The sequence below is a fragment of the Nostoc sp. FACHB-888 genome, from assembly GCF_014696655.1.
Lineage (GTDB): Bacteria > Cyanobacteriota > Cyanobacteriia > Cyanobacteriales > Nostocaceae > Nostoc.
In genome coordinates this window covers 1-115,343 of record NZ_JACJQM010000017.1, presented here as the reverse complement: position 1 = coordinate 115,343, position 115,343 = coordinate 1, and the positions used below count along the sequence as shown (strand labels likewise).

Annotated in this window: 105 protein-coding genes, 1 tRNA gene and 2 pseudogenes (1 of these 108 running past the window's edge); 49 read left to right on the top strand and 59 right to left on the bottom strand. The window is 41.8% G+C overall.

The window, feature by feature from the left end:
• On the top strand, positions 1–1,000 hold the 3' end of the coding sequence (locus H6G26_RS41765) for an EAL domain-containing protein (protein ID WP_199326851.1). The gene continues 1,667 nt to the left of window position 1, outside the view; the window shows 1,000 of its 2,667 coding nt (coding positions 1,668–2,667); its start codon lies beyond the left edge, outside the window; the stop codon is at positions 998–1,000.
• Here the strand turns inward: H6G26_RS41765 and H6G26_RS13575 are convergent.
• The 12 genes from H6G26_RS13575 to H6G26_RS13520 form a co-directional block, all read right to left on the bottom strand.
• Positions 974–1,804: a GNAT family N-acyltransferase gene (locus H6G26_RS13575; protein ID WP_190729757.1), complete on the bottom strand. Its 831-nt coding sequence runs from the start codon at positions 1,802–1,804 to the stop codon at positions 974–976. The two genes, H6G26_RS41765 and H6G26_RS13575, sit on opposite strands and share 27 nt — an antisense overlap.
• A gap of 408 nt (positions 1,805–2,212) precedes the next feature.
• Positions 2,213–2,476 carry a DUF3303 family protein gene (locus H6G26_RS13570; RefSeq protein WP_199326848.1) on the bottom strand — a complete coding sequence of 88 codons (264 nt, stop codon included), beginning with the start codon at positions 2,474–2,476 and terminating at the stop codon, positions 2,213–2,215.
• A gap of 219 nt (positions 2,477–2,695) precedes the next feature.
• Positions 2,696–3,616 (bottom strand): NAD(+) kinase, encoded by a 921-nt coding sequence (locus tag H6G26_RS13565; protein WP_100898810.1) that lies wholly within the window; start codon positions 3,614–3,616, stop codon positions 2,696–2,698.
• A 6-nt stretch (positions 3,617–3,622) separates the two neighbouring features.
• On the bottom strand, positions 3,623–3,928 hold the full coding sequence (gene nuoK / locus H6G26_RS13560; RefSeq protein WP_006199065.1) for an NADH-quinone oxidoreductase subunit NuoK: 306 nt from the start codon (positions 3,926–3,928) through the stop codon (positions 3,623–3,625).
• A 59-nt stretch (positions 3,929–3,987) separates the two neighbouring features.
• Positions 3,988–4,602 (bottom strand): NADH-quinone oxidoreductase subunit J, encoded by a 615-nt coding sequence (locus H6G26_RS13555; RefSeq protein ID WP_190729755.1) that lies wholly within the window; start codon positions 4,600–4,602, stop codon positions 3,988–3,990.
• Positions 4,603–4,691: 89 nt separating this feature from the next.
• Positions 4,692–5,276, bottom strand: coding sequence for an NAD(P)H-quinone oxidoreductase subunit I (gene ndhI, locus H6G26_RS13550; protein WP_190729754.1), 585 nt, complete (start codon positions 5,274–5,276; stop codon positions 4,692–4,694).
• An 89-nt stretch (positions 5,277–5,365) separates the two neighbouring features.
• Positions 5,366–6,484, bottom strand: coding sequence for an NADH-quinone oxidoreductase subunit NuoH (nuoH, locus tag H6G26_RS13545; protein ID WP_190729753.1), 1,119 nt, complete (start codon positions 6,482–6,484; stop codon positions 5,366–5,368).
• A gap of 464 nt (positions 6,485–6,948) precedes the next feature.
• Positions 6,949–8,085: a citrate synthase gene (locus H6G26_RS13540; RefSeq protein WP_190729752.1), complete on the bottom strand. Its 1,137-nt coding sequence runs from the start codon at positions 8,083–8,085 to the stop codon at positions 6,949–6,951.
• A gap of 107 nt (positions 8,086–8,192) precedes the next feature.
• Positions 8,193–8,687: a phosphohistidine phosphatase SixA gene (gene sixA / locus H6G26_RS13535; protein WP_190729751.1), complete on the bottom strand. Its 495-nt coding sequence runs from the start codon at positions 8,685–8,687 to the stop codon at positions 8,193–8,195.
• 13 nt (positions 8,688–8,700) lie between these two features.
• A complete protein-coding gene (locus tag H6G26_RS13530) occupies positions 8,701–8,877 on the bottom strand; it encodes a hypothetical protein (protein ID WP_190729750.1) in 177 nt (58 codons plus the stop codon).
• A gap of 284 nt (positions 8,878–9,161) precedes the next feature.
• Positions 9,162–10,445 carry a bifunctional oligoribonuclease/PAP phosphatase NrnA gene (locus H6G26_RS13525; RefSeq protein ID WP_190729749.1) on the bottom strand — a complete coding sequence of 428 codons (1,284 nt, stop codon included), beginning with the start codon at positions 10,443–10,445 and terminating at the stop codon, positions 9,162–9,164.
• A gap of 633 nt (positions 10,446–11,078) precedes the next feature.
• Positions 11,079–11,576, bottom strand: a complete 498-nt coding sequence (locus H6G26_RS13520) for an HNH endonuclease (protein WP_190729748.1) — start codon at positions 11,574–11,576, stop codon at positions 11,079–11,081.
• Between the two features lie 704 nt (positions 11,577–12,280).
• Here H6G26_RS13520 and alr point away from each other — a divergent pair.
• From alr to H6G26_RS13465, 11 genes are all read left to right on the top strand, one after another.
• Positions 12,281–13,468: an alanine racemase gene (alr, locus tag H6G26_RS13515; protein WP_190729747.1), complete on the top strand. Its 1,188-nt coding sequence runs from the start codon at positions 12,281–12,283 to the stop codon at positions 13,466–13,468.
• A gap of 172 nt (positions 13,469–13,640) precedes the next feature.
• Positions 13,641–13,722: transfer RNA gene (locus H6G26_RS13510), tRNA-Leu, on the top strand.
• A gap of 880 nt (positions 13,723–14,602) precedes the next feature.
• Positions 14,603–15,670: a response regulator gene (locus H6G26_RS13505; protein WP_190729746.1), complete on the top strand. Its 1,068-nt coding sequence runs from the start codon at positions 14,603–14,605 to the stop codon at positions 15,668–15,670.
• Between the two features lie 63 nt (positions 15,671–15,733).
• Positions 15,734–16,111 carry a response regulator gene (locus tag H6G26_RS13500; RefSeq protein ID WP_012411883.1) on the top strand — a complete coding sequence of 126 codons (378 nt, stop codon included), beginning with the start codon at positions 15,734–15,736 and terminating at the stop codon, positions 16,109–16,111.
• A 4-nt stretch (positions 16,112–16,115) separates the two neighbouring features.
• The gene (locus H6G26_RS13495) at positions 16,116–16,613 is read left to right on the top strand and encodes a chemotaxis protein CheW (protein WP_190729745.1); all 498 of its coding nucleotides are present in this window, start codon (positions 16,116–16,118) and stop codon (positions 16,611–16,613) included.
• 60 nt (positions 16,614–16,673) lie between these two features.
• On the top strand, positions 16,674–18,989 hold the full coding sequence (locus H6G26_RS13490) for a methyl-accepting chemotaxis protein (protein WP_190729744.1): 2,316 nt from the start codon (positions 16,674–16,676) through the stop codon (positions 18,987–18,989).
• A gap of 223 nt (positions 18,990–19,212) precedes the next feature.
• Positions 19,213–22,248, top strand: coding sequence for a hybrid sensor histidine kinase/response regulator (locus H6G26_RS13485; RefSeq protein ID WP_190729743.1), 3,036 nt, complete (start codon positions 19,213–19,215; stop codon positions 22,246–22,248).
• A gap of 346 nt (positions 22,249–22,594) precedes the next feature.
• Positions 22,595–24,589 carry a HEAT repeat domain-containing protein gene (locus H6G26_RS13480; protein WP_347242462.1) on the top strand — a complete coding sequence of 665 codons (1,995 nt, stop codon included), beginning with the start codon at positions 22,595–22,597 and terminating at the stop codon, positions 24,587–24,589.
• Between the two features lie 114 nt (positions 24,590–24,703).
• Positions 24,704–24,916 (top strand): hypothetical protein, encoded by a 213-nt coding sequence (locus H6G26_RS13475; protein ID WP_190729742.1) that lies wholly within the window; start codon positions 24,704–24,706, stop codon positions 24,914–24,916.
• A 259-nt stretch (positions 24,917–25,175) separates the two neighbouring features.
• Positions 25,176–25,427 carry an antitoxin family protein gene (locus H6G26_RS13470; protein ID WP_190729741.1) on the top strand — a complete coding sequence of 84 codons (252 nt, stop codon included), beginning with the start codon at positions 25,176–25,178 and terminating at the stop codon, positions 25,425–25,427.
• 114 nt (positions 25,428–25,541) lie between these two features.
• Positions 25,542–26,732 carry a PEP-CTERM sorting domain-containing protein gene (locus H6G26_RS13465; protein ID WP_190729740.1) on the top strand — a complete coding sequence of 397 codons (1,191 nt, stop codon included), beginning with the start codon at positions 25,542–25,544 and terminating at the stop codon, positions 26,730–26,732.
• Positions 26,733–27,110: 378 nt separating this feature from the next.
• Here the strand turns inward: H6G26_RS13465 and H6G26_RS13460 are convergent, their stop codons facing one another.
• Positions 27,111–28,511, bottom strand: a complete 1,401-nt coding sequence (locus H6G26_RS13460; RefSeq protein ID WP_190729739.1) for an amidohydrolase — start codon at positions 28,509–28,511, stop codon at positions 27,111–27,113.
• Between the two features lie 81 nt (positions 28,512–28,592).
• On the opposite strand from H6G26_RS13460, the gene H6G26_RS13455 reads away from it, so the two are divergent.
• Both H6G26_RS13455 and H6G26_RS13450 read left to right on the top strand, forming a co-directional pair.
• Positions 28,593–29,372 carry an isochorismatase family cysteine hydrolase gene (locus H6G26_RS13455; protein ID WP_190729738.1) on the top strand — a complete coding sequence of 260 codons (780 nt, stop codon included), beginning with the start codon at positions 28,593–28,595 and terminating at the stop codon, positions 29,370–29,372.
• A 272-nt stretch (positions 29,373–29,644) separates the two neighbouring features.
• Positions 29,645–30,100 carry a cupin domain-containing protein gene (locus H6G26_RS13450; protein WP_190729737.1) on the top strand — a complete coding sequence of 152 codons (456 nt, stop codon included), beginning with the start codon at positions 29,645–29,647 and terminating at the stop codon, positions 30,098–30,100.
• A gap of 283 nt (positions 30,101–30,383) precedes the next feature.
• Here H6G26_RS13450 and H6G26_RS13445 read toward each other — a convergent pair whose 3' ends face one another.
• On the bottom strand, positions 30,384–32,036 hold the full coding sequence (locus H6G26_RS13445; protein WP_190729736.1) for a Ppx/GppA phosphatase family protein: 1,653 nt from the start codon (positions 32,034–32,036) through the stop codon (positions 30,384–30,386).
• 345 nt (positions 32,037–32,381) lie between these two features.
• Between H6G26_RS13445 and H6G26_RS13440 the strand changes: the two genes are divergently transcribed.
• Together H6G26_RS13440 and H6G26_RS13435 are read left to right on the top strand one after the other, a co-directional pair.
• Positions 32,382–33,263, top strand: coding sequence for a 4-hydroxybenzoate solanesyltransferase (locus tag H6G26_RS13440; protein WP_190729735.1), 882 nt, complete (start codon positions 32,382–32,384; stop codon positions 33,261–33,263).
• Between the two features lie 116 nt (positions 33,264–33,379).
• The gene (locus tag H6G26_RS13435) at positions 33,380–34,147 is read left to right on the top strand and encodes a thioredoxin domain-containing protein (RefSeq protein WP_242053708.1); all 768 of its coding nucleotides are present in this window, start codon (positions 33,380–33,382) and stop codon (positions 34,145–34,147) included.
• A gap of 460 nt (positions 34,148–34,607) precedes the next feature.
• On the opposite strand, the gene H6G26_RS13430 is transcribed toward H6G26_RS13435, so the two are convergent.
• The 5 genes from H6G26_RS13430 to H6G26_RS13410 all read right to left on the bottom strand — a co-directional run bounded on the left by H6G26_RS13430 (position 34,608) and on the right by H6G26_RS13410 (position 38,222).
• Positions 34,608–35,057 carry a thioesterase family protein gene (locus tag H6G26_RS13430; protein ID WP_190729733.1) on the bottom strand — a complete coding sequence of 150 codons (450 nt, stop codon included), beginning with the start codon at positions 35,055–35,057 and terminating at the stop codon, positions 34,608–34,610.
• On the bottom strand, positions 35,057–35,677 hold the full coding sequence (locus H6G26_RS13425; RefSeq protein WP_190729732.1) for a TetR/AcrR family transcriptional regulator: 621 nt from the start codon (positions 35,675–35,677) through the stop codon (positions 35,057–35,059). The genes H6G26_RS13430 and H6G26_RS13425 overlap by 1 nt, the downstream gene beginning before the upstream one ends.
• Before the next feature lie 259 nt (positions 35,678–35,936).
• Positions 35,937–36,596 (bottom strand): cadmium resistance transporter, encoded by a 660-nt coding sequence (locus tag H6G26_RS13420; protein ID WP_190729731.1) that lies wholly within the window; start codon positions 36,594–36,596, stop codon positions 35,937–35,939.
• A gap of 174 nt (positions 36,597–36,770) precedes the next feature.
• Positions 36,771–37,733: a cysteine synthase A gene (gene cysK, locus H6G26_RS13415; RefSeq protein ID WP_190729730.1), complete on the bottom strand. Its 963-nt coding sequence runs from the start codon at positions 37,731–37,733 to the stop codon at positions 36,771–36,773.
• A gap of 18 nt (positions 37,734–37,751) precedes the next feature.
• Positions 37,752–38,222 carry an Rrf2 family transcriptional regulator gene (locus tag H6G26_RS13410; protein WP_190729729.1) on the bottom strand — a complete coding sequence of 157 codons (471 nt, stop codon included), beginning with the start codon at positions 38,220–38,222 and terminating at the stop codon, positions 37,752–37,754.
• Between the two features lie 226 nt (positions 38,223–38,448).
• On the opposite strand from H6G26_RS13410, the gene cysE reads away from it, so the two are divergent.
• From cysE to H6G26_RS13395, 3 genes are all read left to right on the top strand, one after another.
• The gene (gene cysE, locus H6G26_RS13405; protein ID WP_190729728.1) at positions 38,449–39,174 is read left to right on the top strand and encodes a serine O-acetyltransferase; all 726 of its coding nucleotides are present in this window, start codon (positions 38,449–38,451) and stop codon (positions 39,172–39,174) included.
• Between the two features lie 306 nt (positions 39,175–39,480).
• Entirely contained in the window at positions 39,481–40,065 is a 585-nt protein-coding gene (locus tag H6G26_RS13400; protein ID WP_190729727.1) for a TIGR00730 family Rossman fold protein, read from the top strand.
• A gap of 218 nt (positions 40,066–40,283) precedes the next feature.
• Positions 40,284–40,871, top strand: a complete 588-nt coding sequence (locus H6G26_RS13395; protein WP_190729726.1) for a Crp/Fnr family transcriptional regulator — start codon at positions 40,284–40,286, stop codon at positions 40,869–40,871.
• Between the two features lie 6 nt (positions 40,872–40,877).
• Here the strand turns inward: H6G26_RS13395 and H6G26_RS13390 are convergent, their stop codons facing one another.
• From H6G26_RS13390 to purE, 8 genes are all read right to left on the bottom strand, one after another.
• Positions 40,878–41,213 carry an NIL domain-containing protein gene (locus H6G26_RS13390; RefSeq protein ID WP_190729725.1) on the bottom strand — a complete coding sequence of 112 codons (336 nt, stop codon included), beginning with the start codon at positions 41,211–41,213 and terminating at the stop codon, positions 40,878–40,880.
• 22 nt (positions 41,214–41,235) lie between these two features.
• Entirely contained in the window at positions 41,236–41,898 is a 663-nt protein-coding gene (locus tag H6G26_RS13385; protein ID WP_190729724.1) for an NIL domain-containing protein, read from the bottom strand.
• Between the two features lie 781 nt (positions 41,899–42,679).
• Positions 42,680–42,919, bottom strand: coding sequence for an NIL domain-containing protein (locus H6G26_RS13380; protein WP_190729723.1), 240 nt, complete (start codon positions 42,917–42,919; stop codon positions 42,680–42,682).
• Positions 42,920–42,981: 62 nt separating this feature from the next.
• Positions 42,982–43,857 carry a sulfate ABC transporter permease subunit CysW gene (gene cysW / locus H6G26_RS13375; protein WP_190729722.1) on the bottom strand — a complete coding sequence of 292 codons (876 nt, stop codon included), beginning with the start codon at positions 43,855–43,857 and terminating at the stop codon, positions 42,982–42,984.
• A complete protein-coding gene (cysT, locus tag H6G26_RS13370) occupies positions 43,844–44,704 on the bottom strand; it encodes a sulfate ABC transporter permease subunit CysT (RefSeq protein ID WP_190729721.1) in 861 nt (286 codons plus the stop codon). Before cysT ends, cysW begins: the two co-directional genes overlap by 14 nt.
• Before the next feature lie 113 nt (positions 44,705–44,817).
• Positions 44,818–45,963, bottom strand: coding sequence for a sulfate ABC transporter substrate-binding protein (locus H6G26_RS13365; protein ID WP_190729720.1), 1,146 nt, complete (start codon positions 45,961–45,963; stop codon positions 44,818–44,820).
• A gap of 347 nt (positions 45,964–46,310) precedes the next feature.
• Positions 46,311–47,090, bottom strand: a complete 780-nt coding sequence (locus tag H6G26_RS13360; protein ID WP_190729719.1) for a class II glutamine amidotransferase — start codon at positions 47,088–47,090, stop codon at positions 46,311–46,313.
• Positions 47,091–47,291: 201 nt separating this feature from the next.
• On the bottom strand, positions 47,292–47,810 hold the full coding sequence (purE, locus tag H6G26_RS13355) for a 5-(carboxyamino)imidazole ribonucleotide mutase (protein WP_190729776.1): 519 nt from the start codon (positions 47,808–47,810) through the stop codon (positions 47,292–47,294).
• A 118-nt stretch (positions 47,811–47,928) separates the two neighbouring features.
• Between purE and nagA the strand changes: the two genes are divergently transcribed.
• Positions 47,929–49,152: an N-acetylglucosamine-6-phosphate deacetylase gene (gene nagA / locus H6G26_RS13350; RefSeq protein WP_190729718.1), complete on the top strand. Its 1,224-nt coding sequence runs from the start codon at positions 47,929–47,931 to the stop codon at positions 49,150–49,152.
• A gap of 93 nt (positions 49,153–49,245) precedes the next feature.
• On the opposite strand, the gene H6G26_RS13345 is transcribed toward nagA, so the two are convergent.
• The 3 genes from H6G26_RS13345 to H6G26_RS13335 form a co-directional block, all read right to left on the bottom strand.
• On the bottom strand, positions 49,246–50,370 hold the full coding sequence (locus H6G26_RS13345; protein WP_190729717.1) for a site-2 protease family protein: 1,125 nt from the start codon (positions 50,368–50,370) through the stop codon (positions 49,246–49,248).
• 162 nt (positions 50,371–50,532) lie between these two features.
• Positions 50,533–51,366, bottom strand: coding sequence for a sulfurtransferase (locus tag H6G26_RS13340; RefSeq protein WP_190729716.1), 834 nt, complete (start codon positions 51,364–51,366; stop codon positions 50,533–50,535).
• A gap of 46 nt (positions 51,367–51,412) precedes the next feature.
• Positions 51,413–51,832, bottom strand: coding sequence for a DUF6220 domain-containing protein (locus H6G26_RS13335; protein WP_190729715.1), 420 nt, complete (start codon positions 51,830–51,832; stop codon positions 51,413–51,415).
• A 111-nt stretch (positions 51,833–51,943) separates the two neighbouring features.
• Here H6G26_RS13335 and H6G26_RS13330 point away from each other — a divergent pair, with 111 nt between their 5' ends.
• Complete coding sequence (locus tag H6G26_RS13330) at positions 51,944–52,609, top strand: LuxR C-terminal-related transcriptional regulator (protein ID WP_190729714.1); 666 nt, start codon at positions 51,944–51,946, stop codon at positions 52,607–52,609.
• Positions 52,610–52,667: 58 nt separating this feature from the next.
• Here the strand turns inward: H6G26_RS13330 and H6G26_RS13325 are convergent, their stop codons facing one another.
• Together H6G26_RS13325 and H6G26_RS13320 are read right to left on the bottom strand one after the other, a co-directional pair.
• Positions 52,668–52,826: a hypothetical protein gene (locus H6G26_RS13325; protein ID WP_190729713.1), complete on the bottom strand. Its 159-nt coding sequence runs from the start codon at positions 52,824–52,826 to the stop codon at positions 52,668–52,670.
• A 4-nt stretch (positions 52,827–52,830) separates the two neighbouring features.
• Positions 52,831–54,543 (bottom strand): GGDEF domain-containing phosphodiesterase, encoded by a 1,713-nt coding sequence (locus H6G26_RS13320; RefSeq protein WP_190729712.1) that lies wholly within the window; start codon positions 54,541–54,543, stop codon positions 52,831–52,833.
• Between the two features lie 795 nt (positions 54,544–55,338).
• Here H6G26_RS13320 and H6G26_RS13315 point away from each other — a divergent pair.
• Positions 55,339–56,010, top strand: coding sequence for an ester cyclase (locus tag H6G26_RS13315; RefSeq protein ID WP_190729775.1), 672 nt, complete (start codon positions 55,339–55,341; stop codon positions 56,008–56,010).
• 124 nt (positions 56,011–56,134) lie between these two features.
• On the opposite strand, the gene H6G26_RS13310 is transcribed toward H6G26_RS13315, so the two are convergent.
• The gene (locus H6G26_RS13310) at positions 56,135–56,836 is read right to left on the bottom strand and encodes a phosphorylase (protein WP_190729711.1); all 702 of its coding nucleotides are present in this window, start codon (positions 56,834–56,836) and stop codon (positions 56,135–56,137) included.
• 235 nt (positions 56,837–57,071) lie between these two features.
• Here H6G26_RS13310 and H6G26_RS13305 point away from each other — a divergent pair, with 235 nt between their 5' ends.
• The 3 genes from H6G26_RS13305 (at position 57,072) to hpnH (ending at position 61,859) form a co-directional block, all read left to right on the top strand.
• Positions 57,072–59,765 (top strand): efflux RND transporter permease subunit, encoded by a 2,694-nt coding sequence (locus H6G26_RS13305; RefSeq protein WP_190729710.1) that lies wholly within the window; start codon positions 57,072–57,074, stop codon positions 59,763–59,765.
• Complete coding sequence (gene hpnA / locus H6G26_RS13300; protein WP_190729709.1) at positions 59,765–60,775, top strand: hopanoid-associated sugar epimerase; 1,011 nt, start codon at positions 59,765–59,767, stop codon at positions 60,773–60,775. The genes H6G26_RS13305 and hpnA overlap by 1 nt, the downstream gene beginning before the upstream one ends.
• Before the next feature lie 64 nt (positions 60,776–60,839).
• Positions 60,840–61,859: an adenosyl-hopene transferase HpnH gene (hpnH, locus tag H6G26_RS13295; RefSeq protein WP_190729708.1), complete on the top strand. Its 1,020-nt coding sequence runs from the start codon at positions 60,840–60,842 to the stop codon at positions 61,857–61,859.
• A gap of 231 nt (positions 61,860–62,090) precedes the next feature.
• Here the strand turns inward: hpnH and H6G26_RS13290 are convergent, their stop codons facing one another.
• On the bottom strand, positions 62,091–62,795 hold the full coding sequence (locus H6G26_RS13290; RefSeq protein ID WP_190729707.1) for a class I SAM-dependent methyltransferase: 705 nt from the start codon (positions 62,793–62,795) through the stop codon (positions 62,091–62,093).
• An 831-nt stretch (positions 62,796–63,626) separates the two neighbouring features.
• Here H6G26_RS13290 and H6G26_RS13285 point away from each other — a divergent pair.
• From H6G26_RS13285 to H6G26_RS13255, 7 genes are all read left to right on the top strand, one after another.
• Positions 63,627–64,148: a phycocyanin subunit beta gene (locus tag H6G26_RS13285; protein WP_190729706.1), complete on the top strand. Its 522-nt coding sequence runs from the start codon at positions 63,627–63,629 to the stop codon at positions 64,146–64,148.
• Between the two features lie 83 nt (positions 64,149–64,231).
• Positions 64,232–64,720, top strand: a complete 489-nt coding sequence (gene cpcA, locus H6G26_RS13280) for a phycocyanin subunit alpha (RefSeq protein ID WP_190729705.1) — start codon at positions 64,232–64,234, stop codon at positions 64,718–64,720.
• Between the two features lie 168 nt (positions 64,721–64,888).
• A complete protein-coding gene (locus H6G26_RS13275) occupies positions 64,889–65,701 on the top strand; it encodes a phycobilisome linker polypeptide (protein ID WP_190729704.1) in 813 nt (270 codons plus the stop codon).
• A 139-nt stretch (positions 65,702–65,840) separates the two neighbouring features.
• Positions 65,841–66,710, top strand: a complete 870-nt coding sequence (locus H6G26_RS13270) for a phycobilisome linker polypeptide (protein ID WP_190729703.1) — start codon at positions 65,841–65,843, stop codon at positions 66,708–66,710.
• An 89-nt stretch (positions 66,711–66,799) separates the two neighbouring features.
• Positions 66,800–67,078, top strand: a complete 279-nt coding sequence (locus H6G26_RS13265; protein WP_190729702.1) for a phycobilisome linker polypeptide — start codon at positions 66,800–66,802, stop codon at positions 67,076–67,078.
• On the top strand, positions 67,053–67,898 hold the full coding sequence (locus tag H6G26_RS13260; RefSeq protein ID WP_190729701.1) for a HEAT repeat domain-containing protein: 846 nt from the start codon (positions 67,053–67,055) through the stop codon (positions 67,896–67,898). Before H6G26_RS13265 ends, H6G26_RS13260 begins: the two co-directional genes overlap by 26 nt.
• A gap of 170 nt (positions 67,899–68,068) precedes the next feature.
• Entirely contained in the window at positions 68,069–68,788 is a 720-nt protein-coding gene (locus H6G26_RS13255) for a HEAT repeat domain-containing protein (protein WP_190729700.1), read from the top strand.
• A 153-nt stretch (positions 68,789–68,941) separates the two neighbouring features.
• Here H6G26_RS13255 and H6G26_RS13250 read toward each other — a convergent pair whose 3' ends face one another.
• The 3 genes and pseudogenes from H6G26_RS13250 to H6G26_RS13240 all read right to left on the bottom strand — a co-directional run bounded on the left by H6G26_RS13250 (position 68,942) and on the right by H6G26_RS13240 (position 70,755).
• The gene (locus H6G26_RS13250) at positions 68,942–69,601 is read right to left on the bottom strand and encodes a hypothetical protein (protein ID WP_190729699.1); all 660 of its coding nucleotides are present in this window, start codon (positions 69,599–69,601) and stop codon (positions 68,942–68,944) included.
• 49 nt (positions 69,602–69,650) lie between these two features.
• Positions 69,651–70,453 (bottom strand): annotated as a pseudogene (locus tag H6G26_RS13245) (ISAzo13 family transposase).
• 83 nt (positions 70,454–70,536) lie between these two features.
• A complete protein-coding gene (locus H6G26_RS13240; protein ID WP_190729698.1) occupies positions 70,537–70,755 on the bottom strand; it encodes a hypothetical protein in 219 nt (72 codons plus the stop codon).
• Between the two features lie 145 nt (positions 70,756–70,900).
• Between H6G26_RS13240 and H6G26_RS13235 the strand changes: the two genes are divergently transcribed.
• Positions 70,901–71,065, top strand: coding sequence for a hypothetical protein (locus tag H6G26_RS13235; protein ID WP_190729697.1), 165 nt, complete (start codon positions 70,901–70,903; stop codon positions 71,063–71,065).
• Between the two features lie 27 nt (positions 71,066–71,092).
• On the opposite strand, the gene H6G26_RS41760 is transcribed toward H6G26_RS13235, so the two are convergent.
• Both H6G26_RS41760 and H6G26_RS13220 read right to left on the bottom strand, forming a co-directional pair.
• Positions 71,093–71,527 carry a hypothetical protein gene (locus tag H6G26_RS41760; RefSeq protein WP_199326847.1) on the bottom strand — a complete coding sequence of 145 codons (435 nt, stop codon included), beginning with the start codon at positions 71,525–71,527 and terminating at the stop codon, positions 71,093–71,095.
• Positions 71,528–71,595: 68 nt separating this feature from the next.
• The gene (locus H6G26_RS13220; protein ID WP_190729696.1) at positions 71,596–71,769 is read right to left on the bottom strand and encodes a hypothetical protein; all 174 of its coding nucleotides are present in this window, start codon (positions 71,767–71,769) and stop codon (positions 71,596–71,598) included.
• A 388-nt stretch (positions 71,770–72,157) separates the two neighbouring features.
• On the opposite strand from H6G26_RS13220, the gene H6G26_RS13215 reads away from it, so the two are divergent.
• From H6G26_RS13215 to H6G26_RS13200, 4 genes are all read left to right on the top strand, one after another.
• Positions 72,158–72,520 carry a leucine-rich repeat domain-containing protein gene (locus H6G26_RS13215; RefSeq protein WP_190729695.1) on the top strand — a complete coding sequence of 121 codons (363 nt, stop codon included), beginning with the start codon at positions 72,158–72,160 and terminating at the stop codon, positions 72,518–72,520.
• 23 nt (positions 72,521–72,543) lie between these two features.
• Entirely contained in the window at positions 72,544–73,437 is an 894-nt protein-coding gene (locus H6G26_RS13210; RefSeq protein ID WP_242053707.1) for a toll/interleukin-1 receptor domain-containing protein, read from the top strand.
• Between the two features lie 97 nt (positions 73,438–73,534).
• Complete coding sequence (locus H6G26_RS13205) at positions 73,535–74,029, top strand: DUF6174 domain-containing protein (RefSeq protein ID WP_190729694.1); 495 nt, start codon at positions 73,535–73,537, stop codon at positions 74,027–74,029.
• 360 nt (positions 74,030–74,389) lie between these two features.
• The gene (locus H6G26_RS13200) at positions 74,390–74,878 is read left to right on the top strand and encodes a cytochrome (RefSeq protein ID WP_190729693.1); all 489 of its coding nucleotides are present in this window, start codon (positions 74,390–74,392) and stop codon (positions 74,876–74,878) included.
• Positions 74,879–75,033: 155 nt separating this feature from the next.
• Here H6G26_RS13200 and bioD read toward each other — a convergent pair whose 3' ends face one another.
• Both bioD and H6G26_RS13190 read right to left on the bottom strand, forming a co-directional pair.
• Positions 75,034–75,714, bottom strand: coding sequence for a dethiobiotin synthase (gene bioD / locus H6G26_RS13195; RefSeq protein ID WP_190729692.1), 681 nt, complete (start codon positions 75,712–75,714; stop codon positions 75,034–75,036).
• Positions 75,714–77,480, bottom strand: a complete 1,767-nt coding sequence (locus H6G26_RS13190; RefSeq protein WP_190729773.1) for a serine/threonine-protein kinase — start codon at positions 77,478–77,480, stop codon at positions 75,714–75,716. The genes bioD and H6G26_RS13190 overlap by 1 nt, the downstream gene beginning before the upstream one ends.
• Positions 77,481–78,234: 754 nt before the next feature.
• On the opposite strand from H6G26_RS13190, the gene H6G26_RS13185 reads away from it, so the two are divergent.
• Positions 78,235–79,251: a ribose-phosphate pyrophosphokinase gene (locus H6G26_RS13185; protein ID WP_190729691.1), complete on the top strand. Its 1,017-nt coding sequence runs from the start codon at positions 78,235–78,237 to the stop codon at positions 79,249–79,251.
• 202 nt (positions 79,252–79,453) lie between these two features.
• Here H6G26_RS13185 and H6G26_RS13180 read toward each other — a convergent pair.
• Positions 79,454–80,080 (bottom strand): annotated as a pseudogene (locus H6G26_RS13180) (Uma2 family endonuclease).
• A gap of 129 nt (positions 80,081–80,209) precedes the next feature.
• On the bottom strand, positions 80,210–83,854 hold the full coding sequence (locus H6G26_RS13175; RefSeq protein ID WP_190729690.1) for a response regulator: 3,645 nt from the start codon (positions 83,852–83,854) through the stop codon (positions 80,210–80,212).
• 282 nt (positions 83,855–84,136) lie between these two features.
• Between H6G26_RS13175 and H6G26_RS13170 the strand changes: the two genes are divergently transcribed.
• Positions 84,137–84,349, top strand: coding sequence for a hypothetical protein (locus tag H6G26_RS13170; RefSeq protein WP_190729689.1), 213 nt, complete (start codon positions 84,137–84,139; stop codon positions 84,347–84,349).
• A 612-nt stretch (positions 84,350–84,961) separates the two neighbouring features.
• Here H6G26_RS13170 and H6G26_RS13165 read toward each other — a convergent pair.
• From H6G26_RS13165 to rsmI, 3 genes are all read right to left on the bottom strand, one after another.
• Entirely contained in the window at positions 84,962–85,900 is a 939-nt protein-coding gene (locus H6G26_RS13165) for a hypothetical protein (RefSeq protein ID WP_190729688.1), read from the bottom strand.
• A gap of 63 nt (positions 85,901–85,963) precedes the next feature.
• Positions 85,964–86,242: a GlsB/YeaQ/YmgE family stress response membrane protein gene (locus tag H6G26_RS13160; protein ID WP_190729687.1), complete on the bottom strand. Its 279-nt coding sequence runs from the start codon at positions 86,240–86,242 to the stop codon at positions 85,964–85,966.
• A gap of 452 nt (positions 86,243–86,694) precedes the next feature.
• Positions 86,695–87,555, bottom strand: a complete 861-nt coding sequence (gene rsmI, locus H6G26_RS13155; protein ID WP_190729686.1) for a 16S rRNA (cytidine(1402)-2'-O)-methyltransferase — start codon at positions 87,553–87,555, stop codon at positions 86,695–86,697.
• Between the two features lie 96 nt (positions 87,556–87,651).
• Between rsmI and H6G26_RS13150 the strand changes: the two genes are divergently transcribed.
• From H6G26_RS13150 to H6G26_RS13135, 4 genes are all read left to right on the top strand, one after another.
• Positions 87,652–88,548 carry a sugar kinase gene (locus H6G26_RS13150; RefSeq protein WP_190729685.1) on the top strand — a complete coding sequence of 299 codons (897 nt, stop codon included), beginning with the start codon at positions 87,652–87,654 and terminating at the stop codon, positions 88,546–88,548.
• A 27-nt stretch (positions 88,549–88,575) separates the two neighbouring features.
• Positions 88,576–89,436 carry a 3'(2'),5'-bisphosphate nucleotidase CysQ gene (locus H6G26_RS13145; RefSeq protein WP_190729684.1) on the top strand — a complete coding sequence of 287 codons (861 nt, stop codon included), beginning with the start codon at positions 88,576–88,578 and terminating at the stop codon, positions 89,434–89,436.
• A gap of 332 nt (positions 89,437–89,768) precedes the next feature.
• Positions 89,769–90,080, top strand: coding sequence for an RNA-binding protein (locus tag H6G26_RS13140; protein WP_190729683.1), 312 nt, complete (start codon positions 89,769–89,771; stop codon positions 90,078–90,080).
• 774 nt (positions 90,081–90,854) lie between these two features.
• Positions 90,855–91,574 (top strand): hypothetical protein, encoded by a 720-nt coding sequence (locus H6G26_RS13135; protein WP_190729682.1) that lies wholly within the window; start codon positions 90,855–90,857, stop codon positions 91,572–91,574.
• Between the two features lie 48 nt (positions 91,575–91,622).
• On the opposite strand, the gene H6G26_RS13130 is transcribed toward H6G26_RS13135, so the two are convergent.
• Together H6G26_RS13130 and H6G26_RS13125 are read right to left on the bottom strand one after the other, a co-directional pair.
• The gene (locus H6G26_RS13130; RefSeq protein ID WP_190729681.1) at positions 91,623–92,510 is read right to left on the bottom strand and encodes a hypothetical protein; all 888 of its coding nucleotides are present in this window, start codon (positions 92,508–92,510) and stop codon (positions 91,623–91,625) included.
• Between the two features lie 48 nt (positions 92,511–92,558).
• The gene (locus tag H6G26_RS13125) at positions 92,559–93,065 is read right to left on the bottom strand and encodes a hypothetical protein (protein WP_190729680.1); all 507 of its coding nucleotides are present in this window, start codon (positions 93,063–93,065) and stop codon (positions 92,559–92,561) included.
• Between the two features lie 362 nt (positions 93,066–93,427).
• Here H6G26_RS13125 and H6G26_RS13120 point away from each other — a divergent pair, with 362 nt between their 5' ends.
• Positions 93,428–93,901: a hypothetical protein gene (locus tag H6G26_RS13120; RefSeq protein WP_242053706.1), complete on the top strand. Its 474-nt coding sequence runs from the start codon at positions 93,428–93,430 to the stop codon at positions 93,899–93,901.
• A gap of 415 nt (positions 93,902–94,316) precedes the next feature.
• Here H6G26_RS13120 and H6G26_RS13115 read toward each other — a convergent pair whose 3' ends face one another.
• Both H6G26_RS13115 and murG read right to left on the bottom strand, forming a co-directional pair.
• Positions 94,317–95,660 carry a hypothetical protein gene (locus H6G26_RS13115; protein ID WP_190729679.1) on the bottom strand — a complete coding sequence of 448 codons (1,344 nt, stop codon included), beginning with the start codon at positions 95,658–95,660 and terminating at the stop codon, positions 94,317–94,319.
• A gap of 38 nt (positions 95,661–95,698) precedes the next feature.
• A complete protein-coding gene (gene murG, locus H6G26_RS13110; protein ID WP_190729678.1) occupies positions 95,699–96,772 on the bottom strand; it encodes an undecaprenyldiphospho-muramoylpentapeptide beta-N-acetylglucosaminyltransferase in 1,074 nt (357 codons plus the stop codon).
• Positions 96,773–96,856: 84 nt separating this feature from the next.
• On the opposite strand from murG, the gene H6G26_RS13105 reads away from it, so the two are divergent.
• Positions 96,857–97,696, top strand: coding sequence for a nuclear transport factor 2 family protein (locus H6G26_RS13105; RefSeq protein WP_190729677.1), 840 nt, complete (start codon positions 96,857–96,859; stop codon positions 97,694–97,696).
• Between the two features lie 21 nt (positions 97,697–97,717).
• On the opposite strand, the gene H6G26_RS13100 is transcribed toward H6G26_RS13105, so the two are convergent.
• Positions 97,718–98,917: an MFS transporter gene (locus H6G26_RS13100; RefSeq protein ID WP_242053704.1), complete on the bottom strand. Its 1,200-nt coding sequence runs from the start codon at positions 98,915–98,917 to the stop codon at positions 97,718–97,720.
• Positions 98,918–99,391: 474 nt separating this feature from the next.
• Here H6G26_RS13100 and H6G26_RS13095 point away from each other — a divergent pair, with 474 nt between their 5' ends.
• The gene (locus H6G26_RS13095; RefSeq protein ID WP_190729676.1) at positions 99,392–100,165 is read left to right on the top strand and encodes an SDR family oxidoreductase; all 774 of its coding nucleotides are present in this window, start codon (positions 99,392–99,394) and stop codon (positions 100,163–100,165) included.
• A gap of 7 nt (positions 100,166–100,172) precedes the next feature.
• On the opposite strand, the gene H6G26_RS13090 is transcribed toward H6G26_RS13095, so the two are convergent.
• Complete coding sequence (locus tag H6G26_RS13090; protein ID WP_190729675.1) at positions 100,173–100,946, bottom strand: hypothetical protein; 774 nt, start codon at positions 100,944–100,946, stop codon at positions 100,173–100,175.
• Between the two features lie 570 nt (positions 100,947–101,516).
• Here H6G26_RS13090 and H6G26_RS13085 point away from each other — a divergent pair.
• Positions 101,517–102,041, top strand: coding sequence for an isopentenyl transferase family protein (locus H6G26_RS13085; protein WP_190729674.1), 525 nt, complete (start codon positions 101,517–101,519; stop codon positions 102,039–102,041).
• A 342-nt stretch (positions 102,042–102,383) separates the two neighbouring features.
• Here the strand turns inward: H6G26_RS13085 and H6G26_RS13080 are convergent, their stop codons facing one another.
• The 3 genes from H6G26_RS13080 to H6G26_RS13070 all read right to left on the bottom strand — a co-directional run bounded on the left by H6G26_RS13080 (position 102,384) and on the right by H6G26_RS13070 (position 105,079).
• A complete protein-coding gene (locus H6G26_RS13080; protein ID WP_190729771.1) occupies positions 102,384–102,791 on the bottom strand; it encodes a hypothetical protein in 408 nt (135 codons plus the stop codon).
• Positions 102,792–103,128: 337 nt separating this feature from the next.
• A complete protein-coding gene (locus H6G26_RS13075; RefSeq protein ID WP_242053702.1) occupies positions 103,129–103,776 on the bottom strand; it encodes a hypothetical protein in 648 nt (215 codons plus the stop codon).
• Between the two features lie 202 nt (positions 103,777–103,978).
• Entirely contained in the window at positions 103,979–105,079 is a 1,101-nt protein-coding gene (locus H6G26_RS13070) for a D-alanine--D-alanine ligase family protein (RefSeq protein WP_190729673.1), read from the bottom strand.
• A gap of 571 nt (positions 105,080–105,650) precedes the next feature.
• On the opposite strand from H6G26_RS13070, the gene H6G26_RS13065 reads away from it, so the two are divergent.
• Positions 105,651–107,342: an NAD-binding protein gene (locus tag H6G26_RS13065; protein WP_190729672.1), complete on the top strand. Its 1,692-nt coding sequence runs from the start codon at positions 105,651–105,653 to the stop codon at positions 107,340–107,342.
• A gap of 86 nt (positions 107,343–107,428) precedes the next feature.
• Here the strand turns inward: H6G26_RS13065 and def are convergent, their stop codons facing one another.
• Both def and H6G26_RS13055 read right to left on the bottom strand, forming a co-directional pair.
• Positions 107,429–107,959: a peptide deformylase gene (def, locus tag H6G26_RS13060; RefSeq protein WP_190729671.1), complete on the bottom strand. Its 531-nt coding sequence runs from the start codon at positions 107,957–107,959 to the stop codon at positions 107,429–107,431.
• A gap of 82 nt (positions 107,960–108,041) precedes the next feature.
• Entirely contained in the window at positions 108,042–109,214 is a 1,173-nt protein-coding gene (locus tag H6G26_RS13055) for an HhoA/HhoB/HtrA family serine endopeptidase (protein WP_190729769.1), read from the bottom strand.
• 506 nt (positions 109,215–109,720) lie between these two features.
• Between H6G26_RS13055 and dnaA the strand changes: the two genes are divergently transcribed.
• Positions 109,721–111,103 carry a chromosomal replication initiator protein DnaA gene (dnaA, locus tag H6G26_RS13050; protein WP_190729670.1) on the top strand — a complete coding sequence of 461 codons (1,383 nt, stop codon included), beginning with the start codon at positions 109,721–109,723 and terminating at the stop codon, positions 111,101–111,103.
• A gap of 385 nt (positions 111,104–111,488) precedes the next feature.
• Here the strand turns inward: dnaA and H6G26_RS13045 are convergent, their stop codons facing one another.
• Positions 111,489–111,926, bottom strand: a complete 438-nt coding sequence (locus tag H6G26_RS13045; RefSeq protein WP_190729768.1) for a GNAT family N-acetyltransferase — start codon at positions 111,924–111,926, stop codon at positions 111,489–111,491.
• A 55-nt stretch (positions 111,927–111,981) separates the two neighbouring features.
• Positions 111,982–114,975: an L-glutamate gamma-semialdehyde dehydrogenase gene (gene pruA / locus H6G26_RS13040; protein ID WP_190729669.1), complete on the bottom strand. Its 2,994-nt coding sequence runs from the start codon at positions 114,973–114,975 to the stop codon at positions 111,982–111,984.
• Positions 114,976–115,343: the final 368 nt, after the last annotated feature.

The window sequence follows — 115,343 nt, the reverse complement described above, 5'->3', positions numbered from 1 at the left end:
AGTTGAGCGGATTCAAGAAGAATTGACATTACCTCTTGAGCTTGACGGGCAAGAAGTATCTACAACAGCAAGTATTGGCATCGCCCTGAGTTCGACAGTAGACTATGACCAAGCAGAAAACTTGCTAAGAGACGCTGATACGGCTATGTACCGAGCCAAGGCGCTGGGCAAAGCACGCTATGAACTATTCAACCCAGAGATGTATACTAATGCTCTGGCTAGATTGCAGTTAGAGAACGATCTACGCCGAGCGATCGAACGCCACGAGTTTGAAGTTTATTACCAACCGATTGTTTCTCTGACTACTGGCAGGATTTTAGGCTTTGAGGCTTTGCTGCGCTGGCAGCATCCAGAGCGTGGTCTAATTTTGCCAACAGATTTTGTCCCTCTGGCAGAAGAAACCGGACTGATTGTCGAGATTGGCTACTGGGCGCTACATGAGGCGTGCCGCCAGATGCAAAATTGGCGAGTGCGCGATCGCATAAACTCATTAGAGAAAATCAGCGTCAATCTCTCAGTCAAACAATTTTCTCAACCGGATCTGATTGAGCAGATTGGGGAAATTTTGCATTCGACTGGTCTTGATGCTGGCAGTCTCATGTTAGAAATTACTGAAAGTGCAATTATGGAAAATGACGATGAGGCAAATGCCGCACTTTCAAAACTTCGGAAAATGGGCATTGAGTTATCAATTGATGATTTCGGTACAGGCTACTCTTCTTTAAGCCGTCTTCATAGCTTTCCGATTAGTGTGTTGAAGATTGACCGTTCCTTTGTCAGCCCAATAGATGCTAATGGCAAGAATTTAGAAATTATCGAGACAATTATCACACTGGCACACAAATTAGGTATGGATGTGACCGCCGAAGGAGTGGAGACAAAAGAGCAGCTAGCATTTCTGAAAAAATTGAACTGTGAATGTGGACAAGGATATTTTTTCTCGTGTCCCTTGAATAACGCAGCAGCAGTGGCATTAATCATGGCAAATCCTCACTGGTAAAGCTTTTTTGAGAGGATTTGGATAACGCCATCTGGCAAAGTCTGCAATATTAGATATAGTTAAAAAATCAATCGTCTGAAACTGCCGATCAATAGCTGGAAGGCTACATATCTTAGCTCCAATATTCAAGTATGCCTGCAAAATTTTAGGAATCTCAACATTATATGAATCTGGATAACTTTCAGGCAGTTCTAGACAAAATTGTGAATTAGGATAAACCAAAATACTTGGATGCATCAAACGATTTTGCCGAAAATAATCATAAGTATATGTAGCTTGCCAAGGACATTGTGTTAGTAATGATGCACAGCCAAAGAAATATTGGTTTTTACTCCAAATGAGATAGTTTGCCAGTCCTTCCCAGAGGAGTAAAAGTGCTTGAATGTTGCGGTATTCTTTAGCTATACATGTACGCCCAACCTCAACTGATGCCTGAAGCACGGAATTGGGAATCGCATTAAGATTAAATATATCGGCAGCATCAAAGCCTAGTCTTTGAGAAGCCATTGTATAAGTTTGCATCCGATAAGTTCCAATTGTTTTACCCGTTTGTTTAGAGATCAAGATTAAATGATGGCAAACTGTATCAAACTTATCTATATCCATCTGGGTAAAGTTAGAAGCCGAAAATCCCAAGCCTAGTTCAAGATTAAAAACTTCAAAGCGCAACCGAAAAATTGATTCTAATTCTTCTTCAGTCGATACCAGCCGTAGGATATATTTTTCAGTTTGAAGGACGGGAAAATCTTCCAGGTGAAGAGGAGGATTTAGTGGGTAATTGATGTTGCGTCCAGAAACTTCCATCTATATTCCTACTTAGATTTGCGACAATATTCTACTAGGATTTAGGCACTATACAAATAGCTCACATTATGCATTAATGTGTCGAAGGGTGATTGAGACGGTTTTCGACAAAAGATCCTTTAGAAAGCTTTTTTACTTTCTTGGATTAGAGGTAGAGTGCTTTCATTATGGACATTAATTACTAAAAAATCTGGCAATAAGATACAAAATTTTCCTTTGATATACGCTATAAATACTAGCCAGTTAAAATAATCAAAATCAGGACGGCTGCATCTAAATTAGTCCTGGCCAAAACTAAGGTTAAGAACCAACGAAAAAACTACCATTTATTATTCGATTCATCGTCAGAGGCTCAAAGCGATCGCATGATTACTGATGAAGACACTACATGATATGCTCAACACGAACCTAAAGCAAAAAAGTAACACGTTCAGCGGCTTCTTTGGACGTAAGCACTCCATAGACTTCAAAATCAACAATATCATTCCAGTTAGAAATCCATTGTTCAATCAATGTTGAGCCATCCGTTTCCATTAGCTGGTAACAACGATGCATTTTCTCATCGACCCAGCTTGAAACATAAATCAGTCCTTTAGGCGCAAGACGACCTTGATCCCGAAACCTACGATACACGGGCAGAGGATCTTCATTTTTAAAGCGTTCAACAATCATGTAAAGCATATCAGCATTGGATCATGTAAATTGAATTTTTTTCTAATTCTTCCTGTGCTTCCCCTGAGAAAGCCCCTGGATTTATCCAGGGGCTTAGATAATTTTAGTTGCGATGCTTGCGGTGTTCTTGTTGCGATCGCTACAAAGAGGGCGAGTACGCGATGCCTACGGCGGGCTGCGCCATCGCAATCTGCGGTAGATGCACTCTAAAATACTGAATTAATTACGGTGATTATTGCTGTAGTGAACTCTTGTACCTGCCCAAAGCAACTTCTCCCGCAGCGTTTGATAGTAGGAATTGTTCTCGCGCAAAATAATAAATTTAGCCCGACAATCTGCCATCCGCACATCAACGCGGTGTCCTGGCCAAATTGAAGTTCCCAACACCCCATCTGTCCACAGCTTGGTACTCAAATCGTAATCCCCCAAAGGCCAAATACTCACCACAGAACCAGGGGGTAAAACGAGGGGGCGACTAGAAAGGCTCATTGCACAAATAGGAGTAATGGTAATCGCCTCCATACCATCATGCATAATTGGCCCATTAGCAGAAACAGTGTAACCAGTGGAACCTGTGGGAGTGGAAATAATCAACCCGTCCCCGACATACTGATCGACTACCTCACCGTCAATTTCCATTTCCAGAATTGAAGTAATCATTCGGTCAGCAGAGGCGGGTTTGACGCAAAATTCATTCAAAGCCAGATAATGCTCACTCACTGGTTCTAAATTAGACCCATGACCCTCATACACCGCAGCTTGTAACATCATCCGCCGTTGGATAGCATAGCGATCCTCAAACAGCCGATCCCAAACTTTCTCAGTATCCTGAAACTCTTCCACTGACTCAGTTAAAAACCCCAGATGACCTCCCACATTCACTCCCAGAATCGGGATGCCGGCTGGGGCTAAATGTCTGGCACCAGTTAAAACAGTACCATCACCACCGAGCACCAAAGCGAGATCGATTGGTTGAGCCGCAGAAGCCAAAAAGACAGGATAGGGGTTGTCTTTTGGTCCGCTAGGCCCCATCAACACTTGGCACTCGCGGCTTTCTAGTTGTTTAGCACAGATTTCTGCCCATTGTTTACTCCGGGCATCCCGCGCTTTATAAGCAATGATTACCTGCTTTAGTTGCACGCACAGTTACCACTTCAGGAGATTAAACTGCTCCATATCGACGGTATCGCGGTTGCGATAAATGGCAAGCACGATCGCTAAACCTACCGCCGCCTCGGCTGCGGCCACAGTGATCACAAATACTGTGAAAACCTGACCCTTAATTAATGTTGAGTCGAGGAAGTTGGAAAATGCCATTAAATTCAGATTAACAGCATTGAGCAGTAACTCAATTGACATCAGCACCCGCACAGCGTTGCGGCTGGTAATTAAACCGTAGATGCCGATACAGAATAAAGCTGCTGCTAGTAATAAAAAGTACTGGAGTTGCATGAATCTGGGTATCCCTCCTGAAAAAATTGGCTTTCTATCTGCGACTCAGGTCGCAAATCTTACTCTTTTGTTTCGCTGGTTGTTGATACTAGTTCTCTAGGGCGTTCTTGCAAAGTCAAAACAGTTTGCCCCAGTTTAGATGGTGTCAACAGGTCTGGCAAATACTCGCGGCGTGCCAAAATAATTGCTCCTACCATCGCTATCAGCAGCAAAATGGAAGCCAGTTCAAAAGGCAGTAAAAAGTCAGTGAAGAAATGTTCTCCAATTAAAATTATCGAACTTTCACCACCCGCCACAGCAGGAGTTGAGTAGGCCCAAGGAGTAGCCAAAACCATTGTGCTTAAAAGACCAAACAATCCTACACTGACTAAACCCGTTAAGGCTTTCCGTACCCAAGAGTTAGGAAATGCTACAAAATCCTCTCGCTTGTTCACCAACATAATGGCAAACAAAATCAACACGTTAACTGCCCCAACGTAAATCAGTATCTGTGCAGCTGCAACAAAATCAGCATTTAGCAACAGGTAGATTCCCGCTATGCTGATGAACACGCCCCCCAGCATAAAGGCTGAATAGACGATGTTAGAGAACAGTACCACGCCAATGGCCGCCCCAATCATCATCACGCCCAGTATGCCAAGCGATACAAACTGTACTCCTTCCGCTAGATTCACTGTTTTTTGTCCTTAGTCATTGGTTATTGGTCATTGGTCATTGGTCATTGGTCATTAGTAAAAGACAAAGGACAAATGACAAATGACATTTATTTTTCTGTTTGTTCCACCAAGTCTTCTGGACGCGCACCCGGACGTGGCGCATCTGCGGGCAGTCCATGTGGTTCGAGGACGCCCTTGGGTAGGTAAACTAGTTCTCGCAGTGGTGTAACCATTGGGTCATCTGTTACTTTGTAGGGCAGACGACCCAGTGCCACGCTGTCATAGTTCAATTCATGGCGATCATAAGTGGAAAGTTCATACTCTTCTGTCATCGATAGACAGTTAGTAGGGCAAAATTCCACACAATTACCGCAAAAGATACAAACTCCGAAGTCAATACTGTAGTGGTTGAGTTTTTTCTTTTTGCTGGCTTTATCGAATTCCCAATCGACCACAGGCAGGTTAATCGGACAAACGCGAACACAAACTTCGCAGGCGATACACTTATCAAATTCAAAGTGAATCCTACCGCGAAACCGTTCGCCAGGAATCAGTTTCTCGTAAGGGTACTGTACCGTAATCGGACGCCGCCGCATATGGTCAAAGGTAACAGAAAGTCCCTGACCAATGTAACGTGCAGCTTGTACTGTTTCTTTGGCGTAATCACCAACTTGTTTCAGGAACTTTAGCATTATGTTTCACTCTCTCTTTATTTGTCCCTTGTCCCTTGTCTTTTGTCCTTGGTCATTAGTACAAATGACTAATGACTAATGACTAATGACTAACCCCCGAAGGCGAAGGGAAAGGCTAGTTTCAGGGCGGCAGTTAATAGGAGATTAACCAAACCAACTGGCAACAAAAACTTCCATCCTAAATCTAACAGTTGGTCAATCCGTACCCGTGGCACTGTCCAGCGCAACAGGATGGCGACAAACACTAGTAGATAAGCTTTGAACACGGTCATGGTGATCCCTAAAGCCGCAGTTACTATCTGGAACACGGGATTTAGTTCACTGACTCCCACCCAACCAGCGATGAGGTTGAGGGGAATGGGAAAGTCCCAACCGCCCAGGTAAAGAATTGCTACTAGTAAGGAAGAAAGAATCAAGTTAACGTAAGAACCCAGGTAGAAAAGACCGAATTTCATGCCTGAATATTCAGTCTGATAGCCTGCGACGATTTCTTCTTCCGCTTCTGGTAAGTCAAAGGGTAATCGTTCGCATTCAGCTAGAGCGGCTATCCAAAAGATCAAGAAACCGATTGGTTGTCGCCAAATGTTCCAGCCCAAGATGCCATAGCCAGACTGTTGATTTACAATATCAACGGTGTCGAGGCTGTTAGACATCATAGCGATCGCTAACACCGCCAATGCCAAAGGAATTTCATAACTAATAGATTGCGCTGCTGCCCGCAACCCCCCTAAGAGGGAGTATTTGTTATTAGATGCGTAGCCAGCCATTAGTAAGCCAATGGGTTGAATGCTTGATAAGGCAATCCACAGAAAGACACCCATGCCGACATTGCTAATTACGATGTTCTGCCCAAACGGGACGATCAGGAATGACAGAAACACCGGAATTACAACAATAATTGGGCCAAGGGTAAACAGCCAGGGGTCAGATTTGGCTGGTACTATATCTTCTTTAAATACCAACTTCAAACCATCCGCTACAGGTACCAGTAACCCAAAAGGCCCCTGGTATTCTGGTCCAATTCGCTGCTGTGCGGCGGCAGAAATCTTTCGTTCTAGCCAAGTGGCAACTAATACCCCCACTGTTGCCCCAATCAGCATCAGTATCATTGGCAGTGGCATCCAAATCGCTTTGGCTGTTCCTGCTGGTATACCTAAATCCCGGAGGGATTCAATAAAAGTTCCTTGAAGGTCAATTCCTGAGTTCATGTTTCCACTCTTTAAGACATCGAGTCATGGTGAGTTACAACTATTAGTTAAATTAATACCTGTAAATTCACCCATTTTTAATTTTTGCCCAGATGACGCTTGATTGAAGATTTGTTGCTAATTCCCATGCCTAGTATATCGTTGGATGGTTTGAGCACCCTGAAGCGAAATGAGAACTTCTACTTATGGTTGGCATTAATGAAGAGCAAGGGAGCAGGGGAAGACAAGGGAGAAAATTTTACTTTGTCCTCCTTGTCCCCCAGCATGGCAACACAAATCCTCCGCTTCCCTTTTGGCAACGGTTGTCTACTCTGTGAAATTTTCTGCTTCCCCAAAAATGGGGTTTAACATGACTTAATAATTTTAGACTGCCGATTTGAGATTTTTTGGTACAAGCATTTCGTTTGAACTAAGAAATGAAGCCAAAATCTGAAATCTAAAATCCAAAATTGCTTGACTGTCAGTTAACGTTGCTCAATGGGGGTATAAGTAACCTCGTGTCGACCATTATAAACCTGGGTAGGACGGAAAATCCGGTTTTCTGCTAGTTGTTCTTTCCAGTGGGCTAGCCAACCGGCAACACGAGCGATCGCAAATATTGGCGTAAACAAGTCTGTGGGAATTCCCATCTTCCTATACACCAAACCCGAGTAAAAGTCAATATTTGGATAAATTCCTTTGCTACCTAGTTTTTCCCCTACCACTTGTTCCATTTCTTGAGCAATGTCATAGAAGTTGTCATGCCCAAACTTCTCAAACAGTTGCTCTGCTAGTCCTTGTAAAATTATGGCTCGTGGGTCTTTTACTTTATACACACGATGTCCAAAGCCCATAATCTTAGATTTAGTTTGCAGACAATGCTCTATGTAGGGACGGACATTTTCCACGGAGCCAATTTTTTCCAACATCTGAATTACTTCTTCATTGGCTCCACCATGCAGGGGTCCACCCAAGGTTCCCACGGCACTAGCAACCACAGCATAAGGATCAGTTAAGGTGGAAGCTGTCACCCTGGCACTAAAGGTGGAAGCATTCATTGTATGCTCGACTTGAAGTATCAAGCAGATATCAAAAATCCGCGCCATCAGAGGATCGGGTTCTTGCTCATTGAGCATATATAGAAAGTTGGCAGAATAGTCCAAGTCATCACGGGGACGTACCGGGTCATTGCCTTTTCGCATCAGTTGGAACGCAGCTACCATTGTGGGAATAGTTGCTATCAGGCGTACCACCGAATCTCGAATGTAGGCAGGATTATGTAAATCCCGGAGCGAATAAAACAAGCCTAAAGCAGCAGCAGAGGCTTGCAGCGCATCCATTGGGTGACCGCTTTCTGGAAAGCATTTCATCATGTCCCGAATGCGGTATTTTATCCGCCTGTGGTAACGAACTTCATGCTCAAATCCTTCCAGTTCTTCCTTGCTTGGCAGTTCGCCCCAGATTAAGAGATAAGCAGTTTCTAGGAATGTACTTTTTTCTGCTAGTTCCTCAATCCGGATGCCACGATATTCTAGTATTCCCTTTTGCCCATCAACATAGCTGATACTTGACTGGGCGGCGGGAATGCCTTCTAAACCAGGCTTGTATTCGCACACCATCATGGCACCACCATTCGCTTTGTGAAATATCTGATCAAGCTAACTTACCAGAAATTATTGTCGCTATAACAGTAGCCCTTTTAACAACAATTGGAAATGTTGAAAAACTGTTATAGCAGGTACTTGGGTGGTGTCAACCAAAACATTTGACTCCGACCCAGAGGAGAACCTGTTTCTGGTAGTTTTATCCCAATCATACCTGCTTTTTTCAAGACTAAGCTTCCTTTGACTTCTCCCCATAAGAGAATTTCTGCCCAATTGGTCAAATCCGGTTCGTGTCCAACCAGTGCCAGTTCGGTATTTTGGGAATAATTTCTTGGCTCTAACCAGTCTTTTAGCCAACTAGAAATTTGACCATCGTGGGCGAGGTGGCTAGATTCCTCTAATTTGGAGCTTAGTTTTTCTGCTATAAGGATTTCAGCCGTTTGGCGGGCCCGCACTAAGGGACTGGTGAGAATCAAATCAAAGTTTAATCCCAATTTAACAAGTTTCTGGGCAACTTTCTCAGTTTTTTGCCTTCCTTCTTTGGTAAGACTGCGCTCCTGATCCTTGATGCCTAATCCTTTATCTTCGGCGATGCCATGACGAATTAAATATAGTTCCATAGTTTTAGTTCTGTTAACAATCGCTCCACATCCCAATAAAGCTATCATTTATCAAGTCAAAATCTGGCCATTGAGAACTAGGTTCAACTACTCCATATCTTTGCCGCAAAAAAGCAATAAAGTCGGTTACTTGACGCTGTGCTTCAGCAAGAAGGGATAAAAACTCATTTAGCAATTCTTGCTGTGTCATTTTTATGCCTCTCAAAAAACAGAATTTACTCAAATTAGCATTGCCAAAAACTCATCTGGCAGCATTGCCTTATACAAAGTTTGTAACATTTACAGTTCTATAATCTTCATGGCGCTTCTCCTTGACAAATAAATAGGTAGGCGCAAGTTAACTTTGATTTAGTTCAGCATTCGTCATAAAATCTAAATTCCCGACTTTTATCAAAAGTCGGGAAGGGATGCTATCTGAACAAACACTTTGACGCTGCATTAGTTAGAAGTTCTCCGGGTCTCGTTAAGTTCTTTCTACTCCGACTGAATTGGGTTGTCTCTGGGATTAACTAACCTCAGCAGTTTTTGCTTAATTTGAGCGTCGAATACTTCCCATTTCATTTTTGCGTATGCAGAATTTTCGTTGCTGCCAGATAAGAAACCCATCGGGATTTCAAACCCGCCTGCGCTTGTCCTTCCACCGCCAAAAAACCGCCCTGCGCTATCTTGCCCAAAGGCTTCTTTGATGAATTCATCGGGGTCAAGGGTGAGTTTGGTGGTTCTCAGGGAACCGATGACTATTTCTAGTTCTTCGTCTTCATCGTGAACAATACCGTAAACTACGGCAGTGTGAACGTTTTCTTCGGTTACGAGAAAATCAGCCGCTTGGGGGATGGCGTCACGGTCTTCGTACCGTAAGTAACCAACACCAGCGATGGAAAAGTTATTTTGGACGATGCGATTTTTTAGCGATCGCTCGATCACATCCATTACCCGCTTGGAACGATTCGCCTGTAAAACGGCGTTTAGCAGTTGAGCGTCATAAAATCGGCTTAAATACGCTGCTGCCATAAAGTCTTCTTCTTGCGCTTGCATGAGCCGATTTGTATCCGATCGCAAGCCGTGCATCAAGGCAGTAGCACATTTAACGTGTTGATTTATACTGCTATCTAATGCCAGTAATCCAGTTTGGAGATACTGGGTAAAAATGGTTGCCGTCGCTCTTACATGGGGACGAATATCCTCAAACTCTGATTGGAGATCACCTTGGATACTGTGATGGTCGATGAGGGCTATTAGGGGAATTCCAGACTGCTGCACTGCTGACAGTAGCTGTGAAGTGGTTCCCTGGTTATCAATTAACACAAAACCTTGATAAGATGACAAATCTTTGGTTTTCAAGGTTTGCAGTGTCCAGCGTTGGATAGGTAAATTGGTCAGCCTCACCAAGGCAATATTTTCTTGATGGCTCAATGCGCCAGCATAAATGATTTCACATTTGATATCATATTGCTGGGCAATTAACTGATAAGCCCAGGCACAAGAAAGAGCATCAGGGTCAGGAAAATCTTGCAGAATTACCAGTTGGCGATCGTGTCGGTGTGCCAGAAGGGTTTTTTGCAGTTCTTCTGACTTTTGTTGTGCCGGAGAATTACCACGCTGGCTAAGATATATAGCTCCTTCACCTACGGATGGCGGTAATGACGGACTTTTAAATGCAACTTCTACTGGCACTTTCTCTATTTCAGGTTCCTCTGGTTTTGGTTCTGTGGTCAATGACAAACTCTCAAACTGACTAGCGGGAGAATTCAAGTACATAGGGAACTTTTTTTAAAGTGTGAGGCTCCTTTAATTCAGAAATACCACGAGCAGCAATTCCCTGAATTTAGCCAGATTATGATCTTCGCAAAAATATCAAGACATTGCACTCTACATCTAAGTATACTTTTTGCCAGTAACAGCAATGCTTAACAATGGTCAACAATCAACTAAATTCTACTAAAAAGCATATAGGTGCTAGAAACAAGAAAGTTTAGTATATCGAGCTGTATCTGAGAGCATAAATCTGTTTGAGGAGCTTTTTTTGTCTTCTATAGATTGAATTAGCAGGATTTTAATCTGACTTAGGATATACTTTCTATTTTATACTTTCGGGATAGTCCTTGATATTTAAAATAGTCTTATGCTCAATACTCTCATCATTCTGACTGTTGAGCAATTAACAATAATTTTTAATGAACAATACGTGTTTCGTATCCTTTTTTAAAATTCTGATAATTGAGAGCAAAATCCAGTGCAAGAAGGCAGATCGGTTTTAACGTCTCTCCTTGGGAAAAGCCAGGGAGTAAAGAGGAAGCCCCATACACAAATGTAGAGGCTTGAGTGTTGACGCATTGCAGGTGTCTACGAGACGCGATCACGTTCGTTGCAGGTTATATAGCCACCAATTGCTCAAAGACCTATAACGTACTTTTGCCACTCTGTGTGCAGTCCACTCTTAAGATGTTTGCTGACCTCGAAATAGAGGCTGCTATAAGGTTGCCGGGGAGGATGACGCAAAGGCATATGAGCTTCGTGGGGATTACGACTGCCTTTTTTAACATTGCAACGGACACAAGCAGTTACAATGTTCTCCCAAGTATCGCCACCGCCGCGCGATCGCGGTATTACATGGTCTAAAGTCAACTCATCCCCTGTGTAACCACAGTATTGACAGGCATGACCATCACGGTGCAGTATATTTCGGCGAGTCAGAGGAATTTCTTTATAAGGAACACGCACGTAATGACGCAACCGGATTACAGTCGGCAATGGAAAATCCGAATACAAAAATTTACCGTTGTGTTCTACGCGTTCTGCTTTGCCTTTGATTAACAGAACTACAGCACGACGCCAACTCGTTATATTGAGAGGTTCGTAAGATGCGTTTAAGACTAAAACCTTCCCCATGTATCTGCGCTCAGGGTAATAGCTTTACATAAATGTTAACACAAATACACCCTGCTAGGGAAGTGAGAATAAATTATACTTTCGGAAGAATTGAGCAATTAAGTTATGAGTTAGGAGTTTGCAAGTAAAAATTTTAACCTAAAGTAAAAAAATACGTGGTTGATGCAAAGGATGCAGCCAAAAGTTGAGCCAAGCGCTGCGGTAGTTTTCCCATACCACCCACTTGCGACAATCAAGGGCAAACAAAACAAAGAATACATTCGCACAGCGTCCCGCACTTAAAGGTAAAAATAAGAGTTTCAGAGAGTTTTTATATAAATCCTAAACTCTTGAAGAAGGCAGGAGGCAGAGGGCAGATCGTGCAGCGTGTCGTAGACAAGGCAGAAGGAACTTTTTCCTCGGGGATTCAGACCCCGCCCAATTCTAAGCGTCGTATAGACGGCGGGGTTTTAGACCGCAAGTTCGCCTTTGGTCACAGGCAGAGAACAGGAAGCAGTATTGCCTTCTGCCTCCTGCCTCCTGCCTCCTGCCTCCTGCCCTCTGGCTTTCTTCGATAAATCTTAACTTTTACTTTACTACCATAATATCTTGTATCAATTCCAATATGAAGGTTAAACTTCCTATTTAATCTGATCTCGCTTTTAGCAGCGTGTATAGATGGATAAATTGGAAGTTTAGCCGTGGTGGGATAGGAGTCAGTACAAATGTTAAGTCGCAAAAAAATCTCTGGTGTAGTTCCTAATGAGCAGTGCGACACCTACGCGTGGTTTTCGCAACGAGCTTGGGTAGAAATTGACTTAGGGGCGTTGTCGTATAATATACAACAATTAGTGCAGTTTTTATCGCCGCGTACCCAGTTGATGGCAGTAGTAAAAGCTGATGCGTATGGACATGGAGCGGTAACAGTCGCTCAAACTGCGATTGAATCGGGAGCAAGTTGGCTGGGAGTCGCTACAATTCCAGAAGCTATCCAATTGCGAGAAGGCGGGATTCAAGCACCCATTTTGATTTTAGGGGCAACTCATACACCAGAGCAGATTCATGCGATCGCAGATTGGAAACTTCAGCCCACACTCTGTAGCCCTAAACAAGCTTTGGTATTTTCCGATACTCTAGAATCCCTGAATTATGGTTCTTCAGTGCCCGTACACATCAAATTAGACACGGGTATGTCTAGGTTGGGAACTAATTGGCAGCAAGCTGGTGAATTTGTGCAATTAGTGCAGCGCTTACCACATTTATCTATTGCCAGTATTTATTCCCATTTGGCAACAGCAGACGATCCTGATACTAGGGCAATGGAAGAACAGCATAGACGATTTGAGGAAGCGATCGCCCAAATCAAAGCAATGGGAATTGAACCACCTTGTTTGCACTTGGCAAACTCAGCAGCTGCACTCACAGATTCGGCATTGCACTACGACATTGTGCGAGTAGGTTTAGCTGTTTATGGACTTTACCCAGCACCGCATTTACAAAATGCGATCGATCTCAAACCCGTTTTGCAACTTAAGGCACGAGTTACCCAAGTTAAAACAATCGCCGCAGGAACTGCTGTCAGCTACGGGCATAAATTTATTGCCCCGCATGAACTTTGCCTCGCTGTCGTGGGAATTGGCTATGCTGACGGTGTGCCTCGTAATCTTTCCAACAAAATGCAAGTGTTAATTCGCGGTCAGCGAGTCTCGCAAATTGGGACAATTACAATGGATCAGTTGATGCTGGATGTGAGTGCCATACCTAATATCCAAGAAGGAGAAGTAGTCACCTTGCTAGGGGAGCAGGGAAAAGAACAAATTTCAGCAGACGATTGGGCAGAACAACTAGACACTATTTCCTGGGAAATTCTTTGTGGGTTTAAGCATCGTTTGCCTCGTGTTGCGGTTATGTAGTTGGGTATGGGGCATTGGGAAGAGGACTTGGGGACAAGGAGAATTGGGGACAAGGGGAAAGACTTGTTTCAAGTTCTCACCTCTTGTCCCCTTGTCTCCCTTGCCCCCTGCTCCCTCATTCCCCACTCCCTATTCCCATAAATAATTTCTTATGGTATGATAGTAAACTGATGCGGATGTGGCGGAATTGGCAGACGCGCTAGATTTAGGTTCTAGTTCCGAGAGGAGTGAAGGTTCAAGTCCTTTCATCCGCACTTTTGATAAATTGAATTGCTTTATCTAGGCTGGTAGTGATACTTGATTTAAAAGTTCAGGTATAGTTACCAGCCTATTTAAAAAGGGGGCTTTGAAACCCTACTTTTTAACTAAGGTGTACACATAAGTTATCTAATTACTTAAAAATCCTCCAAAACCTCACCCTGTCCTATCTTTAATCCCTCTCCTCACTAAGTAGAGGGACAGGTTTTGCTATGTAAAAGCTTTCTTAAGGTATTTCAGAAGCTATCAGACTTAACCGGAAATTACGTTCAGAAAGGATCTGTATATACACCGTAGCCCTTTTTGGAGATGCTTTAGCGCATAGCCCAGCATCTTGTAGAGACACTACAAAAGATAAGTTTTGTATTTTGTTTAATCTACATTTTTAAGTGTGAATATTAATAAATCAATTTATTATTATCAAGAAATCAGTATTATTGCTGTGGTCAAGTTGAAGTTACTCGATGCAAAGTGGCTTCATCTAGCCGTTATCTGCTCAAAAAACATATTTACTTAAGTGTAAATACAGAAGTTCAAATATATTACTATCTGCAAAATCAGTATTATTCCTGTGGTCAGATTGGGGTTACTCAATGGAAAGTGGCTTCATCTACTCTTGACATTTTTATGTCTTATTCTCCAAAAATGTCTGTAAATCTCAGTAACAGGAAGTAAATTAATAATAATTTACGAATTTACTGAGATTTGATCATTTGAAAATAACGCTGTTTTTGTTGAGTTTGGCCACAAACCCTAGAGATAAATTGATGTACTTGAAAATACAAAAATTTGATACTTTTTACTCGATTTCAATTGTGGAATAACTCTGGATGAATTTAGTTTACACGTATCGAATTTAGCTGAAGTAAAAGCAAAATGAGCACAACTCCTATAGGTAGCTACAGGTTGTTCCAGAAACTACATCCGCTATCTCTGTTGGCGCAATTAACCAGTCGGCGTGCTACAGGGTGCTTAAGCATATTTACTGGAATAGGTTCTTGGTCAATTTATCTAGAGGACGGTAAACTTACTTATGCCTCTTATTCAGATAAATTGTTTGAGCGGCTTGACAGTCACTTGCGACGGTTGAGCCAGCAAATTCCTGCCCTCAACAGCGCCACTCGTGTGCAAATGCGGCTGATGTTTGAGGCGAAGAATGAACATCAAGCAATACCAAATGCAGATTACCAAGCTATTTGTTGGTTAGTAAATCAGGGCTATATCACTTCGGTGCAAGCAGCAAGTCTGATAGACGAATTGGCAAAAGAAGTACTGGAATTATTTCTGTGTTTAAAAGAAGGTAGCTATGAATTCAGCCCAGAAAGCTTTTTGGATGAATTACCAAAGTTCTGTCATCTGGATTTGCGGTTACTTGTTGAATACTGTCAAAAGCAGTTACGAAATCGGCAAAACATCCGATCATCAATTCCGGCTGGTGGGGGTTCACAAGTTTTATCTACAACACAACCTTCTCAAGTTAAGCCACAACTGCAAATAAAACTTGGGCAAAAATTACCGAAACCAATTAATTTCGATATTCCTGAGAATAATAAAAATATTCAACCATCTGTTGGCAAAAAACTATATACAATTGCCTGCATTGATGATAGCCAAACGGTTTTAAATTCTATTAAATATTTTTTGGATGAAAACACATTTTCAGTTGTGATGATCAATGATCCGGTGAAAGCTTTAATGCAAATTATTCGGAGTAAACCTGATCTGATTTTACTAGATGTTGAGATGCCAAGCTTGGATGGGTACGAGCTATGTTCTCTATTACGGAAACATTCAACTTTTAAGAATACACCTATCATTATGGTGACTGGTAGAACAGGATTTATCGACAGGGCAAAAGCTAAAATGGTTAGATCATCAGGGTATTTGACTAAGCCTTTTACACAATCAGAATTGTTAAAAATGGTTTTTAAGCATCTTGGTTGATTTAAACAAGGTAATAAAAATAACAAAATATATTTAATTTATTTTTTTTAGGAGATTTATATAGTGAGCCTGACTTTGCTTGGCACAATTCTAATTGTAGAAGATTCTCCCAGCGAATTGGAATTAATGAGCCATTATCTCAAAGAAAGTGGTTACAACGTAATTAAAGCAAGTGGTGCAAAAGAGGGTTTAGAAAAAGCTGTTTTAGAAAAACCAGATGCGATTGTTACTGATGTAGTAATGCCAGAAATGAGTGGATTTGAATTATGTCGTTCTCTGAGAAGAAATCCGATTACTGCAAAAGTGCCAATTGTAATTTGTAGTTCTAAAAATCAAGAAATTGACCGTTTGTGGGCGATGAGACAAGGCGCAGATGCCTATATAACTAAACCTTACACCCGCGAACATCTTCTACGTACTATTAAATCAGTGGTAATTTGAATCAATGACTAATGCAAACATTACACTTCCTTTAAAACCAACGCAAACTAATTTAGGAGATGGTTATTTAAAGTTTCAGCTAAATCAACAGACTGCTGCTGTTTTATCAATGAAACATACGCAAGAAGCAGTTATTGTCCCTATTGAATCTGTAACCTCAATGCCTAATATGCCTTCTTGCATATTGGGATTAATGAATTGGCGAAGTCGGATAATTTGGGTAGTTGATTTGCCAAGAATGCTCAATTTAGAATCTCTAGATTATCGACTGCGACAGTACAGTGCGATCGTTATCCAAGTGGAATCATTAGTATTAGGTTTAGTTGTGCAAGAAATAAAAGGTACAACCAAGTTCATCCCTGATGATATTCATTCTCCTATAGGACAAGTGGCATCCAGTTTAGTTCCTTATTTATGTGGGTGCGTTGTGCAACAACAAGAAATATTACTGGTATTAGATGCACTGGCAATTGTTCAGTCTTCTATTCTCCGCAGTGATTAGGGTGTACTACTAAAAAGGATTTTTAGTGTTCTTATTCACATAGTTAGGAGAATTAATTTTATGTTTAATAAAACCAACTCAAATCAAGGTAGTGGCGCTCAAAATCGAGCCTCGCTGATTTCCTCCCAAAAAATCACTGGTAGTGGAGTAAAGCTACCAACTAACACTACTAGTAAAACGGCTAATAATTCTTCCCTAAACCAAGTTGTTGCATCTTTTACAAGGCTAGGATTGGTTAGAAAAGCAACTATTGTAGCGATCGCAATCGGTACAATACCAGTATTGGGGATAGGCGCGATCGCTTTTAGCTTGGCAAACAAATCAATTACTAAGCAAATTACCCAGTCTCAACAAGCTGAAGCCAGTGGCTTAAGTGATAAAGTTAACCGTTTCATGTTGGGACGCTACGGGGATATTCAGGTAATATCAAGTTTGCCTTTTTTAACCAGTCCCCAAGCTAGTGTCAATACCACCAACCAACAAAAAAAAGCAGTCCTAAATCGTGTTGTCGAAGCCTACAAAGCCTATGACAGCGTTGCTGTTTTTAATCGCCAAGGTAACTTGATTGTCCAATCTACAGGCGAACCCCTGGACAACCAAAAAGACCGTACTTATTTTCAAGACGCTTTACAAAAAGATACTCCTGTCATCAGCAAACCCGAAACAGCAAAAAATACTGGTGTCGTGAGTATTTATATAGCTGCACCCGTTAAAGAAACAAGGACGGGTCAAACCATTGGCGTGGTACAAGCACGTATGCCCGTAAAATCTTTAGAGGAAATCTTGAAAAACTACGTAGCCAATGGACAACAATATCATTTGCTCGATGCTTCGGGAACAGTTTTCTTGAGTCCACAAAAGGCATTATTGGGGAAAGAGGCAAAGGGAGAGTATGCTAATTTACCTAAACTGGTAGCAGCCAAAAAGGTAAATAGTTTTATAGAAGTTCCCAAAACTCACAAAAAACAAGAACTAGTCAGCTACGTACCAGCCACTAAGTTAGATGGCTTACCAGATTTAAACTGGCAAGTACTTTTATCCACAGATACAGCAATTGTATTTGAGCCACAAAGACAATTGTTGTGGACTATAGCCATCGGTACAGCACTGACAGCATTAATTGTGGGTGCGATCGCATCTCGATTAGCTAAACTTACTACACAGCCAATTTTAAATGCGACTGCGGCATTAGCAAAGCTTGGTCAAGGTAAATTCAATACCCGTCTGGAAATCGAAAGAGAAGACGAATTAGGCTTATTGAGTGCAAATATCAACCAGATGGCTGAACAATTGCAGGTATTAGTTAAGGAACAGGAACTCGACGAGATAGAACAATCTAGGAATGTTCTAGTAATCGGATCTGACGACGAACGACATCAAAAAGAAACACTGCAACAGCAACTTTTACAACTGCTTAACGATGTAGAAGGTGCAGCCAGAGGCGACTTGACAGTACGTGCAGATGTGACGGCTGGAGAAATCGGCACTGTTGCCGACTTTTTCAACTCTATTGTAGAAAGCCTCCGGGATATTGTTACCCAAGTTCAACAAGCTGCTACCCATGTGAATACTGCTATTGGCTCTAACGAAGGAGCCATCCGCCACCTAGCAGAAGAAGCACTTACCCAAGCTGCCGAAATCAACCACACCCTTGATGCTGTTGACCAAATGACCCAATCGATGAAATCTGTAGCCGAAAGCGCCGAAAAAGCTGCTTTCGTTGCCAACCACGCGGCTCACACAGCTACCAAGAGTGGACACGCGATGGATTTGACAGTACAAAACATCCTGTCTTTGCGGGAAACGGTAGGTGAAACTGCTAAGAAAGTGAAACGTTTGGGAGAATCTTCGCAACAAATTTCTCGCGTGGTGTCCTTGATTAACCAAATCGCTATTCAAACTAATTTACTAGCTATTAACGCCGGTATTGAAGCAGCGCGTGCGGGTGAAGAAGGTCAAGGTTTTGCCGTAGTGGCTGAAGAAGTCGGCGAACTAGCAGTTAGAAGTGCCGCAGCAACCCAAGAAATTGAATACATTGTTAAAAATATCCAACGAGAAACCAGTGAAGTGGTACAAGCGATGGAAATAGGAACTACTCAAGTGGTGGAAGGGACTCGAATTGTGGAGGAGGCTAAAGAAAGTCTGAGTGAAATTTTGGATGTATCGCGTCAAATTGACTCTTTAGTGCAGTCAATTTCCACTGCAACTGCATCTCAGGTTGAAACATCGCAAAGTGTTAGCCAATTGATGAAAGATATCGCTGCTGTATCACAACGCACCAGCGATTCTTCTCGCCAAGTTTCTGAATCTCTGCAACAAACTGTGGAGATTTCTCATCAGTTACAAGAGACTGTCGAGGCTTTTAAAGTTAGTTAAGTTTGTCATTTGTCATTTGTCCTTTGCTATTTGCTAGTGATCAATGACTTTTATTATTTGTCCCTTGTCATTTGTCATTTGTCCCTTGTGATTTATCATTTGTCCTTTGTCCTTTTACTAATGACCAATGACTAATGACCAATGACCAATGACCAATGACTAATGACTAATGACTGATGACTAATGACCAATGATCAATGACCAATGACTAAGGACAAAAACTATGTTACAAGACAAAGAATTAGAAATCCAGATGCAGTTTCTGGAAGAAGCAACTGATTACTTGAATACCTTAGAAGGGGTATTGTTGGAAATCGATACTACTAACCGCATTGATTTAGATAAAATCAATGCTGCACTCCGAGCCGCTCATTCTATCAAAGGTGGCGCGGGGATGATGGGATTTAAATCGCTAAGTCATTTAGCTCACCGTTTGGAAGATTCCTTTAAAGTTTTAAAAACTAAAAAAAATTCTTTAGAAATTGATACTCAGTTGCAAAGTTTATTGCTATCTGGAGTTGACTGGCTGCGTCAGATTGTAGAATTACTTGCAGAAGGAAATGTTGTTGAAGATGCGTGGTTAGCAACCTTTTGTTACCCGATTTTTGATGAGTTGCACGATCGCTTGGGCGACCCCACCCCTGAGGATGCCTCATCCATGCTATCCCCAGAAGATGGGCAAGACGTTATCCCTTTGCTATTTGGCACAGAAGTAGAAGAGTGTTTGCAGCGTCTAGAAGCTGTATTGGCAGATAGCGAACAACCTGATTTGCATGAAGAAGTTGTGATCATGGCAGCTGAATTGGGCGGTTTGGGTGAAATGCTTCAGTTGGCAGCTTTTACCAAGCTTTGTGAGTCAGTAACGCAGCAATTAGAAACGGTTAGCAGCTCGCGCATTCCAGAAATTGCCCAGTTAGCATTGCAAGCATGGCGGCGATCGCAAGCTTTGGTGCTGACAAATCAACTAGATAACTTACCTACAGAACTTGACTTCAATAGTAGTTCTACGCCACCGCTATTATTACCAGCAGAAATAATACCACAGCTTCCCCCCGCAGACACAGAAGTAGTGTCAACACCTGTTTGGCAACTAGAAAACACTAGCGAAAATTGGACTAATCATGAAGCACTGGCGCAGCCCATCGCAGGTATCGCTGCTAATTTTACATTTCTAGATGCAGAATTTGCCGATGATGTCAATGCTGTCAATGTCACAGAGCAAAATACAATATTTACTAGAGAAAATAATCCTCCAGATGCTAAATTTGGCGAAGGCAAAGGAGAGCCAAATGGCGTTGTTAAAGAGCGAGAAAATCATGAAAATAGTGTCCGAGTTCCCAGCAAACAACTAGAGCAAATTAATGATTTATTTAGCGAACTGATTGTTCAGCGCAATGGATTAAACTCACAAATAGAAAGATTACGTAAACTTGTTCGTAACCTGAACCAACGAGTCCAAATTCTTGACCGAGAAAACCAAGATTTACGTACAGCCTACGACAAAATTTCCACTCAACCTGCTACTTCTGCTGGCGTGCAGGTGCAAGCTGAGAATGGCCACCAAATACAGGATACAAACACAGAATTTGATGCCTTAGAAATGGATCGCTATAACGAATTTAACCTGCGATCGCAGGAAGTTATGGAAACCATTGTTCAGGTACAGGAAGTTACAACTGATGTCCAACTCAGTGTAGATGATACAGACCAAATTGCTCGTAAACTCAACAAAACATCGAAACAGTTACAGACAAAACTAAATCACATCAGAATGCGGCCGCTGTCTGATTTGACCGAACGTTTTCCCAGAGCTTTACGTGATTTAAATGTGGAGTATGGGAAAAATGTCCAGTTAAAAATTGAAGGTGGTAACACTTTAATTGAACGTAGCATTTTAGAAGCGTTAAATGATCCTTTAATGCATCTCTTAAGGAATGCTTTCGATCATGGTATCGAAGACCCTGGAACCCGTCGCCTTTTAGGTAAACCAGAACAAGGATTGATTGAAATTACAGCTACTCACCGCAGTAATCGCACCCTAATTACCATCCGTGATGATGGTTGGGGCATTTCTCTGGAGAAAATTCGCACCCGCGCCTTAGCTATGGGATTGGATGCTTCTCTACTCGCTAATGCAAGTGATGAAGAACTATTATCACTAATTTTTGAACCAGGTTTTACCACCTCCGAGCAAGTTACAACATTATCTGGTCGCGGTGTCGGCATGGATGTAGTTCGTAACAACCTCAAACTGATTCGAGGAGATGTCAAAGTTGATACGGAACCAGGAGTTGGTACTACCTTCACACTATCAGTACCATTTACACTTTCCGTTGCACGAGTTCTGTTGGTAGAAATCAACAAAATGCTGTTGGCATTTTCCACAGATGTCATTTCAGAAATATCTTTACTGCAAGACGAGCGAGTTTTTCAAATGGCAGGTAGTGAAGTTATAAATTGGCAAGAAACCACGCTGCCACTGATTCGCCTGAATCGTTATTTAGAGTTTAATTGTGTGCGCTACGATAGCCAAGAGTTAGAAGCTCCGGCAGCAATTAATGCTAACAGCGTGTTAGTAGTCAAAGGTAATAATCAGTCAGTAGCAATTCAAATAGACCGTTGCTGGGGTGAACAAGAAGTTGCTATCCGCCAAGTTGAGGGAAATATACCTTTGCCGAAAGGCTTTAGCAACTGCACAGTTCTTGGTGATGGTCGAGTAGTGCCACTAGTTAATGTCAATGAATTGCTGTATTGGATTGCTACAAATCGGCGGACTCATAAAGGTAGCCAATTACCATCAGCAAGGTTAAAAACACCGTTCTTGATATTTGATGAAAACAAAATATCAGCAGCAACTGTTAAACAGAAAGGCACAATTTTAATCGTAGATGACTCAATTAATGTTCGCCGCTTTTTAGCTTTGACCCTTGAAAAAGGAGGCTATCAAGTAGAGCAAGCTAAAGACGGTCAAGATGCTTTAGATAAACTCCATAGTGGATTGAGGGTTGAGGCAGTAATTTGTGATATTGAAATGCCTCGTCTTGATGGTTATGGCTTTTTAGGTAAGATAAACTCCGACGTTGATACAAAAAATATTCCAGTTGCGATGCTGACTTCTCGGAGCAGCAATAAACATCGGCAATTAGCTATGCAATTGGGGGCACGCGCTTATTTTTCTAAACCTTATAACGAGCAAGAATTACTTCAAACGCTGGAGGAAATAATTCGTAATGTGGCAGAAAAGGCGGTTTCTAATTAATAATTCATAACTATGTTTCAGATATTTTTGTAACGTGCGTTACGCCAAAGGCTAACGCTCTAGTACAGCACGGCGTAAATCAACGAAACCCTTATGCGTATTTATTTTGACTTTTGACTTTTGATTTTTGACTTTCGCCTTGCGGTAGCCCTGGCGATTATAAATCGCGGCTACACAAACAAAACCCACCTCCGTGGGTTAAAAATTTGACTTTTTCGTTAGTTCGCGCATAAAGAATTAGTATGATTTAAGCGATCGCACTCTCCACAATGGATTTTCCAAAATAGGGTTAATTAAGAATTTTTGCAATTCGGTACTTCCTGGCGACTAAGAACCCAACTTTGCAATTATTGGCGAACCAGGAGCAGGAAAGACGACACTGTTACAGCAGATTGCTGATTGGGTATCTCGTGAGATTGATCAGTCGATTGTCATTTGGGTATCTTTAGCAGATTTGCGAGGTCAGGAACTAAAATCTTATCTGTTTGAAACTTGGTTGACTCAGGTAGCTGAGAAAATAGGTAAAGCTGAAGCCACTAAGCAACTGAAGGATAATTTTGTTGCTCTGTTTAATCAAAATAATGTCTGGCTGTTGTTAGATGGGTTAGATGAAATGTCCGCATCTAATCCTCTAACAGAGATTGCACGGCAATTTCGTGAAGGGGGGTTAATTTCTCAAGTGCGAATTGTGCTGACCTGTCGGGTTAATTTGTGGGATGGAAGCATTAATGCACTTGATGATTTTGATACCTATCGCAGTTTAGATTTTTCTTATCCAGAACAGGTAGAGAGATTTATTCACAAATGGTTCGCTGCTATTCCTGAAACTGGAAAACAGTTATGTACTGCGTTAAAAAAATCAGGTAAAGAACGGATTCAGGATTTAGTGAAAAATCCTTTGCAGTTGACGCTGCTGTGTTTAAATTGGCAGTCGGGAGATGGTAAATTACCCGATACTCAAGCGGGACTCTATCAGCAATTTGTTGATGACTTCGACAAGTGGAAAAAAGCCGAATTTGTAACAAACTCTAAACAGCGTCAGCAACTTAATGTCAAACTGGGAGAATTAGCTAAAGCAGCAATATTAGATAAAGAAGAAACCCGTTTTCGCTTGCGGCAGGATTCTGTTACTCAGTTTTTGGGTCATGCTGATAATGAAAATTCGCTGCTGAAATTGGCACTAAATCGCGGTTGGCTAAACTGTGTCGGGATAGATACGAATAGAAAACCTGTTTATGCTTTCTTTCATGCCTCATTTCAGGAGTACTTTGCTGCTAAACCGATTGATGACTGGCATTTCTTTCTCAACCACGTTCCTAAAAATCCCAGTCAAGAAACTTATCGCATATTTGAACCGCAATGGAAGCAAACAATATTACTTTGGCTAGGACGAGAAGAAGAAAACCTCAAACAGCAAAAGCAACAGTTTATCGATGCTTTAGTTACTTTTAAAGATGGATGTTGTAAATTTTATGAATATTGCGCCTATTTTTTAGCTGCCGCAGGAATTGCAGAATTTAGAGATTATTTTAAAGCAGATGAAATAATAGCACAAATTGTCAAGTGGACAATTGCTAATCTGGTAATCACAGAGGAAGCTAAGTCAGTACTGCAACAAACAGACCGCACAAAAGCGATCGCCGCCTTGCTGGAACTGCTGCAATCAACTACTGTGGATGACGACACCCGTAGGCTGGCAGCAGATAGCTTAGGGGAAATCGGCACTGGCAATGAAATTGCGATCGCCGCCTTGGTGCAACTGCTGCAATCAACTACTGTGGATGACGACACCCGTAGGCTGGCAGCAGATAGCTTAGGGAAAATCGGCACTGGCAATGAATTTGCGATCGCCGCCTTGGTGCAACTGCTGCAATCAACTACTGTGGATAACTACACCCGTTGGCTGGCAGCAGATAGCTTAGGGAAAATCGACCCAGACAATGAATTTGCGATCGCCGCCTTGCCGGAACTGCTGCAATCAACTACTGTGGATGACGACACCCGTAGGCAGGCAGCATATAGCTTAGGGGAAATCGGCACTGGCAATAAAGATGCAATCGCCGCCTTGATGCAACTGCTGCAATCAACTACTGTGGATGACTTCACCCATAAGCGGGCAGCATCAAGCTTAGGGGAAATTATACAGAATAATCAGCATCGCTTTGAGGTAGTCAAAGCTTTAAGTGGTTATTGGCAATTAAATGATGAATACTACAATTTAGCCTGGGAATGCGCCCAAAATATGCCTTACCCCGATTTCTATCAAGCTTGGCATCAGCATAATTTTGCAACTCGTGCGATGCGAAGCTTAAACAAAATCCTCTTCACAAGAATAATTTAAGTACTTTTGCGGCAGCGACGTTACCAAGAAAGTTGCCGCGATAACAACAGCTTGTCAATTTGTTACCAAAACAGAAGCGGACGTTAAGAATAAAGTTGTTTTCGTTACCACAACTTGTGCGATCGTCCACAACACAAGTTGTTTGGTTCAGAATGCTTATCCGTTGTTACAGAAAACTTGTCCGTTCGTCCAGAATACAAGTTGTTTCGTCCAGAATGCTTATCCGTTGTTACAGAAAACTTGTTCGTTCGTCCAGAACACAAGTTGTTTCGTCCAGAATGCTTGTGTTTTTGTGACAAAACTTATGTCTTCGTTCACAACGCTTAAACAAAACTTATCAATTAAGTTGTTTCGTTAAGAACGCTTATCTATTTGTGACAACGCTTATGCGATCGTTACCACAGGCTAAAAGCATCCTCTAAAACGATCGCAAATAACGATTTCTACAATGGGCTACGCCTACGTGCAATTTTGCTTCTGCCAATTTTCGGCACTATATTATCATGATTGTGGAAGCGCGATCGGGTCAGCTTCGGGTACTTTAGATTGGCTCACACAACTGCTGCACAAGTTTTAGAGGTTTTTTATGAACAAGAGAGTAACAGTTGTATTTGACGGGGGTGTTTTGCGCCCAGATGTTCCTTTAGATTTAGCACCTAACACGCGTTATGTAATTACAATTCAAGAGTTGAAGGAAACATCATGCGGGGATGCTTGGGATGTGCTGGAAGCGATCGCGGGAACTGTTGACGCACCGGAGGATTGGTCTAGCGAACACGATCATTATTTGTGTGGTACACCGAAGAAGACTTCTGAAAATTCTTCAATTAGGTTTTGAATCTGCGAATTATCAAAACCCCCTTTGCAAATTAAATTTAAACATTATGATGTATCTATGTAATTGTACAAATAAGTTTTTTATTCTTTGACAAATTAATACTCGGAGTTTTAAGTGACAAAAAACAATAGAAAAAAGGCTGTCGCTCAAGCTATTTCCACAGCCGTTGCTCTGGGCTGGGTAATAATGCAAGTGGAATCAGCCCAAGCTGCTACCTTGGTGGTTAACAATCTCAATGATAGTGGCGTTGGCTCATTGCGAGATACTATCAACATGGCCACTAGCAATGACGTGGTAGAGTTCTTATTGGAAAGTCATCCTAGTACAATTAGCCTAACGAGTGGGGCACTTGCAATCGCAAAAAACCTCACTATTAATGGCCTAGGTGCTAACTTACTTACCATCACTGGCAATAATCAGTTCCCAGTGTTTGACATTAACGCCGCCAATGTTACATTTTCTGGGCTAGCGATCGCTAGTGATATCAACGCTTACAATTCTAGTAACCTAACGTTTACCAATAGCACCATCAGCGGCCGCAATGTGAATATAGATGGTAACTTAACACTTATCAATAGCACTATCAACAGCGAAAATTTAGCGATCAATGGTGGGCTAACAGGAAGCGATAATAGTAATGTCAAGGCTCTCGATAGCATCACCATCGGCGGCAATTTAACTACCTCTAGCGGCAATTTTACTATCTCTACTGGTAGGCTCTCTATTAAGGGTGGTGGCAACAATTCAGGAGCAGCAGGCAATTTAACTGTAACAGCTACCGATAGCATTTCCGTGAGTAATCCAGGTAGTCAGGTAACGATTCCCACCAGCACCGTCAACGGCAATTCTGAGCAAATTAACGCTGGTAGCAATAATTTGGGAGCTGGAGGTGACATAACTATTACAACCAGTACCCTTTCCATAAGAGATGGTGCCACCCTCAACAGCAATTCTGGGTCAATCAGCAATGGTTTAGGAGGTAACATCAGTCTCAATGTCAGCGATCTTCTTTTATTAAGACGAGCGCCCCAACCAAGCCCGATCGCTGGTGATAGCAATAATTCAGGGCTAGGAGGTAACATAAATATTGATACTGATTTCATAGTTGCAGTACCCAATGAACCAAGCGCGATCGCTGCTGGTAATAATAATTCAGGAGCAGGAGGCAGTATAACTGTTACAGCCAGTGACATTTTGCTGACAAGAGTACCCGAACCAAGCGCGATCGCTGGTAGTATACTTGCTGTTAGTTTGGCTTGGCTAGCGAAGAGAAAGCAAGCAGGATTTCGCAAGGTGAAGGTATAATTACTTCTCAGAATAAAGTTTTAATTAATGTGTCGCAAACATTATTTGAATTGGTATTACATCCCAAAATCTCTGCTGATATGAACATAATTTGCCGTTTAGTAAAACTAATTGATAAGATTTTTGTACGCAAGCGTGCAGTCATTGAGTCAACCCAATTCGCAATTGTGAATTCACAATGACGCTCCTACGTCGCTACCGCTACGCTAACGCAATTAAATCAGTGTTAGCTCTTTACTCACCACTGATTTAAGACCACCAACCTACGGTGTGGTGTTGGCTCTGTACCCACTTTTAGGCAATTATCAATTAATTCGCTTTTTCGCCCTTTTCAATTGCGAATTGCGAATTGCGAATTGCGAATTGTTTAGGTATGTTTTACAATCCCATAACTGTGCGATAATGAGCCTCAATTTGTGCCACAGTTTGAGACTTGCGCTTTGTCTCCCATTGACTGCGGTTAAATAATTCTTGCCGTAATTCATCAACATTAATTGTGGTAAATTTACCCCCAGTAATAATTTGCTTGCCATTCACCCAAGCACTATCAACAACATTGCTAGGACGGCCTAAAACTAACAAACCAATGGGGTCTGTACGGGGGAGTAATGATAAGTTAGTGAGGTCATAAAGTACCAAATCTGCTTGTTTACCCACAGTTAAAGAACCGAGTTTATCTGCCAAATTCAATCCTTTTGCACCGCCTAAAGATGCCATTTCTACTGCTTGTCGGGGTGTAATCCAGTGTTGATAATCTGAGTCTGTAACATTATGTAAGATAGAACCAATTTTGATGGCTTCTAGCAAATCTTGAGAGTCATTACTCGAAGCACCATCACAGCCAAAAGTTACATTTACCCCAGCTTGGCGATATTTTAAAATCGGAGCGATACCACTGCCTAAACGCAGATTACTTAAGGGATTATGAACAACTGTAGATTGAGTTTCGGCGAGAATGGCGATATCAGCATCATTTAACCAAACGCAATGGGCAAGTGTTGTACGATCGCTCAAATATCCAATTCTTTTCAAATGCTCCACAGCAGTACAACCGTACTTTTGTTGAGCGAGTTTTTCCTGTGCCCTAGTTTCCAGTAAATGGGAGTGACGACAAAGATTATAGCGATCGCTTAACTCAGTACACCCCTGAAATAAAGCATCAGTACACAATTGTATTCCTGTTGGTGCAACTAAAATATTCACGCCCTCATCTGGGCGATGAAATTGTCTTACCGCCTCTTCGATGATTTCCAATGTTGCCGCAGTTGAGCGAAAATAAGGTTCATGATTTTGGGCTGATTCCCCGGATGGGATACCTGCTGTGAGAGATTCATCTTGAATTAAGGGGGCGATAAAAGCGCGAATTCCAACTTCTCTGTAAGCGCGAGTTGCAATAGCGATTGTTTCTAACTCAAGCCCGGGAATTAACACCAGATGATCTACCACACTCGTCCCGCCGGAAAGTAAGGTTTCCACCGCAGTACCCAAAGCGCTGAGATAAACCTGTTCGGGATCGAGGGGGGCAAAATCATATAGTTCCGCCAACCATAATTCTAAAGGCAAAACTGACATGATCCCGCGTTGCCACATCTCTGATGAGTGGGTGTGGGCGTTGAAAAACCCAGGTAGCAGCAGCTTATTTTTGCCATCTATAGGTGTGCCAATTACCTGTAAATTGGGTGCGATCGCAGCGATTGCACCATTTACAATGTGTACATCTACCTTTGCATAATCATCACTGGCGGCAATTAAAACATTTTGAATAGTGAAATTTACCATATTTAACCTTGATTAAGTAATTGTACTTTCAACTGAATTTCAAGTTACAAAATAGAAAATGGCATTGGGTATTGCAATTTTATGAATTTGCCTTTTCGGACATTGGGAGTTCCACCAAATGCGTGGACAGTGAATGATGCGATCGCAGATATCACTCGTCCTCAAAAGACCCCACAAAGCGTTATTTTATCAACAGAAACTAAAACCCTGCGTCTAGACTTGGCAAAAGCTGCTATCCTCGTCATTGATATGCAAAACGACTTCTGTCACCCTGACGGTTGGTTGGCGCATATCGGCGTAGACGTAACTCCGGCACGTCAGCCCATTGAACCTTTAAACAACTTACTTCCAGAACTACGTGAGGCTGGTGTTCCAGTCATTTGGGTAAATTGGGGGAATCGCCCCGACTTGCTCAATATTAGTGCTAGTTCGCGTCATGTCTATGACCCCACAGGGGCAGGTGTAGGATTGGGCGATCCACTGCCAAGCAATGGTGCTAGAGTACTCATGGCAGGTAGTTGGGCAGCAGCAATAGTAGACGAACTAGAACAGATTCCTGAAGATATTTATGTGGACAAATACCGCATGAGTGGCTTCTGGGATACACCATTAGATAGTATCTTGCGGAATCTAGGAAGGACTACATTATTTTTTGCTGGTGTTAATGCTGATCAATGTGTGCTAGCTACGTTATGTGATGCAAACTTCTTAGGATATGACTGTGTGTTAGTTAAAGATTGTAGCGCTACCACTTCTCCTGAATATTGTTGGCTGGCAACATTGTACAATGTCAAACAATGCTTCGGTTTTGTCACTGACTCGCAAAGGCTTTTAACAGCGCTGCAAAAGGGTGAGGAGTAATTCTATTTTAGATTTTAGATTGATTCCATGCATAAATGATCTTTCTTCCCTACGGAACGCTGCGCGAACGCTCAAGAACTTTAGATTTTAGATTTGTTCTCACGTTTAGATTCGTTTAATCTCAGACTTTGTTAAATTTTGGATTTTGAATTATTCAATCCCAAAATCCAAAATTTAAAATCGAATGAAGAGATACAACTAACAACTCAATATTCAGAACTCGGATTTTAGTAATTTTCATACCCATCTAGAATTTCAGAGGGGATAAACAAATGTACGCTACTAGTTGTGTAATTCCGGTTATTAAATCTACCAAAGATTACCAAGTATATCGCATCAGTCCTAACGACTCTAATCGATTAGCAATTATCTTTGATTCAACAAATGCTAATACTTCCTTGACTTGTTGCATAGAAATTTTTGATATTGGTGGACAAACACCACCAAATCGCCATCAGTGGGCAGTAGAAATGTTTTTCGTCCTCAAAGGGGAAGCGATCGCCATGTGTGACGGCAAAAGCGCTGCGATTAAAGCTGGAGATAGTTTATTGGTGCCTCCCACTGGTACTCATTTGATTAAAAATACTGGTTCCACTCGCTTGTACACGTTGACTGTTATGGTTCCCAATGAAGACTTTTCGGAATTGATTCGCAGTGGTATTCCGACAGAGTTGGATGAAGAAGATATGGCTGTACTGGGGAGATTAGATGCTTTGATGCCTTGTTAAAATTTTTTATATAAGGATATCTAAGTTTTCCCAGCTTAGATATCCGATAGCAACATAACCAACAGTAAATAGACTATTAAGTATAAAGTTAATTATAATTCTGGTTTCTGTTTTTAAACTACTTCTTTAGGGAGTTTTTTAATTCATCCTTAAGTATGATGAAAACTATATGAGATAATTGAAATTTGGAAATTATCGGCATAATTTGTAGTGACGTACAGCTATGCGCTTATACTTTGTTCAGCAGGTGCGTTAAGCATTAACGCACCCTATTTTCTACTTTCTAGGAGAAGCTAGCAACGCTGGAATTTTCTAAAGTTGCTATTAATTTAACTCCAAATTCTTCCTCAAAGACTCCTTTTTTGTAATCTAAACTCCAGAGTTCTAAAGCACAGTCATCATCAGATTGAGATGGAAAAATTAACAGATTTACCTGCTGTAATTGTGGATAATATTCACATTGCACTTGAGCGATCGCACCAATTTGCCGTCTATCTAATGCCACCGCCAATCTTAAAATTGCACTCAATTGACTAACCATTTGGCGGTGATGTTTAGTTAGCAAACTCTGGTAACTTTCATGTTTTTTCTTAGGCGGCGATTTGCGATGATAACGCGCTAAATTGGCGATGATTTCAATCTCGGTTTCTGTATAACCGAGTAATTCCCCATTACGAATTAGATAGTAAGAGTGCTTGTGGTGGGACGAATGGCTGACATAATGACCGCAATTGTGTAATATTGCTGCTGCCCACAACAATTGTCGCTCGTCAGATCCCCAATGGTGTAACGTACCTTGAGTTTGGTCAAATAAACTCTGGGCAAATTTTGCTACGCGATCGCTATATTCTAAGTTGATGTGGTATTTATTAGCGAGTTTTAAAACATTGCGTTCCCGAACTGAACTTTGATAGCGCAGCTTATCTTCAATTAAACCGTGGGTTAGCATCCAGTCCACAATTACACCTTCCCGCAGAGAACGCTCACAGACTGTGATCGATTCACTTCCCAAAAGGGTCATTGCTTCTTGTAATATAACTGCGCCAGCCAGTATAACTTCAGCTCGCTTATCTGGCATACCAGGAATCGCAGCTCTTTCTGAATTACTCAGTTTCTGCAAGCGGTTTACCAACTCTCGCAAGTCTTTAAGACTTAACTGGTAGCCATTGAGAGTGGAAGGAATAACACTCGAGTTTTCTCGTGCATGAATCATCGCCAGGGTTTCAATCGTGCCAGATGTACCCACCAAACGGGGAGATTCGCCAAACTCCAGGTTTGCTAGTATCTCATCCACGGAACGTTCTAACATACCGCGCGTATAAGATTGCAGATACAGAAACTCGGTGTTGCTGATCGGATCGCTGGTAATTAACTCGCTAGTGAGTCGCACTGCACCGACTTTGGTACTGGTGAGAGTACGCGCTTGGTGACTATCGGCTAAAATTAACTCTGTGGAACCACCGCCAATATCAACAATCATGTGGGGCTGGTTGTGAAATTCCATGCCCGACAGCACGCCAAGGTAGATTCGTCGCGCTTCTTCTTGACCAGAAATCAAGTTAACGCTTAAACCCAACTCCGTTTCTACTCTGTACAAAAAATCTTTACCATTGGGGGCTTCCCGTACAGCACTAGTTGCCACAGCAATGATTGTTTCGGCGTTGATAGTTTTAGCAACTTCTTGGAAGCGTCCTAAAGCTGCGATCGCTTTTTTAATGATCTCTGGTTTGAGTTCTCCAGTGGTAAGATTGCGATCGCCTAATCTTACGGTTTCTTTTTCCCTGGCGATAATGCTGAAAGCTGGTAGTGTGGGGTCAATCTTGACTACTACCATGTGTAGAGAATTTGTTCCCAAGTCAATAGCCGCAATAATCCGATGTTGCTTAGGTGGTTGAGTTGGAACACTCTCCCAGCTAGCCGAAACTAAATTCTGCATCTACTTTTCTCTCTTTATAAGAAATGATGGCAAACGGTGGTATGTCGGGGTAGCTGGCACTGATATTTGTTGCAACACACTTGCTCAAACTGAGTAGTGTTAGCGGATAGCTAAGGTTTAGCCCGTACTCAGCACTGAGTAAATTAAAACATACTTAGCACTGTTAATTTTTTGCTGAGGGTAACAGAGCTAAGTATATTCACCCTACTGTTTCTAACCGTAGTGACTACTTAAAGATATTTAAAGTTGCCACTTGAGGTTATGCTTCTACAAATAACAAATAACGTTATTCTATAGATGTAAAGATGTGTGAATACATCTATCTAAAGTTATTCATTGATTTCTATGTTAAGCACGCCAGAATACCCTCAAAAACCAGTTTGGCTTGTAATTATCCGGCTTTTGCGCTGGCATAAACCAGAAGGACGGTTAATTTTAATGATTCCTGCCCTTTGGGCTGTATTTTTGGCAGCTTCTGGGAAACCGCCTTTACCTCTGGTTAGTGTGATTATATTGGGGACTCTGGCCACGAGTGCGGCCGGATGTGTTGTCAATGATTTGTGGGATCGCAATATTGATCCAGAAGTAGAAAGAACACGCGATCGCCCCCTCGCTTCTCGCGCTTTGTCTGTGAAAGTTGGGATTGTAGTCGCGATCGTCTCGCTAGTATGTGCAGCCATTCTGGCCTTTTACCTTAACCCCCTGAGTTTTTGGTTATGTGTGGCAGCAGTGCCTGTAATTCTCCTTTATCCAGGTGCAAAGCGGGTATTTCCTGTACCGCAACTGGTACTTTCTATTGCTTGGGGTTTTGGCGTGTTAATTAGCTGGAGTGCAGTGACACAAACCATCACTCAACCAACTTGGTTACTTTGGGGCGCGACTGTACTGTGGACATTGGGTTTTGATACAGTTTACGCCATGAGCGACAAGGAAGACGATCGCCGCATTGGTGTTAATTCTAGCGCTCTATTTTTTGGGAATTATGCCCCTGTAGCTATTGGAATTTTCTTTGCTGGCACTATCTTGTTATTGGCTTGGTTAGGTGTATTGATACATTTAGACTTAGCCTTCTGGATTAGCCTTGCATTTGCTACTATCGGATGGGTTTGGCAGTCTCTGCGATTAAGACAGCAAGACTTACCTAATCCTGTTTATGGTGAGATGTTTCGGCAAAACGTGTGGATTGGTTTTATTTTACTTGCTGGGATGATTGCTGGCTCTGTTTAAGAAGTAAAAAAAGAATTTCCATAGCTTAAATTATGGGATTTTAAACTGAAGCGTACTTATAAGTCAAAACGACTGCGAGTCTATGGCTGAGACAAAAAATATTTATGAGTTTTTGTATGCGTATATTCTTTGATTGGTTTAGTCCCTTATTTCAGTATCTGCGTACTTGGTCAGCAATAGGTCTGCTACTTTTAGTTGTTACCTGTTCATTTCCTGCACAAGCTGCTAGCCGCATTGATCCGCAGTTAGAACAGCAAGTATTACAAATTATCCGCGAACATCCAGAGGTAATTATTGAATCTATTCAAACTTATCAGCAGCAACAACAACAAAAAGTCAAGCAAGCACAGCTAGGATTTTTACAAGATTTAAAAACGAATCCTCAAACTGTGATTGGTGAGTCTCCCACCACAGGTTCCGCTCAATCAAAAACTCTGCTAATAGAATTTTCAGATTTTCAATGTCCCTACTGTGCTGAAGCACATAAAACATTGAAAGAATTACTAACAAAATATCCAGATAAAATAAGATTAGTTTACAAGAATTTACCATTGACTTCAATTCATGCTGAAGCATTACCAGCTGCAAGAGCAGCTTGGGCAGCATATCAGCAAGGTAAATTTTGGGAATATCATGATGCGCTATTTACTAATCAAAAGAAGCTAGGTGAGGCGTTATATTTAGATATTGCTAAAAATTTGAAGTTAGATTTGGGTAAGTTTAAACGCGACCTTACTCTTGCTACTTCCGCAATTACAAAAGATATTCAACTGGCTGAGAAATTGGCTGTTTCTGGCACACCTTTTTTTGTAATTAATAGTCCAACTTTTTCAGGAGTGCTGCAGTTAGCAGATATCGAAAGTATATTGACTGGTACTAAGTAAATTATAGCGGTTCTCGCTTGAGTGAAATACAAGAACCCCACCCCCTCCCCGCTCTTCGAGAGCTTGCTCTGATGTACCTTATTTGATTAAGAAAAGCTATAGTCTGAATTCTTAATCAATGATGTTAGTTACTAGCAATATGCTTGATTAATAGATGATTTCCATAGTATCCATGTAGATAGATACCTCCTTATTAATGGATATGTGCATCTTTAGTTAGAGGTTTACTAATGCACTAAACTGTTGTACTTAAAGCAAGTGTAAGGAGTAGCTTATTGAGGAGTGATGAGAAGAAATTTTTTTCGCTCCTCTGTTTTTAAAGATATGGCAGCTGAAAGCAAGCTTCAAGAGTAGGAATACAAGTCGCGAAACCCTAACATTGCCTTAAAAAGACTTGCTTTAGTTCCATCGTTAAAAAGGACGGTTAGGGAGGAGCAAGTCTTAACCCAAGGGTATTAATTTATAAACAGTCTTTCAAATTTCTTTTTTGAACCTCGAAATATTTATTCTTTAATTCCTCTGGAATGGGAATAGGACGACTATTTTGTAAACTGATAAAAGCGCCCTTTTGGCTAGCCACTGCTGCTAACTCATTGTTAGATAAAATTTCAGCTTGCACAGTCCACTTCAGCCTTCCTAAATTACTCAGCCATAAACGTCCAATTACTTGATCAATCATTTTTATCGGGCGTTTATATTCAATTTCAGTTCCAGCTAGAACAGGTGCATATCCTTGCTCAATTTGTTGATTGAGATGCCAGTGTTCATCTAAAAACTTTAAACGTAAATCTTCTAGCCATCTGATATACACAATATTACTCACGATTCCCATAAAATCAATGTCGTATGTTTTTACAGGAATTTCTAATATTACTTCTAGTGGCCTGTGCAAATTATTATTTATTAGCATTATTTCTCTATACCTTGATTTTTGCCATACATTCTAAGGTTAGTCTCAAAATATTGATTCAAGTGATTAATCACTCTGTGCATATGAATTGAATCTCCATAAAGCTTACTCATCATTACTGCTCCCTCTAACGTTGCAATTATGATAGTAGCGATTTCATTAGCACTAACTTCAGGACGAATTTCACCCTTTTTTATTCCCGTTTCAATAATTCGATGAATCAAATGCAGCCAAGAGTTCATCGCCTGTTGAGCACGTTCCCGCAACGCTGGATGAGCATCATCACTCTCTACAGCAGTATTTAGCAGTGGACACCCTCCCTTGATAGGTGGATTTTCTGCAAAGCTACTAAATACACCAATGATTGCTTGCAGGCGTTCTACTGCGTGGCGTTTGCTTCGTAATGCAAATCTAGTATGCTGGTTGATGCGAGCGATCGCAAAATCGAAAGCCTGTAGTGCAAGATCATCTTTGCTTTGGAAGTGATTGTAAATTCCTCCTTTCTGCAATCCAGTAACACGCATGATGTCTGACATAGATGAGCCTGCATACCCCTGTTGGTTAAACAGTTCGGCTGCTTGATGGAGAATTCTGCTTTTTGTTTCTTCGCCTTTGGACATTACAGCGATTTATTAGGTAGAGAGTAAAAAGCGGTGTAGTTTATTGAATTAGAAATTGCTGTAAATTAAATATTACCGACCGAACGGTTTTATTTTTTATAACATGATATATGCTTGCAAGTCAAGCATTTTTCAGCCCCTAGTTCTGAACTAGGGATTGAGAAAATTCCCACTTTCAAGCTGAAAGAGAATTAGTTCATCAGGTATGAACAATTTGAGATTTTCAATCCCAAATCCAGTATTCAAAATCCAATATTGATTAACTTCTTACCCAAGGTAATAAAGTGAATGTGCCTCGCTCATACATAATAAACAGACCTAAACCAATTAACACAAAAGGTACAAGAGCTTGACCGTAGCGACTTAAAATATAAGCAATGCTTGGTTGACGGCTTAAAAAATAAGCGATCGCACACCAAACCCCTACCATGATAAAAAATATACTTAGAATTACTCCCAAGCTGGCAAGATCGTGGCCAGCAAATAAGGGGATATATATACTAATATTGTCACCACCATTCGCAACAGTTACTGCTGCCACTTTATAGATTTGGGGGTGCAAAACACTCAAAAGAAAAGACAATATCGGGTTGGTAGTTGTGGATTCCCTAAAATCACTGCTGATCTGAACTGTTGCAGTTTCTTCTTTTCTATATATTAATTGTTGAAGACCAATTGCTATTGGTAGCAGCCCTAGCAACCCTATCCATTCTCGCTGTACAACCAATCCACCAAAAAATCCTGGTAAGCTAGCGATGATAATGGCTGCAAAACCCAAATATTGACCAAGTAAGATATGCCGCGGCCGAAAATTAATATCTACCTGCGAGAAAAATATTAATAGAATAATGATGTCATCAATATTGGTAGCTGTGAAGGCAATTATCCCTTCAGTGAAGGCTGTCTGTAGCTCACTCATGCAGGATGGTCATAACATACGATTTCTCACAATACCGCATTAATGTGCTAGAACGACTAAGCATTTCTCTTAGGGGCACAATGCTGTGCGCCCCTAATTGTTGCAATCCACTCTACTAGATAATTTATTTTTTAGAAGTCTGTAAAATCTAAAATCTAAAATTGGTATCGGGAATCAAACTTTGCTCAACCATTCATTCTCACTTGGGTCTTTAAATAGTGAAGTACTTAGGTAGCGTTCGCCGGAGCTAGGCTGCACCATGACGATTAGACGACCTGCATTTTCTGGGCGCTGTGCTACTTGAATAGCAGCATACAACGCAGCGCCAGTAGAAATGCCAGATAGCAATCCTTCTTCTTTTGCTAGGCGACGGCTGTAAGCGATCGCTTGCTCATCCGCTACCTGAATCACTTCATCCACTAGTTCTGGACGGTAAATTGCTGGGACAAATCCCGCGCCAATACCCTGAATTTTGTGAGGTCCTGATTTACCGCCTATTAATACTGGGCTGTTGCTTGGTTCAACTGCGATCGCTTGAAAGCTCGGTTTCCGCTTTTTAATAACTTCTGAAACTCCCGTAATCGTCCCACCAGTACCGACTCCCGCCACCATAATATCCACCTCTCCATCGGTATCATCCCAAATTTCTTCTGCCGTGGTTTCGGCGTGAACTTTCGGATTAGCGGCGTTGCGGAACTGCTGCAACATATAAGCATTAGGGGTTTGAGCTAAAATCTGCTCTGCACGGGCGATCGCTCCTCGCATCCCTTCTACCCCTGGCGTTAACTCTAGTTGAGCGCCATAAGCTTTGAGCATGGATCGTCTTTCTTGGCTCATTGTGTCAGGCATCGTTAGAATGAGATGGTACCCCTTGGCGGCCGCCACCATCGCCAGCGCAATTCCTGTATTTCCAGAAGTCGGTTCTACTAAAACGGTTTTTCCAGGGTGAATTAAGCCTGCTTCCTCTGCCGCTTCCACCATACTCGCACCAATCCGGTCTTTCACAGAAGATGCTGGATTCATGCTTTCTAGCTTCACCACAATCCGAGCCACCGCTCCTGAAGCTTGGGGAATCTTGTTTAATTGAACTAAAGGAGTCCGTCCGATTAACTCTGTGATATCTTTCGCTATCCGCATATTAGTACTCCTTGGTGACTAAATATAATACATTGGACTTTGCTGTGCGCGAGTTTCCCTTTCTTGGCACAAGTCTTGGAGTGTATAGCGACCCAAAACTTCAATTGAGGCAGCGTTGGCTTGCTCCCAGACTTCATAAACTAGAGTCTTTTCTAGAGTTAGAGAGTTAGAGGTATCTTTCTCTTTCCGTTCGCCTTCGACCAAAGTGACAATTTCTAGCATTGTGATCTGCCAAGGTTCACGAGCTAAAACAAAACCTCCTTTAGAGCCGCGTTGACTCTGCACCACACCAGCACGCCGGAGGTTGGTCAAAATTTGTTCAAGATAGCGTTCAGGTATGAGTTGTTTGGCAGTGATCTCGCTCATGGTTAGAGGAAGTTTTTTCCCGTGGTGACTTGCCAGTTCTAAGAGTGCTAGCAGTGCGTATTCCACTTTGGAAGACAGATCCAAAAGAGCATAGTTTTGGCTATTCAAGACTGTATTAAACATACTACGGTGAATTGGGGGGTTTATCGCAGTTTATGCGAAATTAATTTTTCTCAAGGTGTGGAATGTGATAGCATCCCACTTAACTACCCACAAAAGCACTATACGCTATCGACTTACCGTAGATTATTATCCTACACAATTCCCATAAATGACCTGATCTTTTAGTGGGAATTATCCTGAGTTTCTGTTTTCAGAACCTCACTACCAACGAAAACCTTAACAGAGTATGCTACTAACTGATTTGCGAACCATTTTTGAGCGTGACCCAGCAGCCCGTAACTGGCTAGAAGTATTGTTCTGTTACCCTGGACTCCAAGCTTTAGTGTTTCATCGATTAGCACACTGGCTGTATAAAATTGGAATTCCCTTTATACCAAGGCTCATCTCTCATATTAGTAGGTTTTTAACCGGAATTGAAATTCATCCTGGGGCATTAATTGGCCAGGGAGTGTTTATTGACCACGGGATGGGAGTAGTGATTGGCGAGACTGCGATCGTGGGCGATCATGCCTTGATTTATCAAGGTGTCACCCTTGGCGGGACTGGGAAAGAAAGCGGCAAACGCCATCCAACTTTAGGCTCTCATGTAGTTGTGGGAGCGGGTGCAAAGGTATTGGGAAATATTCAAATTGGCGATCGCGTCCGTATTGGAGCAGGTTCTGTGGTGCTGCGAGATGTGCCCAGTAACACTACTGTAGTTGGGATTCCAGGGCGCGTGACTCGTCAGAACAACTCGTCTACCAATGTTCTGGATCATGATAAAGTACGCGACGTAGAAGCTGAAGTCATCCGCGCTTTATTTGAACGTGTCAAAGCATTAGAGAAACAATTTGAGGAGTTGCAACAATCAAGTTTGTCCCCAACTGAGCTTGACGACGAACCAACCGACAACCCTAAGAGCAATAATTCTGATGGGATAATTGAAGATTTTCTCGATGGTGCGGGAATTTAAGTCTTATATAAGAAAGTAGGGACACAGCATGGTTTAAACTAACTGATGAATTGAAAGATTTCAATTACTGTGTCCTTACTATCTATACATCTAAAGAATAGCTACAGCAGTTTACAAGTAAGTAAAGTACAAAACGCAGGAATCAAAATCAGATATGGAGAGTTTCTATTTCCTGCCTTGTCTACGACACGCTGCGCCATCTGCTTCAAAACCCATAGCTTTCTATTTTATGTAAAAGAAAAATGCTGTATATCCGTGAGGTTGTTAATTTTGAATTTTCTTAGGCAGTAGGAGATAAATTGAACCGTGAAATCTATCTGTGTGTTCTGTGGTTCTAGTATGGGTGTTCGACCTGTTTATAAAGAGGCTGCTCAGACGCTTGGTAAAACTCTAGCTAGTCAAAAATTTAGGCTAGTTTATGGAGGAGGAAATGTAGGTTTGATGGGGGTTGTAGCTGATGCAGCTTTGCTGGCTGGAGGTGAGGTTATTGGAGTAATTCCAGAATTCTTAGCTGCTAAGGAAATAGCCCACAATGAACTCACTGTACTTCACATTGTTGGCTCCATGCACGAACGCAAAACTAAGATGGCGGATTTGGCTGATGCTTTTATCGCACTTCCTGGCGGATACGGAACTCTAGAGGAGTTCTGTGAAATACTCACTTGGGCACAGCTAGGACTACACCAGAAACCTTGCGGTTTGTTGAATGTGGAGCAGTACTTCGACCCCTTACTCAGATTATTTGACCATGCTGTAAAGGAAGAATTCCTCAAGTCTGCCCTTCGTTCTCTTGTACTGGAAGCATCTGACGCCGAAAGTCTACTAGATTTATTTGCAACTTACCAACCACCTATTGTTGATAAATGGATTGGGCGAGAAGTAAGACCTTAGTAGAACGATATTTTTTACCAAAAGATTACATTTACATGATTTCTTAATATTTTTTTATAAATATCCTCTAATCCTATTTTTGAGTACCCCTGCATAGTTTAAGAGCCAAAATGACTTTTTATTATTTGCACAGGTTGCTAATCATAATTCCGATAGGCTTTTATAACCTTATATATATATAATACGATTAATCTATCGATAAACGGTATTTATATAGTATGGTGTCTTTATACACAGTTATTCCTAACCCATGCAGTAGTACCAAAGAAGTTTTTGCACGTCGGTCATTTTTGCCAGAGCATGAAAACGGACTTTGGAAGATTGAAACGGGTTTTATCAGGACTTTTACCTATCTGGAAGATGGTACAACCGTCGCGCTGGGATTGTGGGGCCCTGGAGATGTTGTTGGTAAGGCTTTGTCAAAATTAGATCCTTACCAAATGGAATGCCTAACTAAAGTAGAGGCGACGGTTTTACCTCTAGAGGAATGGAGTCAACTAACAGAAACTCTACTTACCCATATCCAACAGGCTCAAGAATTGATGGTTATTCGTAGCCATAAAAAAGTTGAAACTATGCTGCTCAAGCTGTTGGCATGGTTATCCAAAAAGTTTGGTTCGGAAGTTGAAAAAGGACGTTTAATAGATATGCGTCTGACTCACGAAGACCTCGCGGAAATGCTCGGTTCAACGCGTGTGACTATCACTCGTATTCTTGGGCAGTTTGAGCAAGAGGGCCTGATCGCTCGTCTTTCCTTGCATCGAATTGTGCTGCGAGAAGAAGAAATTTGGTACTATGAAATTTAGATTATTTCAGCAAAACCAGCCATCGCCGTCAGCATTCGGCTTGCCCACAATTCTTAGATTTAGGGATTCTAGGTAAGCCAGACCGCTACAAATTTGTGGCGCTGTTCCCCGAAGTTCAATGTCAAAATATCCTTCTCCATCTACATTTGGTTGTAGCAGAGCCTTAGTAATATTAACTACCAAGCCATAAACAGAAATTAGTTGCGAAATTACAGGCACTTGCAAATAGTACTTGGGAATATGTATCCGCAGACGAATCTGAGTAACTTGGCTTTTTGTATAGACTGAAGAAACCAGTAATAATCTGGTTTGAGAATTGGTTTGATTATTTAATGCTGCCATTGGGTAGTGACTATTTTATTAATTAGCGTAGGCGTAGCCCGTCGTAGACATCGCTATAAACGCTAGACAAATCTAGCCAAATTGGTAGCCCCAGTTTTTCTAAATAACTCAGGCTAGAGTAGAGTTGCTTTGTTCTCCCCCACAAATCCAAATCAAACCAACCGTCATCTTCCGTATCGGGTTGGAGTGTAGCACTGGTGATATTGACTGTTAGTCCATAACGAGAAACTAACTCGGAAATCACCGGTTCTTCGTAATAAGATTTTAAGACGCACAGTTGCAAGCGCAATCGACTAGTTTGGCCCAGAGAAATCCATTGCTGGAATTGTTCTTGCCATTGATTTGTCAGCCATGCAGAGTTTTTGGGACTCATGCTAGCTGGATGTGGAAAAGTTAAAGATTGTTGGTTGGGTTGAATCTGGGTAGCGATCGCTAATTCCAATAAATTCACTCCCAATCCTTGCAAGTAAGATAGGCTATTTGTCAGTTTTTGGGGATTTCCAGAAAGCTCCAAATCAAACCAGCCATCGCTGTCATTGTCTGATGTCAGAGATGCAGCTTTGATATTGACGGTTAAACTATAACGAGACACCAGCCGCGAAATTACAGGTTGCCTGTGATACCTCTGAGGCACGAGAATTCGACTTAGGACTGAAGCGGGTTCTACACATTTGCTCTGAGGCATCAGATTAATTCCCAATAGCGATACTTACGGTAGGCTGTGCCTATGCAATCTTTAGATTCGGCAGAGAATTTTGCTAATGCCGTACCCCTGCAACTCAACTGTGCTTCCTTGAATTTCAGCCTCATAGAGATTTTCATATTTTTGGCTTCTATTAAACTACGGTAACGCTATCGATTTAATGCATTTATTTGTTATGTAAAGGAGATTCTCACAAAGATCGCAAAAAAGCAATGAGTAAATGCACGTAACTAACTCAGTTTATTTTGAGTATTATATACTGCTGTTGACAATTCAATACATCTGTAGTAGCGTATTGCAGAATAATATTTAACAAACTTTAGGGGTTTGAGTCCCCTGCTTCTATCAAGCAGCGCGTTTTATGACGGGAATTTAGACCCCGACACAAAACGTAATTGCGAATTGCGAATTGCGAATTGCGAATTGGTTTAAGTGTTTCCAAAACATTGAAACGCAATTTTAAAGTTTTTTAACTTAAATTAATTGATTGGCTATTGGGCGATCGCATATCTCAGTAGACCAAAAAGTTTTTTTCCAGAGAGCGATCGTTAAATACTTTCTTTTATTACTATGAAAAAATAAAATATTTTTAGGTTGGGTTTCACTTTGTTCAACCCAACCTACGCTTAAATTTATAAAAACTAATCAGAAACATTGGTTTCTGATTTTTATTTCGTGAGAGTCATAAAAAAGCGTTAGTAAGCTCAAAGTAATTTAATTTCACCTGCATTTGATTTTACCAATCACTTGCTTTAGTGTCATCTCAGACTTCCAACTCCAATTCGTGGAGATAAGTTAGTGCGCTCTGAATCTGTGCATCTGTTCCTTGTAATTCAAGGTCAAACCAACCATCGCCAACGGCATTGGCTCCCAAAATCGCTGCGGTGATATTTACAGTCAGGCCATAATCAGATACCAGGCGAGAAATTACAGGTTCTTGGTGATAGTCCTTGGGAATTCTTAATCGAATCCGTTTATTGGTAAGTGTATTTTCACTAGTCATGATTTTCACCATCAAAAAGATTAGGGACTAGAATAATTAATAAACCATGCCCCATGCCGAACCTATTCAAGATCTTTAATGCGGGTTTTCCGTTCCAGAATCTCTTTCAGTACTAAGGTTACTACTGCTAACAATGCTAACAGTACAGCCGCAGAGAAAGCAGCTTCGGTTTCGTATTGTTTGTAAGCATCTTCTACAAACAGTGGTAGGCTCTGGGTTTGGGTCGCAATGTTGCCAGATACGACCGAAACCGCGCCGAATTCACCCATTGCTCTGGCATTGGTCAAAATTAAACCATAGAGTAAACCCCAACGGATACTAGGCAAGGTGACGCGCCAAAATATCTGCCAATCTTTCGCACCTAGAGTTCTAGCAGCTTCTTCTTGATCCTTACCAAATTCCTCTAAAACAGGAATTACTTCCCGCGCCACAAAGGGCATACTCACGAAGGCTGTAGCCAGTACCATACCTGGAAAGGCAAAGATTATCTTGATATCATGGGCTTGAAGCCAAGGGCCAAACCAGCCATTGCGTCCGTAAAGAAGCACAATCATCAATCCTGCCACTACGGGCGAGATGGAAAATGGCAGGTCAATAATGCTCAAAACTACGGCGCGTCCAGGAAATTTATGACGAGCGATCGCCCAAGCGGCACATAGCCCAAACACAGTATTCACAGGCAGAGAAATTAAAGCCAGCAACAGTGTTAGCCAAGCTGCATGGAGAAAAGCTGGTTGCGACAAGTTGGCAAGAAATGGCCCAACTCCTTTGCTAAAAGCTTGGGTGAAAACGTTGATTGCCGGGATGTATTGAACTAGGGCTAAATAGGCGATCGCTATACCAATTAAAACTATTGGTACCCAACTTTTCTGCTCTTTAGCCTTGGGCGTATGTGTATCAGATGCAGATGAGTGAAAACTTGGCTTATCGAGTGTCATATCGCCTTGCCCATGCTTGTAAGAAATTAATTGCCAATAGTAGTACCAATGAAATTGATAGTAAAACTATGCCAATTACTGTTGCACCAGAATAGTCATACTGCTCTAATCGCTGGAAAATCAACACAGGTGCGATCAAATCTTGATAGGGCGTATTGGAAGAGATAATCACAGTCGAACCATATTCCCCAACTGCACGAGAGAAACCCAAGGCTACACCAGTTAAAATTGTCGGAAATAAAGGTGGCAAAATCACTTTCCAAAAGGTTTGCCATTGAGTAGCACCCAGACACCAAGCAGCTTCTTCTATTTCCTGTTCCATTTCCTGAAGCACAGGTTGCACAGTTCTCACAATAAAAGGTAGTGAGATAAATATCATTGCCACCGCTACTCCCGTGCGAGTAAAAGATACTTTAATCCCTAGAGGTGCTAGTAAAGAACCTAACCAGCCGTTATTGCTGTAAACTGTTGCCAAAGTTAGCCCTGCTACCGAAGTTGGCAGTGCAAAAGGTAAATCTACTGTGGCATCAATCAAGCGCTTTAAAGGAAAATCGTAGCGAACCAAAACCCAAGCAATCAGAGTCCCAAAAATGCCATTAAGGAAGGCAGCAAATAGCGCTGTAACAAAAGTGACATTATAGGTGGCTAATGCAATATCACTGGTTGCGATCGCCCAAAATCTCGTCGGAGGTTCCGTACTCGCTTTCAGGAACATGGCAGTTATGGGGATAAACAACATCACCGTCAGGTATCCTATGGTGATTCGCCAAGTCCAGGGAACCCGCCCCAATCTCTTCCAGAATGGCGTTTTGCGTTCAACTTCTAAAGAAGGAGATACAGTTGTCATAGTTTAAAATTCAAAAGAAGTTTTTTGTTCGCATTCGTAATTGTTAATTCGTAATTACTATAGGACTTACGCACACTCTACGAACTACGAATTACAAATTACGAATTATTTAGTTACCGTTTCTTTTGGGCTTGAATCTTGTCAAATACACCCCCATCTGCGAAAAACTTCTGATCAATCGCTTCCCAACCGCCGAAGTCTGCAACTGTACCCAAAGTTTTCACCTTGGGAAATTTATCTGTAGCTGCTTTACTTTGGGCTACTTCCTCATTTCCAGGTCTGAATCCTAATTTTACAAACTCTTCCTGTGCTTCTGGAGTATAAAGGAATTTGACAAATCCTTCAGCAACTTCGCGGGTTCCGTGTTTATCAACATTTGTATCTACCACTGCGATCGGGTTGTCGATAGATATATTCACATCGGGAACAATATAATCAACTTTCTCGCCTTTTTGTTGTGCCAGAATAACTTCGTTTTCGTAGTTAATTAAGACATCCCCTTGACCCTGCTTGGCAAATGTATCAGTGGCTTCCCGCGCATCTTTAGTTAAAACTGGCACATTATTGTAAACCTTAGTGACAAATTCTGTAGCCTTAGCTTGATCACCACCAGTTTTAATTACAGAGTTCCAAAGTGCCAAGAAATTCCAGCGAGCAATGCCTGACGTTTTCGGGTCAGCAGTAATCATTTTTACATCATCTTTCGCCAAATCTTCCCAGGTCTTGATGCCTTTAGGATTACCTGAACGAGTTATTAACGCCGCTACAGATTTGGAGACAATACCATTGTTGGGAACTTCTTTCTCCCATCCTGGTTGAATCAATCCAGCCTTTTCAATCTTTTGGGTGTCTCCAGCTAGTGCCAGGTGGACAATATCTGCTTCCAAACCATCGATAACGGCGCGAGTTTGGGAACCAGATCCGCCATAGCTTTGCCTGAAGACGACAGTTTGGTTATGGTCTTTTTTCCACTGTTCTACAAACTTAGGAATGATGGCTTCGTGAGCTGCTTTGGTGACAGCAAAAGAAACGAGGGTTAGCTCAACATTATCCTTGCTTGCAGCAACAGGGTTAGCACTAGGGGTTTCAGAGGAAGAATTACTCGCACTTCCACCAGAGCAGGCAGCAAGCGCCACACTCAAAGCAGTCCCTACCAAAAAGAGTGATACAAAGCCTTTGAGCGAATTCAGTCTGAACCGATTAATTCTATGTTCAGCGATTGCTTCTAATCTTTTCAGTTGGCGTTGCCACAAACTCATTCCATTTCCTCCACTAAATCTACAAATAATTGATGGGAATACAGTTATATAGTGTTTATAATACTGGATGATTCCATATATGTAGTTGCAAACACCAAAAAACCTCACATTCTTTATCAAGAATATGGTGATTCTACCAGTTTTGTGAGGAATTACAATTGTTTTATTTTCAACTCTCAAGTTGTCATCATAATTCGCTACCTAATGGATCAAGCAAATTGCTAGGGAATGACTAATTAGCGATCGCCTTTTCTCAATGCAGTGCAACAAAATTAAGATGAAAAGCATGAAAAACAAAACCCATCTAGAAATTATCTAAATGGGAAAAATTTAGCAACTGTTTATTCTTAACTGAATGTATATTTCAAGGGCAGCCCATCCTGAAAAACTAGTAATTCTCCAGGTTGGATTTGTGTCCAAACTTCGTTGTCAGTTAGAGGTGTGGTAGCAATGACAGCAACGCGATCGTGTTCAGTAGTCACCTCCCGAAAATCTACGGTCATGTCTTGATCAATTAAATGGGCAGCTGCGAAGGGCGCTTGGCGGACGATGTAACTGAGATTAGTTGAGCAATAAGCAAAAAAGTGGACTCCATCGGATAACAAGTAATTAAATATACCCAGCTTTGCAATTACAGCAGTAATTTCTTGCAGTACAGAGTACAGTTCCTTGATGTCAGGCTTACCCTGGGGAAAATGCGATCGCAGTGTTTCTAGCATCATACAGAATGCCTTTTCACTATCGGTGTCGCCTACGGCTTGATAAAAGCCCAAATTTTCTGGATCAAAATCTGGCAAATTACCATTGTGGGCAAATACCCAATATTGACCCCACAATTCTCTGCGGAAAGGATGGCAGTTGTGTAGGGCAACTTCACCCTGAGTAGCTTTACGGATATGGGCTATGACATGGGTTGAGTGGATGGGATAACTCCGAACAAACTCCGCTACCGGAGAAGCAACAGAAGGTTGGGCATCTAAAAACATTCGACATCCCTTTCCTTCAAAGAAAGCAATGCCCCAACCATCGCTATGATCATCCGTTTTTCCTCCCCGTGCAGAAAACCCTTCAAAAGAAAAGCAAATATCCGTTGGAACATTGCAATTCATTCCGAGCAGTTGACACATAATATGGATGTTGCAGCTCTAAATTTTTGATTAAGGCCTCAGCATCAAGATACTTCAGAATGCTGCATTGATTCTGGAGCGATCGCTTCAATCTTGAATTTAATCGGGTATTGGTTATTGGGTATTGGGCATTGGGCATGGCTCAAGAATCAATCAATAGTTCTTCTTCCCCTGCCTCCCCTGCCCTGGTGTTAAGATTTATTAAAACATCTGCTTTAAATATTGCTCATAGCCTAATTGTTCTAGCTTTTCTTGCTTTGCAATTACTGATTCACATAGGGTTTGGCGATATTGTTGCACTTTTTCTAGTAATTCTGGTTGCTGAGTTGCAAGGATTTGTACTGCTAAAAGTCCGGCATTTTTGGCATTACCGATCGCTACTGTTGCCACAGGAATCCCCGCAGGCATTTGTAAAATAGAATACAAAGAATCTACGCCTTGTAAGTTACGGGTGGGTACAGGAACACCGATGACAGGAAGTGGAGTTAAAGACGCGACCATTCCAGGCAGATGGGCAGCACCACCCGCACCAGCAATAATTACCTTAATACCGCGTTGGTGTGCAAGTTGAGCATATTGCACCATGCGTTCTGGGGTGCGATGAGCAGAAACGATCGCCACTTCGCTCTCAACGCCAAATTCGTCACAAACTGCAATCGCGTCTTTCATGGTGGGCAAATCGGAATCGCTGCCCATGATAATACCAACTAAGGAAGTCATAGAATTTTGAATTTTGGACTTGTCGTGAGCGTTCAGTCGAACGATTTTGGATTTTGGATTAATTGTCGATGGTTCCATTTAAAATCGGGTCAGGTTTAATTATTCCCTAGCCAGTGTGATGACCCAAGCAACACAAAATCCTGTAGATATTATCAATGCTAAAGTGCCTGGTTACAAAGATTTGCAAATGCTCTTAGTTAACCAAGAGGGCATAATTGAGCAAATCTTGCCAATGGGTACAGTAGAGATGCACAGAAGATGTGCGTCCCTACTAGATGTAGCAGGTGACTGGATTTCTCTAGGCGGCGTTGACTTACAAATTAATGGTGCTTTGGGATTGGCATTTCCTGATTTATCGGCTGAAAATGCTCACTTACTGATGAAAATTTCACGATTTTTGTGGGATGTCGGGGTAGATGGATTTTTACCTACACTTGTGACAACTTCAGTAGAAAATATTCAGCGATCGCTTGCTATTATTGCTGAGATTCTCCGCAGCCAACAAGCTGGAGCCAAGATTCTGGGAGTACATCTAGAAGGGCCATTTTTGAATTTTCAAAAGCGCGGCGCACACCCAGCAGAGTATTTGTTACCTCTAACAATTGACGAGGTAAAGCGGGTTTTAGCTGATTATGCCCATGTTGTGAAAGTCATCACCTTAGCACCGGAGTTAGATCCCACTGGTGAAGTAATTCCATATTTGCGTTCTCTGGGGATTACCGTCAGTTTAGGGCATTCTCAGGCAACAGCTGCTCAAGCGCAACGTGCCTTTGAGGAGGGTGCAACGATGGTAACCCATGCTTTCAACGCCATGCCAGCATTACATCACCGCGAACCAGGATTATTAGGGGCAGCAATTACTCATCTTAATGTGATGTGTGGTTTTATTGCTGATGGTGAACACGTTACGCCTATGATGCTGCAAATTTTACTTCGCGCTAGCAATTACGAAAAAGGGCTGTTCCTTGTCAGCGATGCCCTCTCACCTCTAGGGCTACCCGATGGTTTCTATCCTTGGGATACTCGGCAAATTGAAGTTAAAAACGGTACGGCACGACTGGCGGATGGCACTTTGTCGGGGACTACTTTACCCTTGTTGCTAGGAGTGCAGAATTTGGTGAAGTGGGGAATTTGTGACGTAGAAAATGCAATTTTACTAGCTACTAATGCACCTAGAAAAGCAATTGGTTTACCAGGAATTGCCAAGAGTCAACCCGCTAATTTATTACGTTGGCATTGGGATGATACTACAAAAGAATTAACTTGGCGACGTGTTCTTACCGCAGAGATGGTGAAGAACGCAGGAGGCAGGAATTTATCTGTTGTTATCAATCCCATCTAATTCCAAATTCAGGAAAAGGGAAAGGGTTTTTTATATCCCTTTCCCTTTAACCTGAGCGGAGTCAAAGCTTTAATTACGAATTATTTTGTTGAATTATGCAGGGTTAGGTTGGGTTCGGCTTTGAAGTAGCTGGATAATAGCAGCTTTTTCTAAGATTCCAACTAGAACGCCATTTTCACGAATCACAGGAAGCACAGATACCTTTTGTTGTTCGAGTAACTGCATGACTTCCAGCAGAGGTTGATCGGATTGAACTGTGGTAGATTCGGTAATTGGTCGCATGACTTCTTTTACTTGAGTTTCTGACCACAGTGCTGTTGGGATGGTTCGTAAATTATCAACTGCGATCGCACCTACTAATTGTCCATCATCATCAGTCACTAAGAACCGATGCCAGTTTTGCCCACTTATAACTCGCTCATCGGCAAACTCTCTCAGGGTAAGATTACCAGATACAATCGGGCTATCTTGAGTTACAGCATCTTCAGCAGTCAAACCTGTGAGCTTTTCTTGCACTCTGGCAAATTGAGCCGCATTACCAGCATTTTGCAGCAAGAAGAAGCCAATTAATAAGTTCCAGAAGTTACCGAAGTTGCCAAATAATAGTAAAGGGAGTACACCTGAAAGAATTGCTACCCAACCAAAGATTTGCCCAACTCGACTAGCAAAGGTCACACCTTTGTAAGGATTGCCTGTAATTTTCCAAACTATGGCTTTCAGTATATTCCCGCCATCTAAGGGCAAGCCAGGAATAAGATTAAACAGGGCTAATGCTAAATTAACAGAAGCTAGAACACCAAGAATCGCGGCTAACGGGCCTGATGCAGTAGTAGTAACAGCAACACCTGTAACGATACCACACAGTAGTAAACTTACTAAAGGCCCTGCGATCGCTACCCAAAAAGCTTCACCTGGGGTTTTCGATTCTTTTTCTAAGCTAGCTAAACCGCCAAATATAAACAGAGTAATAGATTTGACATCAATACCCTGACGAATCGCAACAAAACTGTGGCCTAATTCATGGGCGACGACAGAGGCAAATAGCATCAGCGCTGTCATCAGTCCTAGTACCAAAGCTAATCCCGCAGATAATTGGGGAAATTGCGCCCCCAATCCACTGCTATAGCTCCAAGTTACTAAACCTAGAACTAAAAACCATGACGGATGGATATAGAAGGGAATTCCGAAGAGATTACCAACGCGAATTGTGCCATTCATGTCGTTCACCTTTGATTTCAGCTTCGAGAGGTTTGCTTTCGTCCTTCTCGATGTCTCTAGTGTAACGAAAGGTTAAGAGGTTTTAATCTTTCTAACGGTAGTGGTGTCCGTCTGTAAAGGTGCGGTTATTGGTAATATTAGGATCATCCCAATTATCTCTCACTACCTCTCTATAGTTACATCAGGCAGTCGACTCCACTCATTCCAAGAGCCATCGTAATTCCGAACATTCGGATAACCTAATAAATACTTCAAGACAAACCAGATATATCCAGAACGCGCACCGATAGTACAGTAGGGAAAAACTTCCTTATCAGCCGTAATGCCCTTACTGGTATAAAGATTTTTCAATTCGTCGAATGATTTAAAAGTGCCATCCTCATTGAGAGTTAAGATATGCTCAAGATGCACTGCACCTGGAATATGACCAGTAAGTTGACCTTCTTTTGGCGGCTGATCGAAAAACCACTCACCACAGTATTCTTGAATTGTTCGGACATCCAACAAAACGGTATCGCTTCGACCAATTGATGCTTTAACTTCATCATGTAATACTCTTAGACTAGCATCAGTAGCTTTGGCACGATAATCAGTAGCAGAAAACGTGGATAACTCAGTTGCCAGTGGACAACCTTCTGACTTCCATTTCTGGTAGCCGCCATTGAGAACTTTTACATTTTCATGCCCAAAGACTTGCAACAACCAGAAAATCCAGGCTCCGGTTCCAGGATAACTGCCATAGGCAATCACTGTCGTGTCATTGGTGATGCCTGAACGTGCCATCAGCTTCTCAAAAGCGATCGCATCCCAATTCATTTTAAAATCGGGCAATAGTAAATCTCTAAAGAAGTTCCAGAAGACAGCACCAGGTATGTGAGCATTTTTGTACGGCTTTGGGCTGATATCCACTTCAATAATGCGGACATTTGGATCGTTGAGATGATCTGCCAGCCACTGGGTATCAACAAGAACGGATGGATGAGCATATTGAGACATTTATATTTCTCCTGTAATAGCGTTAAAAGAATTGAAAGTTAGAGATTTAGCGTTGCTTGTGGTTAGGAAATACGATCTGCGATGTTCGATGAACTAGGGTTGTGGAAATAGAAAATAAGGAAAAACCGATGAGTGGGTGGAAAACTGCTAAAGGAAAAGAAGTCTTCAAGTGAATTGTGAGAAATTGCAGTCCCAGCAGCACTGGAATACCTGCTGTCAGGCGCTGGACTCTTGAAGGAAACGGCATCAAAAACACCCAAATCAACAAAATTAGTGAGAGTCCGCTATATCCTCGCACCAGCCAAATATGTAGCTTCCACCAATCAGAGTTGTAAAAGTAAGCCAGTCCAACACTGAATACTTGGATTGCTAAACAGAGATTGAAAAACACTACTGCGATAAAAAAACTTATTTGAATCCAGCGCCCGGATATCTGTGTATCATCAATGCCAGAATTTACAGTCATGCTTAAAATCCAAAAAAAGCAAATAAGGGAAAAGACTTGATGTGACTAAAGCTAAGATAGGTCTGGTTGCTATACTGCGCCTAGACCTCGAAAGGGTACAATTTGCCAATCATGATTGCCTTAAAAGCTCTATTTCATGCAATTGCTCAAGCTGAAGATGAAGAGACATTGCGATCGCACATATCCGCAGAAATGAGTGAATATTTTTCAGCTACACGAGGTGGGCTGTTTTTCTTTGCTCAAATTCCTCTAGTTAATAGCAAGCTCCAAAAAGCACTGCAAATTGCATTATCACCCCAACATAATCCAGTTGCACGCTACTTGCTAGAACACCATGCCCCTGTTCATGAAGCTTTAGTAGTAGAACCTAAGACGTGGAGGTTGATTTGTCCTCGCGCTGATCACTGGCACGTTATGGCAGGGCCAATTGTCAGCAATGGTCAGTTAGTAGGGGTGGTAGGTTTTACCCGTGAGCAAGGGATGGATGTATTCAACTCACAAAATCTCACAGATTTGAGTGCGCTTTGTCTACACATTTCTACTTGGGTGACAATGGCGCGAGCGCAATACCCATTACTATTACAAACAGAGCGTTTAACGCCTCGTGAAGTGCAAATTGCTGACTTGGTAGCTCAAGGACAAACCAATGCAGAAATTAGTGCTGAACTTTGGATTACTGAAAACTCTGTCAAGCAAGCCTTAAAAAGGATGTTTCGCAAGCTTGAGGTTTCATCTCGGACTCAGATGGTTGCAAAGCTTTCCACAGTTTCCAAATAGGTATGGCTGAATCAACAGATGGTTTTTGTGGGGTGGGCATCCTGCTATTGATGTCAAGTTAAGAAAATACAAATCTTGTCAAATGATTAGTCGTATGAAGATCGAGGATTTCGCAGACAATGGGCGATCGCAAATAAACCAGTAAAAGTTCTGGCTCAATCTTGGTTAGTTTTTTGTGTGGAAGCCTCGCTACCACACGTTGTAATGGCTTAGGCATTCACCTATGTTGCAATTATCTCTATCTGCCGAGAACTTTTCTGCAACATTGAGGCAATTATATCAGCAGGGACAGGACGACTGAAGTAGAAACCCTGACCTTCATCACATCCACGCATTTGCAGGTATTCAAGCTGTTCTTGAGTTTCCACACCCTCTGCCGTGATTTTCAACCGGAGGCTCTTTGCTAAGGCAATAATCGCATCAGTGACGGCGGCGCTATCAGCATTAGACATGACATCTTGTACAAATGAGCGATCAATTTTGAGCATATCCACAGGAAAGCGCTTCAAATAGTTCAGCGAGGAATATCCAGTGCCGAAATCGTCTAGAGCCAAGCATATACCGAGTTCTTGTAATTCTTTTAAGGTTTTAACTGAACGCTCAATGTTAGCCATCAAGAAGCTTTCCGTCACTTCCAGTTCTAGGTAAGATGCTTTAAGTCCAGTCTCCTCAAGAATTTGATTGACGATCTCAACCAGATACGGTTGTTCAAACTGTCGAGATGACAGATTCACAGAGATCCGGATTGGGGTAAATCCAGCCAGCTGCCAAGCACGGGTTTGGGCACAAGCAGTTCGCAAAACCCATTCACCAATTGGTACAATCGCACCATTGGCTTCTGCGATCGGAATAAACTTTGCTGGAGAAATCAAACCTAATGTAGGATGTTGCCAGCGAACTAACGCTTCCATAGCTGTAACTTGTCCGCTATGTAAATCAATCAGAGGTTGATAATAAACCACCATTTCATTACGTTCAAGCGCCCCATGTAATTCATTTTCTAAGGTCAGTCGCTCCTGTAACTGAGCATTAATTTCCGGCGAATAGAATTGGTATTGGCTACGCCCTTGCTGCTTCGCTTGATAAAGTGCTATGTGAGCCTGCTGCAAAAGTTGATCTACGCTATTACGATCATTTAGGTTATTTATTGTGATACCAATGCTGGCGGTTATACGAATCGAGTTACCCTCTACAGAAAAGGGTTTGCTTAGGGTACTCAACAGCACTTGAGATAGCTTAATCAAACTTTCAAAAGAATGAATGTCTATGCGGGCAAGAGCAAATTCATCTCCACTCAAATGTGCAAGGATATCTGTTTGTGTTGTGCAGGTTGATAACCTTTGGGCAACTGCTCTTACCAATAAATTTGTTGTCTCATGCTCTAAACCATGACTCATCCCAGTGAAATCATCAATACTTAGCAAAAAGATAGCTACAAGGTGTTGGTTGTTTTCAGGTTGGGATAGAATCTGATGGAGGCGATCGCGGAATAAATCACGATTAGGTAATCCAGTTAAATGATCATAATTAGTGATGTACTTAATTAACTCATCTAATTTGTAAAGAGTTTGTGAGGTATCTGCCATCAATGTACCCGCTTCATCAGCATATTCTGTAGGCAATTCAGGTAGTGTTTTGGTGTTCAGATAATTTTGTAATGTAGCAGATGTGAAAATGACCGGTTTGAGGAGATGGTTTAGTGCATAGAGGGTGACAGCCGTACCCGCTAACGTCGCCAATAGAGCAATTATCATAACTTGCGTTGCCATCTCCAAAGAATAAGAGTTTGAGATGACGAAACTCAAGAGTAAAGTCAAAAGTGGTACATGAGTGCCCAAAAATGCCACCAACATAATTTTAGCGGTGTAACTTTTCTTGAGCCATGCAAAATTAGCTAGGAACGAGTAGAGGTAGAGCTTGTGATTGAGCTTCATAAATTCTGTTTCATAGTTGGCAAATTAGTTCCGAGCTATCCTGACAAAAAAGTGTTTTTAGTTCACATTTCAGTGGAATTAACTCTTATGGAACCTAATCCTGATCAGGTTATATATATGCTTCCCAATAGAGTGTTTTATTTAATATCTATAACAATAAAGTTTTTGTAAAATTTATTTAATAAATAATTTCAGCATTAATACGTAACTAGATTGATTGTTATTCTATTATAGGACTTACGCATTGACAGAAAAATCAAAATAAGAGGTATGATTTTCAGCGCTTCTAACTTGATTTTTCTATTATTCCCCAAGCGATCGCAACCAAAAAAAGGGGTTTATAAAAGCCTGAAACAACGTTTTTACGTTGATACACAAGATGATTCCTTTGTACAGTGCTTAAGTCCTATATTAATATTTATTAGTTTGTCTTGATGTGATATCAAAGCAAATAAGGATTCCGGCTTGAATTTTGAAAGCATACTGAGGTTCAAAATCAGTTTTTGACCCCTCTTTATTCGCTTTTTATGATAATTCCGGGTTAAGGTTAAAGCCTGGACAAGCCTGATTTTGTGCAGCCTCTTAGATAATTGGCATTATTTGGATTTGTGCAAAAAGTCAACTTGGTGAGGTACAGATTATTGTAGGGGCATAAGTTGTGCCCCTACCCGTGTACTTCATTTAGCTGAAAAACGGTGTAATTATAAATATTTTTTACTTTTATATATTTTTTGATTTACTTAATATCTATAAAACTTTATTATGAAAAACGATGTTTATAGCCAATCAACTTGTATGAGTAGCGAAAAAACTACAGAATTGCCGCTCTGGGTACAAGATAGAGATATAGTCATTGCTCATGATGAAGAAGTACAGTGGCGAGAAGGAAAACGACCAGATTATTCTTACACCAATGAATTTCTTCATCAAGAGAGTAAATTTCAGCATCCAGAAGGTTCTTTAGAAGCGATCGCACAAAACTTAGTCCGAAATTTTGAAATGGAAGCTTCTAATAAATCTAATCCTCAACAGTGGCTTTCGATTGTTACTGATAAGTTTAAAATGAGTACCAATGGAGGGCAACAGTCCACTGCTCAGGATGTTGCAGTCGAAGGTACTTATAATCTTTTCTTGGGTGAAAGTGAGCAGTATAGCTCTGGAACAGAAACTTTTGAATCTTCATTTGAGGTTTTTCATAATGCTTTTCCTAATGGCTTTCTTTGGGAATTAACAGAAGTTCTTTCAGGGCCACCTAATGTTACTTTTAAGTGGCGACATTGGGGAACATTTAATGGTTCCTATAAAGACTATGCACCCACAGGAGAAACCATAGAAATAGTAGGAATTAGTATTGCTCGTGTGAGTGATGATTTGAAAATTGAGTCTTTAGAGCATTATTTTGATAATAATGTCTTTCTTCAGAAATTAACGGCAGGGGGTTGTCCCTTCCATTCCCAAAATCAGTAGCCTTGAAATCTATCTCCGCAGGTTAGCAAATCCTTGATTTTGTGTTAGTCCACTTAGGTGGGCTTTTTTAGTGTAGTAGCGACTAGAAGTCGCCTAAGATTTGTGCCATTATTTTTGCAATAAATTATTCCAATCTATTGCCAGAAAAAAGCCGATTTGTGACTTGCTCTAACACCTTTAATGCTGTTAATGAACCTCGAATCAGCCGAGTTGCAGCAAGAGGCTGTCGAACCATTCCCATCGCTAAAGGGAAAGGCTTTAAGGAGCCATCAGAGTCAATTGCTGATGTGAGATCGGGAATATTGTGCTGACAATCGTCACTAACTACTCGCAGCATTGCGACTGCAACTCCAACAGCATTGAAAAACTCTAAGGCGGTAAATCCTTCCATATCAACAACATCAGCCCCCAAAGTCTCACCCAAATGACGTTTTTCAGCAGCAGACCAAATTACGCGATCGCTTGTCAGTGACTTGACTAATGAGGCTTCTTCTGATATGGCAGAGTGTAATTGTGATGTGAAAGTGCGATCGCATTCTTGCCGTTTCCCAAGGTAAACACAATTTTGATACAGCACAATATCACCAACTGTATAGCGATCGCTCAAGCTACCACAGATACCCATAATCAGTACCCTGGATTTTGGAGGCAGAAATTGTCCATTTCCTTGAGATTGTTGCAGGTATTTGAGTAAAGGCTTCATTCCAACAGGTATGGCTACTACCGTTGGGATGGAACCAGTAATGCCGCTTAATCCGCGACACACAGCTTTATATTCTGCACCCTGAGGTATCAAAATTGTGTTAATTGGCAAAAAATTAGACACTAGCCCCCTCGACAGTTTCAAGTTTGCGTTTGGGTATAGATAGGCGATCACACCATAATTCCTTATGCTCCACAGAACCAAGTTTCATTTTTCAAGTTCAATGTATTAAAAATTTTGCCACATCTGAGTGACAATAACTAATATTGCCGTTTGCTGGTAACCAAAACTCGCAAACCCAAGGCGATTGCTGTAGCATGACTAAATAATTGTGTCACCCACACGATAATTTTCCAAGATGGTTAAGCTTGATCGCTCAAAATCCGCACGAGAACTCTTCAATATTTCCAAATTGGCGATTCAATTTTCGTGGCTGACGGTGAGTTTTTGGATTGCCGTAACGGTAGCTGGTATTCTGGCTTTCAGTTCGCTCAAGTATGCCTTGTTTCCAGATATTACATTTCCAGTAGTGGTTGTAAATGCTACAGCCCCTCTGACAACTGCCCTGGATACCGAGGCGAAGCTCACCCAACCTTTGGAAGAACGCCTCCGCTCCTTAGAAGGACTGGAAAATATTCGCTCATCTACGTATCCTAGTCAAACAGCAGTTGCCCTTTCTTTTGCTGTTGGGACAAATTTAGAAACATCGACTAGAGAAGTTGAAACTGCCCTCAAGCAGCTGACTTTGCCTCAAGGAGCGACTTCTAAAATTATTCCTTTGAATTTAAATGAGTCAGCCGCCATTAGTTATGCCATTGAGAGTCCCACGCGGAATCTCACAGATTTGACAAAGTTGGCACAAGATCAGATTGTGAGTGCGATCGCTAAACTACCAGGAGTCTTGAAAGTCTCCCTGTTGGGTGGCGCTACTGCAACTCCTCCCCTAAATCCATCGAATGCGAGTGCAGCTGTCCCCCAAGCAGGGGCGACATTAGTCCGGTTTAATGGGCAAGATGCACTCGCATTTCAGGTAATCAAACGCGGTAGTGCTAACACCTTGGAAGTAGTGAGTCGAGTTGAAAAAGAAGTCCAAAGGCTACGCTCTACCCTCAAGGATGTTAACCTCACTTTAGCTGCCACCCAAGCAGAATATATCCGTCAAGCCACTCAGTCAACCATCGATGCTTTGTTAGAAGCAGTTTTGTTGTCCATTGTGGTCATTTTTCCTTTTTTATGGAATTGGCGGGCAACTCTCATCTCAGCCCTGGCGATTCCGACATCTTTGTTGGCAACGTTTATTGTCATGGCGATTTTTGGCTTCAATCTAGAAACCATTACGTTGCTAGCTTTAGCCTTAGTTATCGGCAGTGTAATCGATGATGCGATCATCGATGTCGAAAACATCATGCGGCACATCGAAGAAGGGGAAACTCCTCGGCAAGCTGCCTTTTCAGCTACAGATGAAATTGGCTTAACAGTCATCGCCACCACTGCTACAGCAGTAGCGGTTTTTTTACCCATTGGTTTGATGGGTGGAGTAATTGGGCAGTTCTTTAAGCCGTTCGGAATTACGGTTTCAGCAGCCATGATTGCTTCGACATTGGTTGCCCGTACATTGTCACCAGCCTTGGCTACCTACTGGTTAAAACCTGCTACTTCAACTCCCCAACGCCGTCAGCGAGTAAACACTTGGGGGAATTTTACCCAATTTTACAGAAACTTACTCCACTGGTCTTTAAACCACCGCAAGACAGTCATCGCCTTAGCTATACTCAGCTTTGTTGCAGGTATGGCACTGAGTCTATTCATTCCTAAAGGGTTTATTCCTAAATTAGATCGCGGCGAGTTCAATATTACTTATACCGCCCCCTTACCAAAAATCCCTGAGCAATTTTTACAGCAACAAGCAAGACAAGGGGGAATTTCTCCTTTATCTCCCCTATCAGCCCCAATTCCCATCCCTAATCCCTTAAACGATTCTCTAGAGGTTGCTAAGAAACTAGAAGATGTAGTGAGAAAATCTCCAGTAGTGGAAACGGTATTTACTACTGTTGGTTCTCGTGAAGGTGAACCAAATAAAGGTACTCTCTATGTGAAGCTTAAGGAAGACCGCAATATCAAAACTGCGGAAGTACAAGACCGATTACGCTCGTCTTTGCCTAATCTCCCTGGTGTGAGTACTAGTGTGGAAGATATTCAATTTGTTGACACTGGTGGACAAAAACCTTTACAGGCATCACTACGAGGTGATAACCTCCAAAGCCTCAGCAAAGCTGCCAAGGCAATTAAAGAGCGAATCGAAAAACTACCAGGATTTGCTGATGTTACTGTGACAAGTGAAACTAATCCACAGGGTACAGTTTTTCAAATTGAGCGGCTCAACAATCAAAGAGTTGCCTATATCAGTGCCAATCTGGGCAAGGATTTGTCCTTGGGTAGTGCCACAGACCAATTAGTAGCAGAAGCAAAAACAGTGTTACCTGCTGGTGTAACTTTAGACTTAGGAGGAGATTCTGCCCGCCAAGGCGAAGTATTTAGTAGTTTTGGTACTACTTTGCTTTTATCAACCCTGTGCATTGTCGTGGTACTGATTTTGCTGTTCAAAAGCTGGATAGACCCAGTAGTTATTGGTGTTTCTTTGCCCTTGTCAATTGTCGGTGCCATGTTGGCTTTACTCTTTACCAAGAGTGACTTTGGCATGATCTCCCTGATTGGCTTTGTGTTCTTGTTGGGACTAGCAAACAAAAATGCCATTTTACTAGTAGATTACATCAACCAACTCCGCAAATCTGGCTTAGACCGCACAGAGGCGATTCTCAGGGCGGGGCCAGTGCGCCTCAGACCAATTATGATGACCACTGCCTCTACACTCTTAGGAATGTTACCGATCGCATTGGGTTTTGGTGCTGGTTCGGAATTGCGATCGCCTATGGCTGTAGCGATCGCTGGTGGACTCGTAACTTCGACTATCCTCAGTTTGATTGTAGTGCCGGTAGTCTACGCCATTTTGGATGATTGGTTTCCCCGATTTCAAACCAGGGAGAGAAGTTAATGCAAGTTTTTGTCACCGGGGGTACAGGCTTTATTGGTGCCCACTTAGTACGGTTGTTGCTGCAACAGGGTTACACAGTTAAAGCCCTGGTACGCTCAAGCAGCAATTTGGAGAATCTACGCGGTTTGGAGGTGGAAATTGTCAAAGGCGATTTGAATGATTCTAATCTCTGGCAACAGATGAGAGGTTGTCAATATCTATTTCATGTGGCAGCCCATTATTCCCTATGGCAAACAGACCGAGAGTTACTGCACCATAACAATGTCCTGGGTACGCGCAATGTGTTGGCAGCAGCCCGCAAAGCTGGCATTGAGCGCACCGTTTATACTAGTTCAGTAGCAGCAATTGGAGTAGGATCATCTGATCAAGTCGTCGATGAAACACATCAGAGTCCCTTAGAAAAGTTGGTGGGTAACTACAAAAAGTCTAAGTTTCTCGCTGAACAAGAAGCTATGCAAGCCGTTGCTACAGGTCAGGAGGTAGTTATTGTCAATCCCAGCAGCCCGATTGGCTCGTTGGATATCAAACCTACCCCGACGGGTGATATAATCCTGCGGTTTTTGCGACGGCAAATGCCCTTTTACTTAGATACTGGTCTGAATTTTATCGATGTGCGAGATGTGGCATGGGGGCATTTACTGGCTTTGCAACGGGGTAAATCAGGCGATCGCTATATCTTAGGTCACCAAAACCTAAGTCTTAAAGAACTACTCGAACAACTCGCCGATCTCACAGGTTTGATAGCACCTCAAAGAACAGTACCCGCTTGGTTACCCCTTAGTGTTGCCTGGGTTGATGAAAAAATTCTCGCACCCTTAGGGAAATCGCCCTCAGTGCCGTTGGATGGCGTTCGGATGGCGAAACAACCTATGTATTACAATGCCGCCAAGGCTGTACGAGAGTTGGGTCTACCTCAATCTCCGCTAAAGGCGGCACTCAAGGATGCTGTGGATTGGTTTGTTGCTCAGGGGTATGTCAACCCCTCTGGGGAATTCAAAATTCAAAATTAAAGACCCCACCAGATAAATCTTGGGGTTGACAAGGGGTGTTTTTATCAAGAGAGGAGTTATAGAAATGGCAGTTAATTTACAACAAGCTATAGATATTGGGAAGTATTTGGTTACTCAACGTTTCTTAGGACGTAAACGCTTCCCATTAGTATTGATGTTGGAACCCCTTTTTCGGTGTAATTTAGCTTGTACTGGTTGTGGTAAAATCCAACATCCAAAGGAAATTTTAAAGCAGAACCTCACCCCAGAACAGTGCTTTGCCGCAGTGGAAGAGTGTGGCGCACCGGTCGTCTCAATTCCTGGGGGAGAACCTCTTCTACATCCCCAAATTGATGAAATTGTTCAGGGATTAATTGAGCGCAAGAAATATATTTACTTGTGTACCAATGGTTTGTTATTAGAAAAGAGCCTGGATAAGTTTCAACCTTCTCCTTACCTGACTTTCAGCGTCCATTTAGATGGAATGCGTGAGTTGCACGATCAATGTGTCGATCGCAAAGGTGTTTTTGATATTGCTGTCAAAGCTATTCGCGCCGCTAAAGCTAAGGGTTTTCGTGTAACAACTAACACTACTATTTTTGAAGGTACTGAACCCAAAGATATGCAAGAGTTCTTCGACTTTCTGGACACACTTAATACTGACGGAATGATGATTTCTCCCGGCTACAGTTACGAGTGGGCACCAGATCAAGATCATTTTCTCCACCGTGAACAAACACGCGCCCTCTTTCGGCAAATTTTGGCTCCATACAAAGCTGGTGAAAAAAACTGGAACTTTAATCACAATCCGTTGTTCTTAGATTTTCTCACTGGCGAGAAGGACTACGAATGCACGCCTTGGGGTAGCCCTAGTTATAGCGTTCTTGGTTGGCAAAAACCTTGCTATCTGTTAAACGAAGGTTATTATTCTACTTTCAAAGAATTACTGGCACAAACTGACTGGAGCCAATACGGCCAAAAGAGTGGTAATCCCAAGTGTGCCGATTGTATGGTTCACTGCGGTTACGAACCTACTGCCGCAATGGATGCAATGCAACCGCAAAATATGGCGCGTGCCCTTGGCAGTGTGTTTGGTAGAAGTTAGTAAGGAAGGTGGGGAGCAGGGGGCAGAAGAAGTTAGTTGTGAGCTTCTTCTTTTGTAGGGTGTGTTAACGTTCGCGTAGCGTGCTGTAGGCAAGTAACGCAGCATCTTTGTAATCTTTTATGGTGCGTTAGCCAGACGCATAACACACCCTACTGGCGTGCAACTTTAATTTAGAGAATTAATATAGAAACATCGCTCATGAGTCTAAAAGAATTACCCACGAACTATTAATTACCCTTTGAATGCCATCCAACCACCTACCCACAGCCCAGTGTAGAAGCGAATTACACGGCTAAAACCTGCTTGCTGGAGTAGTTCTAAAGTTTTCGCTTCTGAGAGTGGATAAACCCCGTTATTGAAGTTTTCTAAAAGTTGTTTGTGCCTATCTACAGGAAATCCCGTTTCTTTCCAATAGGCATGAAGTGTAGCAATAATTTGCTCTAATTCAGGACTTCCTTTTGTACCAAAAACATCAACTAAAATAAACAGTGCCGATGTTTTTAAACGTTGAGCAATGCTTTCAAGGAAAATAAGTTTACTATCTTCATCTGGGATAAAATGCATTACTAAAATGCTAGTAGCTGCATCGTAGGCTGGGTCATTCGGTAAATCTTGAACATATCCTTGAATGAGTTTAATACGTTGTGATAGTTGATGTTGAGCTATTTTTTGCTGTGCGATCGCCAGCATCTTTGCTGAAGGATCAACACCCAAAAGCTGCCACTGGGGATTACCTTGCCCCAAGCGAACTAACTCCATCCCTCCACCAGCACCGACAACTAATAAATTTGCTGTTTCCGATAAATAGGAGCGCAAAGAAGCCAGCACAAAAGTATGCATTACTTCATAACCGGGCAATGCAAGGCGTGCCATTTGCTCATATTCATCTGCCGCAACAGGTGAATTGGTATCGAAATCGATGATTTGCTGTGACATGCTTCTCTAACTCTATTTCATCTAAAACATTCTATTACTTTGCAAATAGCGCTTCCATCTTTAGTATAAGGTTTGAAGGAACGAATTATCATTCTCTGGGTATATTTTATTTTGGAGAAGATTTTATTGTTTGTTTAAGTCACACATAATTAACCACGCGATCGCTAGCCGATGGAACATGGAACAAATTAAACGTGGATAGTTCACCTAAAGTTATTTCTTGTAGCCTACTTTGGTAAGCTTTATTTATACTGCGTTACAAATCTAGAGCTTTGACCACGCTAATAATAATTAATGCTAAGTCTGCGATTGCATGGTTCACTGCGGCTATAAACCTACGACTGCAATGCAACCGCACATATAGCACGTGACCTTGGCAGGAGCTAGGAAGTAGTCAATAATACACAACTTAAATATGCGATGCCTGCGGTGGGCTACGCTGACGCACCCTTAAAGGAATTTCCCAAAAACAAATTATCCCATATTTTGGGTTGGAGAAAAGTCAATAGGTAAAATAAATTTGTAAACTTATGTAAATGAAATTAACAAACATAACAATAATTTGTAATAAATAATGACCCGGCAGCATTGTATAAAGATATCTTGGAAGGGAAAAACAACATCTTAATCAGGTTTTCCAGTAGTTTACAGAAGTTTGAAGTTTTTTAACAAAAGTTTTAATCTGAAAGCCTGGAGATTGTAAACTTATTCCGTGGATGTCTGTTTTGAACCTTTCGTAACTCGTCAGGCAGTGCTGACATCAAAAAAGCTGAACCATTCAGTTTTGAGTCCAAATTATTCTTAAGCAAACAAATTAGGAGATTTAAGGCAATGGTTTTAGATGCATTTGCAAAAGTAATCACCCAAGCTGATGCCCGTGGTGAATATCTCAGCGCTGCTCAGTTAGACGCTCTAGCTGCCTTAGTGAAAGATGGCAACAAGCGTGCAGATACCGTAAACCGGATTACCAGCAACTCCTCAGCAATTGTTGCTAATGCAGCTCGCGCTTTGTTTGCAGAACAACCTCAGTTGATTGCTCCTGGTGGTAATGCTTACACCAACCGTCGAAATGCTGCTTGCTTGCGTGACATGGAAATCATCTTACGCTATGTCACCTATGCAATCTTTGCAGGTGATGCAAGTGTATTAGATGATCGTTGTTTGAACGGTCTGCGCGAAACCTACTTGGCTCTAGGAGTTCCTGGTGGTTCTGTAGCAGCTGGCGTACAAAAAATGAAGGACGCAGCTTTGGCTCTTGTTAACGACCCCAACAATATCACCAGAGGCGATTGCAGCGCTATAGCATCTGAAGTTGCTAGCTACTTTGATCGTGCAGCCTCAGCAGTAAGCTAAACCCGATTAAGACTATTGGCTGACAACTGTCAGTTAGACAAAACAAATTTCAACAAGATTGTAAATAGGGAGATACTAAACCGATGAAGACACCTCTTACCGAAGCAGTTTCAACCGCAGATTCTCAAGGTCGCTTTCTTTCCAGCACCGAACTTCAAGTCGCTTTTGGTCGTTTCCGTCAAGCTCCTGCTAGCATGGAAGCAGCAAAAAGCTTGACTGCTAATGCCCAACGTTTGACAGAAGGCGCAGCTCAAGCGGTGTACAACAAGTTCCCCTACACCACTCAACAACAAGGCCCTAACTTCGCTTCTACCAACACTGGTAAAGAAAAGTGTGCACGTGACATCGGCTACTACCTGCGGATTGTTACCTATTCCTTAGTTGTGGGTGGTACAGGCCCATTGGATGAGTTCTTGATTTCTGGTTTGACTGAAATCAACCGCACCTTTGATCTATCTCCCAGCTGGTACGTTGAAGCTCTCAAGTACATCAAGGCTAACCACGGTCTAAGTGGCGACCCTGCTGTAGAAGCTAATTCCTACATCGACTACGCAATTAACGCTCTAAGCTAATAGAGTGTATTTAGCCCGGAAAGGAAAACAAGCTCTGTTGGCAAATAGCTAGGAGTTGGTTTACCTTTCTGGGCAGTTTTATTTTCAAAAAAGTGTTAAAAAAACTAGAAAAAATTTTTGTAAAAACTTTGTTTTCAGTTTTGCAGTGAAAACTGAGGAGGTTTAAAAATGGCAGCTTTGGTACAAGCAGCAAGGCTAGGAATTGGAGCCTTTGAAAACTCAGAACTGGCAGAACTACGTCCCAATAGAACAGAATCGGATGTGCAAGTAATCATCCGGACAGCTTACCGTCAGGTTTTGGGTAATGAATACCTGATGGAATCAGAGCGTCTTGTCAGTGCTGAATCACTGTTGCAGCAAGGTGTGATTTCTGTTCGGGGATTTGTGCTAGCCATTGGTCAATCCGAACTATATCGAGAAAAATTTTTCCATTCCAACTCGCAAGTTCGGTTTATCGAGTTGAATTATAAGCATTTATTGGGTCGCGCCCCAGAAGATGAGTCAGAGATTTCGTACCACGTTGAGCTTTACAACTCACAAGGTTACGAAGCTGAGATTAACTCATATATTGACTCGCAAGAATATCAAGAAAAGTTTGGCGAAAACATTGTACCATACTATCGTGGCTTTAAAAGTCAAGTAGGGCAGAAAAACGTTGGCTACAGCCGATTGTTCCAACTATATCGGGGTTATGCCAATAGCGATCGCGCTCAAGGGCAAAAACAAGGACGCCTAACTTGGGAAATAGCTAAGAATCTGGCTTCACCCATCTACCCAGTCTCTACAGGAGCCTTAACAGGTCTCTCAACAGGTGAGCGAGGAGAAACATACCGGATTAGAGTACTACAAGCAGCTTCTCCAAACTCAACTGTAGTGCGGCGGGGTACTGCGGAATTGCTCGTACCCTACGAGCAACTTTCTAGTAAATTGCAGCAGCTTAATCGTAAGGGCAGCAAGGTTATTAGCATCACATCTGTATAAATTAGGGAATAGGGAATTAAGTGAGGAGTTAAGAATAAGGATTGAGGAGTTATGAATTTTCAATTACTAACTCTACCCCTACTCCTAACTCTTAACTCCTAACTTTTCCCAACTACCAATTACATAAGGAAAATTACCAATGGCTATTACAACAGCAGCTTCGCGTCTGGGAACAGAAGCTTTTAGTGATAACGCTCCTCTAGAATTGCGCCCAAATGCAAGTCAAGAAGACATAGAGAGGATAATTGCTGCCACCTATCGTCAGTTGTTGGGCAACGATTACTTAATGAAATCTGAGCGTCTCACAAGTGCTGAATCTCTTCTGCGCGATGGGAAAATTACAGTACAAGAGTTTGTGCGTCAAGTAGCTAAATCAGAGCTATACAAAACCAAGTTTTTCTACAACAGCTTTCAAACTCGCGTCATTGAACTGAACTATAAACATTTGTTGGGTCGCGCTCCCTATGATGAGTCTGAGGTGATTTATCACTTGGACTTATATCAAACCAAAGGATATGAAGCCGACATTGATTCCTATATTGATTCGCCAGAGTATCAAAGTAGCTTTGGTGAAAATATTGTGCCTTTCTATCGCGGTTTTAAAACTCAAACAGGTCAGAAAACTGTCGGATTTAGCCGGATATTCCAACTTTATCGCGGCTATGCCAATAGCGATCGCTCCCAACTTAGAGGTAACTCTCCCCGTCTTGCAGTTGAATTAGGCCGCAATAGTGCATCTGTTGTTGTTCCTCCATCTGGTAGCGCTTCTGGTTTTTCTTACGTTGCTCCTGGAAAAGGTGTTACCCCCAACAGTACTTTCGGTGGTGCAGGAACTTTTGGCCAAGAAGGCAGACTTTACCGGGTTGAAGTGGCAGGCGTGTTTGGAGCCGGATATCCTAGTACACGTCGCGTCAATCAAGCTGTGGTTTTACCATACGAAGGACTATCTGCTTACTTCCAGAGAGTCGTAAAACAAGGTGGTAAAATCGCTAGTGTGAAGCCACTTTAATTTCATTAGTCATTAGTCATTGGTCATTGGTCATTAGTTTTTGACCAAGGACTAATGAAAACATACGATTTATAAATAGGAACTGATTTATGCTGGGACAAATTAATGGTAGAAATAGTAATCGCTCCTTCCGCTATGAAGTAGTCGGTATGCGCCAAAGCGAAGAAACAGAAAAAGTTGGCTATCCCATTCGTTCTAGTGCCAGTGTCTTTATCACAGTGCCTGAGAACCGGATGAATCAAGAAATGCAGCGAATCACTCGCTTGGGTGGCAAAATAATCAGCATTCAGCCTTGGAACGGTGAGGCTCAAACAAATAGCGAACACGGCCATCAATCTTCTCATGAATCCCAGTCCGGAGAAAACTGAAGATTTGTCACCAAAAGGTAGCAATGCCGAAGGTGGATCTTTAACGGTAGAGCAGGCTCTAGCTAATCTTGAAGGTGCAGATTTAGGTCTGCGATTTTATGCTGCTTGGTGGTTGGGTAGGTTTCGTATAAGTGAAGCAGCTGCGGTTACAGCACTGATCAAAGCCTTAGAGGATGAAGCCGATAAGACACCAGAAGGCGGATATCCTCTGCGACGAAACGCAGCAAGAGCCTTAGGAAAACTAGGCGATCGCCAAGCAGTATCACCTTTAATTGGGTGTTTAGACTGCTCAGATTTTTATGTACGGGAAGCGGCGGCACAATCCTTAGAGATGCTGGGCGATCCGGTTTGTATTCCCGCGCTAATCAAGCTATTAGCAGTAGGTTTGCAGGGAGAGCAGCTCATATCAAAGCAGCCTGATTTATCTCAACCCTACGAGGCAATCTTAGAAGCTTTGGGAAGCTTGCGGGCTACTGAGTATATCCCCTTAGTAAAGCCATTCTTAGAGCATCCAATCGAATTGGTGCAATATGCTGCCGCACGAGCCATGTATCAATTAACCCAAGAACCAGTTTATGGAGAACGGTTGGTACAAGCTTTGGCGGGAGAGAAATTGCAATTGCGTCGAGCAGTGCTGGCAGATTTGGGAGCGATTGGGTATCTACCCGCAGCAAATGCGATCGCACAGACTCTAGCAGAAAATAGCCTCAAGCTAATTTCTCTTAAAGGATTACTAGAACATCAAGTCAATCACATAACACCAAGCACTTTCTCAGAAGATACAATTAAAGTTATGAACTTGATGGACTCGCTGTTGTAGTCATAAATTCTAGATAATCGGTTGTCATTAATACATGACAAAAAAATGTTTACTACACATAAACCCCCAAGCTAACTTTAAAATCAAGGCTTGGGGGTTTATGTATGATGTCAACTACGGATAATTTAAGCTACAATTGGCTGACAGTTAATTACTGATGAAAAATTATTATGAATAACAGCGATCTTGCCCAAATATTGATCCGTGCTGTAGAAGAAGCAGATTCCTCGGATCGCTTATTAGACGCAGTTCAGGAGTTAGCAACAGCTGGTATAGAGGAAGCTATTCCCACTCTAATTGCAGCTTTGGGTTACAACAATCCAGGGGCGGCAGTAGCGGCGGTAGATGGGCTGATTGCGATCGGGGAAGCTTCAGTACAGCCACTGTTGGAACTAATTGATAACTACAACTATGGTGCTAGAGCATGGGCAGTCCGTGCGTTAGCAGGAATTGGGAATGTACGGGCGCTGGATACCCTGTTAGAAGCGGCAAAAAGCGATTTTTCCCTGAGCGTGCGACGGGCAGCCGCCAGAGGATTAGGCACTTTGCGCTGGTATCAAGTACCGCCTGAGAAACTAGAATCTATCCAGACTCAGGTACTAGAGGCTTTACTACTAATTTCTCAAGATCCAGAGTGGGTAGTGCGCTATGCGGCAGTGACGAGTTTAGAAACACTAGCGATTGCTATATCAGTCACTTTACCTGAGCAAGCGTCGCGGATTACAAATCAACTTCAGCAAATGCTCGATACAGATGTTGATCTTGGAGTTCGCACCCGTGTTAAGTTTGCACAGCAAAAAATTCAGCCGCAACAACATCAACAAACGTTTGCACCTAAAAGAAAGGTAGTAGATCCTGAACTGCCTTACCGTGGTGGTAGTAGACGGTAAGCAAGTGAAAGAGGCAGAAGGTAGGAGGCAGGAGGCATATTTTCTTTCAACTTAAGAATGGTACAAATACGCTGGTAAGGGCATAGCAATATCATGCCCTTACCAGAAATATGTATCAAGCTTTTCGTGAATTGGGATGAGCCTTCAGCAAGACTACCATGTGTCTTTCTTGGATAAAGACTGAATTTCTCCCTGGATATTGCCACGGGCAGATGGTTCGGCGAACTCTGACATTAAAGGCGTAAAGTAGATACGCGATCGCTGTAAAAACCGTTCTAAAAATTGCCGACGACCTGTGATATAATCTGCCTCTGCGACTGAGCCATATTCCTGGCGAATAGCATCGGCGTATTCATAATACTGAACTGAGTTAGTAGCCAAAATCGCTAAATCTGCATCAAGTAGAACTTGGCTATCATAGTCACCCGCCGCAGCTTGGTGGTCTTTAGTATTCAGAATGAGGCGGGTGACAGCAGTTATGGTACTTTCTGGAATACCCAAATTACTCAGCAATTCAAAAGCATAGTCTGCGCTTCGTTTTTCATTCTCTTGAGTTTCAGTGTCATACACTACATCGTGAAACCACGCAGCTAGTTGAACAGCAGCTAGGTTGTTCGTGTAGCCTTGCAAAATCTGAATTGTGCTGAGGACTTGATCAATATGTTTTAGTGTATGGTAGTAGCGACCAGGGGTAGAATAAGCTGCAACCAAGCAACTAAAAGCTTTCTCAGACGCTACCTGATCAACACCAAAGGGCTGGAGTGTGTGTTGCCAGTTAGAAAATAAAATATGCGTAAGGTTTTCTGTAGGCATAAACGTAATATCCACACTTTTAGGATTTATGTAAAAATAAATTGAACAATTAGGAATAAATTTGGGGTTTGATAATATAATTCCACTCCCCATGAAAAGAGTTTCGCTCAATGGCAATGGTATCAAGTTGAATATCTGTGACTTTAATTCCTGTGGGATAAAGATTTTCATCTAACCGAGCTTCGACTTATAATCCCTCTGTAGTGGTGGTATTACAAATAAGATTAATCACTACTTGTAAACTAGTTAAAGGTCTACCTCTCCAATTAGTCGTAATGTGGCAAAATAAACGATGCTCTATTTTATTCCATTTACTTGTACCGGGAGGAAAATGACATACATGAATATTTTTGCCAGTCTCAGTTGCTAATTCTTGTAGTTTTAATTTCCAGAGTCGGGAGCGATAGCTGTTGCTACCACCGCAATCTGCCGTAATCATAATCTGCTCACTATTTGGATACAGTTCTTTCCCCATTGAGTACCACCAATGACGAATAGACTCAACTGCAAACTCTGCTGTGTCGTGGTCAATGCCAACATTAACCCATCCTTTGTTGTTCTTCTAGGAGTTTACGTCCACCACCATTAGCCCGAATTCGAGTCATGTCGTCCTCTGTTTTTACCCCATCTTGTTCTGACAGCAAACGCATCCCCGCATGAATTGTAGTGCGGGATAGCCCAGTTGCGATGGCGTAACCGCCCGCTGGAAGCGATCGCAACCTGACTGACACCTCCCCGTCCCAGGCTTCGGGCTTCGATTGCTGCCCAAATACGCCGTGTTTTCTCGTTCAAGTAGGGCAATAACGAATCATACTTGTCTTGAATGCTTTCGACTACCTGTTTATCAGACATATAAGGCAAAAATTCCGTTACATTCTGATACTCTAACTATTCGGACAATTGTTCAAGTTATTTTTACATGAGTCCTTTGTCAATTAAGCATCGTTTACCTGTTTATCTGGTTCTAGCAGTGCAGCTAGTTTATTAGCAGCTTCATGAGAATTATAGGGAGACCACACATGATAAATGACTCCTGGCTGTAACGATAATGCTTCTTCTTCGGTCGCTAGTTCTTGAACTAAAAACTGCATGACCTTGAGTTTATCTGCACGAGATAGCTTGTGCAAGGTTGGGAATAAATCTGCTGCGTTCATATCAAGTTGAAGATAACGGCTAAATACTTTTTATATTTTTAAAACTACTATAAGTTGATTACAAAGTTTGTGGCGTTGGCTATTGTATTTTTTGAGACTTGACCAATAGCGATCGCTCTTTTAACTCGACAGTTCGTTTTCAGAGGTGCAAGCTTCGAGTTCTGAGGTGGAGCGATCGCTCTTTTTACTCGACAATTTGAGTTCAGAGGTGGAGCGATCGCCCTTTTTGCTCGACAATTGGTGTAAAAAGGTGCAAGCTTCGAGTTCTGAGGTGGAGCGATCGCTCTTTTTGCTCGACAGTTCGTGCTAAGGTGATTTTTGAAAAAGAAATTACCAGCTAAAGTGGTCGAATCAAGATATCCCATTTGGGCAAAAGTGGATTTCTCTGCAATCTAGACTCGACTTGTTTCATGGCTTTCTTAGTCAGAGAAATCCCTTTTTGGTAAACAATGTTGCTTAAAGTCAAAATTGGATGTAGCCCTTTCCAAGTCATGCTAGAAGCCCATGAGAGCATAGTTTCAACATCAACAAGCTTAGTTCCATTCCAATGCTGTTCAAGAATGCCCCAGCAGCGCTCTACCTCTATATTTTGTCTACCCCAGCCAAATACCGTTTCTGCCTGCCTTGCGCTTCCTTGGCAATACTTTAATGTCATCTGTGCCTGAAAACTCCGACGTTCCACTCCATTCATTTTCGATGCTGCCAACCGCAAGTCTTCTATTTGCGATGCTGTTAATGATTTGGCTGCGCCTCCTGTGGCTAACGTATCCAAATGCTTGCTCCTGTTTGTTTTGCATCAAGGCTACATTCTACCTCTATTGGTAAATTCTTTCCTAGAAATCACCTAAAAGGTGCAAACTTCGAGTTCAGAGGTGGAGCGATCGCCTTTTTTGCTCGACAATTGGTGTAAAAAGGTGCAACTTCCGAGTTCAGAGGTGGAATGATGAGGTTTTCAGATGGAGCGTAGACGGGTAGGGGCTTATCATTATCAACATATTTATAAATCTTCTGCATAAATCTTCCGCTTCGTTGCCATCCCGCCTTGGAATAAATTCCCAGGCTTATAGCTAAAGTCCTCTCAAGAGGACTAAATACAAGATTTTAAGCAATTTGTAGATAGCCATAGTCTGTAAAATTAAAAATTTCAGTCCACTTCAGTGGAGTTGAGCTATTAGCCAAGAAATTTATTTCTTGGTGGGATGTCGGTCAGTGCGACACTTTGACTGTTACAAAAATGTCGGTAATAACAAGACTTGAGATCAAACGTAGACACCTACCAGCTTGGATCGCAAATTGCCTCAATGCAATCCTTGATACAGGTTACATTATTAATTAGCCCAATTTCTCTGCTGCACGCCCAAGCAGCAACTCGTTGTCAGGCATAGCCTCTGTAAAACCCAAAATGACTAACGAAGAACTGCTGCAAATTATTGAACAAGCTGCTAGAGACAAGGTGACAGAATTAAACCTTTCTGGCAAAGGCTTAACAACGCTGCCACCGGAAATTGTCCAACTCACCAACCTGCAAACCCTCGACCTCAGCTACAATCAACTGAGCAGTCTGCCACCGGAAATTGTCCAACTCACCAACCTGCAAACCCTCGACCTCCGCAGAAATCAACTGAGCAGTCTACCACCGGAAATTGTCCAACTCACCAACCTGCAAACCCTCGACCTCAGCTACAATCAACTGAGCAGTCTGCCACCGGAAATTGTGCTGAAATCATTGAAAACTACAATCAACGGGAAATTAAAATCCGTGTAGCCGGAAACCGTACAAAAGAATTGATGGCAGCCATCACCCATGAACTCGAAAAAATCCACAACTCTTATGAACGTTTGCAATATCAAATCCTAGTTCCTTGTAATTGCGAGACTTGCAAAAATCTGCCCACACCTCATTCCTATTCTCTGGACAAGCTGACTAAGCGCTTGAGCGATCGCCGTTACCAAATTGAGTGCGAAAACAGCTATGAAATGGTAGATGTCCGCAGGTTAATCGACGATGTTATGTTCCAATCCACTAAAGCAGATGGGGAAATCAACCCCAAAGTTACACCGTTGCAAAGCGAAATAGAGCAACAAAGAGAGGAATCATTAAAACATCGCCTAAAAGATAGCAATCAAAAGGAAGTGTTTATCTCCTACACTTGGCGAGATCAACAAAGTAAACCACTTGTAGAAAAAATAGAGCAAGCATTTCAAGCCAAAGGCATCAAAATTATTCGTGATATCAATGCAATTGGCTATAAAGAAAGATTTAAAGAATTCATGCAGCGTTTGAGCCGGGGTATATGCGTAATTTTAGTAATTAGCGACCAGTATTTGAAGTCAGAAAATTGTATGTATGAACTGGTTGAAATCGCTAAAAATAAAGACTTTTATAAACGAATATTTCCGATTATTTTAGCAGATGCAGATATTTTTAAATCTATTGAAAGAGTTAAATATATTAAGTATTGGGAAGAAGAAATTGAAGAATTAAATAAAGCTATGCAAGAAGTTATGGCAGATAATTTGCAGGGGATTCGAGAAGATATTGACCAATACAGAGAGATACGTAATATGATCGCCAAACTTACCGACTTGCTCAGAGACATGAATACTCTAACTCCTGATATTCACAGCGAATCAGAATTTGAGTCATTGCTGAATGCGATCGCAGTCCGTTTAGATGAGTAAAACTAGGCTATGGATGAGTGTCAAAAATAATTTCAGTTTTTTGGCAATCACCTTTAAGCACGTTAAACTAAGCAATTAGAGTTAAGAATGGATTTATATGCGTTTACCAATTGCAATTAGTGCCATTTTAGTGGCATCTTTAGGTTTGAGTACACCTGTAATATCTCAACCTCCTATACAGGTAGCCCAAAAACCAGCGTCTAATAATTTTGCCTTAGAGCAATTTAAGATTAATTACCGATTATGGAAACAGAAAAAAATCTCTAATTATCGCTATGAATTTACTAGAAGTTGCAATTGTGTCCCCAAAGCCACAGAACTAGCAATTATTGAAGTACGTAACGGAGTCACAACTTCTATTACTTATAAATCTGCTAAAATCCCGGTAGATAAAGCATTATTTCAAAAATATAATACAATTCCTAAGCTCTTTAATATCATTAGAAATGCGTTCATTCAAAGAGCAGCAAACGTGGCTGTACAATATGACCCAATACTTGGCTATCCCACTCAAATTAGCATTGATTATGATAAACAAAGAACTGATGATACAATATTCTTTACAATTACTAATCTGCAACAGATCGAGTAAATATAGCTGACGATAGTATGCATATAATATAAAATTCCTAACTTTTGGAAAAAGGCTTCTTCAGCCATTTAATATCTAAAAGTTGGAGCAGCAAAATCAAAAACATCTAAATATAACAACCTGTCTTAAGAGGCTGTTTGAAAACTTTTTTGCTGTGACTTCAGGCACTTTTAGATCCCCTTAATCCCGCTTAAAAAAGGTGAACCTGAATAAAAGTCTCCTTTTTAAGGCAGATTTAGAGGGATCTAAAACTTTAAACTGAGCCGTGAAGTTTTCTTAGGGGTGATTTATCGGATTGTCAAAAACAGCATCATCAATTTCTGGTAAATTCACCGAAACGTTGCTAAAATTTGAAATTTTATGAGAAAAATTATTATTGGGGTGATGGGCCCTGGAGAAAATGCGACAGCAAATGATTTGCAAAATGCTTATACACTAGGTCAACTCATTGCCAAACAAGGATGGATTTTACTCACAGGCGGTAAAAATGTAGGTGTAATGGATACAGTCAGTAAAGGTGCAAAATCTGGTAACGGCCTAACTATTGGTATTCTTTCTAGTGATAATCAAGAGAGTATTTCTTCTTCAGTGGATATTGCTATTTTCACAGACATGGGGAATGCTAGAAATAATATTAATGTTCTCAGTAGTGATGTGGTAATTGCCTGCGGTATGGGTGCAGGAACTGCTTCAGAAATTGCCTTAGCTTTGAAAGCAAGTAAGCAAGTAATTTTGTTGACTAACGATGAAGAAAGTAAGGTTTTCTTCAAAAAGTTATCGCCAGAAAATGTTTATATTGTGGAGGGTGCGGATCAGGCGATCGCTACTACCAAAACAATTTTATACTGATTAGTAATTTGTAATGTTTAAATCCGGTTAGTTAAGCTGATTGAATTGGCTCTCTAGAGCGCATCCAGTAATAAGCCATACTTCTCTTCTTAGGCTGCGTCCGAAGCGTAGCTATGCCGCAGGCTTTACGACAACGCCCAGTACAAGTGCCCAATTCAAAGCGTCAGTGTTTCCCAATCTAAATCTGATGCTACTTGAGCAAGTTTATCTAAATCAGTTAGGTTATCTAAATAGGGCAAGCAGCCTAAAACTGGCGTGTTAGTAAGTGATTGAATCAATCGCTGTGGTGTCCAATCGGCTATTTCTGCATCGGTTCGGGGTTGTATGCAGTTTAGAACAATGCCTTTGAGATTGACACGTGATTGTCTGGCTAATGCTACATTCGCCACTGCTTGAGCGATCGCACCCAATCTAACTGGCACTACCAATACCGTTGGTAAACGCCATTCTCCCGCTAAATCAGCTACGGTTAATTCCTCAGTTACTGGCGAACCTAAACCTCCCAAGGCTTCTATAAGTACAAAATCACGTTGCGATCGCAGTTTAGACAAAGCTTGCCAAACTACTGCTAAATCTACTTGGCGATTTTCTCGTGCTGCTGCTATGGGAGGCGCTAAAGGTGCTTGAAAGTACAAAGGTGTAATTTCTTCTGAAGATTGTTCTAGTGTAAATAGCTTTTGATACCACTCGCGATCGCCAATCCCAGATTGAATCGGTTTCATAATTCCCCAGCTACGCTGTGGGTAATATTTTTGCCAATAGGCTGCTAAGGCTGTTGTTAAAACAGTTTTACCAGCTTCAGTATCAGTTCCAGTAATCAGTAGTGTGTTTAACATTAATTTCTTTGGCCAGAAAATGGTTGTGTTCCATCAGTCGGCGGAAAAGTTGGTGTTTCACCAGTTGTCGGAATTGGAAAGGGTGTCTCTGTCGGAATTGGAAAGGGTGTCTCTGTCGGAATTGGCAAGGGTGTCTCTGTTGGAATTGGCAGTGGTGTCTCTATTGGAATTGGCAGTGGTGTCTCTGTTGGAATTGGCAGTGGTGTTTCTGTTGGAATTGGCAGTGGTGTTTCTGTTGGAACTGGTAAGGGTGTTTCTGTCGGAATTGGTTTGACTGGTTTTTCTAATGCAACATTGAGATTGTAATTGCTTTCGGTAACTCCTGAAACCAGTGTTAACTCAATACTATATCTACCAGCAGCCAGCAACGTGCCTTCATAAGATGTTACTTGCTGTCTATCATTATCAATTGGTTGTTGATCGGGACTGAAGACTGTTAGCAAAACGCTGCTTCCTGGGTCAAGAAACGCAGTTAAGTTGTCACCTTCCTCCCCAAAAAAAGTATACCGGATGATTTGATTTATTTTGAGGGTATCTGTAACCGTGGCCGGGTTAGTTATTCTTAGATTAAGCCGCCTACTAGATACAATAGGTTCCTCATTGATGGGTGTAGGTGTAGATGTGAATGTAGTACCACCAGAAATAACTGGTGAAGGGAAGTTTTGTGGAAGCGTCCCATCTGTTGCTGTTTTCGGCTGACTGCGGATTGAACTTACCAGCGCCCAAGAACCAAATCCCGCAATGATTATTACAGCAGTAGCGATTGCGGCGATCGCTAACGGATTATCCAACAGTGAACTAGTGGGAGTTGGTGTAATTACAGGATCGGGTTGTTTCTTGGGCGAAGCTGCTGGTGATACTGGCTCAGGACGGCGGGCAACAGCCATTGTCTGTAAATTAGACGCGTTCAGGGGAGGAAGGCTGACTTGCTCTAAAGGTTGTAATGCTTGAGATACAGTAGCAGCACTTTGGTAGCGATCGCTTGGTATATGATTCAACATTCGATTCAAAACCTGGGCACATCGCGGATTAACTGTTACCCACCGTTGCCAATTCCAAGTTAGTTGGTTTTCGTCAAATAGATCGCTTGGCTCTTTACCAGTAAGTAAAACAATTGCTGTTACTGCTAATGCATACAAGTCACTACTAGGATAAGCTCCCCCTGTTTGCATTTGTTCGCTAGGAGAGTAGCCTAATTTTCCCACAGTGGTTTCTGGCATTGCACTCTCTGGCGATCGCAAACGTGTTGCCAGTTCCTTTACCACCCCAAAGTCAATTAACACGGGTTTAGCGTCACTATCTCGCAAAATAATATTTTCTGGCGAGATATCCCGGTGAATAATCCCTCTACTGTGAATATGCCCTAAAACAGGCAATAACAACTGGATCAACTTTAATACTTCAGGCTCTGTGAAGGTTCGACCTACAGCTAGCCGTTCATCCAACAGAGTTCGGTACGTTTGACCTGCAACGTAGTCTTCCACCAAAAATAAACGTTGGTCTTGCTCAAATCTTTCCCGGAATTTCGGTACTTGTGGGTGTTCGATTTGATATAAAATGGCAGCTTCTCGGTGAAAAAGCTCTTTTGCCTTCTCCCAAGCTAAGGCCTGGGTTGCTGTTGAAATCAATTCCTTGATCGCGCAAAGTTCATTAAAGCGCCTTTGGTCTTCTGCCAGATAGGTTCTACCAAATCCTCCTTGTCCGAGAATTTGAATTATGCGGTAACGGTTTTGCAAGACAGTGCCAACTGTAATGGGTGGTTGCATGAGCGAATGATGAGTGTAGTAGCAACTGAGGAAGAAGTCACCCACAAAGATCAACTCCGAGAGGCGACACAGTTACATGCAGCGATATTCTACCTTACCTAAAGGGTATACCCCCAGTTAGGAGTATACGCAAAGTTATGCTTTAAATGTTTTATGCAATCTTAACTGTCCACAGCAATATTGGCTGTCTGGGGCGCAGCACCTAAATAAGCAGGGGAGCAGGTGGTTACTGAGCGTCTTGCCCTGAATTGTACTGAGCTTGTCCTGAGCGTGTTTGGAGCGAGGTTTGTTCCTTTTTCCCTGCCCCATGTCCCTGCCTCTGGTGGATTAAAACTTAAAATTAAATCTGCTAGTTTATTTATTGTTAGTATCATAGAATATAATAGGATACATAATGCACACTTAGCCCAAAATATTCTCCTGTCTAAGAACAAATTTCAATATCACTTAAGTTATAAATGCTTTACTGTCAGTTAGAAATGAGGTATTTAGAAGAAGCAATCTATCACACCAATCTTTGAGAGATTGGGGTTATTTACCTCAACCTAAAAAATTTGAACTATAAACCTAGTGGACGGGCTAAATGTCCGTTAAGCTATCAATAGTTTGCTTGCCAAGAAAATTAGACAGTTAGCGAATGATAATTTTATGGGAAAATGTTTAAATTTTGTATGGACGCTTTAACAAAACTCACAGATGTTTTTTTAGGCGATTTCTCGGTTAAATCTATTAAATATCCAATGATAATATTGCTATGAATGCACATAGAGGATCTGCTGTGCTGAGTTCTGCAACTTTCAAAGTGCAACCATCTGCAACAGGACTGACCGATAATCATCGCCTGCGGCTGTTTTCTGGCTCTGCCAATATACAACTGTCTCAAGAAGTCGCTCGTTATGTGGGCATGGACTTGGGGCCAATGATTCGCAAAAGATTTGCGGATGGAGAACTTTACGTTCAAATTCAAGAGTCGATTCGGGGTTGTGATGTCTATTTAATCCAGCCATGTTGTCAACCCGTGAACGATCATTTGATGGAATTATTGATTATGGTTGATGCTTGTCGTCGAGCTTCTGCGCGACAGGTGACGGCAGTAATTCCTTACTATGGTTATGCTCGTGCTGATCGCAAAACGGCAGGACGAGAGTCAATAACAGCCAAGCTAGTTGCTAACTTGATCACCGAAGCAGGTGCTAACCGCGTTCTAGCAATGGATTTGCACTCGGCTCAAATTCAAGGTTATTTCGATATACCTTTTGATCATGTTTATGGTTCGCCAGTATTGCTAGATTATCTAGCAAGCAAAGAACTGCCCGATCTTGTGGTTGTTTCCCCCGATGTTGGCGGTGTAGCGCGAGCCAGAGCGTTTGCCAAAAAACTGAATGATGCCCCACTGGCAATTATTGATAAACGTCGTCATGCTCATAATGTCGCCGAGGTTTTAAATATCATCGGTGATGTTAAAGGCAAAACAGCAGTATTGGTGGATGACATGATCGACACTGGGGGCACGATCGCAGAAGGAGCGCGGTTACTGCGTGAAGAAGGAGCACGTCAGGTATACGCCTGTGCAACTCATGCAGTATTCTCTCCACCAGCGATGGAGCGTTTGTCAAGTGGTTTGTTTGAGGAAGTCATTGTTACCAATACAATTCCCATACCCGAAAACAATCGTTTTCCACAATTAGTGGTGCTGTCAGTAGCTAATATCTTAGGAGAAACTATCTGGCGGATTCATGAAGATACTTCAGTCAGTAGTATGTTCCGCTAGAGCGCCATTCACGTTATAGGCATTAATTACCCACACCGCCCCCCTTGATAGGGTAAGTGTGGGTTTTTAGCTGACCTAAACTTTCTGTAATTTCATCGTTCTTTCCACGAGATACACCGTCCCCAATACGCTTGGGTTAAGAAAATTTATCTGTTAAGGCAGGTAGGGGAGGCAGAAGGAGAGAAAAAAGCTTAACTGGACTTTAAAAATTAATCCGACGATAGATTTCAGCCAGGGGAATTTCTACGTTTAAACTGTGCAGAACTATCACCCGCTCAAGGTGAGAGTGAACCTGCCAGAGCCAGCGATCGTTACTGTTACGATCCAAGTTGTGATATTGTTCAATGTAAAGTTCGGTTTGGCTCACAAGGAGATATTCACAAAAGCTGGTAAGAGAGCGATACTTTCTGAACTTGTCGCCTCGGTCGTATGCAACGGTCACGGGCGATAAAACTTCGACAATAAGTATTGGATTGAGAATTTCATCATTGCGTACACCATTGAACTCTGATTCGCCATTCACAACCATCAAATCGGTATAAGTACCACACTGGTATTCAGGAATCCAAACTCGCAAGTCGCTATTATACAAACGAAAATTGGTGTCTCTGAGCAAAAAGCCTAAGTAAATTAATAAGTTGCTGGCGATGTCTAACGACAAGCCGCTTTGCGTCTACGCACTGTGGGCTTCAGAACCTCCCGACATAGTAATAATTTCTCCGTTGCGGTATTCATGGCGTTCTAAGTTGGTTTCTTCCATAGCCCGATACTCGTCTAACGTAAGGCGAGTTGTTATTACATTTGGGGGACTGCTTTGAGCAAAGACCACAATCAGACCTCTTAATTACTTATAAAACTATTTTCAGCAACGAGAGGAAGAATTGCCATCATGAGATTGGGAATTTATTCCGAGGCGGGATAGAAACGCAGTGCGAGATTTATTAATTTAAGATATGCCTTACCGATATAGCCAAACCCTCAGTAGTGAAAGCAGTTGCTCAGTATCTACAGGCTTGGTGATGTAGTCAGAGGCTCCAGCTTCGATGCACTTCTCGCGATCGCCTGGCATGGCTTTAGCAGTTAAAGCAATTATTGGTAAGGAGCGAAACTGTGGTTGCTGACGGATGGCGCGGGTGGTTTCGTAACCATCCATTTTCGGCATCATGATGTCCATCAAAACTATATTAATATCAGGATTACTTTGCAGTATCTCTATGCCATCTCTGCCATTTTCGGCAAACAGCACCTGCATTTGATAGCTTTCTAAAAAGCTGGTAAGGGCAAAAATATTTCGTAGGTCATCATCCACAATCAAAATTGTCCGATTCGCCAGCACCGGGTCAGTTTGGTGTAGTTGCTCTAGTATTTGCCGCTTTGGTGGGGGCAAATTTGCTTGCACGCGATGCAAAAACAGAGCAGTTTCGTCTAACAATCGCTCTGGCGATCGCACATTTTTAATGATAATTGTCTCTGCTAGCCCCCGCAGCTGGGTTTCTTCTTGTCGGCTGAGTTCTTTGCCGGTGTAAACGATGATTGGCAGTTTTAAAAGCCTGGGTTCTTGCTTTATTTGCTCAATTAGTGTAAAGCCGCTCATATCAGGCAGACCGAGATCCAATACCATACAATCAAAGTGATGCGATCGCAAAATCGAGAGGGCTTCTGCTCCCGTACCCACTGCTGTACTTTGGACATCACCATTACCAATCAGTTCGATAATACTTTGGGCTTGTACGGGGTCATCTTCTACGATTAAGAGATTTTTGACCTGACGCTCAATAAAGCCTTTAATCTCAGTCAATACTTGAGTTAGTCCTTCTGGAGACACGGGTTTTTGGAGATAGGTAATCGCTCCTAGCTGTAATCCCCGTTGCTGTCTTTCATCCACAGAAAGTATATGTACTGGTATGTGTCTAGTATCTGGCTTATGTTTGAGACGATCCAACACCGTCCACCCATCCATCTCTGGCATATGGATATCTAGCATAATCGCATTGGGCTTAAACTGTTGCGCTAGTGTTAGCCCTTGTTTACTTTGTAAAGCAACAATGGTTTTAAAGCCCTGCTCACGGGCCATATCTAGTAAAATGCGGGCAAATTTATCGTCATCCTCGATAATTAGCAAAATGCGATCGCCCGGTTGAATTATTTCCCGATCATCTGGGATTTCGTTGGCAAAGGTGGTAAGTACTTTCGCGGTTCCTAAGGTATCCACTGTTGCGGGTTTGTTTTCGACTATTGGCACTTCTTTTGCAATCGACGCTGTGCGAGTAGAGGTGGTAGGCTGAGGGGATAGTGGGCTAAGAATATTTTTACCATTATTTTCTTGCCGCATGGGCAAGTACAGGGTGAAGGTGCTTCCCTGCCCTGGTTGGCTGACTATTTCAATTCTGCCGCCCAACAATTGAGCCAATTCGCGGCTGATGGATAGGCCTAAGCCAGTTCCCCCGTACTTGCGGCTGGTTGTGCCATCTGCCTGCTGAAATGCCTCGAAAATAATCTTATGTTTCTCGACTGGAATGCCTATACCCGTGTCGCTAACTGCAAAAGCAATTATGGGATTATTAACTTCGGCTGCGTCAGTTGCCGTGCTAATCTGTAACTTTACGCCTCCTTGTTCAGTAAACTTAAAGGCGTTAGCTAGGAGATTTTTCAGTACTTGTTGCAGACGTTTGGAGTCGTTATAAATTGTTGGTGGTAACTTCTCATCTCGTTCAATAGTAAAACTGAGTTCTTTATTGTGAGCAACTTGCCGGAAAGTCTGCTCTAGAGATGCCTCCAAATCTGTAAAAGCAATTTGTTCAATATCGAGCAACATAGTACCCGATTCAATTTTTGCCAAATCTAAAATGTCATTGATCAACTCCAGCAAATCAGTCCCAGCCGAGTAAATAGTTTGGCTGTACTCTACTTGTTTGTCGGTCAAGTTGTTAAGGGAGTTATCTGCTAGCAGCCTTGCTAAAATTAACAGGCTATTTAGCGGTGTCCTTAACTCATGGGACATATTGGCAAGAAATTCCGACTTATATTTGGAAGACAACGCCAGCTGTTCAGCTTTTTCTTCAAAAGACTGCCTCGCCCGCTCAACTTCCTGGTTCTTGCGAGCAACTTCCCGATTTTGGACTTCTAACAGTTCTGCCTTTTCTTCTAGCTCCTCATTTAATTGCTGTAATTCTTCGTTAGACTGCTTGACAAGAAATTGTGATTCTTCTAACTCGTGCGCCTGTTCTTCCAAGCGTTGATTGCTCTGCTGTAGTTCTTCTTGCTGGTTTTGCAGTTCCTCTGTTAAAGCAACAGACTCTTCAAGTAGTCGCTGAGTTTGCAATTGGGAAGCGATGTTATTTAAAAATACACCAATAATTTCACTAAATTGGTCTAAAAATGTCAGATGCAGGTGACTCAAAGGCGTAAAAGAAGCAAGTTCAATTACAGCACTCACCTGCGTCTCAAATAGTATAGGCAAGACAATAATATTTAGCGGTGGAGCTTCCCCTAAACCGGAACTGATACGGATATAGTCGCTAGGAACTTGTGTTAGGAGAATTCTTTGTTTTTCTAGGGCGCATTGTCCCACCAATCCCTCGCCCAAACGAAACTGGTTTGCTAGAGTTTTGCGCTCTTTATAAGCATAACTACTTAATAATTTCAGTACAGGCTCGTCGTCTATGGAGTCCATGAAATAAAAAACGCCCTGCGATGCCCCAACCAGTGGTGCTAGATTTGACAAAATTAGGCGAGACGCACTTTCTAGATTTCGATGCCCTTGGAGCATCTTGGTAAATTCAGCCAAATTAGACTTTAGCCAGCTTTGTTCATCATTTTTTTTAGTTGTGTTTTGCAGATTAACGATCATCTGGTTAAAGGTGCGAGTTAACACGCCGATTTCATCGTGGCGATCGCTATCTGGTAAACTCACAGATAAATCCCCATCCGCCATTTTTTCTGCCAAATCAGAAACTTGCTTCAGAGGTACTGAGATATGTCTGGTCAAGGCGAATCCGATCAAACCTAAGATCAAAGAAAACAAAGGAATACTATAGATAATGCTAGCGATCGTTTTTTGACCAGCAATTTTTGCCCTAGTAGAGCGCTGTTGCAGTAGTCTGTTCTCCTCAGTTTTCATCGCCTGGATAACTTCCCCGATCTTATCCATCAGCTGCTTACCCTGGTCTGTCAGAACAGCTTTCTGGGATGCTTCTAAGCCCTGGCTTCGCCGTAACTCAATGACACCTTTCATTACAGCCATTCTCTCGATTACGAGGGGCTGTAAAACATCAAGGCGATTTTGTTGGTTGGGGTTATCTGCCGTTAACCTCTCAATTTCATTGACTTTTTGATTCAGTACTTGAATGGCAACGTTATAAGGTTCTAAATAGCGCTCTTCTCCAGTAATAATGTAACCGCGCTGGCCTGTTTCAGCATTTGTCAGTTGCAAATTGAGGTCTTCAAGCTGACTTAATACTTGGTAGGTATGGCTTTCTTTACGCGAAGTTTCAATTAGCTCATTGGTGCTTTGGTAGGAGATTAAACCAATAACGGTCAGAGTTGCCAAGCTTAGGGCAAAACTAATTCCAATTTTGGTTCCAATCTTCAAACGTTTCAACATTATTCCAGGCAGTTATTTCAATGATTTATTGCTAAATAATATTCTTCGCTTCTTAATATATAAATATATTTATATTATTTAACCATTTTATAAAAAACATATAAAAAAATAGAATTTTCTAATATTTTAATATTGAGTTTAACATTAAACATTGAGATAGTATAACTTCTTTCTAAAGAAGCAGCCACCATTATTTTTATTGAATCTTGTGGTGGATAATAAAATCCTTATTATTAGATTATAAATTTAATAATAGGCTTTAACTAAAGAATGGTGGTTTTTATGAGTACAGTAGTTGACCTAAAAATACCCAAATTCTGCAAAGGGCAAAAGGTAGAATTTATTGGTGGATTAGGAACTATAATAAAATACTTTCATAACTCTGAATACTGGTCGTATCTTGTAGAAATGGAAATGGGTTCAGAGCCAGAAATGGGTAGGATTAGTTGTGAAACTACAATTTTGCTGTTTGAAACAGATATTATCTTCCCTTAAGGCGAGCCTGTTGTAGCTTAAATTTGAGCTTGAAATAATCTTAAAACAAATTTAACGATCACTCAATATTTTATTGTGATAGTTAAACAACAAGTTTTAGTTAGTATTGAGAAAATAGATGTATGATCAAGCAAAATTCAGAATTTCTAATACTTTACAGAAAGTAAGTACAAAATTCTAATACTGAGCTTGCAATTTATATACTGCAAGTGTTGCATTGATTTAATTTAAAATCGGTAGTTTGCTTACAACTTACTATACTGGATAGTAATACAGAAGCCGAATAATAAAAATTAAGCTCATTTAACCATAATTTTTATTTATAAATAATATATTGGTTGATGTTAAATATAACATCAATTTTATTATATTTGACTATGCAGTTCAGCCATAGCCTAAGTTATATAAAACAGTATTCTGGCGGGAAGTTACGACTTTAAAAACAGCTTATATTCATTATGATTATCTCCTTTTTAGGGCAAACAATCTACTTTTACTCTCTAAAAATCTTCGTGACTATGCACAATACCGTTATAATGTCAAACCCCTTAAGATTAACTTTGACGTTTAACGAATGCTCATGACGGAAGGCTTTTTAAAGTTAATGCTAGCCTATTGGCTAATAACTTCGCGATCGCTTATACTAGCATTAGCTACAGATTGGCTATAGATACGAAAATCTTGAATTTTATTACTCTCTAAAATAGCTCTTGCACCTGCCATGTAGATATCAGTACTATTTAGGACTAATAAGTAATTACCAAGGTTAACTTGAGCTTTATAATCCCTAGCTAGATCGTCAGGAATTTCTAAAGTAGTGTGATAATCTTTATAATTGCTGATATCTAGCTCAACAAGACTATTGAGCCTGTTTATATCCTTAGCAATCACCAAGACTTGACTCATAGGGAAGCCAGCAGTTCTTAGTTCAGTAAGTGCTTTTTCTGTGTCTTGGTGTGTATAAAAAACACCAACTGCTTTTTTATAGCGGCTATTTGGAGTCAAGTATGGCTTATAAATGCTCCACTGTTGAATATCACGGCGATTAAAAATCCTCTTGGCAACGCGAATTTCTATATCTATACCGGTTACTATTACCAAATAGTAACCTTTACAAACTAGATCGCTGTAGCCCTGCGCTTGCTCTTTAGGAATTCCTAAAGCTAATAACACACTAGGCAAACCACCTGCCACTGTATTAACCTCATCACCACCAGCTAAAGTGGTAGCGATCGCTGTTGCTTCTGCTCCAGCTAGCATAACTCGTCCTATACTAGGAATTACCGAGAGGACTAAACCAGTTAATAAGCCGCAAGTAACATTGCCTAAAGCACCAGTAACGATGCCTTCATTAGTATCTTCAGAAGATGTATTGCTAGTGCGCTCTTTAACTTGAACACCAGCAATATCACTTTTTTCTTCTGCATTCCGTGCAATTACAGAAACTTTCTGCATTGGAAAATTAGAAGCATTTAGTTCCTGAAGTACTAATTGTGTATCGGAACATCCAGCGAAAACTCCTACAGTTGTTCGCTCCTTTTCTAATGTCATTTTATCGGTTTGTTGCGGATTGAAGTGATTCCCATCCTAAGAGTGTGAGCTAATTTGAGGTAATTACACAGCCCGACGAGTCAGTAAACCCCAAAGGAAAATTAGTAGCATAGCACCAAGAACAGCAAATAAAATGCTTCCAAGCGAGAAAGCTCCAGCAGATGCGGCGGCTGCCGAACCACTTCCTAATAAAGCTTGACCCAGATAACCCCCAACTACGGCTCCAAGTATCCCTAATATAATGGTGGAAAGAATACCGCCACCTTGGGTTCCTGGATAAAATAACTTAGCCAATGCACCTGCAATTAAACCCAAAACCAGCCAAGCAATAATGTTACCCATTGTATTTTTCCTTCCTTGAAAATCTTATTTGTTTGCTTTCGACTATTTCATATTAAAGTTTGTCTACAAAATTACTGATCTATCTAGAGAACTAATATCAAAAATCTTTAGATATTATTTGAATATTCACTAGGTTGTCTTTGAGGATGAATATATAAAACCAATTCGCAATTCGCAATTCGCAATTAAACTAAGCTCGACACTAGGGGTGGGGTTTTTACCTACCTTGCGATACAAGGACTGTTTCGCCCACCAGGGGCGAGGTTTTGAACCTTCACTTTTTGATAAATTTAGTAACAATAACTGAGAATCAACCCTAAATAGGAGTGTGTATTCAACTTGATGATTATGCTTGTCTTAAAATATCAAGCAGAAAAGTCTGTGCATTCAATTGTTCACAGAGAGATAATAAAGATTTGAATTTGAGATTGTATGAAAGTGGTATTAGCTGCTCACAACTCAGGAGTGAGAACTATAGAAAGAGCTAGTTGATAAAGTTGGCGACGGGGAAGGGAGGTAAATTTTGCTAACTGACGGCTAGCTTGCGATCGCGATATTCCTTGACTAATTAACTGTTTCAATTCGGCTTTCAATTCCTCTTCTGTCAGTTGGGGCTGACTAGCTGGAATTCCCGCCACTACTAATGTATATTCGCCTTGGGGTTCTCGTTGGCTGTAGTGAGCGATCGCCTCGGCAATTGTCCCCCGCCAAAATTCCTCATACAATTTAGTTAACTCCCGCCCTAGCACAATTTGGCGATCGCTTCCCCAAACAAGAGCTAAATCTTGCAAAGTATCTCGCAAACGGTGGGGCGATTCGTAAAAAATCAATGTGCGAGATTCTGTTTGCAGAGACTCTAAATGTTCTTGTCTCTGTTGACTTTTCGCTGGGAGAAAGCCTTCAAAGACAAACCGATCCGTTGGTAATCCCGCTGCACTCAATGCTGTAATTGCCGCACTAGCGCCAGGAATGGGAACTACTGAAATTCCCGCCTCAATGCAGGCTTTCACCAGTTCATATCCCGGATCGGAAATTCCTGGCATTCCCGCATCACTCACAAGAGCGATCGCTTTATTGTTAATTAAATGCTCTAATAATTCTGGAATGCGGCTGGTACGATTGTGTTCGTGATAACTCACCTGGGGTGTCTTAACTTGAAAATGCTGTAGGAGTTTCCCTGTGTGACGCGTGTCTTCCGCAGCAATGATATCCACAGTCTGCAAAATTCGCACAGCCCGAAAGGTTATATCTTCCAGGTTGCCAATTGGTGTGCCGACAACGTAAAGTGTTCCTGGTTTTGGATCGGTTTGCATGAGCAAGAGTTAAAAGTTAGGAATTAGAGACGCAATTAATCGCGTCTGTACAGGAGTTAAAAATAATTTATGCACTTATACGAACATAAATGATAAATGGATAATCTAAAATCCAAAATTCAAAATCTGAAATCGGCTCATGGGTTATTTGTGGGCTTGGTAACCTTAGATTTGATTTACCTTGCTGACTCTGCCCCTAAGAATAATCAGAAAATTGTCGCTACTGACTATATTGTGGCAGCAGGGGGGCCAGTTACAAACGCGGCTGTGACTTTCAGCCATTTAGGAAATCAGGCTACAGTCTTGGGTGTAGTTGGTTCTCACCCAATGACACAGCTAATTCGAGGTGATTTGGCAAATTACAAAGTTGCGATCGCAGACCTTGAGCCTACCACTGATTTAGCACCGCCTGTCTCCTCAATTATTGTCACCCAAAGTACGGGTGAACGCGCTGTAGTTTCCATCAATGCTGTCAAAACTCAAGCCAGCAGCGCATCTATCCCGGCAGATATTTTACAAAATGTCAATATCGTACTGATTGATGGACATCAGATGGCCGTTAGTTATTCCATAGCCCAAATGGCTAAAGTCAAAAATATCCCAGTAGTAATTGATGGTGGGAGTTGGAAGCCTGGATTTGAGCAAATTCTGCCGTTTGTAGATTATGCCGTCTGTTCAGCTAATTTTTATCCCCCCAACTGCCAGACTGGAGAAAATGTTTTTGCCTATCTGAGTGGATTTAACATTCCTCATATTGCGATTACCCACGGGCAAAAACCAATTGAATACTGGAGTTGCACCAAAACTGGTATCGTAAATGTACCGCAGATTCAAGCGGTTGATACATTAGGGGCTGGAGATATTTTCCACGGTGCTTTCTGTCATTACATTTTAAGAGAAAGTTTTACTGATGCACTGGCACTGGCAGCTAATATTGCGGCTGATTCCTGTAAATTTTTTGGCACTCGGCGCTGGATGGATTTAAAGTGCTGAGTAGTCAGATTAATAAGGTCAAATTTAATGAAAGACTTAAAAGAAATATTAGCGATCGCTCGTGAGGTAGGTTGGCAAGCAGCAGATATACTGCGATCGTATTATCACGGTACTGCAAAAGACCCTGACTTAGAAGTAAAATATAAACAGAATGAGCCTGTTACTGTTGCAGATGTAGCTGTGAGTCAATACATTTTACAGAAGCTACAAGCAACTTTGGGTAATGAAGATTTTGCTTACATCAGCGAAGAAACTTATCAATCTCCAACTACAGGCGCACACCCTTCCGCCCCTTGGGTATGGATAATTGATCCTTTGGATGGCACACGAGACTTTATCGAAAAAACTGGAGACTATGCAGTTCACATTGCTTTAGTCAAAGAAACACGCCCAGTGTTGGCAGTGGTGGTAATACCAGAGGCTCAAAAGTTATATTACGCTACCAAAGGCGGGGGTACATTTGTAGAAACCTGTGATGGTTCTGTTCCTTTACAAGTGTCGTCAGGCAAACGAGTTGAGGATCTAACCTTAGTGGTTAGTCGCTCTCACCGCAACCAACGCTTAGATTACTTGCTACAAAACTTACCCTGTCAAAATCATAAATCTGTGGGTAGTGTAGGCTGCAAAATTTCCACCATTGTCGAGCAACAGGCAGATATCTACATTTCCCTTTCCGGCAAGTCTGCACCCAAAGACTGGGATATGGCAGCACCAGAACTGATTTTAACAGAAGCTGGTGGTAAATTTACTCACTTCGACGGCACTCCGTTGCAGTACAACACTGGAGATATTAATCAATGGGGAGGTTTGCTAGCTAGTAACGGTGAATATCACGAGATGCTGTGTAAGGAAGCAGAAAGGATTTTAGCGCAGTTTGAGCAGAGTTAAAACCTGAGAGATTTTGGGATGAATATTTCTCAATTTGCTTTTAAGACACTTAGTCATGTTATGATTAGCCCCACTACCGATAATAATCTTTACCCCTTAGTCCACAGCTGAATTTTCAAAACACTCAATAACTGGGCGATCGCTAGTTGATTTCGATTTCCTGTTAAAAGTGTGACTGTGAATAAAATTCACAATCAGACAATCTTCAAAGGCTGAAGGCTGTGTTACACTCATGGGCATAAGGATTATTTTCGTTTGAGTAACTCGTTTTGACTTATAAAAAGCGTGTCTCTGAATTTAACCCTCTACACTCTCTGAATTCGGATATTTCTATGTCAATTTACGTCGGAAACCTGTCCTATCAGGTTACAGAAGAGGACCTAAAGCAGGCTTTTGCAGAATACGGAAAAGTAAATCGTGTTCAACTACCCACAGATCGGGAAACAGGCCGGCCTCGTGGGTTCGCTTTTGTGGAAATGGAATCAGACACACAAGAACAAGCTGCCATTGATGCACTTGATGGTGCTGAGTGGATGGGACGTGATTTGAAAGTGAACAAAGCTAAACCTCGTGAGGAAAGAAGCAACTCTTCTCGTGGTAGCTGGGGTGGCGGTAATGCCGGCCGCAACGATAATCGCTACTAAGTCGATTCCTAAAAATTTCACATTTAGTTAAAACAAAAAGAAGCCCCACATCCGATCCGTTCGCGGAGCGTCTCGCAGAGAAGGGCGATGTGGGATTAATTCTTAGGCGATAACGAATTAACCCCTAACCGTTTTGAGCTGTAAGCTTGATAAGGTGGGGGTTAATGGCAAAGTGTGTAAGTTTGAGCGGTCAATATCGTCATTGTTTTGTCTTCGTAAACCGAATAGAAACTATAGTTTATTTAATCTACCTTCTGATCTTCTCAGATTTAATACTTTATTTTTCCTAAACGCCTACATAATGCCTTTAGAAACAGAGAAGCATAAAGCAATTGCTAGGCACAAGCAACGTTATAAACAACGTTCTCGTTTCAGTTAACAATAAGACTTACGCACTGTACAAATGCATGATGATATGCATTACCTAAAATAGGAAGTTTTCAGGCTTTTCTTAATTATCCTGCGATGCCTACGGCAGTAAACTACGTAAATAGATGATGCTGTAGGGGCATAGCATTGCTGTGTCCTTACGAAAGATATGGAGAAGCAAGCTACACGAAGTGTGCCGCAGGCAATTTCAATCACTTGGGTTTCAATTGACACAAATGCAGAGTTGTCAAACCCTACCTTGTACCTGATTCGACAAAGAAGCGCTATAGTTTGTAAAGTTCCATTTGCGGAACTTGCAGCAATATAAATGTATTCTTTTTATATAGCCATAAAGTGTTGTAGATATCCTTAATTTGCAATCCTTAGCTCTAGATTTTCAAGGAAATGTTACGACTTTATCATTTATTACTAGGTTCTATTTTACTGGTATCAATACCTCTAGTAGCAAAATTTGTTCTCCCCAAATTTTCTCCACCCAAAGTGGAAAAAGCTACTGCCGTTGCAAAACTTTCCAACCCTAATGAAGGAAATATCTGGCAGAAAATCTTGGGAGATACCGCTGCTCCAACTAACTGGCAAGTTACTGCTTGTAAGGGAAATGCGCCTTTATTGTGTGTCTCCTCCAAAGATGAACTATTGGGTACAGTTGAGATTAATGTTTACCCATTAGTAAACAACGAGGATTTCCAAAAGAAACTCGTAGCAGCCGGAATTTTACCTGGTTTCCAAGTGGACTACCAAAGTTCCAAATACCAAACCCAGGTATTAACAGCACTTAAGGCTTGGGTTGAAGATTATTACACTGCTGTTGCAAAAGATCGTCAGGGTGAATATGGAAAAGAAATTACTTTCTTAACCTATCCACCGCAACCAGTAGCCGTTGGTAAGCTTCAAGGAATTCGCTATGGGTTCGCCGGACTCAAGCAAAAAGGTGGAGTACAAGAGCAACATATCGGCCATGTCGCCTTTGATGGCAATAAACTTTACGTAATTACCACTGCCTTTGACCCAGGTTCGCAAACAGGTAAGTTTGATAAACTGGAAAACTTGGCTATTTTTCAACCTTACTTATATGCGATCGCAGCAGATTTGCGTTTACCCTGATAAAGATTGGGGATTGAGAAATCTTCCTAGTTCCCACTCCCCATCAACCTAAATCTCTGCCACCGCCCGTTCAATCAAGCGACGTGCTAGAGTTTGCGTACCGGTGTGTTCATAATAATTCGTTGTTACATCCAGGAACGCTGCAAGGTAGTCCAACTTATCATCAGCAATATCGGCAAAACTTTGCAAGTGGTGGATAACCTTTTGTGGCGTTAAATTATTGGCGCTAACTAGCCCATTCATCCAACCTTTAACTGAGTCAAAGCTTTCACCAATAAAATTGAGTTTACTACCAGAATTATTACCTGGAATCACATCTTTAATGTTTTGGAAAGTCGAGTTTTTTTCTAATTCCTGTGGATTTGTTTGATTAAGACCAGATATCGCTTTGCTGATGAAGTCTGGGCCCAGAGGTATTAAACCATCAACGCAAATTAATGCCACCATGCGGATGAGTGATTCGCCACTATACTCACCTAAAGAGGCGACAAAATCCCCAATACTGTCTCCAGGAATGCCGTTAATTTGACAGAAGGCTACTAACTCAGCCACTAATTTCAATGTCAAATCGATGGTTTGAGCTTTATCAGGTTTAGGAGTAACAGAGTTTAAAAAACCCAACAAAGGAATTTTCTCGCCAACTTTGTTAGCTAAAGCGGCTGCACCAAGTGCTTTATCTGTACCATCAACGGTTTGATATAACCACAAGGCTGTTTGGTATCCTTGGGATTTGTCGTTGAATAGATAAATCGCCCTTTCACCAATTTGTTGAATTAAGTCTTCATCGTCCTCGCCAGTGACGGTTTTAATGGTGTTGACAAAGCCGACAGTATTTTGCCACTCTCCTGGAGCAACAAAATCGAGGGACTTCAACATAGAAATGGTCAAGCCGCCAGTTGGCAATTGATCAACCAAATCAACAATCGATTTGCTCACAAAAATCTCCTTATTTAGTTTTTGCTATCTGAATGTTTGTAATGCAAATTATTTTAGTTTAGCCAGACCATTAAGATTAAATTTCTCTAGCCAATTTGCGCGATCGCTAGCTGTAAATGACGGATTGCTGGAAATTGCTTTTACTTGGTACTTACCTACTAAAATTGCAGTTTGCGTCTTACCAACTTCCACTGCGGGATAACCGCCAATTTTTTTCGTGCTTTTCGAGAATTTTGCTGCGGCACTAGGTGTGCTGGTAGTATCAGAAATAGACAGCAATGCTACATCTTTACCGCCTTTTTTCAACTTCAAATTGGCAAAGCCTTTTTTCTCTTGGGTATAGACACCCTGATAGCCATCACTAGCTTTTGGGAAAAGTTTATTAAATTCACTACCCTGAGTTGCAGTCTTAGCCACCGCAACGTTTTTTTGTTGAGTACTTTCTTTTTGCGCCTGGTCAAAACGTCCAGGGGTTTTCGGAGTACAGGCTGTTGTCAGTAATACCACTGAGAGCAACAAAGCAGCTATTACCGTACGCCCACGTTTTAAAATCATTCTTGGCTTCTCCTTATACTTGAGCTTTGAGGCAATTATCTGCGCTGCTAGCAATTATTACCCGTAAAATTTACTTTTTGATAATTATTGCCTAAGTTCTAAACTATCGCGGTCTATAGCGGTTCTCAATTGCGTGAAATACAGACCTAACCCCCAGCCCCTTAAGAGCGAGCGTTGGGGAGCAAGCCTCAAACTCAAAGCCTCTCTCCTTTTAGGCTACGGTGTACACACAAGTCCAAGTAAAGTAATAAGGAAAGGAGTTGTCAGGAGTAAAAGAGGGTGGAAAATCCAATCAGAATACATGCACAAGCAGTTGAGGGAAAAGCATTTGGAGATCCGCGACTCTCTAAAAGGGGGCAGCATTGTACGAAGCTTTGGAAAAAAATCAATCAGTGAGCATTCGCCGAATAAGTAAAAATAGAGCAGAACTTATAGGATACTATCGGTTTTTGGAGAATGAGAATGTGACAGTAGGGGAATTAGTGCGAAGCCTATCAGACCACTGCGTATCTCATGTAGAAGGAAAGCATATATTAGCTATCAGTGATACGAGCGAAATTAACTTACAATCTCATGTAGGCAGGTTGAAAGCCTTGGGTGTCGGTGTAGTAGGAAACAACACAGATGTAGGGTTTTACATTCATCCGACACTAGTATTAGATGGAGAAAATGGATTTCCCTTGGGGATAAGCACAGTACAACTGTGGACTAGAGATATCAACCATCAAGATAAGCATGAACGCAACTACAGCCAATTGCCAATAGAGGCTACGGTGTACACACAAGTCGGAAAAACTTCATCCACCAAAGAATTGCTGTGCGTTACGCTGGCGTGACAAAGCTAAATTGTTGCAATCATGGCGATGCCTACGGCGGTCTACGCCAACGCATTTGTTATTTCGGCGAACCCATTTGTTATTTCGGCGAACTCATTTGTTATTTTGGCGTGTCCATAACGCACCCTACTGGCGTGTCAAGGCTAAAATAATGCATTACAAATCTTGGAAATATTGGATTTTAGAAACATAATTCAATTTTTCTATTGCACCAATTTAGGCTTGTCACGCCACGACGAAACTCCTAGAAGAGTTGTGAAACCTATGCTAGTTATACTTGCGTGTACACCGTAGCCCCAAAGGGAGAGGAATGGAAGTGGGGTTTGAGAATAAGTCGCACATCGCGTTATATTAGGTTTATGCTGGGTCAGGGCAAGAGGCTCAGTGACCCCTGCCTCCTGCCTCCTTCACTGCATTACTTCTTTACTAAAAAATAGGCTGTAGCATATTCCGGTAATTGACTGATATTCTGCCCAAATTCTTTTTGATTCTTAAAAATACCTGCCAAAAAATCTAGTTGATAAAGATTGGGTAGAAACGCTCCACCTGTATCAGCCATAACTCCCATTTGCAGATGTTTGCGACCATTTTTAGTATGCTCAATAATTATTACTCTACCTAAACCGATATTCAAAACATCTCCGGCAAAAGTTACTCCTGGTTTTATTGAGATTTTTGCATCTATTTTGTATCCATAGCCTTTAATGGCATCAACCTCTTTAAAATACCAATAACGTTTTTGGGCTGTTGCTTTTAATCCGCGAACATAAGACATTCCATTATTTCTATCTACGTTAAAAAAGGCTTTATAACCATCTGTAAAGTTAATCAAGACTGTTCCTTGCATTAGTGCTTCTTCTAAGCCGATTCTGGTTAGATATGCAAGACTTTTAACTTTTCCAAACTCTCTACCACCTGGTTCATAAATACCCGACAAAACATCCTGTTTTGTATATTTGGTATAAAAAGTATTGTTTTTAGAGCTATCTTTTAGGCTATAAATTGGTGTATTAAACTTAGAGGTTTTCTTACGAGATCCGGTATGAGTAAATACAGCATATTTAGTAATTCGTAATTGTTTTTGTATCTGATTTTTTGGGTTATAGGCAGTCCATTTGATAACTCGGAAATTGGTATTGATAAACTTAGGATCTTGTAAACGAGTAGCTCGATTATTAGCAATATCCTCCTTCAAAACAGCAACCATGAAATCTAAAGTCTTAATGACATCTGGCACAGTAACTCCTTGACTAGCAAGGATTCCTGTACGGAGAATATCTGGGTCTTGTGAACTATAATCTTGAAAATATTTTCTAGTATTAACAAGAACGGTTAATAAATCTTTTTGATTGAAGTTAACCTTACTATTTGGCAGTTTGACTGGAGTAACAACCTGGCTGCCATTAATACTAAAATTATATTTTTTGAACTCATCGACAACTTGATAAGGTGCAGATGCTGCTAACAAATTCTGCCCAGATGAAAGAGCGTTTTCTTTGCCTATAATTTCATCAGATGTTTGTTGAGCGGTAAAAGGATTTTGAAACCCTGAGGTGAGTTCATCAGAAGCTTGATTTGATGTTAAGGAAATTTGTGATTGAAGTAGGGCAAAATTGTCTTGCTGAATAAAAGACTGATCTTGTTGGCCTAGGTGTTTGGTTTTTGACTGAGTATATAGATGGCTACTGGTTAAACTGACAAGCAATAAGGCAGCACAACCCACTGTGAAGCGGAATTTTTGGCTAGATAAGATATTCATAATTTGGAAAATAAGTTTTTAATGCTAAATAATCAACATTATGCCTCTATCACCTCACGCACTAAGTGCGCCAACTTTTCGGCACTATCGGGAACTGCGATCGCCTTTGCATTTTCTCCCATTCTTGCTAAATCATCTGGTGACTGCAACAAATTCAACACATTACTTTGCAATACTTGTGCCGTCAACTCCGATTGCTTCAGTGTTAACGCCGCACCAGATGAAGTAAATACGTCTGCATTGTAAGATTGATGGTCTTCTGCGGCAAAGGGGTAAGGAATCAAAATCGCTGGCGTTCCACATACTGCTAATTCTGTCAAGCTGCCTGCACCAGAACGACTAATGGCTAGAGTAGCTCGTTGCAACAATACCGCCATATTGTTGTAAAAAGGTAAGGCTGTATACTGTGGATGTTTGAGGCTATCTGCTTCCTCGTCGCGATCGCCAGTTAAATGTACTACATAAGCACCAGCATCAAACCAAGCATTTGCAGATTCGCGCACTAACTTATTCACCGCAACTGCACCCTGGCTACCACCAAAAACAACAATTAACGGAACACCCTCTGGAATGGCTAAATCTAACGGTGCATCAATTGCCGTATCGAGAAATTGCGCTCTTACAGGAGTACCGACACAGACATTTTTGGCACGAGGCAAGTACTTAGCAGCTACTTCAAATCCCAAGGCTACCGCACTACACCAAGGGCCAAAAAAACGAGTTACTTTACCAGGTATTGCGTTAGATTCGTGGAAAACCACGGGTAAACCGAGGGAACGCGCCGCAATGACGGCTGGCCCGGCAATGTAACCTCCTGTGGTAAATACCCCTTGAAAATTTCCCTGCTTCAAAATTCGTCTAACTTCTATAATCGAACCAGCGAGTTTACCCAAGATGCGAATTGAGGAAATTCCAAACCCTTGCTGAAACCCTTCAACTGCAATAGTATTCAAGGGATACTCTTTAGGGACAAGTTGAGTTTCCAGGCGATCGGGTACTCCTAGCCATTCGATTTGATAATCTGGAAGTTTTTGTGCCAGTGCGATCGCTGGAAACAAGTGTCCACCAGTCCCACTGGCAGCTATTAATAATCGTATCGGTGCGTTTGCCATCAAACCTCTACCGTTTAGCGTCTAGCTTAACTAAGATAAAACAATTTCCTTATCTTCTCTCATCAAATCAGTAAATTCTTACCAATGACTAACATTATTAACACCTTAATGAAACGACAACTCAGATTTCCAGCTAGTATCTGGCTAGTTTCATTCCTCCTAACCATTGGTTTAACAAGTGGTTGGCAACGCACTCAAGCGGCGACACCACAGCAATTAGCTCAAGCTGGTATAGCCCAAAATGCACCAGCTGATTTGAAAAACCTACTGACACAAGTTGATGCCGCCGCCAGCCGGGGTGATGTCAAAGGGGTGTTGCAATTCTACAGCCCTAACTTTACTCATGGAGATGGGTTAAACCTCCAAACTCTAGAAAAGTCTTTGATTTCACTTTGGCAAAGATATCCTAAATTGCAATACAGTACAAAACTGCTATCTTCAAAACCTGAAGGTAATGCAATTATTGCCGAAACAGAAACGACGATAACAGGCTTACCCTCCGGTAACAGTAATAATTCGGCTCTCAATGCCACGATTAAATCGCGTCAGCGCATTACAGGTGGAAAAATAGTCCGCCAAGACATTTTGTCAGAACGCACCCAACTTACCTCTGGCAGCAAGCCGCCCCAAATTGATTTTAAATTACCAGAGCAGGTGCAAGTTGGTCAAAAGTATAATTTTGATGCGATCGTCCAAGAGCCGCTTGGTGATGATTTTCTACTAGGAACGGCGCTAGAGGAAGCCATCAAACCAGATAACTTTCTCAACCCCACATCCGTAGATTTGCAATTACTAACATCTGGCGGACTGTTTAAAACAGCACAAGCACCATCTACCCCTGGTAGTCGCTGGGTTTCTGCTGTCATTCTGCGGGGTAATGGGATGACGATGGTAACTCAACGTATGCAAGTGGTGAAAAAATAGGTAGGAGTTAAGAGTTAGGAGTTAGGAGTACTTGCGCTCATGAAACAACCCAATTAACAAAATGATCGGTGCAGCTAGAAACAGCCACATCGTTAGCTGTAACCCATACTGCTGTGCTAGCCAACCCAGTGCCAGGGGCATGAAACTACCGACTAAACCTGCCAGGTTATTAAGAGCCATCACGGTGCTACTTTGCCCCAGCATGGCAGTATATAGCTGCCCCTGAAGGATGGAATACCAACCCGCATTGAGGAAACCCAGACCGCCCAAAATAACTATTTTGATGGTGATATTCGGGATCGCCAAAAAAGCAGGATAAAGGCACAAAACTAAAAATGCACTCACCCGCAAGTAGTTGAGACCTCGAACCCGCTCTAGCAATAGAATGAGCAATAAATCGCCTAATAAGCCGAACCCCAACCAGATAGTAAAAGCAAAACTCGCTTGTGTGTCGCTTGTACGCACAACATCCACAAAATAAAGGGCTAAAAAGCTCCGCAGAACATCCAACATTAAATCTGAAAATTGCAACAGGGTTAACCAGCGTAGGACGTTGCGTCGTTTGAGTGCGCGGATGATATGACGGATAGCTTTTTGAATATTAGGGCCTGGCAAATTCACTGGAGTGGATACCGTTGCTATAGCCATCGGGTACTTCCACATTAAGCTAACCAGACAAAGCGTCAGGGCTGCCAGGGTGAAAAAAACATTCCGCCAACTCTGGTGCAAGGCGATCGCACCTGCCAACGCCAAAGGGCCAATCACATTGCCGAGAGACCCCGCCAATGCCCAGCGTGCCATGTTTGGTTCGTGGCGGGTGGGTTCTAGATCCATCAGCGTCGCTTGAGACAAACTGACAAACGCACCAGATGCCGGGTAAAACAACACCAATGCGGCTAATAAACTCCAAAAGTGATGGCTGAGGGAAATCAGCAAGAGAGCGATCGCAAAACTGATGCCTCCTCCCAAAATCAATAACCGTCGATGACCGAAATCTCCTAAAACCCCAAAAATTGGCTCTATCACACTGCTGACCGTATTGGGTATGGTCAATAGCAACCCGACTTGCAGGTAGGAGAGATTCAGATCATGACGAATCAACGGATAGGCTACACCCATCACACCATCAACAATTTCGTCTAATCCTTCGATCGCCAGGAAGAGACTGATGAATAGAATAACTGATCTGGTTGTTTTGTTCTGACCATCCAAAGGCATCATAAAATTCTCCCGTTCTCCAAATTTGTTTACCAACGCACTTTTGTCACAGCGTGGCAATTGGAGGGGGAATCCATGAACAAACGCTTCGCCATAATGATCGGGCGAATTGCCTGTTGGATTGAGTTTCAGAAGCTTACCAAGGAGGGAATATCATCATTGCGACAAGGTTAAACATACGACATACGGACAGTTAACACCGTCTCTAGCCCATTGTAGACGCTACAGTTACTGAGTTTTCACCCGTCCTTTTCACGTTTATAAGACAATACAGTTCAGTTAAGCGTTGATTTCTTCTCTCTGTGTCGTGCCAGTAGTTCTTAATTTTGGATAAAATCGAGCTTAGATTTAGCTTTTGAGTAACATCTAAGAAAAAAATAAATATTAATAGCTGAGAAAATATGTCTGTACTCAGTAACTTGCTAAATTGCTAAATTCTGTATTTAAATTAACACTGGACTATTGACTTTTTCTTCAATGACTTCCCTACAAAATCAAATCATTTTGATCACTGGTGCTAGTAGTGGTATTGGTACTGCTTGTGCAAAAATCTTTGCTGGTGCAGGTGCAAAATTAATCTTAGCGGCACGACGGTTAGAACGTTTGCAGCAGCTAGCAGATACTCTCAGCAAAGACTTTAGTATAGAAATTCATTTGTTACAGCTAGATGTGCGCGATCGCAACGCTGTTGAATCTGCTATTTCTTCTCTACCGTCTGACTGGTCTAACATCGACATTCTCATTAATAATGCTGGTCTAAGTCGTGGTTTAGACAAGTTGCACGAAGGTAGCTTTCAAAATTGGGAAGACATGATTGATACTAACGTCAAAGGTTTACTTTACGTTTCCCGTTATGTCGTTCCGGGAATGGTGAGCCGCGATCGCGGTCATGTGGTAAATTTAGGTTCCATTGCTGGACATCAAACCTATCCCGGTGGTAATGTCTACTGTGCTACCAAAGCTGCTGTCAGGGCAATTTCTGAAGGTTTAAAACAAGACCTGTTGGGAACGAGAGTACGTGTAACTTCCGTTGACCCTGGGATGGTAGAAACGGAATTTAGTGAGGTGCGTTTTCACGGAGATGCTGAACGCGCCAAAAAAGTTTACCAGGGAGTTATGCCCCTGACAGCAGATGATGTGGCTGATGTAATATTTTTCTGTGTGACGCGATCGCCCCATGTCAATATTAATGAAGTTGTGCTGATGCCTGTTGACCAAGCTAGCGCTACCTTAGTTAATCGGCGAACATAAGGAATAATTAAGCGGTCTTAAAAAATCGAATAATTTCGCGGACATGATCAAGAAATTGTCCGTCAGTGGAAAGTTGCGCGATCGCAGTTCGTGCTTCTCTTCCTAAACGCTCATGTTCAGTTTGATTAGTCGCCCGTAATTCTTCCAAATTAGCAGCAAATCGAGCTAAATCTTTGCGAGTTTCTTCGGCAAAGCGTTGTTGAGTTGCAGGTAATGAATAAGATTGTTCTGGGTTAAGTTGCTCCTCAAATGACTGGATTTTTTGTTCCAATATCGAAAAGCGATCGCGCAATTCAACAATATCTTCGCGGGGATACTTCCATTCTTGGCGAATCATTGCTAACCGCGCATATAAGTACTCATACGCCCGAATTGCTGGACGCAAAATTGTTAATAACAAAGCTGCACCAGAACTTATATATCCCACCGTACTAATACCAGTGGCAGCAAGAGTATAAAGACCAACGGCTGAGAATAAGTGTAAAGCAATGGCAACCCAGAGCGATCGCTTTGCCAACACTGTGACATATTTCACTTGTTTCTCATCAACTGGAATTCCTTTCTCTTTGGATTGTGCTGCTTCTGCTAAGACTTCTTTAGCTTGAAAATGCACATTCCACGGTACGGTAACAATTACCAACAGCCACCAAAAGCTTGCACCACCAATCACCCAATCAAGAAAGTTACCAGCAGGGATGTGCAACCATTGCAGTAAGCCAAAAGCTGTTAGTACCACAACCACAATTCCAGCAATGGAACTGATGAAAAAGTTTATATACATTTTGCCCTGTCTCCGGTGAAACCATCATCTCGATCATGACTATTTCCCAGCAGTTATACGTAAATTATTGTGATGGTTTTTCCATTTGCACACACCAGCTTCTCGATGAGATAACTACGCTAATGTGGTTGAGTATCTTTGCTACCCTTTTGGGGAAAGTAGCAACAAACATGATTGTGATGGTTTTTTTTGTTGCACATATAGAAATAAAATGAATCCCTGCTTAGAAACAGAGAAGGTAGAAATAATGAAAAACTCCATCCCAAGAGTGGGTGGAGTTTTTGGGCATGGGGAATGGGGAAGATCGTACCGCCACTATGCCCCAAGCGACGGGGCGACTATCCCTCTACAGACACCTGGGGATAGGTTTCCCGTCGCTTTCAATGAAATACTGCTTTGTAGAGTTTCAAGGTTTGAGTCTTTTTTATGCCTCAAAAATGTTTAAATCCCGGTAGTACAGATATTATAGAAACACATTTTGTAGTATAAAGGTAATATAGCTAAAACTTTTATTCTTTCGTGACAAGCTTGTGCCAAATTTGGCTTGATTGCACTAAAAGGAGAGTCGCCATGAAAAAAGTAGCGGTATTTGGCAATACTGGAGGCGGAAAATCAACTTTAAGCAAGAGATTATCTCAAATCACTGGTTTGCCACTCTACGCCTTGGACAAGATTCAATATAAATCAGGAGGCACAGAGGTTTCACATGAAGACTATAAGCGCGCCCATCAGCAAATTTTAGTTACTGACCGATGGATTATTGATGGATTTGGTTGCATGGAAACTCTCTGGCTACGACTTGACGAGGCGGATACTCTGGTTTTTGTCGATTTACCGCTATATGTGCATTTTTGGTGGGTAACTAAACGATTTATCACAGGTTACTTTCAACCACCAGAAGGCTGGCCCCAAAACAGTCCAATATTGAGGAGTTCGCTTACTAGCTACCGCGTGCTTTGGTTATGTTACAAATATTTAACCCCAAAATATCGTGAGTATATCGAGCAGGCTCAAAGCATCAAAAATGTTTATCACATTCGCTCGACTAAACAAATCTCACAATTTTTTGAATTAATTGATGCAGTAAGTAGCTAAACAAAATTAATTCAATTCAAATAATGTTTGCGACACATCAATTATTCGTAAGGGCACAACATTGTTGTGCCCCTACCCATCTGTCGCATTGTTTTTTCAAATTGGTATTAGCTATCCCTATGGCAGAACTAGTGCTGCAAGGCGGAAGTCAAAAAGCTTGTGTTGTCAGCTTTTCCCTAATTGTGAATGGTATCTCTATTTACGCCGTGCTGTACTAGTGCAATATAGGCGTTAGTTGAATCTTTCGATTTTCTAATTCTTGCAGAAGATGACAGTACAGGATACACAAAATTTAACCTGTAGCTTGGGAAAACATGAGACAATTCAAACGTTTCCCCGTCTCTATTGGATGAGATAGCTACGCCAAATTGATGGAGTATCTTTACTACCTTTTTCTGGAAGTAGCAATCGCCAGGTTTTGCCTTCTTGCTGAATTTGCAGGTAAACGTCGAAAGGTTTTTTTGGTTGCGTCAAGCGCCGTTTTGGTAGCTTAACGATCAAGTCGTAGGTTCCTCGGACATGGAAAGCTGGTAAATTTTCAATGGTTAGGGGTTGTTCGTGGGTAATTGATAGCCGCTTAATTTCAAACCCTTGAAAATCTAGATCCAATTGTTGGCTAAGTTTCTGTTGAGTTTGCTCTAGCCCAAGTGCGATTGCTTTTTGCACTAATTCGTTAGTCGGTAGCAGTCCAATACTGCCACAAGCCGTTACTAGTATCAGCAATATTGCTGTCAAAATTAACCGCACTATGTTATTATTCACTGCCTGATCTGCTATTTTCATCCTTATCAGTTTAAACCGAAGTGAGAACAGCTATATAACGGTTCCCATTCAAATGCGGTATAATAACAATTCAAATAATGTTTGCGACACATCAATTATTTGTAAGGGCACAACAATGTTGTGCCCCTACCCATCTGTCGCATTGTTTTTTCAAATTGGTATAAGATTATATTCCAAGGTGTAGGGAACATGCCGTGCCCCTACGGGTGTAGCTCACTCTAAATAGTAGTAAAGGCACGGTATAACCATGCCTTAATTTGCAAAAAGTATTATCTTGAAAGGTTTTTGCTTTACAGTAAATTTACTACTGGCGTAAAATTGCAGACAATGAACTCTCTTTACGAATATCCATTAGGTCTGCTAAAGATTCTGTGCGCGTATCCAAGTGGTGCTTATGTTCTGCTGGCAGAACCGTCACCAGATGTTTTGGTTTAGGTTGCATCTGCATAAGCGGCATCAGTTGTTGCTGTGGCACAAAAACTGGCTGGTTCTTGGGAAGGCGTGGCTCCAATCTTTGGTAATGGTTTTGTGCCAAGCGTGCCTGATGACGGTTAATCTGTTTTTGGACTTTTTGCGGTTGCTTTGTCCTGTTGAGCATTCGGAAAATGAGCAAGCAACCACTACCACAGCTGAGGACGATCGCAGCCACCATCCATAAAGGTGTTGGATTACTATTCTCAGAGGGTGCATTGATTGGTTCTTCAACTATAACTGGGATTTTTTCTGGTTCTTCTTGTGCTACCTGTCCAGCATTACCTAAGCTGTACAGGGCAAAAGCACCTCCTCCTAAAAACATGGCTAAACACCCGGTTAACAATAGCCAAGGATGATGTGTAACCAGATATATCAGAACATTCGAGCTTTGTTTTAATCTCGATTTCCTGTTTGTCAGCTCTGGAGTAGCCCTTCTGAGTTGGGTTGGCTCGCGCTGTACACTCTGACTTTTTTCCATGATTACTTTCAGATTTGTACCCCTCTAGTCAATAAATTGTACTGGAGGAATTAAGCATCAGGTATCCGTAACACAAGTACAGATTTAAGTAGCTTTTTTGTAAAATATAGGCTACCAAATCTGGCTAACTTTTGCCAAAATTCTGTATTTATTGTGACTTTTTACTGTAAAAATTTGGAAATTAGTTCGCTTATTTTTCCCGTCAGCTAGGAGAATGCCTTTCAAGAGCAAGTTGAATTAATCGATCAACTAATTCTGGAAATGAGACTCCACTATGTGCCCAAAGTTGGGGATACATACTAGTCGCAGTAAAGCCTGGCAACGTATTTATTTCGTTAATAAAAACTTCTTGTGTCGCTTCCACATAAAAGAAATCTACCCTTGCTAACCCCGCAGCATCAACGGCTGCAAAGGCTTGCAAAGCCATATCCTGAATTTGACGAGCGATCGCATCTGGAATTGATGCAGGTATCAGTAAATCTGCCCGACCTTCAGTGTATTTTGTTTCATAGTCGTAAAAATCGCTATCATAACTAATCTCTCCAATGACAGAGGCTTGAGGTTGGTCATTTCCTAAAACGGCACACTCTACTTCTCTAGCTACCACACCAGCTTCTACCACTAATCGGCGATCATAACTAGCAGCATTATCTAACGCGGCTTCTAATTCTTGGCGCGATCGCACTTTGGCAATACCCACTGATGAACCCAAATTAGCAGGTTTAACAAAAGCGGGATAACCTAATGCTGCCTCAATTTCATCACACAATTTCGGAAACACGCAAGGATTAGACCAAACTTGCGTTCTAGTTATTGCCTTGTATTTTACCTGTGGAAGTCCCGCTTGCTCAAAGGCAATTTTCATGGCAATTTTATCCATACCCATTGCCGAACCTAACACTCCAGAACCAACAAAGGGGACTTGCATCAAAGTGAGTAACCCTTGAATCGTTCCGTCTTCACCGTTGGGGCCGTGGAGAATGGGAAACCAAACATCCACTTGAGCTACTTGAGAGGGAGATTGCCACTTGCTGAGGGTTTGCGCTTGAGGGTTAGATGTCAGATTACCAACAGATGTTGATTGTTCAGATTCCAGTAGAGGACTGCCGGTTTCTAAAACCTTTTCGGGTGCTTCTCCCGCCAGCCAGCGTCCATCCTTTTGGATGTAAAAAGGCAGGATTTCGTACTTACTAGCATTTTGCTCTGCACTTAAGGCTTTAGCGATCGCCCGTGCTGATTTGATCGAAACTTCATGTTCTCCCGAACGACCGCCAAACAATAACCCCACGCGCAGCTTAGTCATTTTCGGTTCCTCCACACTTCTCAAGCAGATAGCGTATCACAACCTACAAAAGTTGCCATGTTTTTCTAAATTATTTTTATTGCCTGCCCAAACCCTGGTAAGAGAAAGCTTTCCTATTTGAGGAGTTAGTCAGCGATCGCCCATCTGACATAAGGGCGGGAAGCCACCACATTTTTGTAAGTAATTAGGCGAGCAGGTGCATCAATTTTTCGCAAATCCACACGGAAATAAGCTTTTTTATCCTTAAATTTTACATTGTAGAAACTATTTACCCTCAATCATCAAATTTATAATCCTCTTCCTGCCTTTTGCCTTTTGCCTTTTGCCTTCTGCCTTCTGCCTCCTGCCTTCTGCCTTTTGCCTTTTGCCTTCTGCCTTCTGCCTTCTGCCTTCTGCCTTTTGCCTTTTGCCTTCTGCCTTCTGCCTTCTGCCTCCTGCCTTCTGCCTCCTGCCTCCTGCCTCCAATTGAAGCAACCGTGTTGTCAGCTACAGTTATATTCCAGGAAAATGGGCAACAATATTGATGAATAACTAGAAATGCAGCCCCACCTCTAAAAGATGCTGCCGTTTCATGAAACCCAGAATTATTGTTTGTGGCTTAGGACATACCGGATATAAGACCTTTCGTCTGCTGAGACATCAGGGAGCCTTCGTTGTTGGCATTCATCACCAACCTATCCCTGGCGAAACAGCAGGGGATGTGATTGTTGGCGATTTACAAGCAGCTTCTACCCTAACAGCAGCTGGAATTCAACAGGCACATACTTTAGTCATCGCTGGATCTAAAGATGCTCTGAATTTGTCTATTATGATGCAAGCACGGGTGCTGAATCCCCAGATTCGCATTATCAACCGTTTTTATAATACAAATTTGGGGGAGCGCCTTGATCAAAGTTTGCCAGACCACTTGAGTATGAGTGTTGTAGGATTAGCAGCACCCGTATTCACCTTTGCAGCACTGGGAAACCGAGCGATTGGACAAATCAAATTATTTCAGCAAACTTGGCCAATTCACGAAGAATACATTGATGAAAACCATTTTTGGCAGGGCCTAAAGCTGAGTGAATTGTGGGAAGACCGATCGCGGATGCTGATTTATTACTTGCCAGTAGAAGGTGAGATGGATTTGGTGTCAGCTGTAATATCTGGACAAGAGATACAAGTAGGCGATCGCTTAATTATTGGTACACAACCCCGCATCTGTTCTCCTCGGAGATCATTGATTAAAAAAGCCCTGAAAGCCCTCACCAATTTTAGGCAGTTTCAGCAACATGGGCGATCGGTAGTAGTGGGTGCTGTTGTATTATTCGCAGTCATTCTCATTGCTACACTCACCTATATGTCGGCTGAGTTGAGTTTATCTGCTATTGATGCTCTATATTTTTCTGTAGGCATGATTACTGGAGCAGGGGGTAATGACAAAGTAATAGAAAATGCTCCTAACAGTATCAAGTTTTTTACTATCGTGATGATGCTAGTTGGAGCAGTTGTGATCGGTATTTGGTATGCAATGCTCACCGATTTTGTCTTAGGAAGTCGCTTTAAGCAATTTTGGGATGCAGCCCGAATTCCCCAGCGATATCACTACATTGTCTGTGGCTTGAGTGGTATTGGAGTAAGAATTGTCCAGCAACTCCACGCCAGTGGACATGAAGTTGTAGTAGTTGAACCCGACTCTAACAATAAATATATCAACACCGCCCGCGAACTGGGTATCCCCGTAATTCAGGGCGATGCTAGCTTCCGTACAATACTCAAAGTCAGCAATATAGACTCTGCCGCCGCAGTGCTTGCTGTTACTAGCAATGATGCTACCAATCTGGAAATTGCCCTCAAAGCCAAAGGCTTAACACCCAGCATTCCGGTGATTGTTCATTATGCCGATCCTGATTTTGCTGGCATAGCGCAACAGCTATTTGGCTTCGAGGCTGTACTAAGCCCGGCTGAACTAGCAGCCCCAGCTTTTGCTGCTGCTGCACTAGGGGGACGCATCCTCGGCAATGGCATCACAGCAGATAGTCTTTGGGTGGCTTTTGCAACTGTAATTACACCTTCACACGTCTTTTGTGGTCAGTGGGTGAAAGATGTAGCTATGTCTGCCGATTGTGTACCTTTATATGTAGAAACAAACCACCAAACCCTTCACGGCTGGGATTTGTTAGAAACCAACCTCACTGCTGGTGATATTTTATATATGACTATGCCAGCGACGCGACTATATCAATTGTGGCGGGGCGAACAAGTTTGCGAAGCACACGCTTAAATAATTCGTAATGACGCTCCTGTGTCGCTAACGCTACGCTAACGTAATTCGTAATTAATACACTACTTCCTACTCCTCGCTTCCATTTATTTATTAACTACTCGTTGTTGATATTCTTGCTCAGTAATCATATCGAGAGTGTTTTCTAGACGGTCTACAAATACGATACCGTCGAGATGATCGTACTCGTGTTGAAAAATTCGAGCGATAAAATCGGTTAATTCTTGTTTTTGTAGTTTGCCTTGACAGTCAGTGTATTCCACTTCAATAGTTTTATACCGAGGAACTAACCCCCGAATTCCTGGAACACTTAAACAACCTTCCCAATCTTTGACAACTTCAGTTGAATGAGCAATGATTTTGGGATTAATCATGGCAGTAGGTTCCATTTCTGGAGCATTGGGATACCTGGCATTAGGACGAGAAGCCACAATAAATAAACGATATGATTGTGCTACTTGAGGCGCAGCAATACCCACGCCGTTAGCTTTGGCAACAGTGGCTATTAAGTCTTCAATTAACTTTTGAATCTGCTCATCTTGAACATTGTCAACCGAAATAGCTTTTTGGCGCAATGTTGGATTGCCTAATTGAATTATTGCCGATAATTCAGTCATAATAAAACTCCTTTAAGTAATGGGCATTGGGGATTGGGGGGTAGAGTCTGTCAGTTGCTTTTCAAATGACAAATGACTAACATCATCCTTCCCCTCTTACGGGTAAAGGAGCAGGTTGGACTGCTATTTGGATAATTTGTCCGTTGCGTTCCACTTCTATTGGTAACTTAGTACCAATTTTGCTACTTTCTACTAACTTTTGTACTTGTTCAATTTTAGTAACAGGCTGGTTATTAATGCTTTTAATCACATCACCGACTTGTAATCCAGCCGTAGATGCAGGCGATCGCGGCACGATATCAACCAGCAAAACGCCCTCATCTGCTTGTAGATTTAAGCGATCGCCTGCTCTATTTTTTATTCTTTCTTTAATATCTGGTGTCAGTGTTACCATCTGAACACCCAAATAAGGATGATCCACCTTCCCGTTAGCAATTAATTCTTGGGCAATTCTTTGCACAGTATTTATGGGGATAGCAAATCCCAAACCTTGAGCGCCTCGGATAATAGCTGTGTTCATGGCAATTACCTGGCCACGAACATTTAACAATGGGCCACCAGAGTTACCAGGGTTAATCGCAGCATCCGTTTGGATGTAATCAACCCGCTTGTCACTAGCACCGATATCGCTACTAGAGCGACCTGTAGCACTAATAATCCCAGAAGTGACGGTATTATTTAAGCCTAAAGGGTTGCCAATGGCAACTACTGCTTCTCCTGGTTGCAAAGCATCAGAGTTACCAACAGCTAGGGCAGGCAGATTATTAGCATCAATTTGGATTACAGCAACATCCGTTACCGCATCTTCACCCAAAACTTTACCATCAAAAGTTCGGCCATCTTTGAGTGTGACAGTCACTCTATCAGCACCATCGACCACATGGGAATTGGTCAAAATTTGGCCTGAGGAATTAATGATAAATCCAGAGCCACTACCGCGCTCTACCCGTTGTCTAGGCTGTGGTACTGCGTTTCCAAAAAACCGCCGGAATGATGGGTCATTAAATCTGTCTGGTATGCCAGAAGTGATTGTTCGGGAAGAATCAATCTGAACTACCGCAGGCCCCACATTTTGCACTACTTTTACCACAAAATTAGGATCTCCAGACGACGAGATAATTGGTGGGAGAGTAATTACCGAATCGGGTTCTGTTGTCTTTTGGGCTTGAGTATCGCTTTGTCGAGCCTCAAAGGTCTTAGCAGGTAGAAGAGAGCAGCTCCCCAGGAACAGCACTACTAAACCATATGAGAGCATCCACAACCTATGGCGTAAACCCCTTCCGAGGGGTACTTTGCTTGGAGAAATGACCAAAGAGGCGGAGGGGCAGGGGGCAGGGGGCAGGGGGAGCAATCCCTGCCCCGTTCGCGCAGCGTCTCCAAGAGTTGCCGTGAAGCGGAGCGGAACATGGGTATCAAGCCCCGTCCTTCTAGGACGTTCTCGATTGGTCGGCTTCCTTGCTCCGTCCAATCCTCCCCCCTGCTCCCTCCTCCCCGCTCCCTTGCCTCTTTTGACCCCATCCCCCTTGCTCCCAGCTAAGAGTTCCCTTGCTTCTTTTTCAATCTTTTTGGGGGCTGCATCATCGTTTATTGTCTTCATGTGTCGTTCCTTCTCGGTGTCAGTCAGTGGATGTTAGGATCTTGCCTACCGGGTATGTCCCAAAATGATTACAACTTAAAAGCTTATTCTAGGTCTAGCGTGTCTGGATGCTAAATTGATGCTTTCTCTTCTATTGTGACGATTAGCAGCAAAGGTGGTGGATAATGGAAATTCCCATAGAAACTCTGTGGAGTCAGGTACTAGAGCGCCTACAGCTTGAACTATCCCGACCCACCTTTGAAACTTGGATCAAAACTGCTAGTGCGGAGCGATTAGAAAATAATTGCTTGGTAATCCGTACTCCTAACCCATTTGCTCGTAATTGGTTACAGAAGTATTACATCAATACCATTGCTCATGTAGTACAAGATATTCTGGGTCATCCCGTAGGAATTTACATTACTGTTGCTCAAGGTGATGAAGTTTCTCATTTTAGTGAACGAGAGATTTCTTGGGAATCAACAAATCCTAACAGTATTCCTGAACCTGTTTCTAATAACAATCAAAAAACTACTGAATTAAACTCTAAATATCTCTTTTCCCGATTTGTAGTTGGTGCTAATAATCGGATGGCTCACGCTGCTTCTTTGGCAGTTGCGGAATCCCCAGGTAAAGAGTTTAACCCTTTATTTTTATGCGGTGGCGTAGGTTTGGGTAAAACTCATCTCATGCAAGCTATTGGTCATTATCGCTGGAAAATCTGCCCTGATTGTAAAATATTTTATGTTTCTACTGAACAGTTTACTAATGATTTAATTACAGCGATTCGTAAGGATAGTATGCAAAGTTTTCGAGAGCATTATCGAGCTGCTGATGTTTTATTAGTTGATGATATTCAGTTTCTCGAAGGGAAGGAATACACCCAAGAAGAATTTTTTTATACTTTTAATACTTTACATGAAGCTGGTAAACAAGTTGTGATTGCTTCTGATCGTCCTCCTAATCAGATTCCTAGCTTGCAAGAGCGTCTTTGTTCTCGGTTTTCTATGGGGTTAATCGCAGACATCCAAAAACCGGATTTAGAAACTAGAATGGCGATTTTGCAGAAAAAAGCCGAGTATGAAAATATTCGTCTTCCCCGCGACGTGATTGAGTATATTGCTTCTAACTATACTTCTAATATTAGAGAGTTAGAAGGAGCTTTAATTCGGGCGGTGGCTTATATTTCTATTTGGGGCTTACCAATGACGGTGGAAAATATCACACCAGTTTTAGAACCGCCTAATGAAAAAATGACAGCTACCCCAGAAGCAATTTTAAAGGTTGTGGCAGATAATTTTGATGTTTCAATAGACGACCTCAAAAGCAACTCAAGACGAAGAGAGATTAGCTGGGCGCGTCAAATAGGAATGTATCTCATGCGCCAACACACGGCTTTGAGTTTGCCGAGAATTGGAGAGGAGTTTGGTGGTAAAGACCATACAACGGTAATCTATAGTTGCGACAAAATTACCCAACTTCAGGAGAGCGATCGCACTTTAGCACAAACACTACGCCAACTAAGCGATCGCATCAACATGACTAGCCGTTCTCAAAAATCATCCTGAGAATGTATTTGAAGTTTTCCACAACCAACACCGTAAAAATTAGCTTTGGCGGCTGAATAATTAGCCGATAATATTAATTAACGGATAAAAATTGATTAAATTTGACTTAAATTGGAGAAAGAATCTTACTTTTTGTCGATAAATCTGTAAAAATCTTGATATTTTGCTGATAAAGCTTAACTAAGTATAATTACCTTGTGGAAAAATACGCGAGTTTTTCCACAAGTTTTCCACAGATGTAGAATTACTTAACTATGATTGCAAGAGGAATTTACGAACCATAGCCACTGAATTCTTATTCATTGTGGATCTTAAACCCTTGTTCTCTCCGGTCGCGGGCAGAGGGCAGGTGATAAACTAATAGATATAGCAATGAAAAATCATATTAAATTAAAATTTTTCTCATTATCACATGAGTAATACCAGCTTCTTGAAATATTTCTCCTTCTTCTACAAAATCTAATTTTTGATATAAAACTTTGACAGATGTTTGGGCGTGAATTACAACTTCTCGAATATTTTTACTAGCTATAACTTGTAATGCCTTTTCCATTATTTTCTTACCAATACCCTGTCCCCTAACTGTAGACAAAACAGCAAGTCTTTCTATTTTGGCAGTTTTGTCATCTAAATATCTAATTCTGGTAGTACCCACAGCTTTATCATCTAAATAAGCAATTAAATGCTGAGATGTTTCATCTTTGCCATCAAACTCTAAAGCGGGATCTACCCCTTGTTCTTCCTGAAAAACGGATTTTCTAATTGCTGCGATCGCTGGAAATTCTTCAGGGAAATCAGCAATTTTTATGACTAAATTACTCATCAAATTTCTGTATTTAGTATATAAGAAAAGGTGGGCATTGCCCACCTTACAAGCTTTAATCTGCACCTTCAATTGGTGCAAAACCTTGACGCTGAATATTTTCTGTTACTGCGCGTGGTTCGAGAAATTGCAGGAGGTAATCAGGGCCTCCGGCTTTAGAACCTACTCCAGAAAGTTTGAATCCACCAAAGGGTTGTCGTCCTACGATCGCTCCTGTAATATTGCGGTTGATGTAGAAATTCCCAACTTCAAATTCTGTCTGCGCCTGCTGAATGTGCGAAGGTGTTCTAGAATAAAGTCCTCCAGTTAAGGCGTAGTTTGTACCATTGGCGACTGCTAACGCTTCCTGAAAATCTTTCACCCGAATTACCGCCAGCACAGGACCAAAAATTTCTTCCTGGGAAATTACCGCATTTGGCGATACTTCACTAAAAATGACAGGCCCGATAAAATATCCTTGTTCGGATGCTGGTAACTCTAAGGCTAATTGTGCTTCTGCCTTACCCTTCTCAATATACTCGCGGATGCGATCGCGGGCATTAGCATCAATTACTGGCCCGACTTGTGTACTTGGTAACTCTGCTTCCCCAATGTTCAAAGATTTTGTCGCTTCTACCAATCGTTGCACAAAGGCATCATAAATTGGTTGCAGCACAATCACCCTTGAAGCAGCAGAACATTTCTGTCCACTGTAACCAAATGCCGACTGCACCACACCTACAACGGCTTGGTCTAAATCAGCACTTTCATCGACAATAATGGCATTCTTGCCACCCATTTCAGCAATCACCCGTTTCATGTGCTTTTGTCCGGGTTTTAAGATTGCTGCCTCTGCATAAATTCTACAGCCAACTTCTTGAGAACCCGTAAAAGCAATTACATGAGTATCTGGATGATTTACCAAATAAGCGCCGACTTGCGAACCCTTGCCAGGTACGTATTGAAATACACCTTTAGGAAAACCAGCATCTACCAAGATTTCTGTGAGTTTAGCTGCAATCACAGAAGATGTTTCAGCAGGTTTGAGGAGAGTACAATTGCCTGAAACCAAAGCTGCAACAGTCATTCCACAAGCGATCGCTAGCGGAAAATTCCAGGGAGAAATTACCACAGCAATTCCCCGTGGTTGGTAGATATAATGGTTAGTTTCGCCAGGTATGTCGTAATTCACACCTTTATCTAACCGTTCTATCTCATCAGCGTAATACCGACAAAAGTCTATCGCTTCCGAAACCTCTCCATCAGCTTCCTTAACTGGTTTTCCAACTTCTAAAACTATCCAAGCTGAAAGTTCAGCACGGCGGAGTTCCATCAAATCACCGGCTTTCCGCAAAATATCAGCGCGTTGTTTAGCTGGTGTTTTCCTCCATCCAGGAAACGCAGCTTTAGCAGCTTGCATCGCCTGTTCCGCTTGTTCAATGCTAATCAACCCAACTTTACCAACTACCTCACTGAAATTAGAAGGATTGAGAGAATCAACAAATTCCGGCGGATTAACATACTCCCCGTTAATCAACGGTAAATAAGTTTTACCCAACTGTTGACGAACACTTTGGAAAGCTTGCGTCGCTTTCGTTCTTACCTCTTCCTCAGCGTAATCGGTATCAGCAGCACCAGAGAAATGAGAGTTAGGAGTTAGGAGTGAGGAGTTAGGAGTTAAAGAGTTCTTTTCCTCTTTGACAATCGGCGGCGCTAATAATTCTTCAATTGGTCGATTTTCGAGATTTTGACGTAAAAAAGAACTATTAGCTGTATTTTCTAACAATCGGCGAATTAAATATGCCATTCCAGGTAATAATTCACCGTAGGGACAGTAAACTCTGACTCGATAGCCTTTATCAACCAACGCTTTTGCAACTTTATCACCCATGCCGTAAAGGACTTGCAATTCAAAGCGACGGCGGGGGATATTTAAACTTTCAGCTATGGCAATGGCGCGAGAGTGCGATCGCACGTTATGGCTACCAATGGCAGAATACACATATTGGTGATTTTCTAGCAATAACTGAGTGATGGTTTCAAAGTTAGCATCAGTTGCTGCTTTGTCGTTGTAAACTGGCTGTGACCAATGCTTTTGCGCTGCTTTGATAGTTTCCTGATCCCAATATGCGCCTTTCACTAACCGGATTGTCAGTGGATAACCACGTTCTTTCAACCAAGAAATTAGGTTTTTGGTATCTTGCTCACTATCACGCAGATATGCCTGAACTGTTATGCCAATATCTGTGCGTTGCCGAAACTCTTCTTCTAAGAGCAGTTTTTTCAGGATGCTAAGAGTTATGTCTTTATAAGCATACTGTTCCATATCAAAATGCACAGCTGCACCTAATTCTTTAGCACGACGTAAGAGAATACGAATGCGATCGCTAACTCGCTCCTCACTACCTTTAGCATCTAATGGGTCAAATTGAGAATAAAATGCCGTTAATTTAACAGAAACCTGAACTTTTGGTATTGCTTCGCCATCAGCCTCATCAATAGCCGGAATCGCTGACCAATTCTTTGATGCTTCTACCAATTGTTGCATTAATTCTAGATAGCGTTCTAGATAAGACTGCGCTTCGGCTTCGGTAATTACCGCCTCACCAAGTAAATCGATGGTGAAAGCCATTTTTTCTTTTCGCAGTCGTTCAACTGTTTTGATGACTTGTTTAATATTTTCCCCAGAAATATATTTGTGAGCAAGAGTTTCAACGGCTGTCTCAACAGTTGTAGCAGCAACTTGTCCTGGCATTGAGTCGGGGTTAGCAAAGTTTAGCATTCCCTTCAAAGCTGAGGGTAATTCTACAGACTCATCGCCTAGATATTCTTGTAAATGTGAGGCAATTTCTGATTTACTATGCAAAGCAGGTAGCGTATCTATAAAACGAAATAGTTGCACCCGCAACCCAGGATTACTCATCGCCCAAGCTAGTAATTTATCATCCCAGCGCATTTGATCCCGCAGAGAAGAAAAAAAGGAACGATTTTCTTGCGTTGCTGCTAGAAGTTGTTTAGCAATTTCTTGGGTTTTAGCTTCGTAAGTGCTTGTTTGTACTTGTAATACCACTGATAATAAACTCCTTAATTAAGGCAAGGCTTTTTATAAAAACCCTGTGTCTTCTATTTTGACGTTTTCATTTAGCTGTCACCATATTTAGGAATAGGGAAGAAACAAGGGAGTAAGGGAGAAGAGTTTTCCCTCTGCCCCCCGCACCCTGCCCCCCTGCCTCTTTTCAATGCCCAATTCAACCACTGACAAGTGTTATCCTTTTGTTAATCTATTTCTAACTTGATTGACAAATGTTGCAACACAAGAGATTAGCTCAGTCATACTAAGGACTCATGTAAAAATAACTTGAACAATTGTCCGAATAGTTAGAGTATCAGAATGTAACGGAATTTTTGCCTTATATGTCTGATAAACAGGTAGTCGAA

Bases quoted from the DNA above. Each gene is read 5' to 3' on its own strand.
- H6G26_RS13575 (WP_190729757.1), bottom strand. From the start codon at position 1,804: ATGGAAGTTTCTGGACGCAACATCAATTACCCACTAAATCCTCCTCTT.
- H6G26_RS13570 (WP_199326848.1), bottom strand. From the start codon at position 2,476: ATGATTGTTGAACGCTTTAAAAATGAAGATCCTCTGCCCGTGTATCGT.
- nuoK (WP_006199065.1), bottom strand. From the start codon at position 3,928: ATGCAACTCCAGTACTTTTTATTACTAGCAGCAGCTTTATTCTGTATC.
- ndhI (WP_190729754.1), bottom strand. From the start codon at position 5,276: ATGCTAAAGTTCCTGAAACAAGTTGGTGATTACGCCAAAGAAACAGTA.
- nuoH (WP_190729753.1), bottom strand. From the start codon at position 6,484: ATGAACTCAGGAATTGACCTTCAAGGAACTTTTATTGAATCCCTCCGG.
- H6G26_RS13540 (WP_190729752.1), bottom strand. From the start codon at position 8,085: ATGATGGTGTGCGAATACAAGCCTGGTTTAGAAGGCATTCCCGCCGCC.
- sixA (WP_190729751.1), bottom strand. From the start codon at position 8,687: ATGGAACTATATTTAATTCGTCATGGCATCGCCGAAGATAAAGGATTA.
- H6G26_RS13530 (WP_190729750.1), bottom strand. From the start codon at position 8,877: ATGACACAGCAAGAATTGCTAAATGAGTTTTTATCCCTTCTTGCTGAA.
- H6G26_RS13525 (WP_190729749.1), bottom strand. From the start codon at position 10,445: ATGTACTTGAATTCTCCCGCTAGTCAGTTTGAGAGTTTGTCATTGACC.
- H6G26_RS13520 (WP_190729748.1), bottom strand. From the start codon at position 11,576: ATGGGGAAGGTTTTAGTCTTAAACGCATCTTACGAACCTCTCAATATA.
- alr (WP_190729747.1), top strand. From the start codon at position 12,281: ATGTTAAGTCGCAAAAAAATCTCTGGTGTAGTTCCTAATGAGCAGTGC.
- H6G26_RS13505 (WP_190729746.1), top strand. From the start codon at position 14,603: ATGAGCACAACTCCTATAGGTAGCTACAGGTTGTTCCAGAAACTACAT.
- H6G26_RS13495 (WP_190729745.1), top strand. From the start codon at position 16,116: ATGACTAATGCAAACATTACACTTCCTTTAAAACCAACGCAAACTAAT.
- H6G26_RS13490 (WP_190729744.1), top strand. From the start codon at position 16,674: ATGTTTAATAAAACCAACTCAAATCAAGGTAGTGGCGCTCAAAATCGA.
- H6G26_RS13485 (WP_190729743.1), top strand. From the start codon at position 19,213: ATGTTACAAGACAAAGAATTAGAAATCCAGATGCAGTTTCTGGAAGAA.
- H6G26_RS13470 (WP_190729741.1), top strand. From the start codon at position 25,176: ATGAACAAGAGAGTAACAGTTGTATTTGACGGGGGTGTTTTGCGCCCA.
- H6G26_RS13460 (WP_190729739.1), bottom strand. From the start codon at position 28,511: ATGGTAAATTTCACTATTCAAAATGTTTTAATTGCCGCCAGTGATGAT.
- H6G26_RS13455 (WP_190729738.1), top strand. From the start codon at position 28,593: ATGAATTTGCCTTTTCGGACATTGGGAGTTCCACCAAATGCGTGGACA.
- H6G26_RS13450 (WP_190729737.1), top strand. From the start codon at position 29,645: ATGTACGCTACTAGTTGTGTAATTCCGGTTATTAAATCTACCAAAGAT.
- H6G26_RS13445 (WP_190729736.1), bottom strand. From the start codon at position 32,036: ATGCAGAATTTAGTTTCGGCTAGCTGGGAGAGTGTTCCAACTCAACCA.
- H6G26_RS13440 (WP_190729735.1), top strand. From the start codon at position 32,382: ATGTTAAGCACGCCAGAATACCCTCAAAAACCAGTTTGGCTTGTAATT.
- H6G26_RS13435 (WP_242053708.1), top strand. From the start codon at position 33,380: ATGCGTATATTCTTTGATTGGTTTAGTCCCTTATTTCAGTATCTGCGT.
- H6G26_RS13430 (WP_190729733.1), bottom strand. From the start codon at position 35,057: ATGCTAATAAATAATAATTTGCACAGGCCACTAGAAGTAATATTAGAA.
- H6G26_RS13425 (WP_190729732.1), bottom strand. From the start codon at position 35,677: ATGTCCAAAGGCGAAGAAACAAAAAGCAGAATTCTCCATCAAGCAGCC.
- H6G26_RS13420 (WP_190729731.1), bottom strand. From the start codon at position 36,596: ATGAGTGAGCTACAGACAGCCTTCACTGAAGGGATAATTGCCTTCACA.
- cysK (WP_190729730.1), bottom strand. From the start codon at position 37,733: ATGCGGATAGCGAAAGATATCACAGAGTTAATCGGACGGACTCCTTTA.
- H6G26_RS13410 (WP_190729729.1), bottom strand. From the start codon at position 38,222: ATGTTTAATACAGTCTTGAATAGCCAAAACTATGCTCTTTTGGATCTG.
- cysE (WP_190729728.1), top strand. From the start codon at position 38,449: ATGCTACTAACTGATTTGCGAACCATTTTTGAGCGTGACCCAGCAGCC.
- H6G26_RS13395 (WP_190729726.1), top strand. From the start codon at position 40,284: ATGGTGTCTTTATACACAGTTATTCCTAACCCATGCAGTAGTACCAAA.
- H6G26_RS13390 (WP_190729725.1), bottom strand. From the start codon at position 41,213: ATGGCAGCATTAAATAATCAAACCAATTCTCAAACCAGATTATTACTG.
- H6G26_RS13385 (WP_190729724.1), bottom strand. From the start codon at position 41,898: ATGCCTCAGAGCAAATGTGTAGAACCCGCTTCAGTCCTAAGTCGAATT.
- H6G26_RS13380 (WP_190729723.1), bottom strand. From the start codon at position 42,919: ATGACTAGTGAAAATACACTTACCAATAAACGGATTCGATTAAGAATT.
- cysW (WP_190729722.1), bottom strand. From the start codon at position 43,857: ATGACACTCGATAAGCCAAGTTTTCACTCATCTGCATCTGATACACAT.
- cysT (WP_190729721.1), bottom strand. From the start codon at position 44,704: ATGACAACTGTATCTCCTTCTTTAGAAGTTGAACGCAAAACGCCATTC.
- H6G26_RS13365 (WP_190729720.1), bottom strand. From the start codon at position 45,963: ATGAGTTTGTGGCAACGCCAACTGAAAAGATTAGAAGCAATCGCTGAA.
- H6G26_RS13360 (WP_190729719.1), bottom strand. From the start codon at position 47,090: ATGTGTCAACTGCTCGGAATGAATTGCAATGTTCCAACGGATATTTGC.
- purE (WP_190729776.1), bottom strand. From the start codon at position 47,810: ATGACTTCCTTAGTTGGTATTATCATGGGCAGCGATTCCGATTTGCCC.
- nagA (WP_190729718.1), top strand. From the start codon at position 47,929: ATGACCCAAGCAACACAAAATCCTGTAGATATTATCAATGCTAAAGTG.
- H6G26_RS13345 (WP_190729717.1), bottom strand. From the start codon at position 50,370: ATGAATGGCACAATTCGCGTTGGTAATCTCTTCGGAATTCCCTTCTAT.
- H6G26_RS13340 (WP_190729716.1), bottom strand. From the start codon at position 51,366: ATGTCTCAATATGCTCATCCATCCGTTCTTGTTGATACCCAGTGGCTG.
- H6G26_RS13335 (WP_190729715.1), bottom strand. From the start codon at position 51,832: ATGACTGTAAATTCTGGCATTGATGATACACAGATATCCGGGCGCTGG.
- H6G26_RS13330 (WP_190729714.1), top strand. From the start codon at position 51,944: ATGATTGCCTTAAAAGCTCTATTTCATGCAATTGCTCAAGCTGAAGAT.
- H6G26_RS13325 (WP_190729713.1), bottom strand. From the start codon at position 52,826: ATGCCTAAGCCATTACAACGTGTGGTAGCGAGGCTTCCACACAAAAAA.
- H6G26_RS13320 (WP_190729712.1), bottom strand. From the start codon at position 54,543: ATGAAGCTCAATCACAAGCTCTACCTCTACTCGTTCCTAGCTAATTTT.
- H6G26_RS13315 (WP_190729775.1), top strand. From the start codon at position 55,339: ATGAGTAGCGAAAAAACTACAGAATTGCCGCTCTGGGTACAAGATAGA.
- H6G26_RS13305 (WP_190729710.1), top strand. From the start codon at position 57,072: ATGGTTAAGCTTGATCGCTCAAAATCCGCACGAGAACTCTTCAATATT.
- hpnA (WP_190729709.1), top strand. From the start codon at position 59,765: ATGCAAGTTTTTGTCACCGGGGGTACAGGCTTTATTGGTGCCCACTTA.
- hpnH (WP_190729708.1), top strand. From the start codon at position 60,840: ATGGCAGTTAATTTACAACAAGCTATAGATATTGGGAAGTATTTGGTT.
- H6G26_RS13290 (WP_190729707.1), bottom strand. From the start codon at position 62,795: ATGTCACAGCAAATCATCGATTTCGATACCAATTCACCTGTTGCGGCA.
- H6G26_RS13285 (WP_190729706.1), top strand. From the start codon at position 63,627: ATGGTTTTAGATGCATTTGCAAAAGTAATCACCCAAGCTGATGCCCGT.
- cpcA (WP_190729705.1), top strand. From the start codon at position 64,232: ATGAAGACACCTCTTACCGAAGCAGTTTCAACCGCAGATTCTCAAGGT.
- H6G26_RS13275 (WP_190729704.1), top strand. From the start codon at position 64,889: ATGGCAGCTTTGGTACAAGCAGCAAGGCTAGGAATTGGAGCCTTTGAA.
- H6G26_RS13270 (WP_190729703.1), top strand. From the start codon at position 65,841: ATGGCTATTACAACAGCAGCTTCGCGTCTGGGAACAGAAGCTTTTAGT.
- H6G26_RS13265 (WP_190729702.1), top strand. From the start codon at position 66,800: ATGCTGGGACAAATTAATGGTAGAAATAGTAATCGCTCCTTCCGCTAT.
- H6G26_RS13260 (WP_190729701.1), top strand. From the start codon at position 67,053: ATGAATCCCAGTCCGGAGAAAACTGAAGATTTGTCACCAAAAGGTAGC.
- H6G26_RS13255 (WP_190729700.1), top strand. From the start codon at position 68,069: ATGAATAACAGCGATCTTGCCCAAATATTGATCCGTGCTGTAGAAGAA.
- H6G26_RS13250 (WP_190729699.1), bottom strand. From the start codon at position 69,601: ATGCCTACAGAAAACCTTACGCATATTTTATTTTCTAACTGGCAACAC.
- H6G26_RS13240 (WP_190729698.1), bottom strand. From the start codon at position 70,755: ATGAACGCAGCAGATTTATTCCCAACCTTGCACAAGCTATCTCGTGCA.
- H6G26_RS13220 (WP_190729696.1), bottom strand. From the start codon at position 71,769: ATGCAGAAGATTTATAAATATGTTGATAATGATAAGCCCCTACCCGTC.
- H6G26_RS13215 (WP_190729695.1), top strand. From the start codon at position 72,158: ATGACTAACGAAGAACTGCTGCAAATTATTGAACAAGCTGCTAGAGAC.
- H6G26_RS13210 (WP_242053707.1), top strand. From the start codon at position 72,544: ATGGCAGCCATCACCCATGAACTCGAAAAAATCCACAACTCTTATGAA.
- H6G26_RS13205 (WP_190729694.1), top strand. From the start codon at position 73,535: ATGCGTTTACCAATTGCAATTAGTGCCATTTTAGTGGCATCTTTAGGT.
- H6G26_RS13200 (WP_190729693.1), top strand. From the start codon at position 74,390: ATGAGAAAAATTATTATTGGGGTGATGGGCCCTGGAGAAAATGCGACA.
- bioD (WP_190729692.1), bottom strand. From the start codon at position 75,714: ATGTTAAACACACTACTGATTACTGGAACTGATACTGAAGCTGGTAAA.
- H6G26_RS13190 (WP_190729773.1), bottom strand. From the start codon at position 77,480: ATGCAACCACCCATTACAGTTGGCACTGTCTTGCAAAACCGTTACCGC.
- H6G26_RS13185 (WP_190729691.1), top strand. From the start codon at position 78,235: ATGAATGCACATAGAGGATCTGCTGTGCTGAGTTCTGCAACTTTCAAA.
- H6G26_RS13175 (WP_190729690.1), bottom strand. From the start codon at position 83,854: ATGTTGAAACGTTTGAAGATTGGAACCAAAATTGGAATTAGTTTTGCC.
- H6G26_RS13170 (WP_190729689.1), top strand. From the start codon at position 84,137: ATGAGTACAGTAGTTGACCTAAAAATACCCAAATTCTGCAAAGGGCAA.
- H6G26_RS13165 (WP_190729688.1), bottom strand. From the start codon at position 85,900: ATGACATTAGAAAAGGAGCGAACAACTGTAGGAGTTTTCGCTGGATGT.
- H6G26_RS13160 (WP_190729687.1), bottom strand. From the start codon at position 86,242: ATGGGTAACATTATTGCTTGGCTGGTTTTGGGTTTAATTGCAGGTGCA.
- rsmI (WP_190729686.1), bottom strand. From the start codon at position 87,555: ATGCAAACCGATCCAAAACCAGGAACACTTTACGTTGTCGGCACACCA.
- H6G26_RS13150 (WP_190729685.1), top strand. From the start codon at position 87,652: ATGGATAATCTAAAATCCAAAATTCAAAATCTGAAATCGGCTCATGGG.
- H6G26_RS13145 (WP_190729684.1), top strand. From the start codon at position 88,576: ATGAAAGACTTAAAAGAAATATTAGCGATCGCTCGTGAGGTAGGTTGG.
- H6G26_RS13140 (WP_190729683.1), top strand. From the start codon at position 89,769: ATGTCAATTTACGTCGGAAACCTGTCCTATCAGGTTACAGAAGAGGAC.
- H6G26_RS13135 (WP_190729682.1), top strand. From the start codon at position 90,855: ATGTTACGACTTTATCATTTATTACTAGGTTCTATTTTACTGGTATCA.
- H6G26_RS13125 (WP_190729680.1), bottom strand. From the start codon at position 93,065: ATGATTTTAAAACGTGGGCGTACGGTAATAGCTGCTTTGTTGCTCTCA.
- H6G26_RS13115 (WP_190729679.1), bottom strand. From the start codon at position 95,660: ATGAATATCTTATCTAGCCAAAAATTCCGCTTCACAGTGGGTTGTGCT.
- murG (WP_190729678.1), bottom strand. From the start codon at position 96,772: ATGGCAAACGCACCGATACGATTATTAATAGCTGCCAGTGGGACTGGT.
- H6G26_RS13105 (WP_190729677.1), top strand. From the start codon at position 96,857: ATGACTAACATTATTAACACCTTAATGAAACGACAACTCAGATTTCCA.
- H6G26_RS13100 (WP_242053704.1), bottom strand. From the start codon at position 98,917: ATGATGCCTTTGGATGGTCAGAACAAAACAACCAGATCAGTTATTCTA.
- H6G26_RS13095 (WP_190729676.1), top strand. From the start codon at position 99,392: ATGACTTCCCTACAAAATCAAATCATTTTGATCACTGGTGCTAGTAGT.
- H6G26_RS13090 (WP_190729675.1), bottom strand. From the start codon at position 100,946: ATGTATATAAACTTTTTCATCAGTTCCATTGCTGGAATTGTGGTTGTG.
- H6G26_RS13085 (WP_190729674.1), top strand. From the start codon at position 101,517: ATGAAAAAAGTAGCGGTATTTGGCAATACTGGAGGCGGAAAATCAACT.
- H6G26_RS13075 (WP_242053702.1), bottom strand. From the start codon at position 103,776: ATGGAAAAAAGTCAGAGTGTACAGCGCGAGCCAACCCAACTCAGAAGG.
- H6G26_RS13070 (WP_190729673.1), bottom strand. From the start codon at position 105,079: ATGACTAAGCTGCGCGTGGGGTTATTGTTTGGCGGTCGTTCGGGAGAA.
- H6G26_RS13065 (WP_190729672.1), top strand. From the start codon at position 105,651: ATGAAACCCAGAATTATTGTTTGTGGCTTAGGACATACCGGATATAAG.
- def (WP_190729671.1), bottom strand. From the start codon at position 107,959: ATGACTGAATTATCGGCAATAATTCAATTAGGCAATCCAACATTGCGC.
- H6G26_RS13055 (WP_190729769.1), bottom strand. From the start codon at position 109,214: ATGCTCTCATATGGTTTAGTAGTGCTGTTCCTGGGGAGCTGCTCTCTT.
- dnaA (WP_190729670.1), top strand. From the start codon at position 109,721: ATGGAAATTCCCATAGAAACTCTGTGGAGTCAGGTACTAGAGCGCCTA.
- H6G26_RS13045 (WP_190729768.1), bottom strand. From the start codon at position 111,926: ATGAGTAATTTAGTCATAAAAATTGCTGATTTCCCTGAAGAATTTCCA.